Source organism: Cutibacterium sp. 37298 (assembly GCF_023838685.1).
GTDB classification, from domain to species: Bacteria; Actinomycetota; Actinomycetes; order Propionibacteriales; family Propionibacteriaceae; genus Cutibacterium; species Cutibacterium acnes.
The window spans coordinates 1-112,388 of sequence record NZ_JAJNRJ010000001.1 but is presented as its reverse complement, the minus strand read 5'-3'; the positions used below and the strand labels follow the sequence as shown (position 1 = coordinate 112,388).

Here is a 112,388-nt window from a genome sequence, read left to right as displayed (position 1 = left end):
GTCAGAGCGACCGCGACGACGACAGACGCCGATACCAGGAGGCTGACTCGACGCCCCATGGTCATACGCAGGGGACGCGGGCGCCAATCGAGCAACCTCCGCCACCAATGACGGATCACGGATTCGCTTCCCGCAGCACGTACCCGACACCGCGGACGGTGTGGATGAGACGCGCCTCACCATTGTGCTCGGTTTTGCGGCGCAAATATCCGATATACACCTCAAGGGAGTTCGCAGTGGTCGGGAAGTCGAATCCCCACACCTCATGGAGCAGCCAGGACCGTTCCAGCACCCTCTCCGGATTTTGTAGGAAGACGGTCAGCAAGGCGAACTCGGTACGCGTCAGACTGATGCGACGGTTCCCGCGGGTGACCTCGCGGGTGGCTGGATCAAGGGTGAGGTCAGCGAAGGACAACTGCTCAGGGGCTTCGTCCGGACCCGGTTCGGGGCGGGAACGGCGAGTGAGGGCACGCAGTCGGGCGAGGAGCTCGTCGAGGGCGAACGGCTTGACCATATAGTCGTCGGCACCAGCGTCTAGGCCGTCAACGCGATCGTCGACAGCATCGCGAGCGGTGAGGATGAGGATCGGCACGTCGTTGCCGTTGCTGCGCAACATCCGGGTGGCCTCTAAGCCATCCAGACGAGGCATCATGACATCCATGATGACGGCGTCGGGGTGGCTTCCGGATAGATGGGCGAGAGCCTCTACACCGTCAGCGACGCTATCGACCTCGTAACCGCTGTATTGCAGGGATCGAGCGAGGGACTCGCGCACCGCGCGGTCGTCATCAACGACGAGAATGTGCATGCTCATGGCCTGACGTCCTCCGTCGGGGTCGGTGTGGCGGGTTCGGTGTCCGCACTGGGTGCGGGGATGGCCTCGGTAGGAGCTGTCGCCTCATCGGTGGGCGCGGCTTCATCAGTGGTGTCGGCTTTCGCCTTCCGGGCACGGCGCCGCTCTTGAGCGCGCTGACGGGCTTCCTTCTCGCGTTCTTCCTTGTCATGGGCGGCACGAGTGGCAGCAGCTACCTTGGCTAGACCCTCGAAACGGAGTTTCGGTGGGGGAGGAGTTGATTCAGGGGCGGTCGCGTGCTGGGAACGCACCATGATGCCGTTGACCTCGCGGGTAAACCACCGAACCAGGCCTCGTCCCATCACTTCGGTATGGCCAGTCGATGCATCGATCCGTAGGCAGGTGGCTTCATCAACAGCGACCGCGGCGGGTACCATTCCGCTCTCAACTGCGGAGATGAGCAGGCCGTCGCCAGAGAGGGTGTCGTTGTGGGTGGTGACGGTCAGACTGACGAGCCCGAGGCCCTCGACGAAGGTGACGTCGTCAAATCCTTCAGCTCCGGCATGCTGGCCAACTTGACGACCTCGTAGCTTCCAGCCACCTGCCAGGGCGGTGACACACGGGGTCATTGCGCCGGCGGAGAAGCCGAGCCAGGGAGCACCGCCGCGCACCAGCATCGAGAGCTGCTCGGCGGCCGGTGCAAGACCGTTGATGTAACTGGGGACGGCACCGCCGTCGACGATGATGCCGGCAAGGGCGTCGAGATTGTCGGGGAGCTGGAAGGACTCGTCCTCGGCCCACAGCGGGGTGGCCGGGTCGCCCACCGTCGGGGCGGTACCCGGGCCGTCGAGGTGGATGGTGAGGATGTTCGCGTCAACCCACCGGGAGGTGACGATCCGCGTCAGTTCGGCGGCGTGGTCGGCGGACTCGGAGGGCGGACCGGCCACGACCACCGCAATCGGAGCATCAGCATTGTGATGGCGGGCCTGGGAGACGAACTCGTCATAGACCTCCACCAGTGAGTCGTCGTATCCTCCGCCGACCAAGAACAAGCTCATGGGAACAGCCTATAGTGCCGCAACGATTGGTCTCGGGGGACCAGCGCCATGGCGGGGAACTGGTCAGGCCAGTGAGCGGACCTCGTCAACGATTCCGGGCATTGCGGCCTCGATGGCGTCGAGGGTGTCCTCGAACCCGTCGGCCGAGCCATACCAGGGGTCCGGCAGGGAGGTGCCAGGGGTGCAGTTGGGGTCGTAGTCGCGGATGAGACGGAGGTTGTCGGCGTCGGGGGCCATTCGCTTCATCATCTGGATGTGGCGTGGCTCGGCGGCTATGACGAGGTCGGCGGACATGATCTCGGACCCGTCGATCTGGTGAGCATTGTGGCCCGAGCAGGGGTATCCGTGGGACTTCAGGACGGACCTGGCTCGCGAATCCATCGGGCCGCCGTGTTCCTCATCGCTGACACCGGCGCTGGTGATGCGAGCGTCCAGGCCTTCGTTGGCGAAGACCTTCCTGGCGACGAATTCAGCCATCGGGGAACGACAGATGTTTCCCCAGCACACGAAGATGACGGAGGATGTGTTCTGGTTGCTCACAGGGGTTCCTTCCATGGTCGGTGGGTCCAGTCTGCCTGGTGTGGGGAGGCTCTTGCCGGGGTTCATACTCGCGGCGAACTACACGGAGCTGCCAGGAGATGCCCCGATTCGGCGATGCGAACGTCAACAGCGAGATTTTTGGGCAGCTTTGGATGACGGAGACTTGAATCCCAGACCGATATACTCCCACCTGCAATATCCTCAAACCACGAGATCCTGAGTCACGACCGACCGCGAACGAGGGGTTCAGCTGGCCATGCCCGTTGGGGTCACCTCCCAGGACTGGGCCACGCAACTTGGCTTAGACACCGCGGCACCCTGGCGCACCGGAGCACTCGACGTCACCCGCCAAGCCACTGCCAGTGGCCACTTCGTCAACGCCCGCTGCTACACCTCGGAAACCGAACGACGCAGCGTGCTGGACTCTGGCTCCACCACGACAACCAATACCGCCCGAACCCTTCTGGGCAACGACGCCGAACGCCTCTCGACGCTGCACCGATTGGACGCGTTCACAGCCGTGACCGTTCCTGAACGGTCACGGCTGTGAACTCTCGTGTGCCACAAATGATCCACCAAGTGGACGACCCGTGGGGCGAATCCGTCGCGGACCAAGCCCTGGACGACACGTCAATAGGGGAGAAGAAGACCGGGCTCACGGGCAAGGCGAGCCAGTCTCCTTCTACGGAAGTCCCGGGAGGGTGGGTCAGTTGGTACGCAGCTTCCCATCAGCCGGCCCCCGGTCCAGAGTGGCCTGGAAAGCGAGGTCCAGAGCCTTCACCTCGTCGTCGACCTGCTTGACGGTGGTGGCGGGATTGAACCACACACCGGTTGCGTGGGTGAGTGCCTTGTTGATCGCTTTGTACCCCTCTGCGTTCTTGCCGAGGAGGTACTTGTCACGGTTGATCCGTGTCTGCCAGATCTTCGTGTTGAGGCGGTTCTTGACGTACACGGTCGCCGCGTCGGTGGGCTTGAGGTCGCGGTAGGCCGCGACCTTCGCGTACGTGGACAGCACGTCGGCCTTGCTCTCGGCCAACTGCGCTGCGGTGCTGGTTGGGTTGATCGTGCGGATCAGGGCGCGTGTGATTGAGAAGCCCAGCTCGACGTGAGCAGCCTCCACCTTGTTGACCAGGTTATGGTTGGCCTGCTGGATGGTCTTCACGCTGGTGGTCAGCAGGTCGACACGAGCCGGGATGGTGGACAGATCCACCGGCGGCACCTTGCCGGCAATGATCGACTCGATCGCGGTGCGCAGTTCGAAGGCCGTGTCGAGGAGCTTGCGGATCTCCTCGCCGTAGTTGACCTTCGGAGCCTCGCTTGCGGGAACCTGCGCCTGGGGCATCTTATGCAGCTCGGCGATGCGGGCATTGACCTGCGCGAGCGCCTGCTCGGCGTCGACCTGGGCATGCTGGCGCGCAGCAGACTGGCTCACCGGAGCTGGCGCCGCCACGGCGACCGCGGGCGCCACCGGTGCAAGCACTGCCCCGGTCAAAATCGGGATGATAAGAGCCGAACGCTTCATGGGAATCCTCCTCGAGGGATGTGGAACAGCCATTGGGGCCGATCAGTGACTATCAAAGTCCTTCTCTCGTCAGAACCCCTTACTAACCTCCCCGCCACGATTGTGAACGAAAGTTATTCAATCTGACCGGAAGCTCTACTCATTCCTCGGATTTGTTGTTCGCCACAGGTATGGGCATTGCCGCAGCAACACCGGCAACTGCCTCGCCGGCGGATACGGCAGCGCCGGTTTGCGTTGTCGCTTCACGGTGGACCACTCAGTGACGCTGGGTGACCGACGTACAGCGCCGCGTGGTCATCACAGAGGGGATTAACGTCGAAGGCGTCAAGCTGGCGCTGATCGCCGTTCCCCGCCCGGACCGTGTCGCGGGCACCCCGTCCGCGAAACCTCCCACGGTCACGAACCTGCCGACTGCGGGAGTTGTATCTGCCATGGGGTTATACCTGCTCACTGCCTCAAACGTGCTGACTCTCGTCGGCGGGGTAGCGGCGTCGTGCCTATTCCTCATTCTGGCAGTTTCCCTCGCTGTGGTGGTCGTGCGTTTCAACGCCCTGCTCACTCCCCATGCCCACGCGCTGCAGGTGACGTTGGAGTGGCTGACCGTCCTCGTGGCGCTGATACTGGGTATCACACGCCAGTGGACTCGGATATATCGCGTATATGTCAATGGGAAGACCGAGAGATTCCACCACGCCTTGACCGATTAGCTGAGCTTACGTCCGCTTGCTACACCTCTGAGGCTGAACGGCGGGGTGAGTTCAGGGGGCTGAGCACGCCACTACAACTATCACCGGCCTCACATGGGCTACGGCAACCAGTCACCTTACCCGATTGGTCACCGTCTCAGCTGCGTGGCGGCAGTATGGCCCTAAGACGGCAGTGGCAAGCGTGGAACGTCAAATATGCCTTGGCCGTAGTACCCTGCGAGGATACCTACTGTTCTCCATGGGGGCCGGAGGTGGTGCTGCCAGGTGCATCCCACGACACGAAAAGGACCGGCCCACCCCAAGGGGGAGGGCCGGTCGTAAAAGTGTCTGGGAGACTTATAGGTCGGTGCTGAAGACGCTTGAAGGGTTAGCGCAGGGTGATCGTGACCTTCGCCGTGGCACTGCCTTGGTTGAGGTGCAACCGCGCCACCCGGTCGCCTGGGTGGGAGGTGACGTGGGCGCCGGACGCTTGCACGTCGTACCCGTGGGGCGCTGAGATGGCAGGGACCACCACAGTCGTCTCGTCCGACTCCTCCGCGCTCGACCCGTCGGGCCGCTGGGCGGTCCAGGTCATGGTGAACACGCGTCGGGACCGGTCGTGGTGGTACGCGGATGGGGTGCCCGCGACACGGTCCGGGTGGGGAACGGCGATCAGCGCCAGCTTGGCGCTTTCGACGTTGGTCCCCTGGGGTGGCCGAGCTGGGTCGTCGACGAGGGCTTGCTCGGTGCCCGGGCCGGCTGTGGTGGGATCACCGGCAGTGTAGGCCCACCACTGGACGCCGACCCGGTTGCGAGCTGCCAGGTCCATCTGGGACGTGATCACCGCGGGGGTCGTGATGGCGCCGAACTCGGTGAGCATCAGCCCCGACCCGGTCTGACGTGAATGCTTCTCTGCGTTAGTGAAGACCCGGTTGTCGGGCGCAGTGCATCCGACATAGGAGTGGAGGGTGGCCTGGCTGGTGCAGTAGTCGTGGAAGCTCAATCCCAGGTTGGATCCCGTGAGCCGGACGTTGGTCCCGACACCTATGTTGAAGAACTGCATCGGCTCGTACCAGACAGTGGTGGCCTTGTCGACCGAGCGGATCGCGTCGACAGTCTTCTGCTGGACGGCCGACAGTCGCGCGTCAGCAGCGCGGCAACCGAGCTGCGTGAGGCACCGCGTGTAGCGGTGGCCCGGGAACGGCTCGTTGAACAGGTCGTAGCCCTGCACGCCGGGCACGTTTCGGAAATGCTCGGCCACATGTCGCCAGGCGCTGGCGTAGTGGTCGGCAACACCGATGCCGTCGGAGGCCTTGGCGTTGTCGTAGAAGGAGTCGAAGGAGTATTTGACGGCCTCGTTGAGGAAATAGTTGCCGGGGAAGCCCGTCTTGACGATGTTGGGCATGCCGTGGTCGAGCGCGGCCCAGGCAGGCCACCCCTCCCCCTGATACTTCTCGTTGACCATGTCCTGATGGAAGTCGAGGACACTGGCGATGCCGTGGGCGTTGAGGATCCGCACGGTGCGTTCGACCCGGGCCAGGTAAGCGTCGTCGTAGACGCCCGGCCGAGGCTCGACGCCGGCCCACAGCACCCCCAGCCGGACGCTGGTGAACCCCTGCGCCTCGAGGAAGGCTGCGTCGTCTTCACCGAAACCGACGGCATCGGGGGCGTAGGGGGCGCTCTTGGCGACCTCGTTGATCCCCTGCGTGATGACCACGCGGTGCTGGGCGTCGGTCACCCAACGCCCCTGGGTGGTCCACCGTGAAGCGTCGACGCGAACTGGCGCTGCCGTATCCTCCGGCGAGGCAGTTGCCGGCACTGCTGTGGCAACGCTCATCCCTGTGGCGAACAGGGACAAAGCTACAAATCCGAGGGCAGACTTTCGACGCATGGCAATTCCTTCTTCTAATGTCAACTACCAACAGCCGCCAGGATGAATCGGGCTGGAGATGACTGGCGAGGTACCAGCATATATGAAGAGGGCTCTTCGGTGGGGTGACGAGCGTGATACACGGAGCTATAGCGCGCCAAGTAGCCGCGAAATTAGCATGACCGGCGGGCTCACGAAAGTATAGCGTTCGATCATATCAGATAACTTTCGTTCACAGTTGTGCGGTTATTATTTCCTGCATGGAGCCTTAAGCTGGGGATTGGATTGTGTGGATAGCTTCAGTTGGCCTTAGTATGGCGCCTGTCTGGCTAGAAGGCCAAGGGGCTTGCCGCAGGTCATATCGTGGAACGCCGAGGGCAAGCAGCAGGACACCCTACGGGGAGTTGCGCCCCCGCTGATCCCCACCGCCAAGTCGTATGGAATCTCTCGGGGGTTACCTTAGGGGCGTTGACCTCACTGACCGAGTTAGGAGAATTCTCAATGTGATGTATCGTTTAGGCTACCCCTTGAGATGAAATTTTTGTAGGCTACCCTTTTCGAATTGAATCAATATGATTCACGAAATTCGCCCCGTGTTCCGCTGAGGAGTCACTGATGAAGATCAACGCACGATTCGCCGTCATGGCCGCGAGTGTGGCCGTCCTGATGGCTGCCGCGCCGATTGCGCAGGCTGTTACTTCGCCGGGGGATATCCATCCCTTGGTCCAGGCAGCCCACAGCCCCGACGGTATTCCCGGTAACGGCGTCGGGCCGGAATTCCATACGTCGTCGATGGCGCGTTCCTACAGCGAGAAGCACCTGGGTGTGGCGCCGCGGGGTGTGAACGACTTCTCCTGCAAGGTCAAGCCCGGCGACCGACCGGTCATCCTGATTCCCGGTACTGGCGGCAATGCGTTCGCCACATGGTCCTTCTACGGACCCCATCTGGCCCATGAGGGGTACTGTGTCTACACCTTCACCACCAATGTCCCCGTGGGGATCCTCGACGAGGGCTGGGGCTTCACCGGTGACGTGCGCGCCTCCGCGCAGGCGCTGGGTGCCTTTGTGGATCGGGTCCGGAAAGCGACGGGCTCTGAGAAGGTCGACTTCGTCGGACATTCGCAGGGTGGCGGCATCCTGCCGAACGCCTACATCAAGATGTATGGCGGAGCGTCCAAGGTCGACAAGCTGATCGGACTGGTGGCCGCCAACCACGGCACCACCGCCGTCGGTCTCGACAAGCTTGTCGACGGCCTGCCCGAGGCTGTGAAGGATTTCCTTAGCACGTGGAGCTACGACCACAACATGGAGGCCTACGGCCAGCAGCTCAAGGGATCAGCGTTGATGCAACAGGTTTACCGTGACGGCGACACCGTCCCGGGTATCGCCTACACCGTCATCTCCACCCGGCTCGACACGACGGTCACGCCCTACACGCAAGCCTTTCTCAAGGGCGCCAAGAACATGACCGTGCAGGACGCCTGCCCTCTGGATACCTATGGCCACGGCCGCCTACCCTATGATCCCGTCGCCTACCAGATGGTGCTCAACGCCCTCGATCCGAACCACCCACGAGAGATCTCCTGCACGTGGCGGCCCCGGGTTCTGCCCGTATCCACCACGGATGCTGCATGAACTGTGGCAGGTCAGGGTTCTCCAGCGCCGTGCGGCGTGGCCACCAACCACGACTGTGGTGACAACGAACAGTAGCTCGGTCCCTGCCTTGTGCCGGGCGGCGCTGCCATGTCGTCCATCAGGGTTAGGTCGTGGTGGGCGCGTCGTCTGCGTGGGTGACTACCTGTACGTTCACCTCTAAGTGAACTGACCGGGGATGTTGGTCAATCGTGAGAAGGGCGGCTGGTTCCCGCAGGCCGGGTGGGGCCGGTGGTGGTTGTAGTATTGCAGCCAGTCGCCGAGCTTGCCACGGCGCTCCGCCTCGGAGATGTAGCAGCGGGCGTAGGCCCAGCCGTCGGCCAGGGTGCGGTGGAACCGTTCGATCTTGCTGTTGGTCTGCGGCCGGTACGGGCGGGTGCGCTTGTGCTTGATGCCGAGCTCGTTGCAGGTGTTGCGCCACAGGTGTGAGCGGTAGACGCCGCCGTTGTCGGACAGGACCCGCTCCACGGTGACGCCGCGCTGGTGCTCGCCGCCACGTGGGGATCGGTTGTCGGGTCAGTCGACGGGGCTGACCCGGATGAGGTTGCCGTCGGGGTTGGCGATCACGAAGGTGCGGCCGAACACGTCGTCGTGCGGTTCCTCGGTGACGTGTACGCCCTTCGCGACCCCCTCTCGGTAGGCGTCATCGACCGCCGCGGACGACCGGGGGACCATGAGTCCGATCTCGCTCGTGCGGGGCGTGTCGCGGGTGGTGTCCCCTTTGCCCGGTCCAGATGGCGAACAGCACCCCGGGTGTCACCTCGAAGGCGACGTAGCGCGGGCTGGTGAAGTTGGGCTCGATGTCGAACAAGTCGCTGTAGAAGGCGGTGGACCGTTTGGCGTCGCTGACGTAGGTCAGGAACAGGTTGGGTGCCGACATGGGTGTCTCTCGGGTCAGTGGATCATTTGGCACTAGCCGATCACCAAAACAGGACAACTCATGTCATGTTTTCTGCGAGGATCGGGGCCATGAAGTCCTCGAGGCTGTTGTCGATCCTGCTGCTCCTACAGACCCATGAGCGGATGACGAGCCAAGAATTGACCCGACGATTCGAGATTTCACCGCGCACGATCCTGCGTGACGTCGAAGCATTGCCAGTTGCGGGCGTTCCGATTCACACGGTGGCGCGATCGTGCTGGACGGCCGGGCTCGGCTGGACGTCGCTCGTCTCGATCCGGGAGAGCTTCAGCTGCTCACTGTCGCGGGGCTGGACGCCGACCTTCTTGAGCAGGTCGGGCTGCAGGCAGTCCACGCCAGCGCCCAGGAGAAAATGACGGCCGTCGCCACGCGAGGACAGGTGCTTGGTACCCCGCCCCTGTCCGAGGTACTCCTCATCGACCCATCAGGGTGGTTCACGACCGGAAAGGAACTCGGCCTGCTGACCGCAGCGAGAGAGCGACGTCGCATCCGCCTGTGCTACCGACGGAGCGGAGAAACCAGCGGGCAATGGCTCACCGCGGACCCGTACGGGCTCGTGAACAAGGCTGGCTCCTGGTATCTCGTGGCCGACGTCGATGGGCACCCCCCGCATGTTCAACACCAGCCGTATCGAAGAGCGCGATCCCCTCACGGATGTCGCGGTGCTCCGACCAGACTAAGACCTGCGGTCGGTATGGCACGACCTGGTGACCAGCTTCGAGCCGACCCCCGGCGTCGAGGTGCATGCGCTGCTGCGCTCAACCCGCCTGGACCTGGCCCAACGAATTCTCGGAACCCGCATGGCCAACGTCACCTATACCGAGGATGCGTGGACTCTGATCACTGTCCGCTACCCCGATGTCGAATCGGTGCGACAGCTCCTCTATCTCGGCGACCACATCCGCATTCTGAACCCAGCTGAAGCGGTCGAACAGTTCCACGACCTCGCCGCCCAGATCATGCGAGCTCACTCGACAAACAGCTCAACTAACGTCTCCGGTTAGTACATCTCAGGCGCCTCGTTGGTCGCCTTGCCGCAGGAAGGGACGATCATCCGCGTCGGCACGCACTCGGAGCTCTTGGCGACAGTCCCGGAGTACCGAGAGCTGCTGAGCGCCTACGACGCTGAGCAGGGGGATGTCCGGCGAGTCCGTGGAGAATCCGGGAGAGGAGGTTGATCGCGACCGACGGGAAGGCTGAACGCGACAGCACTTTCGAGATGTCCACCGCCGAGGAGAAGCGCGCAGCAGAGGACCAGCGCATCGCCGAGCTTATGGGGCATGGGTCCGACGGCCGCATGTCCGCCGTCCTCACCCCATCGCCACCGGTGCCATGCTGCTGCTTGTCATGGACTGGCGACTGGGCCTCATCTGCTGGCGTCGCTGTTCTTCGTCTCACCGCTGGTGAAGTGGTTTTCGGCGGAGTCGAGCCGCACATTCCGCAAGGTCCGCAACGCCTCGGCCCAGGTCATCATCCAGCTCTCCGAGACGATGACCGGCATCGAGGCGGTCCAGGCCTACTATCGCGAGCCGCGTAATCAGGAGATCTTCACCTAGCTGGCTGACCGGTGTCGCGGCATCAGTGTCCGGGCGATGCGGCTCTTCGTGATCTTCATGCCGGGCATCACCTTGATCGGCAACATCACCGTCGGCCTCATGCTGCTCACCGGCGGCTACTTCGCCTTGCGCAGATGAACGACGGTCGGTGTCCTGACGACCTTCCTGCTGTACCCTCGTCAGTTCTTCGAGCTACACACCTTCCAGTCGGCATCCTCGTCCCTGTACGCTCCCTCGGAGCGTTTGGTGCAGCGGGCTTTGGGGACGATCCCTGCCGACCGGACCGCCGTCATCATTACCCATCGTCTGTCGACGGTGGAGATTGCCGATTGGGTGCTCGTGCTGGAACACAGCCAGATCCTGGAGAACGGATCCCCGGCCGAGCTGGAGGCCCAGGGAGGACGCTATGTCGGGCTTCACAAGCCTGGTAGGAGTCACCTGCCTGACGGCGACGTACCCGAGGCACACCCTGAATCCCGGAGGCGGGATTGAATACCGTCCTCGCCACCATCACGTGGTGCGGTAATCGCGATTCTAATGGTGGTTGTTGCTGCGACAAGTGGCAGCACTCACGGTCATGACCGGCATTTCCACCACGTCGGCAGACTTCATCTCTTTGCTGCCCCAACTCAGACACACAAGAACCCTGGCCCGGGACCCCCTCAGGCCAGAGTTTTTCAGTATGAGGTTGTGTCGATCCTCGGATCAGACACCAGTTTTCGGCAGGCCGGGTTTGCCGTTGCTGGAGCCTTTGTCAGATCCGGGGGTTCCTAGATTGACGTCGTGGCCCGGGGTGCCAGACTGGCCCGGTTTCGGGGCCGGGATCACAGCGCCACCAGGATGATCGCCGGACGGTACTGACAGCTTGGCGGCGAAGCGCACCGTGGTGCCGGAATCCGGGAAGGTGAAAACGGTGGTGGCCTCACCGCTGACCAGCCCCTTGGCGGTCGGTACTTTGACGGACACGGAGGACCAGCCGTCCTTAACCGGAGTGGTGGCGACGTCGACGGTCTTGTCGTCCTGGACGATCTGGGCCTTCATGATCGTGTTGACTACAGCATCCTTGGAGGTGAAATCCACGGTGTCGGGGGCAACAGCCTTATCGGCAGGTTTACCGAGGGTGAAGGTGGTGTCCCTGGACGTGCCCTCGTGGAGCGAGGTTGTCAGGGAGACAGCGCGTTTGGCGAAGTCTGGCTTAAGGGTCTTGTGGGCCTTGATCCAATCCACCCAAGCGGATAGGCTAATCCTGCCGCTATCGACGGGTTTAGAACCCTTGGCTAGCTCCGTGAAATTGTCTCTACCGGCGATTAGGAAGGAACCGGAACCCACGGAGTAAGTGCCTTTGGGGTCGATCGGCTTGCCGTTCACCCACACGGAGGTGATGCGTTCGCCCTCCTTGCGGGACTCATCGTAGGTGTAGGTGACGTTCGAGGACACGCCGAGCTGCAGGTATGGACGTGACGGAACCTCGCCGTCCCGGCGCGTTGCCACTGCTGCTCAAGCACCTTCTTGAACTGGGCGCCGGTGATTCTGGTGGTCGTCAACGTGTTAGCGAAGGGGAGTACCTGGGCTGCCTGCTTGTAGGTGATGTCCTTGTCGAGCAGAGAGGCGCGGGTTCCACCGGGGTTTTGTAGGCCGATGAAGTTCGGGTCGTCTTTGCCCAAGGTGTCCTTGAACATGTCGGCGACCATATTGGTCATCGTCGATTCACGGTCGCGGACCTCGGCGCCGAACTACTGATCGGATGTGTTCGACGGCGTGGTGATCGGTGCGGTTTCATGCCCAATGACGGTAGTGCCAGCCTTGTCCGACTTGGCCTTGGCGTCGTCGTAGATCGAAGAAATCTTGGCGATCGTTGGGTCGTCAGCCGGGGTTGTGGCCGGGGCAATGAATGAGGCGCCGGTAGAGCACAGTTTCTTCTGCTGTGAATTCCACGCCACGTTCACCTTGGCCAGGTGCTGGCCGTAGGAGCCGGCCTGCAGGAGCGGGGCGCCGGCCTTGTCCTTCCACGAGTACACCTGGTGAGTGTGGCCGTTGAAGACGACGTCAACATCGGTGGACGTGTCAGCGTAGACCGGTGCGAAGTTGCCGCCCTGGCTGGCGGCATCCCCGGAACCGTCGGCAGCGCCTTCGTGGTATTCGGCAACGACGACGTCGGCCAGGCCCTCGCTCTTGAGACGCTTGGCCTCGGCATTCACAGCCTTAACCGGATCACCAATGGTGAGGTTGGAAATGCCGGCGGGGGAGACCAAGGAGGGCAGGTCGTGGGTGACAGCGCCGACGACACCGATGCGCACCCCATCCTTGACGATGATCGTCGATGCTTTGAGGGGAGCCGCCACTTTCGTGGTGCCCTTTTCGTAGACGTTGGCGCCGAGGTAGGGGCTGTTGAGGTGAGGCACGATGCGCTCGGCTAGGTCCTTCCAGCCCTTGTCGAACTCGTGGTTGCCGACGGCATTGGCGTCGACACCAGCGGCGTTGAGCACGTCGATGGTGGGCTCGTCGTTGAGGGAGCCAGACTCGAAGGTCGATCCACCAACGTTGTCGCCAGCGTCGAGCAGCAGGACCTTGTCGGCTCCGTTGGCGTTGCGGGCCTCGACGACAGGGGTGAAGAGGTTGGCTCCGGTAGCGATACGGCCGTGAAAGTCGTTGAAGTTGAAAATGTCGACGTTCTTGTCGCCATTGCACGACGCGACCGGCGCGGACGAGGTGCCACTCGTGCTCGGTGCTGCGAAAGCTGGCTTGGCAACGAAGCTGCTCGCGGCCATGCACAGTACCGATAGGCCGATAATGCGAGCCCTGCGTCGGTGATTCATGGGTTCCCCCTGGATTCGTCCGAATGATGCTGTGTGCCTGAAGGCGTACAAGGCTAGCTTCGCTTATTTTTGGCCGTCCTGGCAATGGGTCTGGCGAATTTCATCGCCAGGAATTCGCTGTGTTGGCACCTTGACCTAAAAGCGGCCAAAGAAAGATGAGGCAAATCTGCTTGCGTTGAGCCACCACCGACGCTGTCCCCGATCAATGTGCACAGGTCGACCATGCCCGGAATACGGCAGACGCCGTGACGAATCCGTCACGGCGTCCAGGTTTCAGATATGCGGAATACCCTCGGCGTGAACCCCCTCGGGTAGTTCACCGTCATATCCCGGCGGCACATAGGCGCAGGAAGGATCAGAGGCGAGATAATCCCCGGTCAAGGCGTAGGCGGTCGAACGAGACCCACCGCAGAAGTGGTTGAAATTGCATGCCCCGCACTTGCCGGAGAACCCATTCGGATTGCGCAACCCCTGGAAAACCGGCGATCCGCGGTAGATCTCGGGGAAGAGCTTTTCCTTGATCGACCCACAGTGGATCGGTAGGAATCCTGACGGGTAGACATCACCAGTGTGGTCGATGAACGCGAACCCAGACCCAGAGTTGATCGCCAGGGGGGTGCGTGGCGGGCGCGGTTCTGCAATGGTTTCACCCAACAGCTCGTTGGTTTCGTGGGTCAGCCACTCGTAGAGTTCGCCGTGGCGAACCGGCCGCTCCTTGCCTTGGCGGACGGCGTTGCGCTGGAAAGCGATGCGTCGATACTGGGGGGCTTCGGTCGTCTTGATGGCAATGCGGGTGGAGTTGTCGTGCAGCCAGTACAGGACGTCCTCGCGCTCCAGGGGTGAGAGCATGTCGAGCTGGGCGCCACGCCCGGTCGGCACCAGCATGAATGTGTAGAACATTATCGCCCCGAGGTCGATGGCGTTCTTAAGCATCTGTGGCGCCTCGTGGATGTTCTTAGCCGTGAACACCGTATTGAGCTGGAACTTCATCCCTAGCTCGCGAAGCATGTGGCAGGCCTCGACGGTGTGGTCGAAAGTGCCAGGGAAACCCCGGAAGGCGTCGTGGGTCGTGGCTGAGCCGCCATCCAAGGACATCGACATCATCGACACCCCAGCTTCCTGCACCGCCCTGACCCTGTCGCGGGTAAATAGCGGGGTCACTGATGGCGAGATCGACACGTGCAGGCCCTTGCTGACGGCGTACTCGATGAGGTCGACGAGGTCAGGGCGCTCGAAACAGTCACCGCCGGTGAGGATGAGCATCGGGTAGGGACGCTCGTAGCTGGTCAGCTGATCGATGAGTTCGTGGCCTTGGGCGTTGGTGAGCTGGCCAGGGGCGGCATGGTGCTGGGCCTCGGCGCGGCAATGCTGGCAGACCAGGGCGCAGGCGCGGGTAACCTCCCAGATGACGATGAAAGGCTTGTTGTTGAGGTCGTGCTTGATCTCGCGGACGAGCGGGCTGTGGCCTGGATGACCTCCCGGATGGCCACCGGGGTGTCCTGTGGGCGCACTGCCGGGCCGGGTCAGGTGGTCAGGGTGCTCAGTGATGGTCACTAATTCTCCTCCTTCGAGGTGATGTGGCGTGCGAGACGGCGTCCAGTAGCAATTGCGGTGCCAACTCCGGCACCGTCGATACCGGCCCCTCCCACATGGAGACCGGTGCCGTTGAGGGTCGCGGCGAGCTGGGCCATGCGCTCCCGGTGGCCAGGAGCTGGTTGCGGCATGGCGCCGCGGTGTCGCTCAATGACGTAGTCGTGGGGGTCAAGAGCCAGTCCGAGACGTCTCAACTCTGCCACGCTCATGGCGACGAGGTCGTCGTCAGATAGATCGTCGATGGGGGTTCCACGCTGCCGACCCATGGCGATCCGAAAGGTGGGTTTGGCGAGGTGCCACGTCGTCGAGAGATTGGTCACCTGACGCACCAGGGCAGACCATGCCGAACCAATGAACCACGTTTGGGCCGTAGCGATCGGGTGGTCAGTAAGGTCAGCCTGCATAACCAGCGTGGCAACGGTAGTGCTTTCACACTGCGACAGCAGCTCGGAAGCTCGCGGGCATGCGGTAGCAAGCAGGGCACCCGCAACCCTGGCGGGGGTGGCAATGATGACGTCATCAACAGCAACCGATCCAACGCCATGCGGACCAGTGACATCGACTACCCATTCGTGGCCGACCTGACGGATTCCCCTGGCACGGGTATTCGTATGAATGGTGAGCTCCCTAGCCAATGCTTCCGGCAACATCATCAGGCCGTGTTTCCAGGTGGCGGTGGCGGGGGTGCGCGGACCGGATCGCTGTGAATGATGGCGGAGCTGCGACCACCGTCCGGCAGCATTGCGTTTGAGAGTTCCGGCGACGATGGAGTCGCCGTTCCTGACCGTCTGCTCCAAAGCGGGGGCGGCAACTGCTAGCGAGAACGTGTTGAGGTCGGCGGCGTGAATACCCCCCAGTAGCGGGTCGACGACGGCGCGGCTCACCTCGTCACCAAATCTTTCGGCGATGAATTGGCCGACGCTGACGTCGTCAAGGTGCGGGCGAGCGTTGAAAGGTTCGAGCCCGGCCCGTAACAGTCCGGCAGGGGAGAGGATGCGCGAGGCAATAGTGGGGAGGAACTTCGTGGGCCCTACTGGTGTTACGCCGGACGGCATCTCGACGACTCCACGCCGGCTCGACAATAAGACGCGCCCAGGAACGGGATGACGCATGGAGTCCGTTAGTCCCAGCTCCGCAACGAGTGCGGCGACGCCCGGGGCGCGAAGAGGCACGGCTTCAGGTCCCATGTCGACCACATCAGAACCAAGACGACGGGACCTGACCTGGCCGCCAACGCCCTGCCCCGCTTCGAGGACGACGGGACGACAGCCGTGGCTGTGTAGGTGGTGTGCGGCTGCCAGGCCCGTCATTCCGGCACCGATGACTGCCACTGTTTTGCTCACCGTTTGAGGGTACGCACGTTCTGGCACCAATCGAAGTCCGGGGTAGGAACCAGGAACAACCTACGCAACGGTAACCTCATCTTTGGTGTCTCTTTACGGAACGGTAGGTTTCGCTTGGAAACGGGACTTGTTGGCGTTCAGAATTGAGTTACGGAACACTTAACCAGGAGGAAGATGTGACCGAGACCATTTGTGCCGACGAAGGCGGCACGGATCCGTTCGTCCTTCCGGCGCGGCAACACCCCGTTAATCGTCCTGATCCTGCAATGGTGCGGATCCTCGACGAGCAGGGACGCCTCACCACACACCCCGACTTTCCTGTTGGCCTGGTCGACGACGACCTCGTCAAGGCTCTCGAGATGATGGTCATGACGCGACGCTTCGACGTCGAGGCTACCGCCCTGCAGCGCCACGGCGAATTGGGTTTGTGGCCGCCGCTATTGGGACAGGAGGCCACCCAGGCTGGCGCTTGGTTGGCACTGAGAGAGGGAGACCAGGTGTTTCCCACCTACCGCGAGCAGGGCCTGGCCCACGCCATGGGCGTCAGTCTGGCTGACATCCTTGGAGCTTGGGACGGGACCTCTCACTGCGGCTGGGATACCGTCGCGACCCACTTCAGCGCATATCCAGTGATGATCGGGTCGGGAACCCTGCATGCCGTCGGCTATGCCATGGGTGTCCAGCGTGACGTCGAGGCTGGAGGTGATCCGGCTGCCGTGCTGGATTTCCACGGTGACGGCGCGATGAGCGAGGGGGACACGAACGAGGCTTATGTTTTTGCGGCTTCGATGAACGCCCCCGTGGTATTCGTATGCGTCAATAACCAGTGGGCGATTTCAGAGCCGACCACGGTGCAGTCGCCCACGTCTCTTTTCCGCCGCGCTACCGGGTTCGGCATCCCTGCCGTGCAAGTCGACGGCAACGACGTCATCGCCATGATGGCCGTGCTGCGATCGGCCCTCGAATATGCCCGTAGCGGAAAGGGGCCGGTGTTCGTCGAGGCGTGGACCTACCGGATGGGTGCTCACACCACCACCGACGACCCCACCCGCTACCGCACCGCAGAAGAGGAGTCGACGTGGGGTAAGACCGACCCCATCGTCCGGCTGCGCACGTATTTGCAGAACCGCGGGATTATCAACCAAGTGTGGCTTGACGGCCTCGCTGAGCGTGAGGACGCTTTCGGTGCTGAGGTTCGCGCTGCTGTTCACGAGAATGCCACGCCTGTGATGGCTGACCTTATGGCGGACGTGTACGCCGAGCCGACCCCCGACGTCCTGGCTGACGCCGAGGAAATCGCGTCGTGGGAGGAGGATAAGTGATGAGCGGGGAAGTATTGCACAGTGCGCGTCCGCAGGGGGAGACCACCCTTGCCAAGGCCCTTAACGCTGGCTTATCTGATGCTCTGGCAGCCGACGATCGTGTTGTCCTCATGGGGGAGGACGTCGGGACCCTCGGTGGTGTCTTCCGCATCACGGACGGCCTCAAAGCCCAGTTTGGTGGCCGTCGAGTCATCGATACGCCGTTGGCAGAGTCAGGCATCGTCGGAACAGCGATTGGTATGGCCATGCGCGGGTACCGCCCGTGTGTGGAAATCCAGTTTGACGGTTTCAGTGCCCCAGCCTTTGACCAGATCGTTTCCCAGCTGGCCCGATACCGGGCTCGCGTCGGTGGCCGGTGGTCCTTGTCGGTGACGATCCGTATCCCCTTCGGGGGTGGTGTCGGCTCGCCAGAACACCACTCCGAGTCGCCGGAAGGCTTCTATGCGAATACGCCTGGTCTCAAGGTGGTTACCTGCTCCAACCCTGACGACGCCTACTGGATGCTGCGTCAGTCCATTGACAGCCCCGACCCGGTGATCTTCTTTGAGCCGAAACGTCGGTACTACACCCGTGGCCACGTTGCGCAGACACCGACGCTGGGGTTGCACCAGGCCCGAATCGCGCGCTCCGGCGAGGAGGCCACCCTGATCTGCTACGGTCCGATGGTCGATACCTGCGTGGAGGCGGCGAAGGAGGCGTCCCAGGAGGGGCGAAAACTCGAGGTTATTGACTTGCGTAGCCTCTCCCCGCTCGACATGGCGACTGTCTACGAATCGGTGCGCCGTACGACAAGGGCCATCGTCGTCCAGGAGGCGCCACGCACCCAGGGTGTCGGCGCGGAGATCGCGGCTCGGCTGGGTGAGGAGCTTTATTACGTTATGGAGGCCCCGGTACTGCGAGTCACCGGCTGGTCGACCCCCTACCCGCCGGCCAAGGCCGAGGGGGAACACATCCCGGACGTCGACCGCATTCTCGACGCCGTAGACCGCTCCCTGGCCTTCTGATTCTGAGAGGCATTCACGTGAAGAACTACTGCATGCCCGACCCGGGCGAAGGGCTCACCGAGGGAGAGGTCGTCTCCTGGCGGGTGTCTCCCGGTGACACCGTCAAGATCAACGACGTGCTGTGCGAGGTCGAGACGGCCAAGTCGATCGTCGAACTCCCCAGCCCTTTCGCCGGGACCGTGGCGAAGCTGTGTGCCGAGCCCGGCGAGACGGTGGCTGTGGGAGAGCCACTGGTGACCATTGACGACGGTTCCGACGACCAACCCGAGGAGGAGCCGGAGTTCCTCGTCGGTCACCTGACCGCGGAGTCCGGACGTCGACGCCGTCGTCGCAGGGGAGCTGCGGTGTCGGCTGAAAGGGCACCCGAGAAGGCCCCCCAGACGCCGACCCTCAAGACCGGTCCAGAGACTGATGTCGAGCCCGTTCCCGAACCTGTGCAGCCGACACAGCCCAGGCGCCAGGATCCGCCGCGCATGGACCGCGCCGGGCATGTCCTCGCCAAGCCCCCGGCCCGACGTCTGGCTGCCGACCTCGGCATCGACCTCTCGACGGTGACGGGCACCGGCCCGCAGGGGGCGGTGACGAGGAGCGACGTCAAGGCGGCAGCGGAGGCCGGTCGTCAAGCCGCGCCTGAACCACCTGTCGTCGGTGCCTCTGCTGGCGACGCTGAGTTCGCGACCCTGTCGGTGATGTCTCGTCGTCTCCTTGGCGGTGCCCCGACCGAGCCTGACGGCCACACTCGCAGGGTCCCGGTGCGCGGCGTCCGCAAAGTGACTGCCAAGGCGATGAAGGATTCCCTGGACACCAAGGCCCTCGTGACGGCCTTCCTCACCTGCGACGTCACCCCGACGATGGACCTCGTCGCCCGGCTGCGTGCCGACCGCAGGTTCAAGGGACTGCGCGTCTCCCCGCTGACCATCTGGTGCAAGGCGGTGTGCCTGGCGATGGGACGCACCCCGGTCGTCAACGCCCGCTGGGACGACGCCGCCGACCAGATCGTCTTCCGCGACCAGATCAACCTCGGCATCGCCGCGGCCACCCCGCGCGGCCTCATGGTGCCCGTGGTGCGCAACGCCCAGGACATGACGATGCTCGAGCTGGCCGAGGAGATCACCCGCATCGTCGCCATCGCCAAGGAGGGAAAGCTCCAGCCCACCGACTACACCGACGGCACCTTCTCGATCACCAATGTTGGGGTGTTTGGCCTTGACGCAGGGACTCCGGTCGTCAACCGCACCGAATCGGCGATCCTCGTTCTCGGGACGATCGCTCGACGTCCGTGGGTCGTCGGGACCGGTGACGATGAGGAGGTCGTGCCCAGGTGGGTGACGACGATGAGCCTCGGCTTCGACCATCGCCTCATTGACGGCGAGGAGGGCTCGACCTTCCTCCATGACGTTGCGGAGATTCTCTCGGACCCGGCCTCGGCAATGCTGTACTGATCGACCTTGGCCGCTGGTCGAGGATGTCAGTGCGGTGTTTTCACCGCGGACGAGGTTGTTTTAGCGTGTGATCGTCACGCGCCATGGCGCTACTGCTGTGCCCTCGTGTCTTCACTGGTACGACAGGTCGCAGCGGGTTAACTGGCCACAGGGGTGGATACGTGATAGTATGACCGCTGCCTTGAAGGTATGGATTATGGCTATGTAGCCGCGTGGCATCTTTAGTTGAGAAAATGGTGATGGAGATGAGATCTCGCAAGGAGCTGGTTTCTACTATCGTATTAGGTGTTATGACGGTGAGCGCTGGGATGACGATGATCGCCGGGCAGGCTAACGCAAGCCATTGTTCTTTGTTTGCAAATAAGCCTGTCCAGCATGGCACGACGATGTCCGGGACTGGTGGGCGTCAGAGCTGCGCCGACACCGTAGGATCCGTGGCAGTCGCTGAGTATCACCAGATCTCGCATTGGCCGGATAGTCGTATGGCATCCGCACGCAGGACTAATGTAAAGAATGCATCCCTGACCGTTACTGGTCATGGTAAGCACGGCTGGGATGTCTATACCAGGGTTGATAGCTCGACTGGAGCCCAGACGAAATCGGGTTACACTCGGGTCGGATGAATGATCGAACTCGAGCACATATCGCACCGGTATCGTCGTCGGCGTAGCCTCGTCGATATTTCCTGTGAGTTTGACTCTGGGTTGTGGGGGTTGCTCGGCCCGAATGGGGCTGGAAAGTCGACACTTCTCAGTATTCTCGCAACACTACGGGAACCGGAGTCCGGTCATTTTCGGGTGAATGGTGTCGATGTCAGCGATGACGTCAATACCATTCGTAGTATGGTCGGATTCTTGCCCCAGCGGTTTTCCCTCCCGTTGCATTTTCGCATCCGGAGGGCCGTGGAATATGCGGCATGGGCGCGAGGAGTTGAACCGAGGGAGTGCTGTGTACGGGCAGGTGCGGCCCTTGATCGTGTGGGGCTTGTCGACCGCGCCGATGATCGCGTCCAGTCTCTTTCGGGTGGAATGCGCCAGCGGCTTGGAATCGCGTGTGCAATTGTCGGAGATCCGGCTGTGCTGCTGCTCGATGAGCCGACAGTCGGCCTCGACCCGGCATCCAGGATCGGGGTGCGATCCCTCCTCGGTGAACTTGCCGAGGATCGGACGGTCATCGTTTCGACGCACCTGCTTGAGGACCTCCAGGAATTCGTGTCGCAGCTTGCCGTCCTTTCCGAGGGAGAGTTGATCTTCGAGGGCTCGTACTCTGACCTGGAATCTGTTGGTCAAAAGCATCCAGTCCGTAACGCCAACGATGCTGAGGCTGGGTACCTCACCCTCCTCGGGGAGGCAGCCTGATGTCCGTGTCGCCCCGGGATATAGGCCCGTTGCGTGGTCTCCACCGCGTGGCATTCCCCTTCCCATCATGGTATGCGATTCTCGTAACGGCCAGCGGTGCCGTCTGCAGTCTCATTGCGCTGCGAGGATCATGGTCCTGGGGAGTGTGGCAGGTGCAGGACGTCACCGTCACCATCCGGGAGTCCAGTATGTTGTGGGCCATCGTGGCCGGCCTCATCGGGGCAGGATCGGCGGCCCGCATGGCACCGTCGGACATGATTGTCGGGGTTGCTCCGGCAAGGTCCATTCTCAGCATCCACTGGCACTGGTTCTGGCGTCAGGCGGCGGCCCTGCTCATCGGGACCGTTGTCGTTGCGGCGCCCCTGGTCGTCAAGGCCTGGATCAACGCATCCCCGACTGCCCCCGAGGTCGCAGACCTTATCGTCGTTCTGCTGTCCTTCCCGGCTCTGGTGGCCGTTGCTCACCTGGTAGCCGCGATGGTGTCCCACCCCATCGTGTGGGTGGTGGCGCCGGTTGTGTGCATCGCTGTGGTCGGAATACCGGTCCTTGTCAACGAGAATCTCTTTGCCAACACCGGGTATGGCTCGGTGGCCTTCGCGTGGTCCATGGACATGGCAGAGCCGAGTGGCAACCACACCGCCACGGCCTCGGCCGTGACCATGCGCACCATCTTCTTTTGCATCGTCTCCGTCTCGTGCATCCTGGCTGCCAGCCGTTGGTCCACGGTTCGCTCCGGCGGTTTTACGTGGCGTCGGGTGGTGCCATGTGTGGCCCTGGTCGCCCCACCGCTCATCATCGCTGCCCTGGGGGTCGTCATGCCAGTGCCGTTGTTCCGCGATGCGCCACTGGCCTTCGGGTGTTCGTCACACGAAGACGTACGGGTGTGCGTCATGCCGGCACATCGCAGTCTCGCCTTGTCCTACGCGCAACCCGCTCAGCGCGTCGTGTCCGTCATGCCGCCTACGGCGGTACCTCACGACGTCCTACTTGCTGAGCCTGGATACCACGCACGCAGCAAGCAGTTCGTCATGGATCTCGGACATGCGACCGTATATGATTCTGCGCAACAATTATCGGATATGACGGCTCAGGGTCTGGCTCAGTCTTTTTCCGGTCAAGACGCATGTACTTTCTCTACAGAGATGACACCCCAGCAGATCGAGGCCTTCGACGGCGTTAATTCCGTGGAACGCACCATTCTTCGGCTGGCTGGATTCCAGTATGATGATGCGCCAAGTTCGGAACGAAATGACCTTGACGGCATGGATGTCACCGCATTTCGCCAGTGGTACACGCACCATCGTCAGGCGATCGAGGGGTGCTCGTTGACCTCCAGCGATCTGCACCGATGATGAGCATCGTGACTTTCTTGAAAGGGCGCCATGCCGTAGCCCTTGTTGCCGTGCCGGTTGCGGCCGTTGTCGTGGCCTTTTTCCTGTGGAAGACGCGTCTGTCGGTGGCATCGGGGGACGTGTGGGATCGCCCTGTGACAGGTCTCGAGCTGACCAGTCTGGTCGGTTGCGCCACCATCATGTGGTGCGTCTCGTCGGGCATGGGGTGGGTCGAGAGAGCTTCGATTCGCTCCCTGGAAATTGGGTATGGGTCAATGGGGCTGTGGATATGCCTGTGCGCCGCTGCCCTTCCACTGCTCACGGGGTGGATACTGCGGTCGCTTCCCGTCGAATTAATACCCGATGGTGATTCCGTGTTAGTACCGGAAATGCCCGCGCGGTTTCAGCTGCCGTGGTCTCCATTCATCGGGTTCTCGGTCACCTGTCTGCTGTGCACCGGTGTCGCATTGTTTGCCACGGGGGTGCTGTCGCGCAAAAGTGGGCCATTGTGCGGCCCCCTTGCCTACCTGATCATGGTCGTCGCGCAGTCAAACACCTTCCTGCGATTTCTCCCCGGCGGCTATCTAGGACAAACAGCTGCCGTCGAGGGAAGTGTGCGGGGGGTGTCTGTTGTGGCTGTGGTGTGTGCTGCCGTCTGTGCCCTCCTCGGGGTTGTCGGGTATGCACGAGGGCTGGGCGGAGTGAAATCCCTACGTCCCTGACCCGTATATTGATTTCGGCCACTGGCGTGCCGAAGGGCCCAAGGTGCGCGACGATTGATCCTGGCGACGGTATCGACGATGGGACCTGGAGTGGACGAGCTCGACGAAAATGGCGTCCGCCGACTGCTGGCTTACGTTGCCGCAGCCGGTATCGCCGGTGGTCAGCCGGTGCACGAGGTGGAGGCCGACACCCGCAGCGTCGGTCGGTACCTGGGATGCCCCGACGTCCAGGTACAGGGTTGGCCCACCGGGGTCGTGGTGAGCCTGGGAGGTGGCACCCCCGCAACCTTCGAATCGGTGGAAGGAACCATCCGTCTGGACCAGAGCGCCACCACAGCTCGTATCCGTCAGCAGCTCCTCGACGGCACCATCGGCCCGGTCGAGGCCCTCGAGCAACTGCGGGACTTGCGTTCCATCCCGCCACGTTACCCGCGCCTGGGTCTGCATGGTGGCATGGTGTGCGTCGCCTCGGGCATCGCCCTGGTACTGCAGCCGTTGTGGCCCAGCGTGCTGTTCTCCGTGCTGGCCGGTCAGGTCACCGCCGGATTCATATGGTTGTCCGGCAAGAGGAAGGCCCTGGCCGTCCTCACCCCGTTCCTGGCCGCGTTTGTCGTCGCACTGTGTGCCTTCTGGGTCGCGCGACTCGGACTCATCGAGGGGCCGCTGCGAAGCCTGCTGCCGCCCATCGCGGTGCTGCTTCCCGGTGCCCTCATCGTTACCGGGGTGGCTGAACTGGCGGCAGGGGCGATGATGGCGGGCGCGTCGCGTCTGGGGTTCGGGACCGCCCAGTTGGCCATGTTCACAGCGGGTGTTCTCGGTGCGGCGTGGCTGACAAAGGTCCCCGTCGACCAGCTCAACAACCAGATCATTCCCTGGCGAGGGTTGTGGGTGCCATTCCTCGGCGTCCTGCTCCTGACCGCCGGGATGAGTCTCATGGAGTCGATACCCAGATACCTCGTCCCGTGGGTGGCCCTCATGTTGGCCACCACCCTGACCTTCCAGATCATCGGCCAGACGGTTGCCGGGGCCACCTGGGGCGGCGGCCTGCTGGGAGCGACCGTGGCGAGTTTCGGATCATCGGTGATCGAGATGCATCGCCCGCGACTACCGCGTCTGGTGCTCTTCCTGCCGAGCTTCTGGTTGTTGGTCCCGGGATCCCTGGGCCTGGTGTCCCTGACCCAACTGGGCGCGGGCACCCCCGTGGCTGGCGCGACGGCGTTGGAGTCCACGGGAATCATTGGCTCGATCGCGCTGGGTCTGCTCATCGGCACGACGGCTGCGCGGGCTGTCGGACTGCTTCGTCGCAGCCGCACACGTCGGCCCGGGGCACGCCGTCGGCAAACCTTCTGACGCCTCCCGGGCCGAACACAGATCCTGGCCTCAGCCGCGCGGGCGGCGGGTCGGGAACTGCTTGCGGGCGTAACGAGCGACGCTCCAGGTGGTGAACCCGTCGGTGGTGGCTCCGACTCCACCACCTAACACGGGCACGCGCTTGGAGACGAAGACCGGCAGTTTCTTGCCCGCAACCTGGCCCATGAGGACGTTGACGAGGTTACGGGCGACAACCTTCTCCAGATCGGCGTCCCCCACCGGGGCGGTGGCGATGCCCATCGGGGTCGTCGGAAGCTTCTCCTCGTGAATGAGGCTGTCGACCTCACGCTGACCCATGAGGGTGGCGAGGATGGCGGTCCGGACGCGCTGGTCGTCAAGGTCGTAGCCGCGCAGGTGGGCGATGGCAGCCACCATGCGGGCCTGGACGATCGCGACGCCCGAGATATTGGCGGGGATGGTCACGGCCAAGGTGACGACGCCACCGAGGTTGGAGACGAATCCCTGTGCACCGGCCATGGCGATGTGCTGGTTGACGAGGGAGCTGATGGCCTGTTCGACGTCACCGTCGTGCTTGGTGAGGGTCTTGCCAGCGGCCTGACGCGCTCCTGGCAGCGACGAGGCACCGTCGATGGCGAATCCCAGGATGCTGCGCAGCATCGAGACGGCCGCGCCGGGTGCCATGTCGGGTGCCTGAGCCAGCAGGGCCTTGCCGATGTTGCTTCCGATTCCCACGAGGGTCTCCTCTCGATCAACTCACTTCAAGGGTAGCCGTGGGGGCAGGGCGAGTCCTGTGGTGTTCGCGTTGAGGTGGTGACGGGCAATGCCCGTGGTGATCGCGCCTGCACGAGGCCGCGATTCCTCCGAACGTGGTGTGCCCTCCGGCGTCACCAGTAGGACCGCCTGTCTGGCCTGTGAGTGTATCTCCTTGCCAGGACGTGAATGACTCCTATTTATTAACGAGGATAACTAATGAGTTAGGGTTGCCTTACGAATTGTGACGAGGTGACCGTGGCCCGACAAGGTGACATCCACCCGCTCCCGATGGCCCGCGCCATGGCTGGAAGCGCGCTGACCGCCACCCATCGGCCCCGCACTCGGGGGTTCCACGGCGCTGTGGACCCACGCACCCTGTTCCTCTATGTCATCGTCTTCCTGCTGGGGCTGGCCGGTGGCTGGTTGGGCATCAAGGTGGGTCGCAAGCACTTCCAGCGGGCAGGACTGACGAAGTGAGCAAGACCTCCACGTCCCCGCAGGTGTGCCCCGGCGCTGCCGCACCGGAAGATATTCGCGACTACCAGACCAAGCACCGTGCCGGTGGCAAGGCCCTGTCGTCGATCATGAAACCTATCCGCGAGTACGTCCTGATCGCGCGGATCCTCGTCATTGCGTCCTGCATCGTCGCCCTTGCCCCGTACGTCGCCCTGACGAGACTCGGCGCGATCCTGCTAGGTGACCACGTCGACCACGAGGCGCTCACCCGCACCGCCAATGTGCTGTGGATGGCCTTCTGCCTCCAGGCCCTGCTCTACGTGTTGGCCCTCGTCATCACTCACATCGCCGACATCAAGCTGCGCAACATACTCCAGGACCGCATCATCGACCGCATCTCGAAGGCCCCACTGGCCTGGTTCAGCTCGTCGTCAACCGGTCGGGTGCGCAAGGCCATCCAGGACGACACCGTCCAGATCCACATGCTCGTCGCCCATGCGCCCGTTGAGCAAACCGCAGCCGTGGGAGTTCCGCTCGTACTGCTCGTCTATGCCTTCGTGGTGGACTGGCGGCTGGGATTTCTCTCCATCGCCACCTTCCCAATCTACGCCCTGCTGCAGTGGGTGACGATGCGAGACATGGCCACCAAGACCGCCGAGATGGACGACAAGCTCGCCGACATCTCGTCCTCGTCGATCGAGCTGACGGAGGGGATCCACGTCGTCAAGAACGTCGGACAGACCGGCAAGGCCCATCGTCGCTTCACCCGTGCGTGCGAGGAGTTCGCCCGGTTCTACTGGGACTGGTGTGGCCCGCTCATCAAGGCGTCGGCCCTGTCTCTGTCGGTGATCTCGGTGGCAGCTCTCATGGCGATCAATCTAAGATTCGGTCTACTCATGGCCAAGGCCGGCTGGGTGGGCGTCACCGACGTCCCCACCTGTTCACTCATCGCCCTGGTCCTGCCGCGCACCATCGAGGTACTGGGCAACATGGCATGGGGTTACCAACAGGCCGGCAACGCGGCTCTGCGTCTGCAGGACGTGCTGTCCATCGAGCAGATCAGCCATCCACAGGTCAGCGTGCGGATTCCTGACGACATGACGGTCACCTTCGACGACGTCAGCTCCTCCTACCTCACCCCTGACGGCGTCATTCCGGCGCTGAGTCATGTCAACCTGACACTGCGTCCAGGAACTGTCACGGCTCTGGTCGGGCCGTCGGGGTCGGGCAAGTCGACCTTGGCGACGATGCTCGCTCGCTTTCGCGACCCGGATTCCGGGGTGGTGCGCATCGGTGGGGTCGACCTCAAGGACGTTGCCCAGAATGACCTCTACCGGTTGGTGTCCTTCGTCCTCCAGGATCCGTACATGCAGCGTCGGTCCATTCGTGACGTCATCACCTTGGCTCGTCCCGACGCCACCGACGATCAGGTGCGCGAGGCTGCTCGTGCCGCCCACATCCTTGACGACATCGACGCCCTGCCGAAGGGTTTCGACACCGTCTTGGGGGATGACACTGATTTCTCGGGTGGTCAGAAACAGCGGTTGTCCATTGCTCGCGCCGTGCTCGCCGACGCCCCGATCCTCGTGCTCGACGAGGCGACGGCCGCCACCGATCCGGACTGCGAGGCGGAGATCCAGCAGGCCCTGGCCGCACTGGCCCGAGGCCGAACCGTGCTCGCCATCGGTCACCACGCCGAGTCGGTGGCCGGAGCCGACGTCATCTGCGTCATGGAGAACGGTGGCATCGCAGCTTGCGGTTCGTCCGAGGAATTGGCCGATCAGCCCTATTGGGCGCGTCTGTCGGCAGGGCGAGCGATGGAAGGAGCCACCCGATGACCACGACCATGAACTCCCGCCTTTCCTGGGCGGGCGACATCCTGCTCCTGAACACCTTCAGGCCCCTTCTCACCGAGGAAGGGGCTGCCAAGTTCCGTCGCTCCCTGTGGCTGGCAGGTCTTCAGGGAACCCTCGAGGGGGTTGGCCTGTTTGCCGTCATCCCGACGATCACGGCATTCGTCGAGGGTGGATCCTCGATGGGACTGACCTGGCAGGGCTGGGTGTGGGTGCTCGCCGCCTTGGCCGTTGCCGGGGCCGTCGTGACGTACTTCCAGTCGACGATCGGCTATCTCGCCGCGATGGATGTCATGGGAAAACTCAGCGTGCGCATCGGCGACCAGGTGGCGAGCCTGCCACTGGGATGGTTCCGCTCGAGTTTCCTCGGCCGCCTGTCCCGCCTTCTCATTCAGGGACTCATGCACCTGGGCGAGGGGTTGGCACATTTCACCGCCCCACTCGTGCGCGGTGCCGCGACCACCGTCGTCATGATGGTGCTCTCGTGGTTCTGGTCGTGGCAGTTGGGGTTGTCCCTGCTCATCTCGATGCCTGCGATGTGTCTGATTATGATCGCCTCGCGGGCCTTGTGGCTTCGCGGTGAGTCGGTGGTCCAGCCGACCGAGCAGGAACTGGCTGCCCGCATCGTCGAGTTCTGTGAGACCCAACCAGTGCTGAGGGCCGCCGGACGAGCCGAGGGCTACGAGCCGCTTCGGAATGCACGCCGGGCCAATGAACGCGCCGCTCGTAAGTGTCTGGGGCTGGGCGTGACGGCGAACTTCCTCTCGGGTCTGGGTGCCCAGGCGGTCGCGGTCGTCCTCATCGTGCTGGCCGCGCGCATGGGCAGCAACGGCACCCTCGCCCCGGTCGCGACGGTCGCTTTCGTCGGCGTCTCGCTGCGCTACGCCAAGGTGTTGGAGGACGTCGTCTCGGCTGCTCTGTCCGTCGAGACCGCGCGCAAGCCGGTCAGTGAGGTCGACGAGATCCTCTCGGCGGAGGTGCTGCCCGAGCCCGAGGCCCCGAGCGACATGACAGCTCCCGGTGAGGTGTCCCTCGAGGACGTCTCCTTCGGTTATGACAAGGAGCACCCGGTCGTCCATGACGTCACGTTCACTGCTCCAGCGGGGGGTTTGACGGCCATTGTCGGCCCCTCGGGGGCTGGCAAGACGACCCTGTTCCGGCTCATGGCGCGGTTCTGGGGCGTCGACTTGGGGACGGTGCGTGTCGGGGGACTGGACGTGCGCGACCAGACGACCGAGCAGCTCATGAGTCAGCTCGCCATGGTCTTCCAGGACGTCTACCTCTACGACTCCACCCTGGCGGAGAACATTCGCATCGGTGCCCCGGATGCCACTGACGAGCAGGTATGGAAGGCAGGATCCCTGGCCGGGGTCGACGAGATCGCAGCTCGCCTGCCCGGTGGATGGGATGCCAGCGTCGGTGAGGGTGGTCGTCGTCTGTCTGGCGGTGAACGGCAACGGGTTCCGGTGGCTCGCGCCTTGCTGAAACGCGCCCCGATCCTGCTGTTCGACGAGGCCACCTCCGCACTCGATCCCGAGGACGAGGCCCACGTCGAGGCCGCCCTGGCCCAGCTGCGCGAGTCCTCGACAATCCTCGTCATCGCCCACAAGCTCGACACCATCCGTTCGGCGGATCGCATCGTCGTCATCGACCGCAACGGTAGGGTTTGCCAGGTGGGAACCCATGACGACCTCATTGCCAGCGGCGGTGTCTACGCCGATCTGTGGCATGCCCGGGAGCGGGCCGAGGGGTGGTCGCTCGTGGGCCGCGAATGATCAGCAAACGGCCAGGGCGCAAGCCTGCGTTCACGCGACGTCAGGCGATTGACGCGGCCCTGGCCGAGGGCATCGAGACTTTCACCCTGAGGGCTGTTGCTGATCGTCTCGGGGTGAAGGCCACCGCCCTGTACCGGGAGTTCAGTTCTCGTCAGGAATTGCAGTTGGCCGCAATTGCGGAGATCGCGGTGGACATCGAGCCGGATCCCGACGTCTCCAATTGGCAGGACGCCCTGCGCCAGGTTGTCGACCGCCAGTGGGCGTTGTGCGAGCGGTATCCAGAGGCTCCGCTGGTGCTCATGGCTCAGCCAGAGGCCTTCGGGGCAGCGATGCCTCGTATCGCGGCGATCGTGCAGAGACTGGCAGAGCTTGGTGTCCCCGGAGGGGTCGAGGGGGCTGCTTTCGCCTTCGACTTTGTCGGGGACACCACCTTGGAGACCTTTGTGTCGATCCAGCCTTATCTGACCGCTGATGAAGGAGGACGGACCGGCGTTGAGAGGATCGGGGAGATGACGGCAGGGCATCCGGATGTGTTCGGGGTGCAGTCGATGGGTGAGCGCGGCAACCTCGATCTCAAGGTTGAGTTCATCATCGCCGGCATGGAGCTCGGGCTGTTTCCCGGCTCGGTCGCACAGAAGTGATCGCATTCCCAGACCGCGAATCCTCCTGCAGCATCCCCATCCCGCGATCCCGCCTCCACAAGTCGAGGGCGACGACGGCCCAGCTTGCGGAGTTGAAGGCCAGGGTGAGCTGACGGTCTCGGCCGGTCAGTACGACAGTGACGGCACCGATCGACGCCATGGCCAGGCAGGCCCCGGCGAATCCGAGGATCGCGCGGTCGATGAGGGAGATCCATGTGTCGGGGCGGTGACACCGGTGATGACGCCGTTCCGTCAGCGACCAGGCCGTCGCCAACGAGGGCGACGGCCTGGTCTCTGACGGATGGTATTCCTCAGGCGTGCAGATCGTCAGCGGTCTTGTCGGGTTGGACGCTCCACTCCGGTGGGACGTCGGCTCCGGACTTTTCGTCCTCCTCAGCCTTGGCAGCGGTCTCCTGGACGATGCCCGGGGTGTGGTGGACCGGGGCGTAGATGGCGTAGACCTGCATCGGCTCGTCACCGGTGTTGATGACGTCGTGCCAGGTGCCGGCCGGGACCTGGACGGACCAGCCGTCGCTGACGTCCTGCTGGAAGTCGAGCTGATCCTCAGCCGGTCCCATGACGCAGCGCCCCTTGCCGGAGTCCAGGCGCAGGAACTGATCGGTGTCGGGGTGGGCCTCCAGGCCGATGGACTCTCCCACCGGGATGGACATGAGCGTCACCTGCAGGTACTTACCGGTCCAGGCGGTGGTGCGGTAGTTCGTGTTCTCCTTCGTTGCGGTCTCGATGTCGAAGGCGTTCGGTTTGGGGCCGTTGTCGTTGATCTTCATGGTCAACGCTTCCTTTCCTGGTGAGATTCGTGCTGCGGGTGTGGGCCAGTGACCGGTCGCGCCGATCGGATTGGCATCTGCAAGGCAGCCATTGCCCCACAATCTCGATGGATCCAGCCAGTGTGGCCAGACTATCCTGCCCACCCACCTTGACGACATGTTCGACAATTCCAAGGGGTCTAGGCCTCTCTAGAGGAGAGTACGTGCTGTGTCGGCCCACTTCGACATGGAGATCCACGACGACGAGTTCCAGTCCGGCGTTCCCGCGGACAAGCAGCCGACGGTCTCCGACGTCCTGAGCACCTGGCGTGAGAGGTACAAAAGGCCGCCAGGGAGGAGTCTCGGCGCTGTGATCATGGCGAGGGGCTAGGACTTCTTCTTCCGGGTGTCCCGGATCCCCTGGATGAGGATCGCGAGGATCCCGATCACCATGACCCACGCTATTTCCCCGACGGCGCCGTACCACGGTTGGATGAGGGCGGTGAGGGCGAGGACGATGAGAGCCCACGCGGCGAGGATGAGCGTCAGGATGAGCAAACGTGCAGCTCGTGTCTGGCCCGGTTTGCCTCCGCCGCGGGGGAACATTCGGTTCTCGCCAACCAGTTCCAGCAGGATCTCGCCGGGGATTCCGATGAGCAGGACTCCGACGAACATCCTCAGCGACCAGCGCCAACCGATGAAGATCGCCACGATCGCGAACACCACGGCCATGCAGATCGTAAACGCGACGGTGCCCGCAAGGATCCTCTCAGCGCGGGACGGTTCCTTCTCCTCGATGGTCATGACTTCCTCACACTCGCTCGCCAGCGTCGTCACGCACGTGGCTGACGACCTGCTCTGACAAGGCCAAGTGTCCTCCAGGAAGGCTCACGACCAAACCGAGGGGCTCCAGGCCGGACTGGGGATGCTACGAGACGTGTCCGTATGGAGGGTATGGGGATCAGTTGCACCGAATCCGTCGGCTCCTATCTCGATGAGGGTTCCGGGGCCGACGCCGACTCCGATACGAATGATGAGGTCCACCCAGTCGAGCATGATTCCTTCCAAGATTCGGGCAGGGCGGCACCAGGGGACAGTGAAATGTGTGGCACATACCCGTTGGACAATGAGGGGGCAGGACACGCGGATGTGCGAGTCCTGGAGCAAAGGCGCTCTGACCAGCCCGAACAGCCTCAGCAGAAGGTGAGGTGGGACGACTCAACGATCAGTGGTGCGGTGGAGGGCCTCTATTCTGACGCCATGCCCACACGTTTCTTGCCGGTTCTGCTCGATTGCGACCCTGGGATTGACGACGCGTTCGCGCTGGCCTACCTGGCGAGCCGCGACGATGTCGAGACCGTCGGGGTGGTGACGACAGCTGGCAATGTCGGTCAGGACGACGTGCTGCGCAATGCCCTGGGGCTGACCGAGCTGCTCGGGATGGATGCCCCGGTGGCGCGTGGGGCGGACGCGCCCCTCGTCGAGCCGGTGATGACCGCCGAGGAGACCCATGGACCCCACGGTTTGGGGCATGCCCAGCTGGGGGACTGCGGACGTCACCCCGATGGGCGCAGCGGTGCGCAACTGTGGGTGGATCTTGCCCGGAAATACCCCGGCGAGCTGGTCGGCATCGTCACCGGGCCGCTGACGAACCTCGCGCTGGCGCTGCGGGAAGAACCGGACTTGCCGCAGTTGTTGCGGGGGCTGCACGTCATGGGTGGAGCGATCAACCACCGTGGCAACACCGGCCCGACGAGCGAGTGGAACATCGCGGTGGACCCGGAGGCCGGCCATGAGGTGTTCGAGGCATGGGGGAAGGCGTCCAAACGGGTCGTGCTTGGGGCGTTGCAGGCCACTGAGGTCATCAGGCTGGACGAGAGGGATCGTCGGGCTGTGAAGGAGCTAGGGGAACATCCGGTTGTGAAAGTCTTGGCCGACGCGCTGAGGTTCTACTTCGAGTTCCACGAGGCTGACGGGTTGGGATGGTGTGCGTACTTGCACGACCCGCTCGTCGTCGCCAACGCGGTGACCGGGAGATTTGCGACGACGCGGCCACTGGCCGTCGACGTCGAGCTGACCGGGACGCTCACCCGTGGCCAGACCGTCGGTGACGAGTTGGGGCGCTGGGGCAAAGAGCCCAACGTCGACCTGTTGTGCGAAGTTGATGCTGAGGGGTTCATTGAGCATCTTTTGACAACGTTGCGGACGGGGTTGGGCTGAGACGTGGAGTTGCCTGCGTTCTTGCGGCAGCGACAGCCGTAGCTGCGACCGGATGTACCAGGGACGAGAAGCAATTAGCGGTTCCGGTTGACGCGGTGGCGGCAGCGCCACGGCCGGGTCATCCAGTTCGGTCTCATGCCAACCAAGCTCATGCTGTTCAACCTCGTGCGGCTGGGAGTCACGCGGGCGGATGTGTGCGGGTGAATTCTCATTCGGAGTGGGAGGCCACGTTGTGGTGGCTTGATCCGTCTCAGAATCCCAGGATCGTCATCAAAAGCTGATACTGAATAACTAGTTCCTGTCCAAGCTTATGTGACTGAAGCATCTCAGTGCTGGGGTTGAATCGTCTGAACTTGATGCCGGTGTCCTGGACACCCGAGCCAGTCGTAGCCGAGGCCGACAGAACCATATGCATGCGCTGTGCATGGCAGCTATGCTTAGTGCATGGCGACCATTCAGATTCGCAACGTCCCGGAGGAGACCAGCAGGGAACTCAAGGCGCGAGCGGCTTTGCAAGGCAAGTCGTTGAGTGAATACACCCTGGAAGTGCTACAGAACACGCTCAAGAATCCCTCACGCGAGCAGTTGATGCAGCGCATCATGGCGCAGACTGCTAGGACGGATTTGCCACCGATGGTCGAGGTGTTGCAAGAAGGCCGGGAAGGACGATGACACTCGTCGTCGATGCGTCCGTGCTCGCCGAAATGCTCGTTGGTAGCACGGTTGGGCGTGCGGCATGGCAGCAATGGGGCGGCGAGGAGTTCATTGCTCCCCAACATCTGCCTGCAGAGATTGCCCATGTCGTACGAAACCTTTCCTTGGGGCATCTCATCACCGATGCGGAGGCAATGCGGATATTGTCGGACTTCCGAGCATTCAAGGTGGAGTTGTATCCGGTGGAACCACTGATGGTGGATGCGTGGGAGATGCGGCACAACGTGTCTGCTTATGACGCGCTGTACGTGGTGCTGGCGCGTCTGTTGGGTGCGTGTCTGTTGACGTGTGACCGTCGTCTGGCTGTGGCAGCCCCCGATGTCGCTGTGGTGCCCACAACATGACCATGTGGCTGTCGCACATGCGTAGGATCCGGCCATCCAGTGACGTATGGTTCGCACCACGGTAGGAAGGCCCCGCTGCACTCCTGACTTTCTACGACGGGGTGGGAGGCATGGACGCCTTTGAAACCTTGGTGCGCCTTTTCTACGAGGGGGTTCGGTGCGATGAGGTGCTGTGGCCGATGTATGGCCCGGACGATCTCGAAGAGGGCATCGTGGCTCAGCCACTTTCTCGGCCAGTATTGGGGGCTGCTCGTTAGCCCCAGCAACGTCGCCTCGGTACTACTACGATCCCTCTGACCTTCCATTTCGCGTCGTCGAGCCCGCCTCCGCTGTTGGCTATGGAGGTTTGATCCTGGCGCGTTCATGGTCGTGCTTATCAGGGATAAGCCGTGCCTTCGGCTCACCGAACGAGAATGAATCTTCGGTTTCGATGAAATCCACTCGCTGTCCGTCTAGGTGCTCGGCAGCGACAGTGCGTTGGTTGATCCTCGTACAGTGATTGGGCGGCCCCGGTGAGTGGCTGTGGAGCGGGCGACGGGAATCGAACCCGCGTATCCAGCTTGGGAAGCTGGCGCTCTACCATTGAGCTACGCCCGCAATGTCTGAAGACTTGAGATAGCCTAGCGCACCACGTCAGAGCTGTGCGAACCCGCATACCTCAGTAGTGTTGGGGAACCCTGCCGTACCTCATTGGAAAGGTCGGACGTTCGGCTTCGTGGGTGACTGGTCGCAGCGAGTCCATCCAGCGTCTCACCGGCGGCAGCCAGACCATGACGCCGGCGGCTATGAGGAACGGCATCCCGATCCATGACACCCAGTTGAGGGTCACTGCCGCGCACCCGACGGCAACGCCGCCGATGGCACCCCAACGTACCCACCGGCGTCCCAGCCAGGTATTGACGGCCAGGATCCCGGGCATGGCCACCATCGCGGCGGCGATGGACATCATGGCGGTGGCCAGGAGCACTGATGCTAGGGATCCGGGACGAGGGTGGGTCCACGTCATGAGGTTTGTGGCCTGGATGAAGGTCTGCATATGGATGGACTGCCACCACGCGATTAAAAGCGCAGCGGCGGCAGCGACTGCTGCGGCGAGGTAGAGCCCGGCGGCGATCCGTCCCACCTTTGCCGACGACGCGGCTTGGGCTTCGGGGACTTCGGGTGGGGGAAGGGTGACAATCGTCTCGGCGCTGGCACGTGGCGGTGCGCTCGGGGAGACGTCCTCTGGCTCGGCATGGCGGGGCTTTGGGTGCGTGGACTGCTCGGTCACGATCCTCCTGGTGACGGGTTATTCCAGCCTAGACGTAGTGGCCAATCTCGTGAATATGAGTTGGCATGGCTAGCGGGTTAGCTTGCTGCGCCAGAGTCCATTTTTTATACGGATATGCGGGCGTAATGACTGGGCCTCGAAGGAAAAGACACCGAACGTGGTAGGACCATGACTATGGATCCACTGACCGCCCTGGAAACCTCCACCCGTATCGCCGCTGGTGACGTCGGGATCCTTGACATTGTCGACGCCGCCCTCGAGGCGGCACATGCCGACGAATGTCACGCTTGGACCTGGATCGATGACACCGGGGCTCGGAACACCGCCCGAAAACTCCAGCGTCAACTCGATGCCGGACAAGCCCGTCCCGGCCCGCTGTTCGGTGTTCCCTGCCCGGTCAAGGACCTCAACGCCTTAGCCGGGGCGCCCCGAGCCGTCGGTAGCCGAGCTGTCGGCGGGACGCCTTCGGACCACGACGACGGCATCGTCACTCGGCTCAAGGCCGCCGGTGCCATCCCGATCGGTACGACGGCCGCTCCCGAGTTTGGGCTTCCCTGCTACACCGAGCCGGATGGTCGGGCGGCGACCGTCACTCCGTGGGACCACACCCGAATGGCGGGAGGGTCCTCTGGTGGTGCTGCGGCCGCAGTCGGGGCTGGTCAGGTGCCGATCGCTCAAGGCTCCGACGGCGGCGGGTCGATACGCATCCCGGCGTCATGTTGCGGTGTCGTCGGCCTCAAACCCAGCCGTGGGCGAGTTTCGGCCGGTCCTTACGGGATCGACGGTCCCGGGCTGGTCTGCGGTGGGGTGCTGACCCGCACGGTGCGCGACACCGCAGCCGCTCTTGACGTGCTGTCCGGGCCGTGGCCGGGGGACCCCTTCTACGCCCCGACCCCGACCGAGACCTTCTTGTCGGCCTGTGGCCGTGATCCGGGACGGCTGCGCATCGGAATTCTGCGCGAACCGGTTATCGCTGACGTCCAGGTCCATCCGGACATCCTGGCCGCATTGGACCGGACGGCCGCCACCTTGGAGTCCATGGGCCACGTCGTCGAGCAGACGAGTGCCCCGTTCGGCCCGCGTGAGTGGGACTCTTTTCGGTGCGTGTGGGAAGTGGGGGCGGCGGCGATACCGGTCCTGCCCGAACGTGAGGAGCTCTGCACACCCATGTCTCGTTGGCTGCGGGCCGGGGGCCGACGTCGCAGTGGAGTCGAGCTGGCCGAGGCGTTGGCCGGTATCCAGATGGTGGCCCGTCAAGTTGGGCAGCATTGGCAGCGGTTCGACGTCATTATTAGCCCGACCTTGGCTCAGCCGCCTTTGCCAGTTGGGGCTTTGCGGGACGATGAGGATCCGGCGGCCGATTTTGACGCCCAGTGCCGCTTCACACCGTGGACCAGCTTGTGGAATATCACCGGGCGCCCGGCGATGAGCCTGCCGCTGCACAACATGAGGATCGATGGCGTCGAGCTGCCGATCGGCATCATGATTGGCGGCCGGCTGTACGACGAGGCCACCCTGCTGGCACTCGGATGTGCCCTGGAAAATACTCGGGACTGCGAACGCAACTGCCGATGATCAAAACTCCCGCCTCACCTGTGGTGGCAGCACTGACATGCCTGCCCACGGGCCCGGGCGGGAGTTTTTGCATGTCGACCTGTGTGCAGCCACGGCCGCGCACAATGACGTGGCGTGACGAAAATCGTCACGTGCCGCGACTGCCGCACATAATGATCGCCCCAGAACCGCAACGGTCCTGGGGCGATTGTGGGTCAGGGTTGTAAGACTTCAGTCCTTCTTCATGGTGCCGGTCTCGAGGAACCGGGTGTGCCATGAGTACGCCTCACCCAGCAGGTGCGGGGTGTGCTTGAACTTGCAGTCGCGCAGCGCACGCTCGTAGTAGTCGAGCAGCATCGGACGGTAGTCCGGGTGGGCACAATTCTCGATGATCTTCGGGGCGCGCTGGCGTGGGGCCAGGCCACGCAGATCAGCGATGCCTTGCTCGGTGATGATAACCATACCGTCGTGCTCGGTGTGGTCGACGTGGGAGACCATCGGGACGATCGCCGAGATGGCGCCCCCCTTGGCTGTCGACGGGGACACGAAGGCCGAAATGTAGGCATTGCGGGTGAAGTCGCCGGATCCACCGATGCCGTTCATCATCCGCGAGCCCATGACATGGGTCGAGTTGACATTGCCATAGATGTCGGCCTCGATCATGCCGTTAGCGCCGATGACGCCGAGGCGGCGAATGACCTCGGGGTGGTTCGAAATTTCCTGCGGGCGCAAAATGATGTGATCGCGGTAGAAGGCTGCGTTCTCGTTCATCTTGTGCGCATAGTCAGGCGACAGCGAGAAGGCGGTAGCGGAGGCGACGTCAAGCTTGCCGGCATCGATGAGGTCGATCATGCCGTCCTGGATCACCTCGGTGTACGAGGTCAGATGCTCCAGGTCGGAGTGAAGCAAGCCGTCAAGAACGGCGTTCGGGATGTTGCCGACGCCGGACTGGAGCGGCAGCAGGTTCTTGGGGATGCGTCCCTGCTTGACCTCGTTGTCATAAAAGTCGAGCAGGAATCCGGCGATCTTGCGAGAGTCGTCGTCGATCGGCTTGAACGGGGTGTTGCGGTCGGGGCCTGCGGTCTCGACGATCGCCACAATCTTGTTCTGGGAGATGTGGAGGAATTTGTCACCGATCCGGTCACCGGGATGGGTGATCGGGATCGGCACCCGGTTCGGAGGAAGCGCAAAACCACCGTAGATGTCGTGCATTCCTTCGAGGTCCTCGGACTGCCACGAGTTGACCTCGATGATGACTTTCTCGGCGGTGTCACAGTAGACCGCGTTGTTGCCAACCGACGAGGTGAGGACGACATCCCCGTCCGCGGTGATTCGTGTGGCCTCGATGACGGCGAAGTCGACCTTGCCGAAGAAGCTCTGACGCACCATCATGCCCGACTCCGATAGATGGATGTCGGTGTAGAAGGAGGTGCCGTCGTTGATCTTGCTTCGCATCTGGGGATCGGACTGGTATGGCATACGCCAGCCGATGCCGTCAACGGAGGCGAGGGCGCCGTCGAGTTCAGGAGCGGTCGAGGCTCCGGTGAAGACGTTGACGGTGAACTTCTCACCACGGTCGTGGGACTCTTGGATGCGCTTGGCCAGTGCGCCTGGAAGCTCTTTGGGGTAGCCCGACCCAGTGAATCCACCGAATCCGATCTGGTCGCCGTCATGGATGAGGGCAGCCGCGTCGTCCGCGCTCATCACTTTCTGACGCAGGGCTGCGTTGGCAATCCGCTCTGACATCTGTCCTCCTGCCGCCGTGCGGCTGGTTGTCGGTGACGGCACACAGCACTACCTGTGAACCGTCGAAGAAACACTGTTTCGTTCCCGGTGAAGGCGGTCCGAAACCGTGACATCACTGTATATGGCGTTCTTTAGAACGGGATGAGCCACCCCTGCTATTTGGAGTCGGGTGAGCACTGTTGCTCGTGGACAAGTGAAGTGTTTGCACGGATGTTCGTGGCGCTGCCTCACATGTCTGGTCGGGTGTGGCCTCCATGGCGTCCGATCTTGGCCATGATCACAACGTTTCGACGCTAATCCGTGTGGACATGGTGAGGTCGCTGTGTGGGGCAACAATGACCGCATTGTCCTTGCAGGCCCCGGTCTCGACGCATACGAAATCGCGCCATGCCTGGGCTGTTGGGTTATCGGCATGTGTCGACGAGGAGCGTGGATTCCAGACCACGGCGCTGGGGCACCTTGTCGTCTCCACGTGGATCTGGCGTCCCCACGCTGGATCGAGGAGGGCTAGGGCGGGCCCGACTCCCTGGATGACGGTGTCAGTATCAGGAGTTACGGCAAGCTCGTTGGCGTCGAAGGACCCCTTGTCACCGGTCGCGAAGTTGTGCCAGCTGGCGCCGCGAACGCCCCTGACCCGTGCCTGTGCGGCATCTGCGACGCGCAGGTAGGTGTGCCACATCCCCTCGGTGACGCGTGGTTTCTGATCATGGTTGGTGAGGGTAAGCATCATCTTCAAGGCCGTGTTCGTCATGACAACCTCGTGACGGATTCCGATGGACGCGGTCTCAGCAACCCCGACGACGCGGAAGGGATCAGTGGCCGTTACCTCGAAGTCGGTGCGACGGGCCAGGCCGTGCTGGGGGTCCTGATCATTGTTGGGGCCGTGACCAAACCACGGGGCACACAGCGGGATTCCTCCCCGGATCACGGCCTCGGACTCGGCAGCGTGCTCGGCGTCGAACCAGATGACGGGCTTGTCGTCGGCTTGCCAGGCTAACACTTGGCAGCCATGCTCTGCTACCTGCCAAGTGCCATCATGGGCCGAATGAAGGGTTCCAGGAAGGGTACTCATGCACTTTATGATCATGGTCAGTGGGCCCACACAGCGCGAACTGCGTCTATCCGCTCACACCTGATGGTGTTTCGTGCAGCCTCGACGGCGACCGGCTTAGCGCAGAAGGCGATCGGCAGCCCAGCGATAGCGAACATGTCAAGATCGTTAGCTCCATCCCCTAGGGCGATTGTTCGCTCAAGAGCGACCCCGCGTTCCGAGGCCCAGCGACGTAGCCAGGTCGCCTTTGCCGCCCGGTCGATGATGTCACCAACCACTCGTCCGGTGAGGTGATCATCGACGATTTCGAGCTCATGAGAGGCTGCGAAATCAGCCCCGATCTGTTCGGCCAACGGATCGACCAGGGCCGTGAACCCGCCAGATACCAATCCGACGGCAGCCCCAACTTCATGTGCAGCGGCCACCAGCTCAGCCGTCCCAGGGGTGATGACGGTGGCTTTCCACGCCTCCTCGAGGGCCCCGATATGCAACCCTTCCAGACACCTGACTCGGGCATACAGGGATTGTGTGAAGTCCAGTTCTCCGGCCATGGCGCGGGCGGTGATCCCGCGGATCTCATCGGCTTTCCCGGCGCACTCGGCGAGCAGATCGATGGCCTCGGTGCGTGTGACGGTTGAGTCAACGTCGCAGACGACGAGGCCAGGCGGATCGGTGGCCAGGGCGCCGTGGGGATGCAGCACACCGACACCGTTGGCGGCAGCGAGCTCACGTACTTGCGTCATATTGCCCTCGAAGGACATGGCGTATTCGAAAATATGGGCGGTCCACTCACCGGTGTGAATGCCGCGCATGCAGGCCGCATCGGGCCATAGCAGGGTGTCGGGGGAGCGAAGGCTGGAGCGATCGTCGCTGACGAGGATGACGCGAGAATTCATGAGACTACGGTAGGGGCGTTTGGGCGGGTGTGGTCGAGGTCACGGCCCTTGGCACGGTGTGGGCTTGAGGTTGTCGGCTTATCGACGCACTGTTCGGATGACGGTGTATCGACGATTCCGTACGACTTGGCGGGTCGGCCCAATAGTGCGCCGTACATGAGACGCCCACGGCAGGTGGTTGTTGTACACACACCACAGAGTCCCGCCGGGGCGTAGCACGCGTGCAGCGTCAGCCAGCATGGCCAGGGTCGGGGCGTGGTCCTGGGCGGTGCCACGGTGGAAGGGCGGATTGGTGACAACGACGTCGACGCTCTCATGAGGCACGTCGACTAGACCGTCGCACCAATGAGTGACGATATTGAGCTGGTTCGCCTGAGCGGTGAGACGGGTGGAATCAACGGCCTGCCATGACACGTCGGTGGCGTGAATTGTGGCCTGGGGAAGCAGTCGCGCCAGATGGGCGGAGATGACACCATTCCCGCACCCCAGATCGACGGCGTCGGAGTGGACGTCGGCTGCGATGGCGTCGAGGTAGTCGAGCAGCAGGGAGGTTCCGGCGTCGACTCCGGCGGTGTGGAAGACGCCTCCGTGGGCTCGGATCGTCAATCCGTTGACGGTGTTGGTGCGCGGCCATGTACCGGTGATGGCGGGGCGCTGCCGGGGTGACGAGAAGTGCAGCACACGGGCTTTGCGCACCCCGAGGCTGGCGTGGACCTCGTTAAACCAGCGGGCGGCGACGTCATTCATGGACCGGCTCATGTGCTTGATGCGCCCACCGGCGACGATATGGGCATCGGGGCCAAGGATGCGCCACAGCGTTCCTAACAGTTCGTCGAGCTCGTCGAGGCTGGCAGGCAGGCTCATCCACACCACGGGGCTGTCTGAAACGTCGCCTGCGGTCAAGGGGTTGAGGCGGATGGCCTCAGGGATGTCGGCGAGATCGCGGCAGTCATCAGCCCACGCCGCAACCCGTCCCTCGGCCACGTGCACCAAGGAAGGACGCCCCAACACCCACACTGAGTCGGTGTGCGGCGATTCGGCGGCGATGAGCTCGTCAACGGGGTCCCGGGTGGCAGCATCCATGGTGGCAGTCTCCCAGATCGGGAGGGGGCCGACTTGGCGATGCTGTTCGGAGCTGTCAATAAACGCCGATGGTAACGTTAACATCGTCGTGTTGAGATGTTTCCCCGCAGCTATGGACAGTCGTTGCGCGGTAGTGGCGGCACAGAGCCAGGGTGCGGCAGTCCTAAGATGGCGACATGGCAGAGTCGCCCCTGGAAATACACGTCATCGCTGATTCGACGGGTGAGACCGCCGTTCGTCTGGCTCGGGCTGCCCGCAGTCAGTTCGAGGGGGTCCATTGGCACATCGTGCGCCACCCCATGATCGGTACCGTACCGGAAATGGTTTCGGCTCTCGAGGCTGTTTCAGAGGCTTACGAGGCTGGGCAGTGGGTGTGTGTTGTGCATACCTTGGTGCTGCCCGATATGCGCCGGATGGTCTCCGATGCGTGTGAAGAGATGGGCATTCGTGAGCTCGACCTTATGGGTCCGATGCTCGAGGCGATGGAGGAGGCCTCTGGCCTAGATGCCGACGCGGTACCGCGTCGTCCGGTGGGTGTTGAGGCCGACTATTTCACCCGGATCTCCGCGATGGAATTCGCGGTCCGTAACGACGACGGCGCTATTCCCGACCGCCTTACCGAGGCTGATATTTGCCTGGTGGGTGTGAGCCGATCAGGAAAGACGCCATTGTCGATCTACCTGGGGTACTTGGGTTATAAGACGGTTAACGTCCCGCTGGTTCCTGGCATCGCTCCGCCGACCGAGCTCGCTGCGGTGGACCGATGGCGCATTGTTGGGTTGACGATTGACGCTCAGCGTCTGCTGGAAATCCGTGGTCGCCGAGTGCGTGGATTGGGCGGTTTCGGTAATGAGGACGGGTACGCGGACCTCGCCGCGATTTACGAGGAGCTGGACGAGGTTGGCAAGATTCAGCGTCGGCTGGGGTGCCCCATCATTGACACGACCGGCCTGGCCTTGGAGGAGTCGGCGACGAAGGTCATTGACGTCGTTGATCAGCGAGCCAAGACGGCGGGTACCCGGCTGCGCAAGCCTGCGGGGTCGTATCGCATGCGCCCCTGACTGCGAGGAGCCACAGAGGTCGGAAGGCGTGATGGCGGCGGAGCTTGCGCTCGTCGTCATTCTGTGGTCTGTGCCTTCGCGCACCTTGAGGAAGAATGAGAGCTGCGCACCACAGACCGCCGCTGGACTCACCGCTCGGAGACCGCGCGATATGACGATGACTTCAGTGGTATTCGTCATTCTTGGTGGTTGCTGCTAGTGAAAATGCGCCGCGAGCGTGAAAGAATGACCATATCCGGCCCAACTGAGGGCTGGGCCTCGGGTCCGCGACGCAATCGCACGGGCCCGATCGCCGTGATTTGCTGAACAGGCTGACACAGATCGAAGGAGATCAGTCATGAGTGACCGTTACGTGTACGACTTGTCCGAGGGCAGTGCGGAAATGAAACCGCTGCTCGGCGGCAAGGGCGCAGGAGTTGCCGAGATGAAGCGTCTCGGCGTCCCGGTGCCCGACGGATTTACCGTCACCACCGAAGCCTGCGTGGACACCATGACGAGGAAGGGTGAGTGGCCCGAAGATCTGGAGTCCCAAGTATGGGAGGGCCTTAAGCGACTTGAGGAGCGCACCGGTCGCGTCCTCGGTGACGACAAGAAGCCGCTGCTGGTCTCCGTGCGATCTGGCGCCGTGATCTCGATGCCCGGCATGATGGACACCATCCTCAACCTCGGCATCTCTGACGACACCGTTGAGGCCATCGCTAAGGAAGCCGGCAATGAGCGGTTTGCGTGGGACTGCTACCGCCGCTTCATCCAAATGTACGGCGAGGTCGTCGAGGGTATCGACGCTCACATTTACGAGGATGCCCTGACCGCCCTTAAAGAGAAGAAAGGCGTCGAGTCCGACACCGATCTGAGTGCCGATGACCTCAAGGGTCTCGTTGACACCTTCAAGAAGCTGTCGAACGAGCAGCTCGGTGGGAACTGGACAATCGATCCGCGTGAGCAGCTGATGCGTGCCGTTGACGCCGTTTTCCGTTCCTGGCTCAACCCGCGTGCCTTCGTCTACCGCAAAGCCAACAAGATTCCCGACGACTTGGGTACCGCCGTCAACGTCATGCAGATGGTCTTCGGTAACCGTGGCGACACGTCCGCTACCGGTGTCTGCTTCACCCGTAACCCTGCCACCGGTGAGAAGGAGCTCTACGGTGAGTTCCTCGTTAATGCTCAGGGTGAGGACGTCGTTGCGGGTATCCGCACCCCGCGTTCCCTCGCCGAGATGGAGGAGGTGCTTCCGGAGGCCTACCACGACCTTATCGACACCATGAAGAAGATGGAGTCGCACTACCGCGACATGCAGGACATGGAGTTCACCGTCGAGAATGGCAAGCTCTACCTGCTGCAGACCCGTAACGGTAAGCGCACTGCTGCTGCGGCCCTCAAGGTGGCTCGCGACCTCGTCGACGAGGGGGTCATCACCAAGGAAGAAGCCCTCATGCGGATCGAGCCGGCTCAGCTTGATCAGCTCTTGCACGAGGCGATCGACCCGGACCACAGTGAGCAGCCAGTTGCCGAGGGCCTGCCAGCCTCACCGGGTGCTGCTGTTGGTGAGGCTGTCTTCGACGCTGACGTTGCTGCTGAGCGTGGCGCCAAGGGCGAGAAGGTTGTCCTCATTCGCTTCGAAACCACCCCTGACGACATTCACGGTGTCATCGTCAGCCAGGGCGTTCTGACCGCCCACGGCGGTATGACTTCCCACGCGGCCGTTGTCGCTCGTGGCATGGGCAAGCCCTGCGTTGCCGGCGCTCGTGGCATCAAGATTGACGCTAAGGCCGCTACCCTGACCATTGGTGACACCGTCATCCACGAGGGCGACATGATCACCCTTGATGGATCCACTGGTGAGGTCTTCGCCAGCGGCCTCAAGCTCATTCCACCGCAGATCAACGCGGACTTCCAGGAGGTGCTCTCCTGGGCCGACGAGATCCGTCGCCTGGGTGTCGAGGCCAACGCCGACAATGCCACCGACGCTGCCAAGGCTCGCGAGCTGGGTGCCGAGGGCATCGGGTTGTGCCGTACCGAGCACATGTTCTTCGGTGCTGATCGTCTGCCGGCCATGCACGAGATGATCACCGCGGACACCCCGGAGGAGCGTCAGGCAGCCGTCGACAAGATCCTGCCTATGCAGCAGGATGACTTCGAGGGTATCTTCACCGCGATGAAGGGCCTGCCCGTCACCGTCCGGTTGCTTGACCCGCCTCTTCACGAGTTCCTGCCGAACCTCGTTGAGCAGTCCCTCAAGGTTCAGAAGATGGAGAACCAGGGTGCTGACGCTGGTGAGCTCGACAAGGAACGTCGTCTGTTGGCCCAGGTGAAGAAGCTGCACGAGCAGAACCCGATGCTCGGTACCCGTGGTTGCCGTCTTGGCATGCTCTACCCGGAGATTCCTGACATGCAGGCCCGCGCGATTATTCGCGCTGTCCTGTCGGTGCTCAAGAAGGAGGGTGAGACCGTCCAGATCCACATCATGATCCCGTTGGTCTTCACCCCAATCGAGCTTGAGACCCATCGTCGGATCGTTCAGCAGGCCATCGATGAAGAGTTCGAGTCTGCCGGTACCAAGGTCGACGTCAAGATCGGAACCATGATCGAGTTGCCGCGTGCCGCCCTGGTTGCCGACAAGATTGCCGAAGTTGCTGACTTCTTCAGCTTCGGTACCAACGACCTGACCCAGACCACGCTGGGCATCAGCCGTGACGACGCCGAGAATGGCTTCCTCACTGAGTACCTGCGCACTAAGGTCCTCAAGGACAACCCGTTCGCCTCGATCGACCAAGAGGGCGTCGGCCAGCTCGTTGCCGGAGCCGTTGAAAAGGGCCGCAAGACTAATCCAGAGCTGTCTGTCGGGGTCTGCGGTGAGCACGGTGGCGATCCGGACTCGATCCACTTCTTCAACAAGACTGGGCTCGATTACGTGTCCTGCTCGCCGTTCCGTGTACCGATCGCGCGGTTCGCTGCGGCCCAGGCAGTCATCTCCCAGCAGGAGAAGTGATCTGCCATCGCATTATTGATGTGTGATTCTGCGGCCTCTCCATCGTGGTGGAGAGGCCGCATACACGCCGGTATGTACCGGCTACTTCGCGTCCGATTGGAGGGGGTTCGTCGACTCGGGTCCATAGTCGCGGAATAATGGCATTAATCGTGCCTCGACTTCTGGAGGATCAATGTCCCAGACTTTCGGTGCTTGGCGTGTCACCTACATCCCTGGTTCCTGGGTGGTGCTGGCTGGGCCGAGCAGTCTCGTCGTCATGCAGCCAGCTGCCCCGCGCCACTCCGGCCTGGTGTCGTCCATCTGGCGGCACGTAGCCGAGGCCAAGGATCCCGAGTCGCTTGTTGAAACCCTCTCGATCATCGGGCTGGCCAAGATGCCCAGCTTGGGGGCGTTCTTTTGGGTGGATGGGGAGATGTATTCCCTGGCGCGTGGCCAGATCGTCGTCAAGGACGCCTCCACCGGCGAGATCGTCAACCACGGTGACGGTCTGTTGACGTGGAGCGAGAAGAAACTGAACCCGGCGACCATCGTCGTCGAAATGGAGCAGGCTGGGCAGGGACTATCGATGCCATTGCTGCTAGGTGTTGCCCAGGCGAGCAAACTCATCATCGATGCCACCGGCAATGTTGAGCCCTTCGTCGTACCGCAGACCGACGAAGTCCATCGTCCACGCGTGTTAGGTGACGATGCGCTCAAGCCGTGGACATCAGAGTCGGACGAGGCTCACAAGGCTGACGAGTCTGAGGGCTCTGATGAGACGGGTGAGGACGCCGGGTCAAGCGAGGCACCCGATGATGAGGACCGCGCTCCCGGATTCGTGGAGGTTCCGGCCCCGGGCGAGGTTCCTGAGACCGCCGTCGGGTCTGCGTCTGTCACCGAGTCCGCCACAAGTGACGAGGCCCGGGAGTCTGACGGTGAGGATGCTGTTGCCCCAGTTCGCTCTCAGGATGATTCCCATGGCGACTGGCGCTTTGCGTCGATCTCGACGAGCGACCGTCTGTCTTCGCAGTCGGACGCTGCGGCTGCCACCCTCGTCTCGAGCACCGGAGAGGTGACCCACCTCTACGGTCCTGTTCTTATTGGGCGGGCTCCGCGAGGCGATAATGGTGAGGACATCATGCGGGTGCCGTCGCCGGGGCAGGACATTAGCCGTACCCACGTCAAGGTCGCTCCTGGCCAGTGGGGGATCGAGGTCACTGACATGCATTCGACGAACGGCACCGTCGTTTGCCGCATCGGCCAGGAGCCGTTGCAGTTGGAGAGCGGCCGGACGGTCGACCTGTCCATCGGTGATTCGGTCGATCTAGGTGACGGAGTTGTCATCACCATCGAGGCTTATCAAGGCTGACTCTGGGCGTGGATGTCCTGGAACGACGCTGCCCTCGTTTCGGGAGGAGATTTCGACACCAAGCTGTAACGTCACCGGTTCGCCCTTTGCGAGTTAGTCTCCTAGTGTGATTCCTTGGGTTTACCCAGAATCAGGAAGGAAGTCCGATGGGACACATTCTCGTGTTGTCGGGGGCTGGGCGTTATGCGGACAACATCCACGATTTTGACGCAACCTCCGAGGCTGTCTCCCAGGTCTTGACTGAGCGGGGCCATCAGGTGGAGGTGAGGCGATCATATCCGGAGGCCTTGGATCACCTCGCCGGCGCGGATCTGCTCATCGTCAATACCGGGGGTGGCGACCCGGAGGAAGAGTGGGACTACATCCCGGAGTGGTCGCGCGCCCACAGCAAGATCCTGGAACATCACGAGGCTGGCAAGCCAATCCTCGGACTACACACTGCGTGCAACACCTTCTGTGACTGGGACCTGTGGCCGTCCATTCTTGGCGGTAAGTGGGTGCTAGGAGTGAGCGGACATCCTGAGAGGTCCTACGCCGTCTTTGAGCCCATGCCGGAAGCGGCAGATCACCCGATTCTGCGTGGTGTTGAGCAGGTAGTGGTCTATGACGAGCGCTACTCCGACCTGGACATCAACCCACTCGCGACCCCGCTGCTGTTCCACGAGACCGGAGAGGAATTCTACCCGATGTGCTGGGTAATGGGCAATAGCGTCGTATATGACGGTCTGGGCCATTCGCCGCGCTCGTACTACTCGGCGTCGCGACGCCAGCTATTGTGCAACGAGGTCTCGTGGCTGCTTAACTGGAAGCGTCGCGAGGCTGCCGCCAAGGGCGCGGCTGAGGTTAATCCGTCGTCGACTCAGCCCGTGCTTTGACAGCGTTAACGCTACGCATGGTGTCATTCCGCGGGAGCTCCGGCAAGGATCTTGGCGGTCGAGGAAACTCCTAGACGCGTCGCCCCGGCCTCGACCATCGCGCATGCCGTCTGGTAGTCGCGGATGCCGCCGGACGCTTTGACGCCCAGACGTCCACCAACAGTATCAGCCATGACCTTGACGGCCTCGACGCTTGCGCCGCCACGTGGGTGGAATCCCGTCGACGTCTTGACGAAGTCGGCGCCGGCCTTCTCGGCAGCCTGGCACGCCTGCACAATCTCGTCGTCGGTCAGCACCGCCGACTCGATAATGACCTTAAGGATCTTCGGATCCGGGACGGCCTGCTTGACGGCAGCGATATCGGCGGTGACGTCCTCCCAGCGTCCCTCCTTTATCAGACCAAGGTTGATCACCATGTCGACCTCCTCGGCTCCTGCGGCGATGGCCTCGCGAGCCTCAGCAGCCTTTACTGCGCTGGTGTGCTTGCCTGACGGGAACCCGCACACGACGGCCAGATGCACGTCACCCATGTCGAGGTTTAATGGCAGCATCGATGGCGATACACACACCGACCACGTCCCATATTTTTTAGCATCGGCAACCAGCTTGGCGACGTCGTTGTGGGTGGCCTCAGGGGTCAGCAGGGTGTGATCGATCATGCCGGCCAACTCGGTGGCAGACAGTGGGGCAGAGGACATGCCAGCTCCTTGTCTTGGGTAAGTGCCTCCAGCCTACTGGCTGTCGATCTGCGGCGGTTGCCTACTTAGTGGTCTCCTGTTCCAGCAGTCCCATCAGGCGACGTTTGCGCTCTTCGACGCTGAGCCTGCTACACCACGTGCATGCTTCCCTGAGTGAGGAACGTCATACCAGTGGCAGCAGGAAGTCCTGCGGTAGAAAAGGTGGCTAATGCCATCATGTTCAAGGATTTCAAAATGGCCGCCACGTGAAAGTTGGGGACGCCGATTCATGAAATCGGTGGCCATGTCAATCAGCTCGTGGGTATCCTATTGACACATACGGCATTATCCTTCATGGAAGTAATTCATGCCCCTGCAAGGCCCATACCAATAGCTAGATGGTAGTCAAGTCGCTTTCTGTCATAGAATTCTTGCGCTCACCACGGCGACTCACCGGCAAGATTCTCCCTCTCCTGCTCTGTGAGACTGTTCCAGTCGTCGAGGTCTTCAGGATTAATGTACACGCTGTCATTAATGACGAGAGTGTGTTCCGTTATTACACTTATTCGTCTTATCGTCATCCCAATTTTGTGGGGAGCATATTTCCTCACGAAGGGGATAGAAGCTTTATAGACGTGATGCTAAGTTGAGGTCATTGGGGAGGACCCGAGAGGCCATCGATCCAGATGCCATGTGGATCTGTGCTTTGGGGGGATTCGTTCCAGCGCGAGTCGAGCGGGTGGTCGTCTATAGGTGGGCTAGGGGAGAAATCGCTTGGACGTTCTCATTCCGCAGGTTTGAGAACGTAACCTGCCCCACGCATGGTGTGGATCATCGGTGTGTGTCCCCTGTCGATCTTCTTGCGCAGGTAAGAGATGTACAACTCGACGACATTGGCTTGACCTCTGAAATCGTAATTCCACACTCGATCAAGGATTTGGGCTTTGGAGAGCACTCGCTTGGGATTGCGCATGAAATAGCGCAGCAGCTCAAACTCGGTGGTCGTCAGGTGGATTTCTTCGCCTGCTCGGCGTACCTCCCGGGAGTCCTCGTCAAGGGTGAGATCTCCAACCGTCAACATGGAGTCGGACTTGGGCTCAGTGGCCCCCGCACGGCGCAGGAGGGCGCGTAACCGGGCGATGACCTCTTCGAGGGAGAAAGGTTTGGTGATGTAGTCATCGCCGCCGGCCGTGAGGCCAGCGATACGGCCACTAATGGCGTCTTTGGCGGTAAGGAAAACCGCCGGAACAGTGGGCTGGTTCATTCGGATTTGCCTCATGACTTCGAGCCCGTCGAAATCAGGCAGCCTCATGTCGAGGACGATGACATCAGGGCGGGTGGCCTGTGCTTCGTGGACGGCATGAGCACCGGAATTAGCGGTGGTGACGTCCCATCCCTCATAACGCATGGCCATGGAGAGCAACCCAGTGAGGCTCGGCTCGTCCTCAACGACCAGGACGCGGATGGGGGACCCGTCAGCGCCGGTGAATCTGGGAGGTTGTGTGGGGAGTGCCATGGACTAAGGGTTTCACGTGGAAAGTCCGTTTTACCTTGTGTGTCTCCTGTTATCTTCCTGTGAAGATGGGCAATGGTGTAACGCCTGCCGCGGCCGGGGCTGATGTGAAGTCATGGTGAACTCTTGGCTAACAACAGCGGTAGCGGAGCGGTGCGATAGTTGGAGCTGCGCTGTCAAACACCGCGTGAAGTCAGGTTTACACGGCGGAGTTTTGTGTCGGACGGCAGCGTGTCGGGTGAAAATCGTTTACCTTGATGTCATCTGAGGTGATCCCGCCGCGCGAAGATAGGCCAACTGGGCGTAACGTGTCAGCCGGCTGGAGCTGCTCCCGGGTTCTGGCTGACCGTCCTCCCCGCTCCGGTGAGGGGCGGGGGATCCCAGCTTGCCGTCCGGGGGCGTTACGGCCCGCACGAAGGATCTTGCATGAGTTCGACTCTGTTAATCGTGGTCATCGTCGTTGTGACGGCGTTGGCATTCGACTTCACTAACGGCTTCCACGACTCAGCCAACGCTATGGCAACGTCGGTGGCAACCGGGGCGCTCAAGCCCAAGGTGGCCGTCATCATCGCGGCTGTGCTCAACGTCATTGGCGCCTGCCTGTCGACTGAGGTCGCCAAGACGATCTCGGGCGGTATCGTCAACGACCACCTGGTGACCGCTCCCATGGTCTTTGCTGGTCTTATCGGTGCCATCATTTGGAATCTGGCAACGTGGCTGTTCGGTCTGCCATCCAGCTCCTCCCATGCCCTCTTTGGTGGCCTTATCGGTGCTGTGTTGGTTGAGGCTGGTATGAGTGGCATCGACGCCGGCAAGATCATGAGCAAGATCGTTCTACCGGCCTTGGTTGCCCCTTTCGTTGCGGGTATCGCGGCCTTAGTGGCCACGTGGCTGGCTTACCGCATCACCAACCACACTGCGCACCACTCTTCGCGGATGTTCCTTAACGGCCAGCGGGTCTCAGCTTCCATGGTTGCTCTCGCGCATGGCACCTCTGATGGTCAAAAGACGATGGGCATCATTACCCTGGTCCTCATTTCCGCTGGATACCAGGCCTCCGGCACTGGCCCAGAGTGGTGGGTCATCCTGGCTGCGGGGTGCGCCATCGGTCTAGGTACCTATTCGGGTGGTTGGCGCATCATGCGGACCATGGGCAAAGGTCTATGTGATATCGAGTCTCCGCAGGGTTTTGCGGCTGAGACGGCCTCCACTGCCGCGATCCTGGCCTCTTCGCACCTGGGCTTCGCCCTGTCGACCACCCATGTCTGTTCGGGATCGATTCTGGGCTCGGGTATCGGCCGTCACACTGAGGTTCGCTGGGCCACCGCTGGAAAGATGGTTATCGCGTGGCTCGTCACGCTGCCGGCGGCCGCTCTCGTTGGTGCCGTCACCTCAGCCGTCGCCGGTGCCGGCACTTGGGGCGTCATTGTCGACCTCGGCTTGCTGGCTGTCATGGCCGCACTGATTGTCCGTCAGGCCAACCAGCACAAGGTTGACCATAGGAACGTTAACGACTCCACCCAGGTGGGCGTCCGTAAGGGCTCCGCCGTAGCCGGAGGGACTGCAGCATGAATATTGATTGGACTTCGCTAGGGCTGGTGTCCGTCGTCACCGTCGTGGCCACCGTTCTCATTGTCTCCGTCGTTTCGGGTGGGGCACTAATGCTCGATCGGGCGCATGCGCGCGCGGAGGCTGGCAGCGACGGTGCCGCCGGGTTGGTGGCTCTGGGCTGGACGGCGATTGGCGTCGCAGGCCTCATCGTCTTGTATGGGTTATACCTGCTTATCCCGTATTTTCACTGACGTGAAGTGCGGAAGCTGCCGGACGGTTCGCCGTCCGGCATTTTTCATGGCCGGAGGGGGCCATCTGAGGATGTCCTGACGAGACTTTCGGTGGGTGGGAATACTCCCGCCGGATCGTCGGTTGAGTGTAGCGAACTCAACTTCATGAAAAATCAGCCAACGTCAACTTGAGTGCTTGCGACTCAGGGTCTAGGGTTGAGTCGAAGTCGCTCAAGGGGATGTAGTCCCAGAACATTCGTCCATCAGGAGGAAACCAACTATGGCCCGTTCAGTCGGTATCGACCTCGGAACCACCAACTCGTGCGTCGCCGTCCTTGAGGGCGGCGAGCCCACTGTCATCCCGAACGCTGAGGGTGCTCGTACCACCCCGTCGGTGGTCGCATTCACTAACTCCGGCGAGACCCTCGTCGGCGAAGTCGCCAAGCGCCAGGCCGTCACCAACGTTGATCGCACCGTCCGCTCCGTCAAGCGCCATATGGGTGAAGCGTGGACCATGGGTGTTGACGACAAGACCTACAAGCCTCAGCAGATCAGTGCGTTCATTCTGCAGAAACTCAAGAGGGATGCCGAGGCTTACCTCGGTGAGCCGGTGACGAACGCCGTCATCACCGTCCCGGCTTACTTCTCTGACGCCCAGCGTCAGGCCACCAAGGAGGCCGGTGAGATCGCCGGTCTGGCCGTCGACCGTATCGTCAACGAGCCCACCGCAGCCGCCTTGGCATATGGCCTCGACAAGACCGACAAGGACCAGACCGTCCTGGTCTTTGACCTCGGCGGTGGCACCTTCGACGTCTCCCTGCTCGACATCTCCGACGGCGTTTTCGAGGTGAAGGCCACCAACGGCGATAACCACCTCGGCGGTGACGACTGGGACCAGCGCATCGTCGACTGGCTCGTCACCCAGTTCAAGAACGCTAACGGCATCGACCTGGCTGCCGACAAGATGGCCAAGCAGCGTCTGCAGGAGGCCGCCGAGCGCGCCAAGATTGAGCTGTCGCAGGCTTCTGAAACTCATATCAATCTGCCGTACATCACCGCTGGTGCTGCCGGGCCTCTCCACCTTGACGAGAAGCTGACCCGCGCTGAGTTCCAGCGCATGACCTCCGACCTCCTCGAGCGCTGCCGCACCCCGTTCAACGCCGTCATGAAGGATGCTGGACTCAACGTCTCGCAGATCGACGAGGTCATCCTCGTTGGTGGTTCGACCCGTATGCCCGCTGTCGCCGAGCTCGTCAAGGAACTCGCTGGTAAGGATCCGCACAAGGGCGTCAACCCCGATGAGGTTGTGGCCCTCGGCGCCTCCCTGCAAGCCGGTGTGCTGAAGGGTGAGGTCAAAGATGTACTGCTCCTCGACGTCACCCCGCTGAGCCTCGGCATTGAGACCAAGGGCGGCGTGATGACCAAGATCATCGAGCGCAACACCACCATCCCGACCAAGCGTTCGGAGGTGTTCACTACTGCTGAGGACAATCAGCCGTCGGTGATGATCCAGGTATTCCAGGGTGAGCGCGAGTTCGTCCGCGATAACAAGTCGCTGGGCAACTTTGAGCTGACCGGTCTTATGCCGGCCCCGCGCGGCATCCCGCAGATCGAGGTGTCTTTCGACATCGACGCCAACGGCATCGTCCACGTCCACGCCAAGGACATGGCCACCGGGAAGGAGCAGTCCATGACTGTCACCGGCGGATCCGCCCTGGGCAAGGACGAGATCGACCGCATGGTCAAGGAGGCTGAGGCCAACGCCGAGGCTGACAAGAAGCGTCGCGAGGCCGTTGAGATGCGTAACGAGGCCGATGCCCTGGCGTTCCGTACCGAGAAGCTGCTCGACGAGAACTCCGACAAGATCCCCGAGGACACCAAGACTCCGGTGACTGAGGCCATCGCCACATTGAAGGAGACCCTGAAGGGCACCGACAACGACGACGAGGTTAAGGCCGCCATGGACGACCTCAACCAGAAGGCGTCCGCCATGGGCCAGGCGATCTACGCTGCCGCTCAGCAGGCTCAGGCCGAGAATCCGCAGGGCCAGGACGCAGAGTCGGCCAGCTCGGAGTCTGGTGATGACACCGTCGTGGATGCGGAAATCGTCGACGACGAGGACGAGAAAAAGTGACCGGGGCCACGGCCTGACCCCCGCCCCGCCCCCCGGGGGCCCAACCGCGGGGCCCGGGCGGCCGGCACTCACGTGAAGGAACACAGATGACTGATAAGAACGTCAATCCCGACGACGACCAGGCCGACGAGAACCGCGACGACAACGTCGACGAGCGTTTTGCCGACATTGTTGGTGACGTCGACATCGACGCTGATCAGTTGGCCACTGACTCGCCGGCTCCGGAGGAACTGTCCCGTGAGTCCCAACTTGAGGCTCTGCTGGCCGAGCGTACCGAGGACCTGCAGCGTCTACAGGCCGAATACGTCAACTACAAGAGGCGTGTTGACCGTGACCGCGCGCTGTCGCGTCAGTCCGGTGTGGACAAGGTCATCACCGACCTTATGCCGGTGCTCGACTCAATCGCCATGGCTCGTCAGCACGGTGAGGTTGAGGGTGGTTTCAAGCTCGTCGTCGACGAGCTGGAGAAGGTCGCCAATAATCACGGCCTGACCAGTTTCGGCGAGGTGGGTGACGTCTTTGACCCGAACCTCCACGAGGCACTCATGCAGATGCCGATGGAGGGGGTCTCCGTCACCTCCGTCAGCCAGGTAATGCAGCCCGGCTACAAGCTTGGCGATCGCGTCCTGCGTCCGGCACGTGTGGCCGTCTCGGACCCGGATCCCAACGCAACCTCAGCCGATGAATCCAGCCAGGCTGATGGCGAGTCCGCTCAGGCTAACGAGGATGACGAGACGCCGCGTAACGAGTGACGGCGATCTTGGCCGACTACGATGAGGCCACCATGACCGCAAATCCGACGATGGCCAGGGAGGGAGGAATTAGATGAGTACCAAGGACTGGGCTGAGAAGGATTACTACAAGATCCTCGGTGTCTCCAAGGACGCGAAGCCCGAAGAAATTAAGAAGGCGTTCCGCAAGATCGCCCGGGACAACCATCCCGACTCCCACCCTGGTGATAAAGCCGCTGAGGCTCGTTTCAAGGAGGCCTCGGAGGCCAACGACGTGCTGTCGAACGCCAAGAAGCGCAAGGAGTACGACCAGGCTCGTAGCCTGTTCGGATCAGCAGGCGGGTTCCGGTTCCCGCGTGGTGGAGCGCAGACCAGCGTCAACGTGGAGGATTTTCTACGTACTGCCTCCAACGGGGACGGGTTCGGTGACCTGTTCGGCAATCTCTTTGGGGCTAGCGGGGGACGTCGCACAGCGTCCCGGTCGCCACGTCGGGGAGCTGACGTTGAGGGGGAGACGACGATTTCCTTCGACGATGCCGTGTCTGGGACCACCGCCACTATGGACATGGTCTCTCAGGCACCCTGCCAGGCATGTCGGGGGACTGGAGCTCGGGCTGGTACCGTTCCGCGAGTGTGCTCGACCTGTCAAGGGTCGGGTATGCATGCTAGCTCGGCTGGTGGGGTGTTCGAGATGACCGAGCCCTGCCCGGATTGTCACGGTCGAGGCATGATCGTTCAGGACCCCTGTCAGGTCTGCCACGGATCGGGTCGGGCTAAGTCTACCAAGTCTATGCAGATCCGCATCCCTGCCGGGGTGGAGGATGGTCAGCGCATTCGCATTAAGGGCAAGGGGTCTCCTGGCGAGAATGGCGGGAAAGCGGGTGACCTTTACGTCAAGGTGACGGTGCGTCCACACGAGATCTTTGGTCGTGACGGCCACAACCTCACCGTCACCGTGCCAGTGACCTTTCCAGAGGCCACTCTAGGCGCCGAGGTGGAGGTGCCGACTCTAGCGGGAACGACCGTTCGACTGCGTATTCCGGCTGGGACACCGAATGGCCGTACCTTCCGGGTGCGGGGGCGTGGAGTGCCGCGTTCCGACGGCAGCAGGGGGGATCTACTCGCCACCGTTGAGATTGCTGTCCCGGAGAGTCTTGACGACGACGCCCGGCATGTCGTGGAGAGACTTCGTGATTCCCTCCCCCAGGCCACTCCGCGACCATGGGAGGTGAAGTGAGATGGTGAGGCGCAGCAGGAATCTATCCGACGCTGTTGATCTTGCGGTGATCGACAAGGACGCTGCCATCTTCGCCATCTCAGTGGCGGCAGAGCTCGCCGGAATGCACCCTCAGACCCTGCGCACTTACGATCGGCTCGGGCTTGTAGTGCCCGAACGCACTCGGGGGCGGGGGCGTCGCTACTCGATGCGTGACGTTGCTGCGTTGCGGATGGTCCAGCATCTGTCCCAGGAAGAGGGGATTAACCTCAACGGCATCCGAAGGATCCTTCAGATGGAACGTAGGATCGAACAGTTGTCGGAGCAGGTGGACGAGCTCACCGACACCGTGCGTGGGATGCAAGTGGCGCGTTACCAGGGCAGTGAAGATCCGAGAGTCTTTACTGCTGAGTCGACCGGCCGGGTGCATATGGGTCGGACGGTCGTTCATGCCCAGTTGGCACTGCCTTCTCATCGTGGTTGACTTCAGACCACGATGGTGTGGCCTGCTGTGAATCTGCTGAACGCAGATTGGACTCCTGCTGCGAGAGGTATGCAGGTGAGGCTTGGTAAGGCAGGATGAGAGCATGAAGAGAATTCTTAAGATTCTCAGTGTTGTGGTCGCTGTGGTGATCGTGGCGGGAATAGCGATCGGGTTGCGACCTTATGCCCATGCCTTCGGGTCGGTGTTTCAGATTCGCTACAGGCCCAGAGCCGCGAGCGCGCCGGGCCCGGCAACGAGCGCGTTCTCTGCTGTCTCGTCGACGGTCACGCCGTTACAAGCTCCAACACCTGCGGCGTACGCAGCTGGGCAGGTGACAGAGCATGGCGGAACTTTGGTGACCCTCGGCCTGGGTGATTCGGTGCCGCAGGGCGGCACATGTACCGGCTGCACGACGTTCATCGAGAGAGTCGGCACCGATATGGCACGTAAAGCCGGGGTGAAGGCTGCTGTGCATAACGAGTCGGTATCGGGATACAAGACCGCTGACCTATTGACCCAGCTTGAGTCCAATAACGCGAAGGCTCTGCTGGCAACGTCTGATCTAGCGATAGTGACGATCGGTGCGAACGACTTCGACCTCGACACAATGGTGGGTCAGTGTGCTCATTCTGATGCGTCATGTATAGCTGATGATGTTAACGGTGTGACTGATCGGGTGCGGACGATCCTGGAACGCGTCAAGGCCGCGATGAAGACGCCGAGAGCGACTGTTGTCGTCACCGGGTATTGGGACGTGGGGCTGGACGGCAAGGCGGGCCGCGAGAACGGGCCCGACTACGTCAAGGTGACCGATATGATCACCGAGGCCTTCAACGCCAACGTCAAGAAGATCGCCCACGAGGTCGGAGCGGTCTACGTCGACTTCCGTACCCCGTTTAGGGGAGCAGATGGCACGCGTGATGACACAGCACTGCTCACTGACGACGGGGATCATCCATCCGAGCAAGGGCACAAAGTGCTAGCGGAGGCTGTCGAGGCCGCACTGTCCTGATCGGCTGGAGTAGCGAGCAAACCGCAGGATGCCGTATTAACCTTGGCATCAATAGCGTTGGCAGTTGGCAATGGGGTCGGCGCGCTCGCAGAGGGGATCAACGATGACAGAAACCATGCTTGCTGAACGTTTCCACGCCGCAGATCGGTCTATCACCCTCGAAGATATCCCGATCCCGCACCCGGGACCCGGTGAGGTGCTTGTCAAGGTCGCTTACTGCGGTATTTGCCACTCTGACCTGAGTCTCATTAGCGGTGCGTTCCCTGCAGCTCTGCCGGTAGTGACTCAGGGCCATGAGGCATCCGGAACCATCGTCGAGCTCGGTGCGGGCGTCATCGGTTGGAAGGAGGGTGACCGCGTCATCCCATCCGCCGGTCGCCCCTGTCTCAAGTGTCGCAAGTGCCGCCGCGGTGCCTTCACGGACTGACAGGATCTGAACCTCATGGCTTTTGCCTACGACGGCGCATGGGCTGAGTACCACATTGCGCAGGCCTCCGGTATGACGAAGATCCCTGACAACGTCCCACTGGACCAGGCCGCTCTGCTCGCAGACGCCGTATCTACCCCGTATGCTGCCGTCGTGCGTACCGGCAAGGTCCACATGGGCAATGCCGTGGCCGTGTGGGGCGTCGGCGGTGTCGGAACCCACCTCGTCCAACTAGCCAAGCTTGCCGGCGGCGTCCCCGTCATTGCTATTGATCTCAATGACGCTGTCCTCGAGCGCGCTAAGCGAGTCGGCGCCGACCACACTCTGCGTAGCGACGACCCCGAGCTCATGCAGAAAAACGAGGACATCACTCATGGCCGCATGATCGACGTCGCCTTCGACGCCGTCGGCATCAAGCCGACGCTGCGTGCCTGCGTCGACTCCCTCGACGTCGATGGCAAGGCGGTTTCGGTCGGGCTGTCCGCCCAGGACATCGACGCTGGTCCATTCCTCAACTTCAACCTGCAACGCAAGCAGGTCCTCGGCCGCCTTGGTTACAAGTCTCAGGACATCGCCCTGCTCGCCGAGATGTTGTCCTATCACCGCCTGGACCTCACGGAGTCCATCTCAAAGGTCATCCCGTTGAAGGATGTCGAGAGTGGCATCGCGGAGCTCGAGTCCCACCAGGGCAACCCGATCCGCATCCTGGTCAAGCCCTGATGGAGCGCATCACGGGTGCCGTCGCGATTCGTTGTGGCGGCACCTTCGCGTTGGGCGGCATCAATCCATGCAGCTGTGTGCAACCTCTGTGTCTGAGCGAAGGCCTACAATTCAAGGGTTAAGTCCCGGATCGACCGGGATTGCTGCGACGACGCATCCTGCCGTCGCGGCGGGAACGTCGGCACGATGCCAGGAGCTTCATGACAGTACTGACCGACTTTCTTGCCACGCATCAACTGCTGACGATCCTGATCGTCCTGGCCTCCGGCGCCTTGCTAGGCCAAATCAAGTTCGGCCCGTTGAGATTTGGTGCCGCTGGAGCCCTGTTTATGGGGCTGGTCGTCGGGGCCCTTGATCCTCGCTTCGGTCAAAACCTGGGGATGATCAAAGGCCTAGGCGTCGTGCTGTTCTGCTACACCGTGGGCCTGGCTGCTGGATCGACCTTCTTATCTGACCTCAAACGTCAGTGGGGCCTCATGCTCGCCGGTGTCGTCGGATTGGCAGCGATGGCCGTAGCTGGACTCGGCCTGGGGCGACTCTTCGGTTTAACCCCGGCTCACGTTGCGGGTCTGTACGCCGGTGTCCTCACCTCACCAGCCATTGACGCCGCATCGACGGCTACCCATGGAGCCGCAGATACTCTTGTGGGGTATGCGCTGTCCTATCCCGTGGGCGTCGTCGTCGGGCTCATTATGGTCGCAATCATTGCTAAGAGATGCTGGCCGGCCAGCAAAGACAACACCTCAATGGCTGAGGCTGGGCTTACCGCGGTGTCGACAGTCGTCGACCGGGAGACATCGATCCGGCAGACCCCTGGCTTTAGTGACGACCAGGTTCGGATGTCCTATCTGCTGCGCGACGGCGAGATGCGATTGGCCACCCCCGACGACGACCTCCACGTCGGTGATCAGGTGCTGGTGGTCGGAAACCCTGACGACGTCAATCGTGCTGTCGAGCACCTCGGGCACGTCTCCGAGCGCACCCTCACCAACGAGCGCAACGAGCTCGATTTCCGGCGCTTTGTGGTGTCCAACCCGGCTTTGGTGGGCCGCACCTTAGGCAGCATCGATGTGCGCGGACGTACCAGTGGCAAGGTGACGCGAGTACGTCGCGGTGACCTCGATATGTTGGCTCGCAGCGACATCGTCCTGCAGCCAGGAGATCGGGTGCTGTGTGTTGTGCCAGCTCATCGCCTTTCCGACGCTGCGGACCTCTTTGGCGACTCTGAGGCTCACGTCTCCCAAGTGGATGCTCTGTCTTTGGGATTGGGTGCTGCTCTTGGCTTATTGCTCGGTGCCCTCATGGTGGCCCTGCCCAGGGGGTTGCAGTTCGAGCTGGGAACCGCTGCTGGGCCGCTGGTCATGGGCATGATCTTGGGATCGATTCACCGCACGGGGCCGCTGCGGTGGCAATTGCCGCACGCGACGAACGCGATTCTGCGTCAGCTCGGGCTCATGATCTTCCTGGCCTGCGTCGGGCTGGCGTCCGGGCCAGCATTCTTGTCCCAGGCGGTGAGCGCGACGGGTCTGGCGGTTATTGCCGTCTCGGCTGTGACCCTAGTCCTTGGTGGTGCGATCGTCATCGCAGCAGCCTGGTGTATGAAGCTTTCGGCCCAACGCGCTACGGGTGCTTTTGCAGGCTTCGTTGGTCAGCCCGCCATCCTTAGCTACGCCAACTCTCTCGTTAATGACGAACGGATCGAGTCGGCCTACGGTGCCCTTTTCGCGTTGGGAACCGTCGTCAAAATCCTGCTGGTACAGGTGATTGTGCTGGTCTGAATGGCTTCGGCACCGCCGATCGGCCGTTGTTACCCGATCGTTTACAAAGTCTGACGGCGCCGTGACACCCGCCACCCTAGGCCCAGGACAGTCAGCCAGATGGGGCCGATAGCCACGGCGATCCGGTAGGGCGGCATGGTTGTCATGACGACGACCATGAGTACCAGGAAGGCCAGCACGATCCAGTTGGTGACGGGGGCTCCCGGCATCGTGAAACGCAGCTCGGAGCGGGCTTCAGGATCGAGACGGCGACGAAAGAACATCTGGGTGATGATGATCGTCGCCCAGTTGATGATTGCGGCGATCATGGCGATCGACATGATGTACACGAACGCCTGTTCCGGCAGCAGCCCGACGACGACCACTGCAATAGCTGTTACGGCGCTAGACAGAAGTACCCCGGCCCACGGCGACCCGGCCTTATTTACCTTGCCGAGGAAGGCGGGGGCATCCCCTTGATGGGCCAGGGCGTGGAGCATGCGTCCATTGGCGTACAGACCAGAGTTATACGCCGAGATCGCTGCGGTGAGAACGACGAGGTTGAGGATGGCTGCCGCTCCCGGGATCCCGACGAGGTCGAAAATCTGGACGAAGGGGCTGGCATTTCCGTCGATCTTCGTCCACGGGACAATCGCCACCATGACGATGAGCGCACCGACGTAGAACAGCAGGATGCGCCCGACGACTCGGTTAATGGCCCTGGGGATGGAGCGCTGCGGATCTTCGGCCTCACCGGCGGTGATGCCGATGAGCTCGGTGCCGCCAAAGGAGAACATGACGACGATGATCCCGGCGAGCATCCCGGTGACGCCGTGAGGCAAAAATCCGCCATTGCGCCACAGATTGCCGATGCCAGTCGCCGGGGTGGAGCCGGTGCCGAAGAATATGATCCACAGGCCCAGGACGATCATGGCAATAATCGCGACGACCTTGATGATGGCGAACCAGAACTCCACTTCTCCGTAGGCGCGGACGTGGAGGAGGTTGACGGTTGTGACGATGGCAAGCAGTACCGCCGCTGACACCCACCGGGGGACGGCAGGGAACCAATAGTTGATGTAGATCCCGACCACCGAGAGCTCGGCCATCGACACGAAGATGTAGTTGAACCAGTAGTTCCAGCCGGAGATGAACCCGGGGAGATCTCCCCACCACTGGTGCGCGTACTCACTGAAGGCACCCGAAGTCGGGTTGTGGACGCTCATTTCGCCAAGAGCTCGCATGATGAGATAGATCACTACGCCACCAACGAGGTAACTGACGATGACCGCCGGTCCGGCGGCCGCGATAGAGTCGGCTGCTCCGTAGAACAGACCGGTTCCGATTGCGCCACCCAAGGCGATGAGTTGGATGTGTCGGTTGCGCAGACTGCGATGCAGTTGCTGGTCGGGTTCGGTCACGGTTTGTGAGTTTAGAGGCGGGTGTCGATGGGAACCGGTGTTGATCGAAGGGTGGGCGCGACGTGGCGCCGTCCATCCAATGTGTGGTGGCCCGGCGGGATGGTTCCGGCCGATACCCTGACCGCGTGATATTCAACCTAGCCGCCGTGTGCCTGATGCGAGGCCGGACTTGCCTCAACGTCCGCAAGAAGGGGGCCGATCACGTCATCTTGCCGGGAGGCAAGATTGAGCTGGGGGAGACCCCGCTGGAGGCCGCCATTCGCGAGGCCCGAGAAGAAACCCGTCTGGTTCTTGATCCGGCCGACCTCACTCACCTCGGCACCTTTGACGCCCCCGCAGCTAACCATGACGCTGACGGCATCCGGTGTGCGGTCTACGTGTGCAACTGGCGTGAGATCTTGCCTGAGCCCGTCCCAGACTCCGAGATCGTCGAGTACGAGTGGACTGACCTCGACCACTGCTATGACGACGTGCGTCAGGCCCCGCTGCTGTGTGACCGGGTTATCCCGGCTTTACGGCAGCAGGGCTTGCTGTAAACTTCACTCAGTCGCCACGAGGGCGCTAGGCCTGCTCACTCCTCAGCTAGTGCGACGGCCGGCTTGATCGTGGCTCCTCGACGGCCTGGGATCACCGATGCCAGCCATCCGGTCAGCACGGCAACGAGGGCGACGATGAGCAGCTGCAACCATGGCACGGATGTCTCGACGGTCATGAGGGAGCCAAAAAGGGCGTGGGATCCGGCGATGCCGTACCCAATCCCCAGGGCAATGCCCAGGATCGCTGCGATGCCTGAGAGCATGAGCGCTTCTTTGCCGAACATCGATCGGACCTGTGCGCGGGTCAGGCCGAGGGCGCGTAACAGTCCGATCTCACGGGTGCGCTCTACCACCGATAGACCCAAGGTGTTCGCGACGCCGACTATGGCAATGATGACCGAAATCACCAGCAACCCGACGACCATCCCAAGCATGATGTTGATGATCTTGTCCATCTGGGCTTTCTGATCGGCCGATGACGTGACCGTCACCCCTGGGTGGGTCGACATCGACTTGGACAGGGCCTGGGTGGCCTTGGACTGATCGGTGCCGTCCTGATAACGCACCCGGATTTCAGTGGGTTGGGCATGGGGCGCCAGCTTGGTGAGGATGCCTTGGGTGACGATGAGTCCCTCGTTGTCCTTGCCGTGTCGTACCAGGGTCAGATTGGCTTTCTTGCCATTAACGGTGACGGTGATCTTGCTGCCATCGGCGACCCCAGGCAGCGCTCCCACAGCGTGGCTGTCGTCGAGTCCCTTGGCAGCGGACTCGTCACGGACGACCTTGGGGAACTCCGGAGACGCTGCCTGGACAGCGACCTTTGTGGCCTTGCCACCGGCCTCAACCGTGCCGGGGACCGTCGTCACAGTGGCGACCTGACAGACACCGTCGGACCTCTTGACGTCGCCAATGGTGGCGTTGTTGAGTGGGCCCTGGGCTCTCACAGTAGCGTCAACGGGGAAATGCCCGTTCATCATGTTGCCAATGGAGGCCCGACCGGTGGCGGCACCCGTCGCAACGGTGGCGATGAGGGTGACGCCGATAAGCAAAGCCGACGCCGTTGTGGCAGTGCGGCGTGGGTTGCGTTGGGTGTTCTCGATAGCCAGCTCCCCGGGAATCCCGCCAAGACGAGCGACACCGATGGCTCGGCCTAGGCTTCCGATGAGGACAGGAGCTAACACGAGCACTCCGGCAAAGCTGATGAACCCGCCGGCGACCCCGCACATCACGGCATTCTTCGTCTCCATATCGCTCGTTGCGCAGATGATGACAAGGGCAGTACCAGCGAGGAAGAGCAGCGTTCCGAACCCGACGCGGACCCGTCCAATCTTGCGAGTGGGCGTCTCAGTCACCGGCTGGAGTGCCACCACTGGAGTGACCTTGGTGGCGCGTCGTGCCGGAGGCAAGGCAGCCAGAGTCGTGACGACCACACCTACAAGGATTGGGATGATGCAGGACGTCACGGTGACGCTCACTGAGGTGTCGATCGGGGATCCAGCAGCCTTGAGGCCCATAAGCATGAGCTGGGTGACGCCGATACCCAGGGCAGTTCCGACAACCGACCCGATAAGACCGGCGATGAGCGCTTCCCCGAGAACCGAGCGTCGCACCTGTTTTCGGGTGGCACCGATGCAGCGCGCCAGGGCGAGGGTGCGAGTGCGTTGTGCGACGAGGATCGTAAAGGTGTTGACGATGACGATCGCGGCTACAACCAGGGCGATCACGGCAAAGGCTCCCATGAAGGTCGTCATGGCGGCGAATCCCTGGGAGGCTTGGTTGGCCTCATAGGCTCGCTCGTCGTCGGCGGTGCGGACCGTTGCTGTGGTGCCGACAACCTTCGAAACCTCCTGCGCGATCTGCGAGGCAGGGCGGTCGGAGTTTACGTACACGGTATTGGCACCGGAATGACCGCTGATGCGTCCCAGATTGGCGGCCGATAGGTAGATCTCCGGGGAAGTCGGGGTGGTCGTGGTGCGAGCGTCCGGGTCGAGCACACCAACCACGGTGAGGGTGATGGGCTTCGCACCGTTTCGGGAGGGGTCGTTGACGATGATCTTCGATCCGATCCCGGCGTTGTTGTCGGCAGTGGATTGGTTGACGGCTACCTCGTCCAGCTTGGCTGGTGCTCGGCCCTTGACCAAGTGGGGATGGGCCGGGACCAGGTGACCGTTGACGAAGGAGGCCTGCCCGTTGTCGGTGCGCTGGAGGAAGGCGTTACGGGTCTGCTCCACTGAGGTCACGCCGGGCACTGCGGCAACCTTGTCGACAGTCATCGAGGACATAGGCTTCGAGGGCTCCTTAGCGGTCACCACTGCGGTGGCGTCCCCGACAGCTGCTGCCTGGATACGTAGCGTGTAGGCCTTGATCGAGTCCATCAACATCAGCGTGCTGGCTACGAAGGCCACACCAATGATGACGGCGATCATCGTGGGTATAAGACGACGACGTTCGTGGATCATGCCAGGACCTCCTGGCTGCGAGCGGTCGAGACCTGGCCGTCGGTTACGGTGACGATGTCGTCGGCCCTGGCAGCGGCGTCGTGATCATGGGTGACCATGACGACGGTCTGACCAAGATCGTCGACGCAGTGACGCAGGAAGGTGAGCAGATCGTCGCTGGCCTCCGAATCGAGGGCGCCGGTCGGCTCGTCGGCGACGATGACGTCGGGGCGGGTCACCAGGGCGCGGGCGACGGCGACGCGCTGCTGCTGTCCGCCAGACATCTGCGACGGCTTATGGCCAAGACGCTCGGTAATGCCGAGCATTCCGGTGATGTGGTCAAACCATTCCTTGTCGACCTTGGTGTGCGACAGACGCAGCGGCAGGGTGATGTTGTCAGCAACGCTGAGAGTGGGCATGAGGTTGAAGGATTGAAACACGAACCCGACGTGCTGGCGACGTAGCTTGGTGAGGGCGTCGTCGTCGAGATGGGTGATCTCGGTATCGCCAATCCACACCCGGCCCGAAGTAGGGGAGTCGAGCCCGGTGATGCAGTGCAGCAGGGTTGACTTACCCGAACCTGACGCTCCCATGATTGCGCTGAACCGCCCGGCAGGAATGTCGAGGGTCACCGACCGCAGGGCTCTCACAAGGGTCGTCCCGGACCCGTATGTTTTAGTGAGGTCGAGAGTGCGGACCGCTGAGGCCGTGCGAGACGTTGTGGTGGGTGCGGCCGTCACTGAGGCAGACATGGAAACTCCTGTGTCAGAGGTTTAACAACACCTTTGACGCTAAGGGTGTTTTCCCTCGTCACGCATCGGTCCCGGGAGTGGTTTCGGCTCTCCTACCGCAGGAGGATGTTGCCCGTCCTCGGCAGCGCCGTAGTCAACTGAAAGGTCAGCGACCCGGACGCACTAGACCGGCATCATAGGCCGTGATGACCATGGAGACGCGGTCGCGCAGCCCCAGCTTCGACAGGATGTGGCCAATGTGGGTTTTGACGGTCGTCTCGGCCAGGTAGAGCCGTTCGGCGATCTCGGCGTTCGTGAGTCCTTCGCCGACGCAGGTAAGCACCTCGCGCTCCCGGTCTGAGAGGGTCTCGACGAGCTTCGGGTCGGTTGTGGTGGCAGCCCCTTCGCCCTGACGGGGGATGAACCTCTCGATGAGGCGGCGGGTAGCCGATGGCGCGACGACGGAATCACCGTCGCGCACAGCGCGAATGGCGGCTAGTAGTTCGGTGGGCCCGGCGTCTTTGAGCATGAATCCGGACGCTCCTGCTCGCAGCGCAGAGTGGACGTACTCGTCGAGGTCGAAGGTCGTCAGCACGAGGATCTTGGCCTCAGGGTGGCTTGTCATGATCTTCTCGGTGGCGCCCAAACCATCAAGGACGGGCATCCGGATATCCATGAGAACAACGTCGGGGGCCAACTCGTCGACGAGCTGTAAGGCCTCAGCTCCGTCATTAGCCTCCCCGACGACGGACATATCCGGCTGGGCGTCAAGGACGAGGCGGAACCCGGCGCGCACCATCTGCTGGTCGTCGGCCAGGAGGAGTCGGATCGGGTCGGTCATGGCGTGGTCCTTCGGGGCTCAAACTGACGATCAACGGGTAGGGATGACGGCACGGACTCGGAACCCGTGGCCCGGGCGACTCCCTACCTCAAGGGTGCCACCCCAAGCGGACATTCGTTCTCGCATCCCCACCAGGCCATGTCCGGACCCGTCGGCGCGCTCGATACCCGTGACGCTAGTACCTCGTCCATCGTCGAGAATTTCCAAGGTGACGTCATCGGGGTGGTGACTGATGGTGACATGGGCAGTTGCCGTCGGGCCGCCGTGCTTAAGGACATTGGTGAGGGCTTCTTGGACGACGCGGTAGCAGGCGAGTTCGGCGCCTTGGGACAACGGTTCGTGATATTCCGAGCGGCCTTTGATTGTCAGAGTGATGGCGAGAGTTCCCTTCATCTCCCTGATGAGGTTGGGGATGTCGTCAAGGCCCTGAGTGGGGGCCAGCTGCGGGCCAGCATCGTTGTCACGCAGCACACCGACGAGACGTCGAGTCTCGTCAAGGGCGTGACGGGCCGTCGTAGCGATCGTGTCGAGGGCCTGCCCGCTGGCTGACAGTCGGGTCTCGATATCGCCGGCCTCTTCATGGTGAGCTAGGTAGGCGCCACCGTCTGCCTGCACCACGATGACCGACAAGGAGTGGGCGACAATGTCGTGCATGTCCCGGGCGATCTTGGCCCGCTCCTCCTGGGTGGCCAGCCTGATGCTTTGGTCGCGCTCGCGCTCCAGGTCGATGGCACGTTGGCGCAACGCTGCCATGGTTTGACGTCGGTCTCTCGTGGCGCTGCCGGCAAACCACGCTGCCAAACAACTGGCCATGCACGCGATGATGATGACGCAGAAGCGGATGAGGTGAGTGTTATAGCTGATGGGTTCGGAGGTCGTCGGGGCGAATCCCCAGCTCACCCCGGCGGAAACCGGGCCGACGACGCACATGGCCAGCCAGAATCTGCGCCGGGGCGGGTCGGTCTTCAGCGACACCTGATAGAGGATGACGGGGACTAGGGTGTTTTGCGGTGACGGGAACGGGTAGACCGCTAGCTGAAGGATGTGTGAGGCGACTAGCACCGAAGCGGTCACTTCCGGCTTGGTGCGGGCCCACACCCAGGACGCACAGACAGTCAGTACCCACAGCGCCATCCATGCGCGGTAAGCGGTGTTGTGGTTGGTGTCGTGTCCCCACGTCGCGAATGCGGCGATGAGGACGAGGAAGGCCATTACTGAATCGAGGATCATGGGGCGGGCGTGCAGCCATCGGTAACTACGACGCAAACGTCCCGGGGGGCGTCGTATGGGGACCGAAGCGCTGCTCACCTTCCTGACCCTACGGCTACCAGAGGCGTGTGACATCCTTCCGTCGGTGGATTCCCCTACGGTTCAGCCCGCTGCCTGACGGGTGACAGCTGTGGCGTTTTGGGGCTCCTTGCCTGAGGGGACATGATGGCGATGTGAGCAACCGAGTGATACGCCTTATGGGCCCAGCTTTCGTCGCCGCCGTGGCGTACGTCGACCCGGGAAACGTCGCCGCGAACCTAGCAGCCGGAGCCGGCTACGGCTACTTACTGGTATGGGTGCTCGTCGTCGCCAACGTCGTAGCGATGCTGGTGCAGTATTTGTCCGCCAAGCTCGGGTTAGTTACCGGACATTCCTTGCCTGAACTTGTCGGAGAAGCACTGCCGCGTCGTGGTAGTCGTCTGGCCTATTGGTTTCAGGCCGAGCTCGTCGCTGCCGCCACTGATCTGGCGGAGGTCATTGGTGGAGCGGTGGCCCTGCAGCTTCTGTTCGGGCTCCCACTGATCGTAGGTGGACTTATGACCGGGGCGTTGTCGCTGGCGATTTTGGCGATCCCGTCGCGTCATGGCCAGCGCACCTTCGAGATCGTCATTATCGGGATGCTCGTCGTCATCGCCATCGGGTTCACCGCCGGTCTCGCTTTTTCCCCGCTGTCATGGGGTGGGGTCGCGTCAGGCCTAGTGCCCCGGTTTGAAGGCACTGAAACCGTCATGCTCGCCACGTCGATGCTGGGCGCTACAGTCATGCCTCACGCGGTATACATGCACTCTTCCCTGGTGCGCGATCGCCACGGAACCGACGACAGGCCAAAACGGATTACTACGCTGTTGCGAGCAACCCGATGGGATGTCGCGGTCTCTCTGGTGCTGGCAGGATCGGTGAATATTGCGATGCTGCTGTTGGCTGCGGCGAGCCTGCAAGGTGTTAAGGGTATCGACGGCATAGCTGAGGCTCATGCAGCCATGAGTAACTCAATGGGGCCGGTAGTGGGGCTTATTTTCGCGGTGGGGTTGTTCGCGTCAGGTCTGGCTTCAACCTCCGTTGGCGCGTATGCCGGAGCTGAGATCATGGCCGGGCTTCTCCATATGAGGGTGCCGATGCTGGTCCGGCGACTTGTGACGATCATCCCGGCGCTAATCATTCTGGCATCCGGAGCCAATCCGACTCAGGCCCTCGTCTGGAGCCAGGTGCTGTTGAGCATGGGGTTGCCGCTCGTGTTGGTGCCGTTGGCTCGGTTCACCGGCGATCGGCAGCTGATGGGCCAATGGACGAATGGGCGTGTCATGGCCGTCATCGCGTGGATCGTCGTGGCAGCAGTCTCGGCTCTCAACGTGGTTCTCGTCGTCGAGACGGTCATGGGTGCATGATCCTTGAGGGCAGTTTTCTGGCGACAATCGTGAAAATGAGTGACAAACTCAAGTGGGTGACGACGCCGAACCCCGCACCGACCTCTGCCCACGATTTGGCCAACGATTTGGCCACTGCATTTCGCGGGTACCCTGCTGGAGTGGCGATCCTCACGACGATGGGAGCGGCTGGGCCCGAGGGCTTGACGGTCTCCTCCCTGGCGTCGGTGTCAGCCGTCCCGGCTGTTGTGTCGGTGTCGTTGGGTAATGGTTCGACGACCCTGGCCACCCTGACGGAGGAGTCCCGCGTCATCGTCCACATGCTTGACGCAGATCGCGCCGACCTCGCTGATGACTTCGCTGTACCAGGAGCCGATCACTTTGCCGACACCGAGTGGGTGCCGAGCGCTGAAGGGGCGCCCCGGTTAGAGACACAGGGGCCCATTTTGCATGGTTTCGTTCAGTCAATGACTGATACCGGATCGGCCACACTCATCGCGGTGACGATTGATCGGATCGAAGCTGGGAATCGCCATGCCCCAGGGTTGGTGAGGATGGCTCGGGGGTGGCACGAGATCCCTCGCTAAACCTTTCGTGACCCACGTTTTCGGGTACGTTGGAAGGCGTCATCGAAGTCGAAGGAGATGTCGCCATGACAGCCACTAATGCGCGCGCCCAGCAGACTGAACGCATGGGTACTGCACCCGGATTCATTGCCGCCTTGGACCAGTCTGGCGGTTCTACCCCGAAGGCCCTCAAGGCGTATGGGGTAGAACCTGAGGTTTATGGAGACGATAAGGACAAGATGTTCGATCTCGTCCACGAGATGCGGACCAGGATCATCACTAGCCCGTCGTTTACTGGCGACCATATTCTTGCGGCGATCCTGTTCGAGATGACGATGGATCGCGAGATCGAGGGAATCCCCACCGGTGACTACCTGTGGGAGAAGAAGGGCATCGTTCCCATCCTCAAGATTGATAAGGGCCTGGCTGACGAGGGCTGCCACGTTCGTCTCATGAAGCCGATTCCCGGCCTCGACGAGTTGGTGCACCGCGCCGTCGAGGAGAAGCACATCTTCGGTACCAAGGAGCGCTCTGTCATCCTGGATGACGACAAAGCTGGCATCGAAAAGATTGTCGACCAGCAGTTCGAACTGGCCGAACAGGTGCGCGCTGCGGGTCTTGTGCCGATCCTCGAACCCGAGGTCGACATCCACGCTCCACATAAGGAGAAGGCTGAGGAAAGGCTGCACAACCTCATCCGCGAGCACATCGACTCTCTGCCGCTCGACGCCAAGATCATGTTGAAGCTGACGATCCCGAGTTCCGAAGACCTGTATGCCGACCTCATTGCGGATCCGAAGGTCCTACGCGTCGTCGCCCTGTCTGGTGGGTACTCCCGTGATGAGGCCAACAAGAAGCTGGCACGCAACAAGGGACTCATTGCGAGCTTCTCTCGTGCTTTGGCCGAGGGACTGAACGTCGCACAGTCGCAGCAGGAGTTCGATCAGACTCTGCGCGCCTCCATCGACTCGATTTACGCCGCCTCGGTGTCCTGACCCTTCGACAGACGGGCCCGCTGGGAAACTTGCGGGCCCGTTGTCATGCGTGAGCATTCGTCGGCCTTGTACAGTTCGAGGGTGATTCCTGAACTTGTCGCGTTTGATCTAGACGACACGTTGGCCCCTTCGAAAACTCGTCTTCCCCAGGAGATGGCCCGCATCGTTGCTCGCTTGCTTGATCGCACGAGTGTGTGTGTCATCTCTGGTGGCCAGTTCGGTCAGTTCCGGACTCAGGTCGTCGAGGCTCTCGTCGACGCACCCCGGCTGGATCGGCTCCACCTGCTGCCCGCCTGCGGTACTCAGTACTACCGCTGTGTTGACGGTGAGTGGCAGCGCATTTACGTCGAGGCTTTGACTGACGATGAGAAGTCCCGCGCTATGGAAGCTGTCGAAACCTGTGCCCGTGACCTCGGGCTGTGGGAGGAGCACACCTGGGGCCCGGTATTGGAAGACCGCGAATCGCAGATCACTTTTTCCGCGCTGGGTCAGCAGGCCCCCGTCGACGCTAAGAAAGCGTGGGACCCCAGCGGCGATAAGAAGCTTAACCTGCGTGAGGCGGTTGCTGGGAAGCTCCCTGATCTCGAGGTGCGCGCTGGGGGGTCCACCTCCGTGGATATCACTCGAGTTGGTCGAGACAAGTCCTTCGGTATAGCCAAGCTGCTTGAGATAACGGGCCTATCCAAGACGGATGTGCTGTTCTACGGTGATCGTCTTGACGAACACGGCAACGACTACCCTGTTAAGGCGATGGGTATTCCGTGCGTCGCGGTCGACGACTGGCAAGATACCCTGGTCAAACTCGAAGACTTGCTCGCGTAAGCGTAAAGCTACTCAGCTACTCGTGCCCCACCGACGGGGACGACCCACGATGAGACTGGCTCCCCAACCGGCGGCCAGACCGATAACGGCGGGAAGCCCCCAGCCGAGGCCGTCGGATGCCCAGGGTAGGACCATGTCGGCCACGTGGGTGATAGCGCGGGTCTCTGACCCTTGGATCGGCAGGGCGCGTACCAGGTCGGGCAGGGCAGCCAGGGCGACGCATCCGGTCATGATGCGGTGGGGGAGGCGGCTGGCACCCAGCCACGGGTCAAGCAGCCCCAAAATGATCGCTGTGATCGCTAACGGGTAGAGGAACATGAGGACGGGGGTCGACCAGGCGATGATCGTCGTCAGACCGGCGTTGGCGATGATGGCTGACGCCACGCTGAAGATGACGACCCAGCTTCGCACCGACGGCCCCGCCGGGAACATGCGACGAAAGATCTCGGCACAGGCCACGACCAACCCGATCGCTGTTTTGAGGCAGGCGACTAGCACGATGGCGGCTATCAACACCTGACCGGCCGTGCCGTAGTAGTGGCGTGAAACCCCAGCCAGGACGACACCGCCGTTGGCAGCGTTAGGGACGACGAGGGCAGACGTGCGCCCGAGCCATGCCAGGGATACGTAGACGAGGGTTAGCGGGATGGTGGCAACCAGCCCGGCGCGGATCGTGATATGGGTGACATCGCGACGGCCTGTCAAGCCGCGTTGATTGATCGCCTCAATGATGACGATAGCGAAGGCGAGGGACGCCAGCGCGTCCATGGTGTTGTAGCCGTGGAGGAAGCCGTGCATGAAGGGCTGGTGATCGTACGGGGGTTGCGGGGGACGATTCGCGACGGTGGGCATGGGATGGATGAGGGTCGCCACGATGAGAATGGCCAGCAGGGCAAGGAACAGTGGGGTCAGATATCGCCCTACCCAGTCCATGAGCTTGCCGGGTTTGAGGGCTGCGACCAGAGTCATCGCGAAGAACACGATGGTGAAGATCGGCAGTGCCGGGCCGTGGCCTTGGATAAAGGGCGCCACGCCGACTTCGTAGGAGACGGTGGCCGTTCTCGGGATGGCGAAGGCTGGGCCGATGGTCAGGTACAGCAGGCAGGTGAAGATTGTGGCGTAGTGAGGGGACACCCGCGAGGTCATGCCGTGGACGCTCGAACATCCCGACACGGCGGAGGAGATGATGGCCACGATGGGGATTCCGACTGCGGTGACGAGAAATCCTGCGCCGGTTATAGGGGCGCTGTGGCCGGCAAGGCGCCCTAGTTCGACCGGGAAGATGAGGTTTCCGGCGCCGAAAAATAGCCCAAATATCATGAGCCCGATGAGGAGGGCGGTGTGCTTGGGGACGGTTCGCAGATCGGACATGGGGAATATCTTGCCAGGGTGGTGGCGGTAGCTCCCGCAAGGGGACTTTCGTGGTTTTTCCCACAGGTGAGAACGAGCGTTCATCTGGAGGTCGTTGGTGTCATCTGGCGATCGGGACGGGAGGCCTTCCCTCTTCCAGCCATTCCGACCGTGATGACGCGAAGCGGCTGGACCTCACAGTGGTTCCGAGGTGATGGCGAGCGACTCCTTTGGGCTAGTTGAGTCATGTACGCTCAACTTCACTTGATTGTGCCCAGCCAGGGGTCATACTTGAGTCATAGCAACTCAACTCCAGTGAGGCATGTAATGGACACCAATCTCACCACGATGAGCCGTGACGCGGTCACCGCCGCTACTCGACATGCGTTGGCCCACGGGAACCCGTCCGTGGAGCCCTCGCATCTTCTTCACGCACTGTTCACGATCCCAGACAACACTGTCAGTCCGTTGGTAGCTGGCTTGGGGATCGATCCTCAGCAGGTCGACGCCGTCGCCACCGCGGCGATGCGCTCCCTTCCGTCAAGCACCGGCGCCTCGGTGGCTCAGCCGCAGCTGTCCGGGGCGTTCGCCCGTGTCATCGCCGACGCACAGAACCGCGCCGAGGCCATGGGTGACTCTTTCGTCGCTACCGAGCACCTGCTTATTTCATTGACGGCTGTCCCCTCTGACGTCCAGAACGGCCTGGCAGGACTCGGCCTCAAGCCCGACTCCCTGGCGGCGGCCTTTAATGAAGGTCGCGGAGACCGTCGTGTCACCTCCGAGGAGTCGGAGGGAGGCGAATCGGCTCTTGCCAAGTACTCTGTCGACCTCACCGAGCGCGCCCGTGCTGGCAAGCTTGACCCCGTCATTGGTCGTGATCAGGAGATTCGCCGCGTCGTCCAGGTGTTGGCACGACGCACTAAGAACAACCCGGTCCTTATCGGTGAGCCGGGGGTCGGCAAGACTGCCGTCGTCGAAGGGTTGGCTCAGCGCGTCGTCGCCGGGGACGTTCCCGACTCTCTCAAAGGGCGTCGCGTCGTCTCTTTGGATCTGTCTTCCATGGTCGCCGGGGCTAAATACCGCGGCGAGTTTGAGGAGCGCCTCAAGGCCGTCCTCAACGAGATCAAGGAGGCCGAGGGGCAGATCATTACCTTCATCGACGAGCTGCACACCGTCGTCGGCGCCGGGGCTTCCGGAGAGGGAGCAATGGACGCTGGCAATATGCTCAAGCCGATGCTGGCCCGTGGCGAGCTGCGAATGATCGGTGCCACTACCCTCGACGAGTACCGCGAGCATATTGAGAAGGACCCAGCCCTGGAGCGTCGTTTCCAGCAGGTCTTTGTCGGTGAACCGTCGGTTGAGGACACTATTGCCATCCTGCGCGGCTTGCGAGAGCGCTACGAGGCCCACCACAAGGTGCGTATTACTGACGGAGCCCTTGTCGCGGCCGCCAGCTTGTCTAACCGGTACATCACCGCCCGTCAGCTTCCTGACAAGGCCATTGACCTTATCGACGAGGCTGCGTCTCGGCTGCGCATGGAGATTGACTCCTCTCCGGAGGAGATCGACACCCTGCGCCGTGAAGTCGACCGCATGAAGATGGAGATCTTCGCCGTCGAGAAGGAGGACGACCCGGCCAGCCAGCAGCGCCTAGCGAGGTTGCGCGCTGAAATGGCTGACAAGGAGGAGACCCTGCGTGGCCTGGAGTCGCGCTGGGAGGCTGAGAAGGCTGGTCTCAACAAGGTCGGTGAGCTCAAGACAAGGATTGACGAGTTGCGGACTGCCGCCGACAAGTACCAGCGCGAGGGCGACTTCGGGCGAGCGTCCGAAATCCTCTACGGTCAGATTCCCGGCCTTGAGAAGGAGATGGAGGCTGCTGCCAAGGCCGAGGAGGAAACCCCGCGGATGGTCTCCGAGGAGGTCGGCACCTCCGACATCGCCGAGGTTGTTTCCTCGTGGACTGGCATTCCCGTTGGGCGGATGATGCAGGGCGAGCAGGAGAAGCTGCTCCATATGGAGGAGCGGCTGCACGAACGTCTTATTGGTCAGGATCGAGCGGTCAAGACGGTTTCGGATGCGGTACGTCGCTCCCGGGCGGGAATCAGCGACCCGAACCGTCCGACTGGCTCGTTTCTCTTTTTGGGCCCCACGGGCGTCGGCAAGACCGAGTTGGCCAAGTCTCTGGCGGAGTTCCTCTTCGACGACGAGACCGCTCTGGTGCGTATCGACATGAGTGAGTACATGGAGAAGCACTCCGTCTCGCGTCTGGTCGGTGCCCCTCCGGGTTACGTCGGTTATGAAGAGGGCGGTCAGCTCACCGAAGCCGTGCGGCGTCGTCCCTACTCGGTCATCTTGCTTGACGAGGTGGAAAAGGCTCATCCTGACGTCTTCAACATTTTGCTGCAGGTGCTCGACGACGGTCGTCTGACTGACGGCCAAGGACGCACGGTGGATTTCCGCAACACCATTTTGGTCTTGACGAGCAATTTGGGTAGCCAGTTCCTGTCAGACGCGAGCCTTGATGACCATGCTAAGCGTGAGGCCGTCATGGGGGCGGTGCGTCAGGCGTTCCGACCCGAGTTCCTGAATCGACTCGACGATGTGGTCATGTTCGACCCGTTATCGATGGCCGATCTGGGACGAATCGTCGAGACGAACCTGGCTAAGCTCAATTCACGGCTGGCAGAGCGGCGTATCACCATTGCCGTGACCGACGCCGGTAAGGACTGGCTGGCCATGGCGGGTTTCGACCCGATCTACGGTGCCCGGCCACTGCGTCGCCTGATGCAGACCACCATCGATGATCAGCTGGCTCGCAAGGTGTTGTCTGGGCAAGTGCAGGAGGGCGATACGGCGACCTTTGACATCAACGAGGCTGGTGACGGTTTGGTGATTCTCTGATGGCGAACGCTTGCCGTGTGACGGCGTTGTGACAGTTCGTAGGGGCGTTGGGTCGGTTGAACCAACGCCCCTGCTGTGATGTTTCTCACTATTTGGTGGAGTGTATGGGTATAGCCTGCTCACGCCATCCCCACATGGAGGAGGACCGCTGTGTCAGACGCCCAAGCCACTGAGCGAACGATCACATCACTGATACCAGCCCGTATCGACCGGCTGTCGTGGTCGACATTTCACACCATGGTTATCGTCGGTCTAGGAACAGCGTGGATCCTCGACGGTATTGAGGTGCAGATCGTCGCAGCAAATGGCTTTGCAAAACCGCTGCACATGTCCACCACCGAGGTTACCGCGGCAGCAACCTTCTACCTGCTCGGCCAAGTACTTGGTGCTCTCTTCTTCGGCAAACTTACCGACCGTATTGGTCGAAAGAAACTCTTCACTCTGACTCTCCTGGTTTACCTTCTTGGTTCGGGTATTGCAGGTTTGTCCTTCTCGACGTGGTTCCTCTATGTGTGCCGGTTTATTGCTGGATCTGGTATTGGTGGTGAATATTCAGCGATCAACTCGGCCATCGATGAGCTCATTCCGGCCCAGTATCGCGGTCGGGTGGACTTGTCCGTCAATGGCACCTACTGGGCTGGCGTCATGCTCGGTTCGGTCGCTACGATTTACCTCCTTGACCCGACGAAGGTCGCGGAGTTTTGGGGCTGGCGTATTGGCTTCTTTATTGGTCCGGTTCTCGGCATTGTTGTCATCCTTATTCGTAAGCATATTCCGGAGTCGCCTCGGTGGATGCTGACGCACGGTTACGGTGAGCAGGCCGAAGAGATCGTTGCCGGAATTGAGCAGGATGTTCGGGAGTCGGGGCATGAACTTGAGCCGGTTAGCGACGACCAGGCCATCACCTTGGAACCCGAGGTGAGGCGTCAAGGCCGCCGCAACTTCTCCCAGCGTTGGGTAGAGTTTAAGGAGTCTGGTGCTGAGCTGGTCGAGGTGTTCCTGCGTCGCTATTGGAAGCGCACTGTGCTGGGTGTCACCCTTATGGTGACCCAGTCCTTCCTGTACAACGCTATCTTTTTCACCTATGAGATCGTGCTGTCGCAGTTCTATTCAGTGTCTAAATCTGATGTCGGCTTGTATATGATCCCATTCGCGGCAGGAAACCTACTCGGTCCAATTCTACTGGGGCGATTATTCGACACCATTGGTCGACGCAAGATGATTTTCGCTACCCATGGAATAGCTGCTCTGGTACTGGCTATCAGTGCGGTGCTGTTCCAGCGTGATGCCCTGACGCCGTCCACCCACACTATCTTCTGGTGCGTCGCTTTCTTCTTTGCTAGCGCCGGAGCTTCCTCGGCCTATCTGACAGTGTCCGAGATTTTCCCGCTGGAGGTTCGTGGTCAGGCTATTAGCTACTTCTTCTCAATCGCCCAGATCGCCGGTGCTATCGCTCCATTCATCTTCGGTAACCTCATCGGTGACGGTTCCTCGCGCGGCCCCCTTGTCGGCGGTTACTTCATCGGTGCCGGCATCATGCTTACCGGTGGTCTCGTCGCTTTGTTCATGGGCGTTGACGCCGAGGGCAAGGGTCTGGAGGCCATCACTGATCCGCTCAGCCGTGACCGTGCCAAAAAGTCGGCCGCTCGGCAAGCCGAGTGAGTTAGGGGGAGACGACTATGACGGCCAGCACTATCAAGCCCACTTCGTTGTGCGGTGTTGGGATCTGAGACATCATACGCAATGTGCAGTGCCCGGTGGTTGTCATGCCACGTCCGGTGTGCAAGGCACATGAGAGGCTCGATAGCGTCGTCTCTTCGGCCGCGGCGGAGTCTGGCAAGAACTAAGCGCTTAGTCGACGTCCCCGTCGACATACATCCACCGGCCTGCGCGACGCTGGAAACGGGACACCTCATGGAGGACGTTGTGGCGCTTCCCGGCCCGGTACGAGGCGCGAAATTCCACCATTCCGGTGATGTCGCCCGGTTGGCCGTCCTTGGTGGCAAGGATCTGCAAACCCGTCCATTCCAGGCCCTGCGAATCGACAACATCGGGACGGGTACGGGGGTGCCAGGTTGCCCACAGGTGATTCCACCGTCCCAGGGTGTTCGCGGTGTAGCGCGACCGCATGAGTGCTTCGGCGGTTTCGGCGTGACGCGGGTCGTCGAGGATCGGTCCGCAGCACTGGTCGAGGTTCCGTCCTGATCCGCAGGGACACAATAAGGTCATGGTTTAAGCATCCCAGGCTGGGTGTCGCCCGGCGCGGACTACAGTCGGCACCGGCCCTCCGACGAGATTCGGAAGGCTTGCGCCACATCGGGCGCTGGATGGATGGGAGATGGATGATGTCGCACGGTGTGGCAGCCATGGCGTTCTTGGCAGGCCTGATCGGGTTGGGACTCGCGGGGTGTTCCGGGACAGCCGGGGTCTACAACAGTGGTGACGAGGCGGCCAACGGATCACGGTCGGGAGTTGAGGCGACCCCCGAGGCCCATGCAGGTGCTACGCCTGACCAGAAGTGGACCCATTGCACCCCAGGAGCTCGTTCCAAGGACATCACCGCAATGACGCCCGATACCAACACCTCCCTGACGATCGGTGCGTTCAACGGATGGGATGAGTCCTGGGCGACAGCTGGTCTCATCAAGCAAGTCCTCAAGAAGGACGGCTACACCGTCACCATTAAAGGATTTGACGCCGGGGTCGGGTATCAGGCGACTGCTGGCGGTGACATCGACATCATCACTGATTCCTGGCTTCCGGTGACCCAGGCTGGCTACATCCGCAAGTACGGCCCGAAGTTGGAGAACCTCGGGTGCTGGTACGACAATGCGAAACTCACTATTGCCGTGAATAAAAACTCACCGGCACATTCCATCGCCGATCTCAAGAAAACTGGCAGCGCCTACGGAAACGTCATTTACAGCATCGAACCGGGTGCCGAGATGACGAAGACCATCGCTAATCAGACACTGCCGATGTACGGGTTGTCGAACATCACCCTCAAGACCTCGTCGACGCCGGCGATGCTGGCCCAGCTCCAGAAAGCCACCAAGGCAGGGAGTAACGTCGCGGTCACCCTCTGGCGGCCGCACTGGGCCTATGACGCCTACCCGGTACGCGATCTCGATGATCCCAAGAATGCCATCTCCAACGCGGAGCTCATTTACAGTTTCGGTCGACCCGGATTCGAGAAGGACCACCCCAAGGCCGCTCAGCTCATCCGGAACCTCGCAATCGACGACGCCCACCTGTCTAGTCTGGAGCACCTCATGGTCGATACCACTAAGCGTGGTGGCCAGCAGGACACTGCGATCTCGAGGTGGATGGCCGACAATCCGGACTGGGTACACGATTGGCTGACCGGAAGGCTGGGGCCTCGATGAGCCGAGTTCTGCCCGATCCGGACGTGGCGGGAGCATGGACAGTGCGCGTCGGTGGCGCGGATCAGTCGTGGATCGATCCCGACGATCCCACCCGTCTGGAGTTCGACTATATGCAACGCATCGCCGACCATCTCGATGTTCACCGTCCAGCGGGGGAGAGGATGCGCGTCATCCATCTAGGTGGGGCAGGGATGTGCCTAGCACGGTATGTCGCGGCGACCCGTCCGACCAGCCCGCAGATCGTCTGTGAGCCCGACGCCGAGTTGACGGCAGAGGTCCGTCTCAAGGTTCCGCTACCGGTGCGTTCAGGGATCAAGGTGCGCCCGGTAGACGGACGATCGGGGGTCGCGGCCATGCGGGAGGATTTCGCCGACGTCGTCATCCTCGATGCCTTCGACGGCGCCCGGGTTCCTGGCGACCTCGTCACTGTCGAGTTCTTTGCCGATGTATCCCGCGTCCTGCACTTCGACGGTATCGGGGTAGCGAACTTAGCTGACTCCGCACCCCTTGTGTGGACTAAGCGAGTCGCGAGGTCCGTTAAAGAGGTGTTTTCCAACGTCTGTGTGGCGGCGGAGCCAGCGACCCTCAAGGGGCGTCGCTACGGAAATATTGTCCTGGCCGCCTCGAACGGACCGCTGCACGAGGAGGAGCTAACTCGACGCTGTAGCGGCGCGGCTGTCCCGTTTCGGTTTATCGCTGGTGATGCACTGGAGAAGCTGTTGGCAGATGCTCGTCCTTTCCACGATGGCGACACCGAATCCTCGCCGGGGCCGCCTGGCGGAGCGACCTTCTTCTCCTGACTGCTCATATGGTCAGCGGTGTTGTCCTGGGTAGCGATCTGGTGAGACCTCGCGGCAATGACGATTCTCGTTCGGGTTGTCGTTCAGTGACATGATGTCACCATGATCCATACGACCTCTGAGGGAACAGTCAGGTATGGCTATCTGCCGTCGCTGCCAGCGATGCCCAAACTGATCGTTGTGGCACGGGTCGTGGTGATCGGTTTGTCGACCATGTGGGCCCTCATCATCTGTGGGTTGTGGGTGGCTGGGCGTAGCGAAAGCCAATCGACCCTCGGCCCGATCCTGACGTCGTTCGCCTTGGGCATGGACTCGGGAGGCTGGACCGGTTATCTGCTCACTCCACTGGCGGGTTGCGTCTTGACGGTGACGATGGGTCGAGGCCACGCCATCGACCGCTATCTCTTCACGGTGCTCTCACTGGGTTGGATGTGGTGGCTTTCTCGTGGCGCAGAGTTTATAGGAGGGTTTGACGTCATCGGGGTCATGGCCGTCGCGGTGGTGTTGGTTATCGTTTGGAGCGCACCAGTTAACACGTGGATTAAGGCTGTCGCCGAACGCGACAAGGTGATCGCAAATCCGCCAGAGGAAGGATGGCTAGCGCCGGGGCAGGTCCAGCCGTGGCAAGCGAACTCCCGTCGTAGGTGAGTCGATTCCCTCACCTGCGGCACGTTCAGCTCGGCTTTCACTCGACGCGGGACCGCCGAGCTGATTGTGGCTGGCTGACCTGACCCTTGCGTCGGGCCTTGAGCCATTCGACACCCATCGGCAGCACTGACACCACGATGATGAGGAGCAGAGCCGCCTCGAAATTGTTCCGAACGACGGGGATTTGGCCGAGGAAATAACCAGCCTGGACAGCGATGAGCACCCAGAGTATGCCGCCGATAGCGGTATAGGTGATGAATTTCTGAAACGTCATCCGTCCCACGCCGGCAATCATGGTGACGAAGGTGCGCACGATCGGTACGAAACGGGCCAGGATGAGCGCTACGGAACCATGCTTGCGGAAGAACTCATGGGTGGTGTCCACATGTTTGGGGGAGAACACCTTACCCATGAATCCTTCTCGCTCTCGGAAAAGCTTCGGGCCAACCAGGTAGCCGATCCAGTAACCGCAGATATTTCCTGCGATAGCGCAGATGATGAGGACTACGTTGACGATGATGAGGGTCGTCGTCACAGATCCGTAATGGACCAAAGGGACGGTTGAGTTAACGCCCACGGCGGCAAACATTCCCAGAGCAAAAAGCAAAGAGTCTCCGGGCATGAAGAACACGGCAAGTCCGCATTCGGCGAAGGCGATCAGCGCGACGATCCACAGAGCAGCAGCACCGGTGCCCTGGATGATGGCCTGAGGGTCCATCCAGGTTGGGGTGAGCAGGGCTGGGAGGGTCATGAGGAGACTCGACATAGGGTCAAGACTATCTTTGGTCCGTGTGTGCCTCGTCCGCTGATGAACTCGCTGATGCCCCTTCGCTGCAGACTCCCAGCCAGTTAGGGACTACAGTCGTAGGTGTTGGGCCGATGCCGAAACCGTGGCCTGATGACCCGAGACTCGATCCTGAGCTGTTGGCTTCAGGCGATCGACGCAATGTTATTGATCGGTACCGCTACTGGACGATGGAGGCCATCGTCGCCGACCTTGACGCCCAGCGCTCCCGGTTGCATGTGGCTATTCAGAACTGGGAACATGATTTCAATATCGGGTCGGTGGTGCGTACCGCCAACGCTTTTAATGTCGCGGCCGTTCATATCTTGGGGCGGCGTCGTTGGAATAGACGTGGCGCAATGGTGACTGACCGGTATTTGCACGTTTACCACCACTCTGACGTCCCCTCCTTCCTACACTGGCTTGACGAGCACGGCGTCACTCCCGTCGGAGTGGATAATCTGCCTGGATCGGTGCCACTGGAGACGGTCCAGCTGCCGCAGGACTGTTGCTTGGTCTTTGGATCGGAAGGTCCCGGGCTGACCGACGAGGTCGTCAAAGGGTGCGAGCAGTTGGTGGCTATCACCCAGTACGGGTCAACGCGTTCCATGAATGCTGGCGCGGCTGCCGCGATTGCCATGTACGCCTGGACGACGCAGTGGTGTCCAAAGCCACGCACTAGCTGATCGGGGAGAACCGTCACCCTCTAGGCTCGTGTCATGAGCACGCAACCCACTGAGGAACCACTCCGACTAGTTGTGGCATTCAATCCAGTGCCTAGTGCCTCCCGGGTTGCTCATCATCATGCGACGAGATTTCGCCTGGCGGTGCAGGCCTTCATTGTCGTCGTCATTGGTGGTTTGTTGTGGGCGTTGACGGCCGACGCCTTCCAGTTATCGACGGTGATGTGGATGCTCGGGGCATGGGTGGTGCTATTCCTCGTGCTTTTCGTCATCCAGAATCTGCGGCTGCACGCCGCTCGCAAGGATCTTCTCGGCGTCGGGGAGGGGCCCGCGCTCATCGTCTGTTCGCGTGGCTTGCTCTTGCGACGAGCATTGCGCTGCGAGTCTGAAGGGCCTGTGGCGACGTCTATGGACGAGGTTCGCTGGGATGATTTATCTGCGGTCAAGGTGGGGGGCTCGTCGATTGGTTCTGGTCCCGGTCTGGTTGTCTATGCCGATGACGGCAGGCAGTGGGAGGTTCCACTGTCCTGGCTTGATAGTCGGCTAGCTGACATTGACGCGGCGATTTCCGCGGCTTCAGGTGGTCACGTTCGGGTGGAACAGGATGGTGCCGGCATCGCCGACTAATGTGCGCTGCGCAGCACCTATGAGCGTGCCGGGTGCCGGAACTGACATCGGGAGGGTGCCTGCGGAAGAATAGCTCTTGTCAACGCGAGTTCATATAGGAAAGGCCTAACATGCCCATCGCAACACCTGAGGTCTACGGCGAGATGATTGACCGCGCGAAGGAACAGGGCTTCGCGTACCCGGCCATCAACGTGACCTCCTCCCAGACCCTCAACGCTGCTCTGCAGGGGTTCACTGAGGCCGGTTCCGACGGCATCGTCCAGATCTCCACCGGTGGCGCGGAGTACACCTCCGGTCAGACGGTGAAGGACATGGTGACTGGTGCGGTTGCTCTCGCGGAGTACGCCCACGTCGTCGCTAAGAATTACCCGATCAACGTGGCCTTGCACACCGACCACTGCCAGAAGGAGAAGCTGGATAAGTACGTCAACCCGCTTATTGCCATCTCGCAGGAGCGCGTCGACAAGGGCCAGGACCCGCTATTCAACTCTCATATGTGGGACGGCTCGGCCATCGAGGTTGAGGAGAACTTGCAGATTGCCGAGGAGCTACTGTTGCGCACCGCGAAGGCCAAGCTCATCCTCGAGATTGAGGTCGGCGCTGTTGGTGGCGAGGAAGACGGTGTGACCGGCGAGATCAACGAGAAGTTGTACACCACCGTTGCTGACGGCATGCGTACCCTCGAGGTGCTGGGCCTGGGTGAGAAGGGCCGCTACACCACCGCCCTGACCTTCGGGAACGTCCATGGTGCGTACAAGCCGGGTTACGTCAAGCTGCGCCCGGGAATCCTCAAGGAGATCCAGGACGAGTGCGGCAAGAAGTACGGCAAGGAGAAGCCGTTCGATCTGGTCTTCCATGGTGGGTCGGGATCGACTGCCCAGGAGATCGCCGACGCGGTGTCCTATGGCGTTATCAAGATGAACATCGATACCGATACTCAGTACGCGTTCTCGCGTCCGGTTGTTGAGCACATGTTCAAGAACTACGACGGCATGCTCAAGATTGACGGTGAGGTCGGCAACAAGAAGATGTACGACCCGCGTTCGTGGGGCAAGAAGGCTGAGGCTGGTATGGCCGCTCGGATTGTTGAGGCTTGTGAGCAGCTGGGTTCGAAGGGTACTTCGGTCAGCGCCTGAGTTGTTTTGTGAAGAATCCTAGCCAGTTCTGTTGTGAGGATTGGCTGGGATTTTTCACGTCATCGGTGTGATGGTAATATTGTGCCGCCAATTCCGGCAGCAGCGGATAGTATGACGCATACGGCATAGTTTATAGTTGTTTTTGTTCTCATTACTATTCCTTGGTGGTAATCGATTTCATGTCAAGTGAAGTGTCCATATGGTTCGCCCCAAGTGCTTCGTTCTACCCTTTGAATTCATGCTCTTTGCCTGTGGCCCGGGGGCGCGGAAGAAGGGCCGGGGAGCGTCGAGGGGTGCCACGCCTTCCATATCGCTTGCGGCTGGCCCTGCGCTCGCGGCCGACACCGCCATTGTGCAGGAGAGATTCGTTGCGGTCGAGGTGTTAATGGGTTGGAGTTGACCGCAGGTTCCGTTTAGACCACTATGCGCCTGACGGGGAAATCCTCTGGCCGTTGGGCGGTGGCGGCGACTATGTACATGGTGAGATGACGAGGACTTCCTTGGACCACACATACACGCACTGACCAAGGAGGGCCATGTCTCGACCTGAACCGACCGGAGAGAACCGTATCGTTGAGCCGGAAGAGATCTTCTTCTCAACTACCGATGCCAAGGGAATCATAGAGAAAGCCAACTCGGTTTTCGTGGACATCTCCCGGTACTCCTGGGATGACCTCATCGGGGCGCCCCATAACATCATTCGTCACCCGATGATGCCCGGCGCGGCATTCCTCGCCATGTGGACGACAATCCAAACGGGGGAACCTTTTTGCGCCTACGTCCACAACCTCGCTGCTGATGGTGCCACCTACACGGTGCTGGCCACCGTCGTGCCGTTGGGGGAGGGCTACCTGTCGGTGCGCGTCACCCCGCAGGTGCCCGAGATGCTTCAGGCGGCCGAGACTGTCTACCAGGCGGGTCGTGACGCCGAGTGGATTGCCGGGGAACAGGGATGTGGTGCTCCTGAACGAGCCCGCCGTGGTCTTGATGCCGTCAAGACGGCCCTCGAACAGGCCGGATACCCCGACTACGGGACGTTCATGCGCAAGGCGTTGGTTCAGGAGGTGTCGGTACGTCGGCGGCAGCACCGTGCCTCCCGTGGCATGGTCGACGAGACGACCTTGGGACAGCTCTCGAGCCAGGTCAACCGGGCTCGACAGCTGGTCGAGACCTGGCTGGAGACCTTCGACGGGCTAAGCGACCTCTCGTCCAAGGCCGGTCGGACCGCGCGCACCCTGAGTAGGGCGATGACCGAGTCGCAGCGCACTGCTGACGTCATTACTGATTCCCGTGAAGCCACTGAGGCGTCGTTGCGGCCCTTGGTGACCGTCCTCACCCTGTGGAGCCGGATGGACGCCGAGATAGCGCCGCTGGTCAACGGGGTAGTCGCTGACCTCGACGCCATGGCCACTAGCGCGGATCTCACGAGTTTCCGGCTGGCGGTGGCCCACGTCCAGGTCGAGTCGACCCGCAGCTTTGTTTCCGAGCTGTGGGCCGAGGTGGACGGTTGGCAACGTGCCCTCCCCGCTATCGATGACCTTTCTCGGGCTGTGGAGGAAGCCATGTCGGAGGCGAACCGTCGCCTCGACGAGGTGCGCGGCTTGGCCGATCGCGCCGCGTCCCGCACCCAGGAGCTAGCTGATCTGATGGCGATGCCGACCGCTCTGCTCACCAGTTGGCAGCAGATGGCCAGCCAACGGGAGCTATCGGCCGGGGTGGCTGATCTCGTTCCGCGGGTGGAGGAGCAGATCGGCGCCAGCCAGGCGATGGCCGCTGAGCTGACCGATGTCGTTGCTGGGCTGCACAAACTCGCAGGCGTCTCGAACGAGGAATTGGACGTCTCGGTGCTGGCTGAGATCCGTCGTCTCGGGGCCGAGGTGGCGGCCGGACGCTGAACCACGCCGGAGTCCGGCCCATGGTTGGGTCGGACTATCAGCAGCAACGCTCTCGACATATGCGTTTTTCCTCGGATAAAACGGCGGTCCCGTTCGGTGCGAAAGTGCCGATTCGGACCGCCTTAAGGAGCCGGGCTCCGACGGGAAATGACGTCAGTGAATCCGCGTAGGTGATCCCGTGGCGGCAGGCTCGTGGCGCCGTCTGGGTACCTCTTCTCGGTGTCCTCAGGTGAACGCCTTCGTGGCTGAACACTGTTAAGGTGTGGAACTTTGACCCCAAGTCGGTGAAAGCTTCGGGGACAGTGCAAAGATTAGATTCATGAGTCCACGAAAGATTGGCGTTACCGAGCTCGTGCTCCGCGACGCGCATCAGAGCCTGCTTGCCACTCGCATGGCCATGGAGGACATGGTTGATGCTTGTGCTGACATTGATGCGGCAGGCTTCTGGTCCGTTGAATGCTGGGGCGGAGCTACCTTCGATTCCTGCATCCGATTCCTCAACGAAGACCCATGGGAGCGTCTGCGTACCTTCCGCAAGCTGCTGCCGAACTCCCGGCTGCAGATGCTGCTGCGTGGCCAAAACCTCTTGGGCTACCGCCACTACAACGACGAGGTCGTCGACAAGTTCGTCGAGAAATCGGCCGAGAACGGCATGGATGTATTCCGCGTGTTCGACGCTTTGAACGATCCTCGCAACCTTGAGCACGCGATGGCAGCCGTCAAGAAGACCGGCAAGCACGCCCAGGGCACTATCTGCTACACCACTTCCCCGATTCACACCCCGGAGAGCTTCGTGAAGCAGGCCGATCGTCTCATCGACATGGGTGCCGACTCGATCGCCTTCAAGGACATGGCTGCTCTGCTCAAGCCGCAGCCTGCCTACGACATCATCAAGGGCATTAAGGAGAACCATCCGGACGTGCAGATTAACCTGCACTGCCACTCCACCACGGGCGTCACCCTGGTCACCCTGCAGAAGGCCATCGAGGCGGGTGTCGACGTCGTCGACACCGCTATCTCGTCGATGTCGCTCGGTCCGGGCCACAACCCGACCGAGTCTTTGGTCGAGATGCTCGAGGGCACCGAGTACACCACCGGCCTCGACATGGATCGCCTGCTCAAGATCCGCGACCACTTCAAGAAGGTGCGTCCGAAGTACAAGAAATTCGAGTCGAAGACGCTGGTCAACACCAACATCTTCCAGTCCCAGATCCCGGGCGGAATGCTCTCCAACATGGAGTCCCAGCTTGAGGCCCAGGGCGCTGGAGACCGCATGGATGAGGTCATGAAGGAGGTGCCGCGCGTTCGTAAGGATGCCGGCTACCCGCCGCTGGTCACCCCGTCGTCCCAGATCGTGGGAACCCAGGCGGTGTTCAACGTCTTGATGGGCAATGGTTCGTACAAGAATCTCACTGCCGAGTTTGCCGACCTCATGCTCGGCTACTACGGCAAGCCCATTGGCGAGCTCAATCCTGAGATCGTCGAGATGGCCAAGAAGCAGACCGGCAAGGAGCCGATCGACTGCCGTCCCGCCGACTTGCTCGAGCCTGAGTGGGATCAGTTGGTCGAGCAGGCCAAGAGTCTTGAGGGCTTCGACGGCTCCGACGAGGACGTTCTTACCAACGCGTTGTTCCCGGGAGTTGCCCCGAAGTTCCTCAAGGAACGCGCACAGGGCCCGAAGAGCGTCGCGATGACCGAGGCACAGCTGAAGGCCGAGAAGGAGGGCACCGGCGCTGCCGGCATCGCTGGACCGGTCAACTACAACGTGACGGTCGGTGGCAACAGCCACCAGGTGACCGTCGAGCCTGCGTGAGGATGATCGCCAACTATGGCTGAGAAGAAACCAATCAAGCTGGCCGACACTATGGCCGGCCGGATCGAGCAGCTCGCCGACGAGCGCCACGCTGTGGAGCTTGGCGGGGGCGAGGATCGCTTGCAAAAGCAGCGTGACAGGGGCAAGCAGACAGCCCGTGAACGGATCGACAACCTCGTTGATGCTTATTCCTTCGATGAGGTGGGCGCGTTCCGTAAGCACCGCACCACCCTTTTCGGCATGGACAAGGCCGAAGTTCCCGCCGACGGCGTAGTCACCGGTCGTGCGACCATTCATGGTCGCCCGGTCCACATCGCGTCCCAGGACTTCACCGTCATGGGTGGGTCGGCTGGCGAGACCCAGTCGACGAAGGTCGTCGAAACGATGGAGCAGTCCCTGCTGACCGGCACTCCGTTCCTGTTCTTCTATGACTCGGGCGGCGCTCGAATCCAGGAAGGCATCGACTCGCTGTCCGGGTACGGCAAGATGTTCTACGCGAACGTCAAGCTGTCAGGCGTCGTGCCGCAGATCGCCATTATTGCTGGCCCCTGCGCCGGTGGCGCCTCCTATTCCCCGGCCCTGACCGACTTCATCATCATGACGAAGAAGGCCCACATGTTCATTACGGGCCCCGGCGTCATCAAATCGGTTACCGGTGAGGAGGTGACTGCTGACGACCTGGGTGGTGCGGATGCGCACATGTCCACCTCGGGCAATATCCACTTCGTGGCCGAAGATGACGACGCCGCAGTGCTCATCGCGCAGAAGTTGCTGAGCTTCCTGCCGCAAAACAACACTGAGGACGCCCAGATCTCCAACCCCAATGACGATGTCTCCCCGCAGCCTGAGCTGCGCGACATCGTTCCGCTGGACGGTAAGAAGGGCTACGACGTCCGCGACGTCATTTCCAAGATCGTCGACTGGGGCGACTACCTAGAGGTCAAGGCCGGTTGGGCGACCAACATCATCACCGCCTTCGCCCGGGTCAATGGTCGTACCGTCGGCATCGTGGCCAACCAGCCGAAGGTGATGTCGGGTTGCCTTGACATTAATGCTTCGGACAAGGCTGCCGAGTTCATTACCTTCTGCGACTCGTTCAATATTCCGTTGGTGCAGTTGGTTGACGTTCCTGGCTTCCTGCCTGGTGTCCAGCAGGAGTACGGCGGCATCATCCGCCACGGCGCGAAGATGCTGTACGCCTACTCCGAGGCCACCGTCCCGAAGATCACCGTGGTGCTGCGTAAGGCTTACGGCGGCTCCTACCTGGCCATGTGCAACCGTGACCTGGGTGCTGACGCCGTCTATGCCTGGCCGAGCGCGGAGATTGCGGTGATGGGTGCCGATGGCGCTGCCAACGTCATTTTCCGTCGCCAGATCAAGGACTCTGAGGATCCCGCAGCCACCCGTGCCGCGAAGATCGAGGAGTACCGCAACGCCTTCAACACGCCTTACGTGGCTGCCGCCCGTGGACAGGTTGACGACGTGATCGATCCCGCGGACACCCGTCGCAAGATCACCGCCGCTCTGGAGACCTACGCCACTAAGCGTCAGTCCCGTCCGGCCAAGAAGCATGGCGTCATGCCTTGCTGAGCGAAGAAGGCTGATGGGAGGACAAGATGAGTGAGAACAATGAACTCGTCATCGAGACGCTGAACAAGCGACTCGCGGCGCTGGAAGCCGAGGTTTCCCGGCTCAAGAAGACGAGCAAGGGCGTTCCTGAGGACGTGCTCGCCGCCATCTGCGCCGCCGTTTCGGCTTACCTGGGCAACGACGGAAAGGTTCAGGCCGTCCGTTTCGCCCCGAGTGAGCCCTGGGTCCGTCAGGGACGCAGGGCTCAGCAGAACCATTCGATTCGTTGACCTGGAGAAACTGATATGAAGCTCAAGGTGACCGTCAATGACGTCGCATACGACGTTGACGTTGACGTTGATAAGACCCCCAATGCGCCGATGGCGCCGATCCTCTTTGGCGGCGGCGCCGGCGGCCCGATGAAGGCATCTGGTGGCGGCGCCGGTAAGGCCGGCGAGGGCGAGGTTCCCGCACCGCTGGCTGGGACTGTTGCCAAGATCCTCGTGGCCGAAGGAGATGCCGTCAAGGCCGGTCAGGTGCTCCTGACCCTCGAGGCCATGAAGATGGAGACCGAGATCAATGCCCCGGCGGACGGAACCGTCAAGGGGATCCTGGTGGCTGTCGGTGACGCCGTCCAGGGTGGTCAGGGCCTGGTGGCTCTGGGCTGATCCTCGAACCAAGAAACACATCGGCGCCTCACCGTGGTGGTGGGGCGCCGGTGCCATGTCTAGGGGCTACGAGTCCCCCTGTGACATTGTCAGTCGTGGTCTAGGAGACGAGATGGTCCGCTTCCCTGATGGGAGCCGGGCCATGCGTCGTCACATCACTTGAATACGATGACCTTGCGGCCAGTTGGAGTGCGGTTCCACAGCCACTTCAGACCAGACATATTGCGGATGTTGATGCAGCCATGGGAGGCCCCATTCCAGCCGCGACGGGAGAAGTCCGAAGAGTAGTGGATGGCCTGGCCCCTGTGAAAGAACATCGAGTATGGCATCGGGGAGCCGTAGACACTGGAGACGTGGTTCTTATCTTTCCAGTAGATGATATGGACGCCCTCGGCAGTGGGCTCACTGGCCCGACCGAAGCGGGCGTCAAGGGTGATGAGGATGCGTCCGTTGTGCACCATCCAGAGCTTGCGTTGCTTCTTGGAGGCGCAGATAACGGTTCCCTTCATGCAGCGACGGTCTAGGTGGGCACCGGTATTCGAGATCGGCAGGGTGGCTGGAGGAGCGACAGCGGGCTTGGACGACATTGAGGAAGCCGGAATCGACTTTGAGGGCTTCGGTGTCGCCGGTGAGCTCGGGGCCTCCGACTCGGTTGGGGAAGAGGTTGAGGCGAGGGAGGGACTGGCCTTAACAGAAGGGCCTTCCTTGGAGCTAACGGCCGTCGGGTTTGCGGGGATTTCGGGCGCGCTGGAGGTGACAGCGGGCGAGAACTGTCTTGGGTTGGGCGAGGCCGTTGGTTCTGCGTTCGCGACGCCGACGACCCCAGCAGACAGTGACATCACCAGCGCAGCAACCAGACTGGCAGCGCGGGAGGATCGCATTGATCACAACCTTTCGGGACGTGGACATGAAAATGCTACGCCTGGTGGCTCGCATTTTTGACCTGGTTTCTGCTCTCTCCCCCCGGGTCCGCGGTGGCAGGGCGTTTCGCCGTGATACGACGATGATGCTGCAGCACCCCTAGTCAGGGGGAGCTGCAGCACCGAGGCGTCTATCAGCCGTGCTTCGCACGGGTGCGGGCTTTGGCCCGCTCGTGGGCATTAAGTTCGGTCTTGCGGATGCGCACAACGTCTGGGGTGACCTCCAGGCACTCGTTTTCGCGGCAGAACTCAAGTTGTTGCTCCATCGAGAGCTTCGTCGCCGGGATCAGGCGCTCCAGTTCGTCGCCGGTGGAAGAGCGCACGTTGGTGAGGTGCTTTTCTTTGGTGGGGTTGACGTCCATGTCGTCGGGGCGGGAGTTTTCGCCGACGACCATGCCCTCGTAGGTGTCCTCGCCCGGCGAGACGAACATCGTGCCGCGCTCCTGCAAGTTGAACAAGGCGTAGGAGGTGACGACCCCCTGACGGTCGGCGACCATCGAGCCACTCTGACGGGTGCGCAATTCGCCTACCCAGGGCTGGAAGTTCTCGAAGATCTGGTTCATGATGCCCTGACCGCGGGTCTGGGTGAGGAACTCGGTGCGGAAGCCGATAAGGCCACGGGCTGGGACGACGAACTCCATGCGCACCCAGCCGGAGCCGTGGTTGACCATGTGCATCATCTGGCCTTTGCGTAGGCCCATCATCTGGGTGACGGGGCCCATGAACTCTTCTGGGGCATCAATGGTGACGCGCTCGAAAGGTTCGTGCAGCTTGCCGTCAATGGTTTTGGTGACGACCTGCGGTTTGCCAACGGTGAGTTCGAATCCCTCGCGGCGCATCTGCTCGACGAGGACGGCCAGCTGCAATTCGCCGCGGCCTTGCACTTCCCACATGTCGGGACGGTCGGTGTCAGCTACTTTGATCGACACGTTTCCGACGAGTTCTTGATCGAGACGAGCCTTGAGGAGACGAGCGGTGAGCTTGTCACCGGAACGACCTGACAGCGGCGAGGTATTGATACCGATCGTCATCGACATCGACGGTTCATCGACGTGGATGAGCGGCAAAGGGATCGGGTTCTCGGGATCTGAGAGGGTCTCGCCGATGGTGATCTCGGGGATACCAGCGATAGCGACGATGTCGCCGGGACCAGCTTTCTCAGCGGGGACGCGTTCCAGGGCCTCGGTCATGAGCAGTTCGGAGAGCTTGACGTTCTGGACCGAGCCGTCGCGCTTGCACCAGGCCACCGTCTGTCCCTTGGTGAGTTCACCGGAGACCACACGGCACAGGGCTAGACGGCCAAGATAGGGGGAGGCGTCGAGGTTGGTGACGTGGGCCTGTAGCACCCCACCCTCGTCGTAGGTGGGGGCTGGGATGTTCTCGAGGATGCAATCGAACAGCGGCTGTAGGTCGGGGGAATCGGGTAACTCGCCATCCCCGGGTTTGTTGAGGGATGCGCGTCCGGCTTTCGCGGAGGCATAGACCACCGGGACGTCAAGCAGGGAGGCATCGTCGTCGTCGGAAAGGTCCATGAAGAGGTCGTAGGTTTCTTCGACAACCTCGTCGATACGGGCGTCGGAACGGTCAACCTTGTTGAGCACCAAGATGAGAGGCAGCTTCTTGGCTAGTGCTTTGCGCAGCACAAAGCGGGTCTGCGGCAGTGGCCCCTCGGAGGCATCGACGAGCAGAATGACGCCATCGACCATCTCCAGGCCGCGTTCCACCTCGCCACCAAAGTCGGCGTGGCCGGGGGTGTCAATAATGTTGAGGGTGATTTCCTCGCCGTCACTCATGACGTGCTTGACAGCGGTGTTCTTGGCGAGGATCGTGATCCCCTTCTCGCGCTCCAGATCCATCGAGTCCATAACGCGTTTCTCGACCTCGGCACCCTCGCGAAAGGCTCCCGACTGCCACAACATAGCGTCGACCAAAGTGGTCTTTCCGTGGTCAACGTGGGCCACGATGGCAATGTTGCGCAGATCCTTGCGTACGGGCATGCAGAACTCCGGTTCAGATCGAGGATGGAGATACCGCGACGGGGCCGCGGGTGGTTGGTGGGTGCAAACACACCACAGTGAAGTGTAGGTCAGGGCAGGGTTGCGCCACGAATGAGCGAGTCAGCGCCACCTTCAGGAGTGCGAATGTGGTGACTGGGCCGCAGTTTTCTCAGCAGTCGTGTGGGTTCCGTCGCACCACTGCGAGGGCGGCACCTGGGCCTTGACGTGGGCGATGTGCTCGCCACATCCGGCCCAAGTCGTCTTGCCACAAATGCCACATCTGGCGGGTCGGCACATGGTGATAATCCTCTCCTTGGCTGAAACAAGTTTATTGTCGTAGGGCTTTATTGACGGCCCGAATAAGCGCCGCGGCGCATTTCGCCCTAGGCTTGGGATCATGGCTGAGGAGCAAAACACCGATCTGACCACTGAGATCGAGGGACAGGATCACGGCGTGCGGTTGCCGCCCGACCCGGCCATTCGCAAACTTGCTAAGCGTGGACGTGCGGAGTTCATTACGGTTGTCAAGGAGCACCCTTCCTCATCCCTGTGCTGGGCTCTCCTGGCTGAAGGGTCGCTGTTGAGCGATACAGATGCCGCTGATGTCGCCGCGTACGCCTATGCCCGTACGGGTCGTGACCTTGGCCTTGAGCAGCTCCGAGACGCTGGGTGGGACGGCGAAGGGCCAGTGGATTGGGGCTATCTGCCTAACCAAGGTGTGTTTCGTTGCCTCCATGCGTTGGCCATGGCGGCCGAGCGGCTTGGATTTGGGGATGAGTCCGACGACGCCGACACCCTTTTGCGGGAGTTGAGCGATGAGGCCTGGCAGGCATTGCGTGGCGATGATGTGCCGTCTGATAATGCTGTAGACGTCGACGTGGATGAAGAGCTCACTGACGAGCAGGAGCCCGATCATCAGGAGTGATGGGGTTATCGTCACGTAGACGTCGGCAGGTTGACAACATGATTCTGGTGATTCATCCTTGAGATAGGACATCCAAGGTCCAATGTAATGCGACGGGTTAACCCGACCAATCAATGGAGATGGGCGTATGAGCAACGTCGAGGCCATAGCAGCCAGGAAATCATGGCGTGACGAGTTGACTGGCACGCAGTGGAAATCCTTCTGGGCAGCATGGATCGGTTATCTGCTGGACGGATTCGACTTCGTCATGATCACGCTGGTCCTCACCGAGATCGGCAGGACCTTTCACGTCGGACCAGCGGCGACTGCGACCCTGGTGTCCGCTGCTTTTATTGCGCGATGGTTCGGCGGACTGCTGCTGGGAGCTATCGGTGACCGGATCGGCCGCAAGGAGGCCATGGTCATCTCGATTCTGCTTTATGCGGGTGGATCGGTCGTCTGTGCCATTGCCCCGGCTTTCTGGGTTATCTTCGTCGCCCGTGTCTGCATCGGCATGGGTATGGCCGGTGAGTACGGCTCTTCAGCCACCTACGTCATTGAGTCCTGGCCAGTGCGTCTGCGGAATAAGGCCTCCGGGTTCCTTATTTCCGGATTTTCCCTTGGCGCCGGTGTGACGGCTCAGGTGTATGCCCTCATCGAGTACCTTACCCGTGGTACCTCCGCTGAGTCTCATACCTGGCGAATACTCTTCGCGCTTGGCATTATTCCGATCGCCTTGGCCCTGTGGCTGCGTCGTGCCCTTCCTGAGGCCGCCGACTTTGTAAAAATGCGCGAGGAGGAGGCCGCTTGCGCCGCTGTCGGCGAGGCCGTCAAGAAGTCTGACATGTTCACCATGCTCTTCGCACGTAACCCGAAGCGAAGCATCATTAACATTATTCTGGCCCTCACAACTTTCGGATGCCTAATCGTCATTTACCTGTTCAAGAGCGGCGTCCCGGGGCTCGTGTTGGTACTGCTGTGGATCGTCGTCGCGGCCGTCATGGTGAGCTTCATGGTCCAGTTTGAGGGATCGCGTTGGCCGACAGGTGTGGCCGTCATGATCACGGTGTTTGTCGCCTTCCTCTACTCTTGGCCTTTGCAGGCTCTGTTGCCCACCTACTATCGCCAAACCCTGGGCCTGGCGAGCGACACCGCGTCCAATCTCGTAACCGCCACTTCTTTTGGCGCGGCAGCGGGCTGCATCATGGCCGGATTCATCGGTGACAGATTCGGAACCCGCAAGGCCTATTGGGTCTCCCTGCTCATCTCGGAGTTCCTCGTCCTGCCGGTCTTCCTCGTCAGCCGGGACATGGTGCACTCCTCGACGATGTGGATCGTGCTCCTTGGAGTTTTCATCTTTGTCCAGCAGATGTTCGGACAGGGTATTTCTGGTCTGCTACCAAAGTTCATTTCGAACTACTTTCCGGTCGAGAAGCGCGCTGCTGGCTTGGGCTTCTCATATAACGTCGGAGCTCTTGGAGGGGCTATCGCCCCGGTCCTCGGCATTGCCCTGGCAGGTGACCCAGCTACCGGTGTCGGCGGTGTGCTGCCCTCCAGCTGGGGCCTCGGATGGACCCTGTTCATCTTGTCCTTCGCATTCACCGCGGTGATCATCATTCTCATCGCCATCAATTTCCCGCTCCGGATGCAGAAGCTGTTGCGCCCCGACCACGTGCGTCCCGCCGACCGGATGGATCACGTCGATGAAGAGCTTGCTGTTTCCCGGAACCCTCGCACTATCGTCGCCTCGTGATGCGGGCGAGAAGGAGGACATATCATGACTGTTCCGACCATCGTTGGCGCATACGCTGCGATGCCACGGGCCATTGCTGAGCGGGAGGACTTTTACCGAAGCCTAGCCGCGACCGGTTGGGTAGACGGTATCGAGATCCCGTACCGGGACGGTCTCGACGCCGATCCCCGATGGCTCGCCGATCAACTGCGCGATCGGTTCGCCCACTGCGTCGTGACGGCCATTCCGGGAACCATGGGTCAGCTGGCCGGCAATCCGGACTTTGGTCTGGCCTCTCCTGACGGGCCAGGGCGTCAACGAGCACTCGAGTGGTTCACCAACCTCATTGACGATGTGCGAGCCTTGCACGAGATGGTCGGACACCCGGTCGTCAGATGGGTCGAAGTCCATTCCGCCCCCAGCCGCAAGGCCGACGCGAAGGCACTCGCCTCCTCGCTGGCCGAGCTTTCTGATCTCTTCGAGGACGCCGGACTTGTCATCGTCGTCGAGCACTGTGACGCGGCTGGTGGCGTCGGACCGGGCGAGAAGGAGTTCCTCAGTCTGGACGACGAGATCACCGCGGTGGTCGATACGAGGGTGCACCTGACGATCAACTGGGGCCGCAGCGTTGTCGAGTCCCATGACCCCGGGCGCCCTGCGCGTCAGGTCGCCCGGCTGGCTGATGCCGGTGTGCTCGGCGGGGTGATGCTCTCGGGTGCTGGTCCGGACGTCACCCAATATGGCCCAGCCTGGGGAGACGCTCACCTTCCGCTACGAAACGACGAACCCACCAGCCTCCTGACTACGGATCTCGTCGGCTCCTTCCTGGATGCGGCCCGAGGCCTTCAGGCCTACCAAGGCATCAAGATCCAGACCCCCGCTGATGCGACCGTCGAGCGGCGGTTGGCCATGATCACCTCCATTCATGACGTCATGGCGACGGCATGACACCCATCAACGACACGACATCCACGAACAACACGAAGGACAACACCATGACCACGAAGTTCCACGGCGTCATTCCCCCGGTCGTCACCCCACTAACTCCCAACGGTGACCTGGACGTCGCCTCCTACGAAAAGCTCATCAACCGCTTCATCGGGCAAGGGGTGGACGGTCTGTTCGTCCTCGGTTCCACGTCCGAGGTGGCCTTCTTCGACGACGAGATGCGTGGACGTGTCCTGTCCGAGGCCAAGCGGATCATCGACGGTCGGGTTCCGCTGCTGGCTGGCGTCATTGACACCGAGACCTTGCGCGTCATCCGTCACATCGGTCAGGCCGAGGAGATTGGGGTGGACGCTGTCGTCGCTACCGCTCCGTTCTACGCCATCACCGGGCCGACCGAGATCGAGAACCACTTCCGCGCTTTGCACGAGGCCACCGATCTGCCGTTGTTCGTCTACGACATCCCGGTGTGTGTGCACGTCAAGGTGCCCGTCGACCTCATGATGAAGTTGGGACGTGAGGGGGTCATCGCAGGCTGCAAGGACTCCTCGGCCGACGACGTGTCCTTCCGCCGTCTCGCCTTGGCTAACCGTGCTGCCGGCTCCCCGTTGTCCCTGTTCACCGGCCACGAGGTTGTCGTCGACGGGGCCTTTATGTCAGGTGCTGACGGCGTCGTGCCTGGGCTGGCTAACGTTGATGCGACCAGCTACGTCGCCATGTACAAGGCCTACCGTGAGGGGGATTGGGAGACGGTCCGCATCGAACAAGACAAGGCTGCCGAGCTGATGGAGATCGCGTTCGCACCGCAGGGTGTCGTCGGTCCGGCCGCTGGTGTGGGCGCTTTCAAGACGGCCATGCAGCTTCTCGGCATTATCGAAACCAACACTATGAGTGTGCCACTGCCAACCCTCACTGGGGACAACGTCGAGAGAGTTGCCGAAGTGCTGCGTCGTGTTGGCCAGCTCGCGTGAATGACAAGCATCGATGTGAGGAGGATTCAAGTATGAGCGGATTCACCGACCGGATCATTGCCTCTATGGCAGGAGGGCTTGTGGTCTCCTGCCAGGCTTACCCGGGCGAGCCGCTGCGTCATCCCGAGACGATGGCCCAGATGGCGGCTGCGGTCGAAGCCGGGGGAGCAGTGGCGGTGCGTGCCCAGGGACTCTCCGATGTCTCCGCTGTCAAGGGGCGCGTGAGCGTCCCAGTGGTTGGTATCTGGAAGGAGGGTGATGAGGGCATCTACATCACCCCGACCCTGCGCCATGCACGCTGCGTGGCAGCTGCCGGGGCTGACGTCGTTGCCCTCGACGGCACCCGACGTGAACGTGCCGACGGGTTGAGCCTGGCCGAGACGATCGAACACCTCAAGCGTGAGTACGACGTCGTGGTAATGGCCGATTGCGGCTCGGTTGACGACGGATTGTTCGCTGCTGAGGCGGGAGCCGACCTCATCGGGACGACGCTGTGCGGCTATACCGGGGAGCGCCCCAAAACCGACGGGCCCGACTATGAGGTTATTGAAGCCCTTGTCAAGAAGCTCAGTGGTGACTGTCCCGTCATCGCTGAGGGACGCATCCACACCCCGGACCAAGCGCGCCGTGCGATGGACCTGGGAGCCCATGCCGTCGTGGTAGGAACCGCGATCACCCATCCGACCTCGATCACTGGGTGGTTCCGTGACGCGCTGAGGTGACTTTGTCCGTGACGAGCACCTTTCCCAGGCCGAGGCCGGGACGTTTCTCGGTGTATCACACCGGCGCGTATCCTCCGCTAGCCAGGTCAGGCTGACTTTTTCAAAGTTGCGTGGCGTGCATTCTTCAGGAGGTGCGGGGTGCCCCTCCCAACCTCTCCCGAATGGCGGCGAAGTGGTCCCACATAGCCTCGCGGCTGGCCTGTGGATCATGGCCGATTACGCAGTCGGCGATGAGGTCGTGGGCGTGACGGGTGGCCGGCATCGTATTGGTTGGTGGAAGCATCAGCCCAGCGAGATTGAGGGAGTCCCAAAAGACGTCGATCAGCTCGCGGGCGAGTTGATTGCCCATGTCCGCGTATAACAGTCGGTGGAACTGGCGGTCCGCAGCGGCGGAGTCTTTAGGGTCATCCATCCGGGCCGCCAGGGCGTGCAGGGCCCGTCCGGTCTCGACGCTAATGCGGCCGGTGACCTCGGTGACCAGCGAGCACTCCATAAGGGCCCGCACCTCTACCATCTCTCGCAGACCGATGAAGTCCTTGGTGCCGCTTTCATCGTTGGTGACCTGCTTGACGCTCCGGTAGACAAGACTGGGCCGGATCGTCGAAGCAGATGCCGTAGACAGGTAGGTCCCCAGTCCACGACGCACCTTAAGGATTCCTAGGGCGCGCAATTCGCGCACCGCTTCACGCACTGTGCCACGGGCCATCCCGAACTGGGTCGCGAGGTCCTGTTCGATCGGGATGGGGTCCCCGGGGGCAAGGTCTGAGGAGAGAATCCACTTGAACATCCGCTCAGCTGCCGGATTGAGATTATCGGCTAGGTGGACGGCATCGTTCGTATCTGACATGCCGTTAATCATGGCATGGACGTCATGATGAGGACACTAGAAAATCAGCTTGGGTGACGTGAGGTGGCAAAAGGCGGAAGAATGGAGACGTAGCGACGTCAGAGGCGTCGCCAGACCCAGGAGGGTGACATGAGTGGGCACGTTGTTTTCCGCGATATGCGGCCAGAGGACGTCAAGGTGATCACCTTTGGAGAACCCGGTTCTCTGATTGATCGCGTCGACCGTCCGGATGTCGTCGCCAGGGTTGCGCTATACGAGAATCGAATCGTCGGATATGCGGTTTCGTGGTTGGCAGTAGTTCACCGTACTCGTCGATTTATCGACGTTGAGGTCCATCCTGACTCCCGGGACCATCGGATCGGTACACGGCTGGTGCGTCAGATCCAGCAGAGGGTAGATCGACCATTGGCGACCAAGGCTATTGCTGGTTCTGACGCTGAGAGTTTCATTTTTTCCTTGGGTGGAGAGGTGTACGCATCGTGTCCGCCCTTCGAGCTGTCTCGCCGTCATTTTGGACGAGCGGTTGAGGTATTGGAGGAGGTCAGCCTTGGCCCGGGCGGCGCCATCTCGGGCGCAACCCTGGCCCCCGGCGTGCTCGAGATGCTGTGGGAGCAGATGTACGTGTGGATGCATGCATCATGGTCCCCGGTCGATGACAGCGAGGCGGCCCACGAGGCGCTGCGTCAGGAGCTGGAAGACCTCGACTCCGAAGCCACTCGAGTAGCGCTTGTTGATGGTCAACCCGCGGCGGTGGCCTTCGTTTTTGTGGACGAGAACCCGACCGTGGTGGCAGAAACCGTGCAGGCTGATACCCCCGCTGGAGACAACGCCGTCGCCTCAGCAATGTCATCGGTGATCACCTGGGCCGAAGATGCCGGCTACAAGCGCATCAATTTTGACGGTCACCGCAGCGACCCACACTTCGGCCCGCTCGCGTCTCGCCTTCCGCTGGAGGGGGCCAGCCTGAATCTCATGGAGATCTCGGTCCTGCCTGCTGACGACGCCGGTGATCCGGCGGACGGTGGCGCAACCGTCGCCTAGGGCGTTACTGGCGAAAAGGCCTGGGCTGGTGCGGGCGGAACGGATCGGCCTGGGCCGGCGCGCCCATTGTCGTTATGGGCACGTAAAGTGTCCTTGGTTGCACAGCGGCATGTGCCGATGCAACCAGAGGCAACCCGCACAGTGGTGCGAGGAAATGGAGGAACACATGCCTGGAATCGTCGTCATGGGTACCCAATGGGGTGACGAGGGCAAGGGCAAGGCCACCGATCTCATGTCCGAACGCGTCGACTATTGCGTGCGGTATTCGGGAGGCAATAACGCTGGACACACTGTCGTCGTCGGTGACGAGAAGTTCTTCATGCACCTGCTTCCGTCTGGGGTCCTTAACCCGAACTCCACGGCCGTGCTCGGCAACGGAGTCGTGCTCAACCTTGACGTGCTGGCCGATGAGATCGACACCTTGCGCGGCCGCGGCGTAGACATTCCGCACCCGCTCATCAGCGCCAATGCGCACCTCATCACCCCGTACCATCAGACCCTCGACAAGGTCACTGAGCGTTTTCTTGGCAGTCGACGTATCGGCACCACGGGTCGTGGCATCGGGCCGACCTACTCTGACAAGATCAATCGGATGGGTATTCGCGTCCAGGATCTTTTCGACGAGTCGATCCTGCGTCAGAAGGTCGAGGCTTCTCTAGACCAGAAGAACCAGATCCTGGTGAAGATCTACAACCGTCGCGCTATCGATCCAGACGAGGTTGCCGACGGTCTGCTGGCCCACGCCGAGCGCATCCGCCCCTACGTCGTTGACGTGGCTCGAGTTCTCAACAAGGGCCTTGACGAGGGCAAGGTCGTGCTTTTTGAGGGCGCCCAGGCCCATCATCTTGACGTTGACTTCGGCACTTATCCGTATGTCACCTCGTCTAACCCGATCGCTGCGGGCGCGTGTACTGGTTCAGGCGTTGGACCGACTCGCATCGACCGCATTGTTGGCATCGCTAAGGCGTACACCACTCGCGTTGGTGAAGGTCCGTTCCCGACCGAGCTCTGTGACGATGACGGTGAGCGGTTGCGCAGTGAGGGTGGTGAGTACGGTGTCACGACCAAGCGTCCGCGTCGCTGTGGCTGGTTTGACGCGCTGGTAGTGCAGCAGGCGGTCATGATTAATTCGGTGACCGACCTGTTCCTCACCAAGCTTGACGTGCTCACAGGTTGGGAGAGGATCCCGGTCTGCGTGGGCTACGACATTGACGGTGAGCGTACCGACGTTATGCCCGTCACCCAGTCCGATTTGCACCACGCCAAGCCGGTCTATGAGTTCCTGGATGGCTGGAGTGAAGACATTTCTACGGCACGTTCCTTCGATGATCTGCCGCGCAACTGTCAGGCTTACGTGCGTCGTCTAGAGGAGCTCGTGGGTACTCGGGTCTCCGGGATCGGCGTGGGGGCTGGACGCGACGAGTCAGTCGTGATCAACGACCTCATTGACTGATTCCTCCCGGCTGACGGGAATAGACGCTGTAGGTTCTAGGCTAGTCCCCGTGTCCAGCATGACTGTTCTCGTCCTTGGGTCCGGTGGCCGCGAGCATGCCCTTGCCTTGGCCTGCCATCGTGACCCAGAGGTTGCCGCCGTCCACGTCGCTCCCGGTAACCCGGGGACGGCATCCTTCGCCACGAATCATCCGTTGGATCCGTGCGATTGTGATGCCGTTGTCTCCTTGGCGCGTGGCCTGGAAGCTGACCTCGTCGTCGTCGGCCCGGAGGCGCCGCTGGTTGCCGGGGTGGCCGATGCTCTGCGCGAGTCCGGGATCGACTGCTTCGGTCCAAGTGCCGAGGTCGCCCAGTTGGAAGGGTCGAAGGCTTTCGCCAAGGAAGTGATGGCTGCTGCCCGCGTGCCGACGGCAGCCTCCCGTTCCTGTGACGATGCCAATTCCGTCTTGGCTGCCCTTGACGAGTTCGGGCCACCATACGTGGTCAAGGACGATGGTTTGGCGGGAGGCAAGGGAGTCGTCGTCACACAAGATCGCGCCATGGCCCTCGCTCATGCCGAACGGTGTTTCGAGTCCGATCACCGGGTGGTCGTTGAGGAGTACCTTGACGGCCCGGAGGTAAGTCTTTTTGCTATCTGTGATGGCACCCGTGCCCTTCCGATGCAGCCGGCCCAGGACTTTAAGCGGGTCGGGGATGGGGGAGTTGGTCCGAACACCGGTGGCATGGGTGCCTACACCCCGTTGCCGTGGGCCCCAGACGATCTCGTCGAGACGGTGTCGACTACCATCATCTCGCCAACCCTGAGGGCCATGGCGGATCGCGGTACCCCATTCGTCGGCCTGCTTTACGTGGGGTTGGCGCTCACTTCTGCTGGTCCCAAAGTCGTTGAGTTCAACGTGCGATTCGGCGATCCCGAGACTGAGCCACTACTGAGTATGGTGGAGTCACCTATGGCCCAGATCATGGCTGCCGCGGCTCGTGGAGACCTGTCCGGCGTTGACGGTCTTCGCTTCCGTTGTGGCGCAGCCGTCGGCGTCGTGATGGCCAGCGAGGGTTATCCCGCTTGCCCGGCGAAAGGGCGCCGGGTCGTCGCCCCGGTTGACGACGAGGACGTTTTGCACGCTGGGACTCGTATCGAAGGGGACGGCCTAGTTACCAGTGGTGGCCGCGTTCTCGTCGTGCTCGGCCACGGCGAAACTCTGGCCGGAGCCCGCGCTGACGCCTACCGCAGGATCGACCAGTTGGAGGTTAGTGACGGGTTCCACCGCACGGACATTGCCCGCCATGCAGCCGAGCTCGAGGCCGTTGACGAAATGGCTGACGGACCCGCACCGCAGTCCGAGAATTCCACTAACCTGACCGACGGGGAGTCTTCATGAGCGTACCCAATATCCTTGCCACCCGTTATGCCTCCGCGGCCATGCGTTCCATCTGGACGCCGGAAAACAAAATCCGTGCCGAGCGCAGACTCTGGCTGACCGTCATGGAAGCTCAAGCCGATCTCGGTGTGAGCTTTGGTGGCGACGATCCCGAACAGGTGTTGGCCGACTACCAGGCGGTTCTCGATGACGTCGACCTTGACTCGATCGCCGAGCGGGAGGCGATTACTCGTCATGACGTCAAGGCCAGGATTGAGGAGTTCAACGCCCTGGCCGGGCATGAGCACATTCACAAGGGCATGACGAGCCGTGACCTCACCGAAAACATTGAGCAGATGCAGGTGCTGGAGTCGCTGCGGCTAGTGCGCGACAAAATGGTTGCCACGCTCAACCAGCTGTCGCGCCTGGCCGCTCAATTCTCCGATCAAGCCATTGCTGGACGCTCTCACAATGTTGCCGCCCAGGTGACGACCCTGGGCAAGCGGTTTGCCACCGCTATCGATGAGATGCTGGTGGCATGGGATCACGTCAACGAGCTCATTGAGCGCTACCCGGCTCGTGGTATCAAGGGCCCGATGGGAACTGCCCAGGACATGCTTGACCTGCTTGGCGGTGATGAGTCCAAGCTTGACGATCTTGAGCATCGCGTTGCTGATCATCTGGGGTTTAACCAGGTGCTCACTTCGACCGGTCAGATCTACCCGAGGTCCTTGGACTTTGAGGTCATGTCAACTCTGGTGCAGGTGCTGTCAGGCCCGTCTAACCTGGCGACGTCTATCCGCCTTATGGCCGGTAACGAACTTGTCACCGAGGGGTTCAAGCCCGGCCAGGTGGGTTCCTCGGCGATGCCGCACAAGATGAATGCTCGTTCCTGCGAGCGGGTCAACGGCTTCCTTGTTGTGTTACGTGGCTATTTGACTATGGCCACCGGTCTGGCGGGAGTGCAGTGGAACGAGGGTGACGTGTCCTGCTCGGTGGTGCGTCGTGTGGCGCTGCCCGATTCCTTCTATGCCATCGATGGTGCTTTCGAGACCTTTTTGACGATCCTTGGCGACTTCGGGGCGTTCCCCGCCGTCATCGAGGCTGAGCTTGAGCGCTACCTGCCCTTCCTGACGACTACTAAGGTCCTTATGGCTTGTGTGCGTGCTGGCGTCGGTCGGGAGGACGCCCATGAGGCCATCAAGGAACACGCCGTAGCCGTGGCCCTCGACATGCGCGAAACCGGTCGCACTGGTAACGACCTTTTCGCCCGTCTGGCCGCCGATCCGCGCATCCCGCTCACCAAGGAGCAGCTACGTGGTTTGGTGTCCTCTCCGCTGGATCTCACTGGTGGCGCCCAGGATCAGGTCGAGGCGCTGTGCGCCAAGGTGGAGGACATTGTTCGGGAATACCCGAAGGCTGCCAACTACCTGCCTGGTCTGGTGTTGTGAGGTGATCGTGCTGGGGCACGCACCACGTTGTCATCACATCCCGTGAGAGCACAACGATGCTCCGGCAACGCCGAGAGGCTCGACGACGTCACCTGGTAGCTGCCGCAGGATGGTGGTCAGGGTCTGCACCGCCGGACGGTGCATTGTGGCCGGTCTGCCAGCCACCACGATGTCGCGGTGGGGTCTGGGGTGGGTGAATTCCCGCACCACGATGCGCGGGTCCGCATGAAGTGGTGCTGAGATCGCACTGCGCGGCATAAGGGTTCGACCGGCGCCCACCGATACGAGTTCGCGGAGCGTCTCGAGGGATCCCGCCGTGAGGGTGGCGGGAGGCAGTGGATGAGACGGGCTGCACACCTCAAGCACCTGGTCTCTTAGACAGTGCCCCTCCGACATGAGGATGAGCCCTTCGGTGGGAACGTCGTGCGGATCGATTGGTCCTTCCTCACGGGCCAACTCATCGTCAGCCCCCGTCACGAGCAAGAACTCCTCCCGAAAAACGGGAATAGTCACCAAAGAGTCATCACTAACGGGGGCTGCCACTGCGGCGACGTCTAACTGTCCGTTGCGGATCGCCTCCAACAGCTCTGCCGTGCGCTTCTCGACGATATGGATGTTCACGCCAGGATCGTGCTGGTCACATCGGGCGATCACCTGAGGCAACACGAACGGCCCTAAGGTGGGGAATACCCCGACCCTCAGCTGGAGGGTCATCCGGTCGGCTTCCTCCCGCGCCATGGTCCGGATGTCGTCGGATAGCACCAACATGTCACGGGCAGCTTGGGCGATGCGTTCCCCCACTGGGGTGATCTCGATGCGTCGTCCCACCCTAACGGCCAGCACCACGCCGAGCTCGTTCTCGAGCCGGTGGATTTGAGTTGAGAGGGTGGGCTGGCTGACACCGCATGACGCCGCAGCCCGGCCGAAGTGGTGTTCTTCGGCCAGGGCGACGAAATACCGCAGATCATGAAGGTTCACACGGCCTCAGTTCTGTGTCGGATTTTGACGGATGAGGTGGTCGAAGGCGCCCAGAGCAGCGGTGGCGCCGGCCCCCATCGAGATGATGATCTGCTTGTACGGCTGAGTGGTGCAGTCACCGGCGGCGAAAACGCCGGGGGCTGAGGTGGTGCCACGCTCGTCGATGACGATTTCTCCCCGCTGGTTGCGCTCCAGGGCACCTTCGAGCCATTCGGTGTTGGGTAGCAGACCGATTTGGACAAACACACCTGCTAGCTCGATGGTCTTAACGTCGCCGCTGGTGCGGTCCTCGTACTCCAGACCGGTCACCTTGGATCCGTCGCCGAGGATCTGGGTGGTGCGGGCCGAGGTGATGACGTCGACGTTCGGTAGTGAGTTCAGGGTGCGTAGTAGTACGTCGTCAGCCTTGAGGGCGTCGAGGAACTCCACGACGGTGACGTGGTCGACGACGCCGGCGAGGTCGATAGCGGCCTCAATACCGGAGTTTCCACCTCCGACGACGGCCACCTTTTTGCCTGTGAATAGCGGGCCATCGCAGTGCGGGCAGTAGGTCACACCCTTGGTGCGGTATTCCTCCTCGCCAGGTACGCCAAGGTTGCGCCAGCGGGCACCGGTGGCCACGATGACTGAGCGCGCCCGCAGGTCGCCGTCGGTCAGATGCACGGTGGTCATACCGCCGGTGGTCTCTATGGCGCTGGCGGTCTGACGCTCAATAACGTCAATGTTGTAGTCGTTGACGTGGCTGCGGAGGGCGTCGGCCAGACGCGGACCGGTGGTGTGCGGCACCGAGATGAGGTTGTCGATGGCCTCGGTATCGAGTACCTGGCCGCCGATCCGAGACCCGACCATGGCGGTGCGAATGCCCTTACGAGCCGTGTACACGGCGGCCGCGGCACCGGCGGGACCCGCCCCTACGACGAGCACGTCGTAGGGGTCGCGCTGCGAGAGGTCTTCCTTGGCTCCCTGGGCGGCGTCGGCGTCGAGACGCTCGAGGATTTCGGCCATGTCCATGCGCCCGGAGCCCCAGTCCTCGCCGTCCAGGTAGATGGCCGGCACCGAGGCGATTCCTTTGGCTTCTACCTCATCGGTGTGGGTGCCACCGTCAACGGCGGTGTGGTGAATATTCGGGTTGAGGACGGCCATTGCGTTGAGGGCCTGCACTACCGTCGGGCAATTTTGGCAGGTTAGTGACATGTAGGTGACGAAGTGGTGCTCACCTTTGACTGCGCGCACGGCGTCGATGAGGGACTGCTCCTCCTTGACGGGGTGTCCACCTACCTGCAGCAGGGCCAGCACGAGGGAGGTGAATTCGTGACCCATCGGCAGGCCCGCAAAGCGGACGTCGATGGGGATTCCGGGGCGGGTGATGGCAAAGGAGGGGGTGCGCTCATTGTCGACGGGCTCACCGACGCTCACTTGGTCAGATAAGGCGGCGATCTCGGATAGAAGCTCGTCCATGTGAGCCGACTTTGACGACTTGGCGGCGTCGTCACCCCGGTATGGGGAAGGCACCAGGACGATCGGTTCGCGCACCATCTCGAGGTAGGTCTTGAGCTGAGTGGTCAGGGCGTTATCAAGCATGGTTTTCCTGAAGGGGTGAGGGGGGAGGGAAGGGTACCGGTCTGGGGATCCGCTGCAGGGACGAGTGCCCCTGCAGCAGATGCTCGGGTCGGAACTCAGATCTTGCCGACGAGGTCGATCGACGGGGCGAGGGTCTCATCGCCTTCTTCCCACTTGGCGGGGCACACCTCGCCTGGGTGGGTGTAGATGTATTGGGCGGCCTTAACCTTGCGGACTAGCTCGGTGGCATTACGTCCAATTCCTTCAGCGGTGAGCTCGTAGAACTGAATGATGCCGTCAGGGTCGACGAGGAAGGTGGCGCGATCGGCCTGTCCGGCACCCTCGCGCTCGACGTCGAAGTTGCGGGTCAGCTGCAGGTTCGGGTCGCCGATCATCGTGTAGTTCACCTTGCCGACGGTGTCGGAGTCGGCATGCCACGCTTTGTGCACGAAGTGCGAATCGGTGGACACCGAGAACACCTCGACCCCCATGGCCTGCAGTTCCTCATAGTGGTCGGCGAGGTCGCCCAACTCGGTGGGGCAGACGAAGGTGAAGTCACCGGGGTAAAAGAAGAACACGGCCCACTTGCCGTTGATGTCGGAATCGGAGACCTCGATGAAGTCCCCGTTGCGGAAAGCGTTGGCCTTGAACGGAAGGATCTTGGTGTTGATGAGACTCATGGGTGTCCTTTCTCGTCGACGATGTGATAGATCACGGCTATCACTAAACCAGTATCTATAGTCAATAGCTATAAAGATCATGAACTCGGGACTCTCTGTGTCGCCAGGGCCCGCACCCGTGGCATGATGCCCCCATGGTCACTTCGCACCTCGATTTTCCATTGCTGGCTGAGGGCAAGGTCCGACGCCTCTATCGTCTTCCCGATCAGCCGGGCCGCCTGCTTATGGTCGCTACTGACCGGATTAGCGCCTACGACCACGTCCTGACCCCCGATGTTCCCGGCAAGGGAGCCATCTTGACGAATATGTCCTTGTGGTGGTTCGACCAGTTGGCCGACATCGTCGATAACCATCTCGTGAGCGTGGATGTCCCCGCCGAGGTCGCAGGGCGCGCCATGGTCGTTGAGGAACTCGACATGTTCCCGGTCGAATGCGTCGTGCGGGGCTACCTCACCGGTTCAGGGTGGGCCGAATATCAGCGCAACCAGGCCGTGTGCGGAATCCGCCTTCCCGAGGGACTGCAGAACGGATCCCGGCTCGAAGAGCCTATTTTCACCCCGGCAATTAAGGCCCCGCAGGGAGAGCATGACGAGAACATCGACTATCTACGCCTGGTAGAACTCGTCGGTCCCGATGTTGCAGCGCAGCTGCATGACCTTTCGCTGCGGGTCTACCAGCGTGCAGAGGAGATCGCTCGGAAGCGAGGCATCCTCCTGGCCGATACCAAGTTTGAATTCGGGCGTCGTGCTGACGGCACCATCGTGCTAGCCGACGAGGTGCTTACCCCTGATTCTTCGCGATTCTGGGACGCCGAGACGTGGCGGCCCGGCAAGGGAGCAGATTCCTTCGATAAGCAATATGTGCGCGATTGGCTCGCGAATGAGTCCGGTTGGGATCGCGCTAGTGACCAGGAGCCGCCTGCCCTCCCAGAGGAGGTCGTCAAGGCCACCAGTCGGCGTTATGAGGAGGCCTGGGCACGTCTGACTGGCGGGCAAGTGTCTGATGAGGTCAGCGATGAGACGCCTCACAATGAGGCCGACGATGACAAGCACGCGAGGGCTTCGCGGACGGATAGCGTTTCCGGGGAGTTCGGGGACGCTGCACCGGTGGCCCTCGACGTTCCTGGCGAGTCGGAGTCCTGTAGTGCCGATAAGATTGGGGCTATGTCACGTGTAGTGGTGGAGGTCATGCCGAAACCCGAAATCCTGGATCCCCAGGGCAAGGCCATCACGTCGGTGCTCGCTCGGCTTGGCCATGACGGCTTGACGGTGCGCCAGGGTAAGCGTTTCGAGATCACTGGTGAGGGTTTGGAAGATCGTCTCGACGAGATCCGTCAGGTGGCCTCTGAGCTGTTGGCCAACACCGTCATTGAATCCTTCGACGTGCACGTGGAGGACTGACGATGGTGCGCATTGGAGTCGTCACCTTCCCTGGCACTCTCGACGACCAGGACGCAGCGCGGGCCGTTCGTCTGGCCGGGGCTGAGCCTGTGTCGCTGTGGTACGCCTCGACCGATCTGGCTGGGGTCGATGCCGTCATCCTTCCGGGAGGCTTCTCTTATGGTGATTACCTGCGTGCAGGAGCTTTGGCTGCTGCCTCGCCGGTGATGTCGTCTATTCGCAGAGCTGCCGATGGGGGCCTGCCAGTGCTCGGTATCTGCAACGGGTTTCAGGTTCTGTGTGAATCCCATCTGTTGCCTGGCACTCTGATGCGTAACGAGAAACGACGCTTCCACTGTTCGGTGCAGCAGCTTCAAGTTGCCAGCGTGGACACCGTGTGGACCTGCGACTTCCGTCCCAGTGAGCGCATTCATATTGCTGCTAAGCACGGCGAGGGTAACTATGTGGCGGACGCTGCAACCGTGGCTGCGCTGGAGGCCAATAATCGGGTCGTCTTCCGCTACACCGCTAATCCGAATGGGTCGGTTCACGACATCGCTGGCATCACTAATGAGGCGGGCAACGTGGTCGGGCTCATGCCGCACCCGGAGCATTCTGTAGAGGAGCTCACCGGCGCCGGGACCGACGGGCTGGGATTCTTTCGATCGTTGATGACATTCTTGTCCGCCCAGCTGTAGCGGTGTTCGTCCTGGAGACGTGCGGCGGGGTGGTCCTCATGGTCCACCCCGCCGTCAGGATTCTGCGGTGTTGTGGCTCACTGGGTGACGTGGATGCGCTGGCCGAGCGGGGACTCGGGGCTGACGGTTGGTAGGGCAGCGGCGCCGTCGAGTCCCTCGCCGAGAGGCTCGACGATTCGCGCTCCCGGCATTGCCGCAGAGATGTCCCTGGTAATCGCGGCATGGATGAGCTGAGACTTCATAACCCCGCCCAGTAGACCGACGGCGGGGCTGTCGGCGTCGGTGAGTTCGGTCTGGCGCAGACCGGTAACGGTGGAGTGGGCTAGCTCATGGGCTGCGTGCACGCAGATATCACGGGAGACGTGGTCCCCTTCTTCGGCTGCGGCGGTGACTGTGGCTGAGTAGGCCGCGATCCGTGAGACCATGAGCGGGTCGGCATGGAGTTCCAGGTAGGCAGCCTCGATGTCGTCAAAGTCGTTGCCGATGGTGTGGCTAAGGACTGTCGGCTCGCCGCGACCATCGTGGGCGCGCATGACAGCATCCAGACCATGACGGCCCAGCCAGAAGGCTGATCCGGCATCGCCGATGATGTACCCCCAGCCGTCGACTCGGGCCACGTTGTGGCGGCCTACGGCCAGAGTGATGACTCCGGTGCCCGACGCTGTAACGACGCCCAGTTGGTCACCGAGAGCACCGAGGTAAGAGGTGATGGAGTCGTGGGCGAGCAGTACTCGACTGACGCCGAAGGGTTTGAGAGCGTGCAAGACGGGAATGGGGTCCTCGTCGTCGCGGGCCCCCGATGATCCGATAGCTACTGTGCATTCGGACTGGGTGATCTCCGGGTGAGCTGTCGCGACGTCGTGCATGATGGTCGCAAACTGCTGGGCTAGCGGGAGCGCGGTGCGCACCCCTGACGAGGTGACGATCCAGCCCGGCCCCCATGGCCCTGGCTCGCACCGCACGCGGGTGCTGGACTGTCCGGCGTCGACGGCGAGGACTGGGGAGGAATCACTGCGCACGGCATCATTCATGGAGTCGAGGGTATGGGGAGAGTGGGTGGCGTGCCCACTAGAGTATTCGGGACGATCACGACAGCCGATCGAACAGGGGTTACGTGAGTAGTTGCCAATTGGAAATAAGAAAGGCGGCAAAAACATAACCACCTAGAGGGCTTGGGCGATGGTGTCGGTGGTTAGGGGTGCGCGGCGGTATTGCTCCTCGTCCGTGGTGTTGTGTGTGGATGCTCATAAGTTGTCTCCCACTTGAAAGTTGGACGGTGTCCAGGTCTTGGCCTGGTTCTCGCTGGCGACCGAACAGACATCCGATACTAGCTCCAAATTGGTAACGCCGTTGTGAGATAAGCGGTGGTATTGCTTACCGGTTATGGGCTCATGGATGTTCAGTGCCTTTATTCTTTCACGAGTGTAGTACGAACCCCGCGGTCATGGACTATCTTTCCCAGATTTCACAAACTATGGAAAAGTATTTTAGAATCTCGAAAAAGAACAGGAAATCTAATAAAAGACTAATTGCAAACCAGGCGGCGACAGACAAGTATAAGCCGAGGGCAACCCAGGCACTCATTTTCGAAACTATTGAATGGCGATCGTTGCGGAGTGTTGATTCTCGCGATACCGAGTCCCCATCCAGCGACAAGAAACACAGATAATGGAGCCAGATACATAACGAAGGCTTTGCGACTGAAGGTAGAATTATCTGGTACATAAAAAGTGCCTATACCTGCAACAAAAATATAGTAAGTGGTTGCTAATAATATTCCTATTATAGCCGCCATGACGACGCCGATTATCTTGACTCTGCCTTTCTTCTTTGCTGGCGTGGTACAGTTGCGGACTGTCCGCCCCCGTACCCCAGTTATCCATCCAATCACAGGTAGCACCAAGGAGATAAGTGCCATTCTGACGTTCCGCGAATAGTTACCCAATGGAAATAAAAAAGGTAATAAAAACTCAACCGCCCAGGCAACCCCGGCTACGGCTCCGATGATGAGGCCGTTGAGGGATGCGTGGCGGTATTGGTCCTTGGGTCTGTTTTGGTGAATGGTCATTGTTTCCATCTCATGGTGGAGGAATGTCAGCCGGTCTGGTTCTGTGGCAGCTGTGAAGTTGATGCCCGGAAGTAATTAGGACCATTATAGCCACCGCAGCTGGGATAACTCCCAAGGCTACTGCCACTGGTAAGGACCTGTGCCAACATAAATATATCCATTAAAATTCAAAGAAAAACACTGACAAAAGTATGTACAAGTGGAACCAAAACACCGCAGCAATAAATATTGTGATTACTGTAACAATGCTCATGCTGGGGATAAATGAAGCACTGCTGTTTTTGAGTCTAATTCCGATAATACTAAGAACCAGGCCAGCGAGAGGAAATACCATGAGAAGGACCACGTGAGCCGCTATCTCCTTGCCGCTCAAAGTGGAAATCATATCCAAAGGGTCCGAGAGAAAAAACATGAATACACCGGTGAGGGTTGCCATGGCAGCGCCAATAATCTTGGCTCTGCGTCTGCGTTTCTTTGGGTCATCACATGCGTACACTCTTCTTTCCCATAAGCCCGTGAGCCACCCTACTAGGGGAAAGATGAGCGACATAATAAGGATAGACGGATATTCCTTGAGGTCTATCACCTTCCATGAATTGACGTATAGTATTAAAAATACCATAGCCCAGACGGCTCCGACGATGGTGCCGATGGCCAGGCCGTTGAGGGGTGCGTGGTGGTATTGCTGTTCGGGTGTGTTTTTGTGGGTGGTCATCGTGGTGCCTTTGTGGTGG

General features: G+C 61.6%; 109 protein-coding genes, 1 tRNA gene and 5 pseudogenes (1 of these 115 running past the window's edge). 72 read left to right on the top strand and 43 right to left on the bottom strand.

The features are described from left to right. The 4 genes from LRP59_RS00565 to LRP59_RS00550 form a co-directional block, all read right to left on the bottom strand. Window positions 1-65 carry the 5' end (the start) of a HAMP domain-containing sensor histidine kinase gene (locus LRP59_RS00565; RefSeq protein WP_002520726.1) on the bottom strand. The gene continues 1,312 nt to the left of window position 1, outside the view, so 65 of the gene's 1,377 nt are visible here — the first part of the coding sequence; it begins with the start codon at window positions 63-65; the stop codon falls past the left edge of the window. A 50-nt stretch (window positions 66-115) separates the two neighbouring features. Further along, a complete protein-coding gene (locus LRP59_RS00560) occupies window positions 116-808 on the bottom strand; it encodes a response regulator transcription factor (protein ID WP_312845841.1) in 693 nt (230 codons plus the stop codon). Window positions 809-810: 2 nt separating this feature from the next. Next, window positions 811-1,851, bottom strand: a complete 1,041-nt coding sequence (locus LRP59_RS00555; protein ID WP_002514538.1) for a cyanophycinase — start codon at window positions 1,849-1,851, stop codon at window positions 811-813. A 63-nt stretch (window positions 1,852-1,914) separates the two neighbouring features. Continuing rightward, a complete protein-coding gene (locus LRP59_RS00550; protein ID WP_002514537.1) occupies window positions 1,915-2,391 on the bottom strand; it encodes a low molecular weight protein-tyrosine-phosphatase in 477 nt (158 codons plus the stop codon). A 13-nt stretch (window positions 2,392-2,404) separates the two neighbouring features. Here LRP59_RS00550 and LRP59_RS00545 point away from each other — a divergent pair, with 13 nt between their 5' ends. Beyond that, complete coding sequence (locus LRP59_RS00545) at window positions 2,405-2,611, top strand: hypothetical protein (RefSeq protein WP_002519513.1); 207 nt, start codon at window positions 2,405-2,407, stop codon at window positions 2,609-2,611. Window positions 2,612-2,647: 36 nt separating this feature from the next. After that, the gene (locus LRP59_RS00540; protein ID WP_002514536.1) at window positions 2,648-2,941 is read left to right on the top strand and encodes a hypothetical protein; all 294 of its coding nucleotides are present in this window, start codon (window positions 2,648-2,650) and stop codon (window positions 2,939-2,941) included. Window positions 2,942-3,097: 156 nt separating this feature from the next. Here the strand turns inward: LRP59_RS00540 and LRP59_RS00535 are convergent, their stop codons facing one another. Then, window positions 3,098-3,913, bottom strand: coding sequence for a CAMP factor family pore-forming toxin (locus LRP59_RS00535; RefSeq protein WP_002514535.1), 816 nt, complete (start codon window positions 3,911-3,913; stop codon window positions 3,098-3,100). 170 nt (window positions 3,914-4,083) lie between these two features. Between LRP59_RS00535 and LRP59_RS12190 the strand changes: the two are divergent. Both LRP59_RS12190 and LRP59_RS00530 read left to right on the top strand, forming a co-directional pair. Beyond that, window positions 4,084-4,278: pseudogene (locus LRP59_RS12190) on the top strand (endoglycoceramidase); the annotation flags it as partial. Then, window positions 4,252-4,620, top strand: a complete 369-nt coding sequence (locus LRP59_RS00530) for a hypothetical protein (RefSeq protein ID WP_370530981.1) — start codon at window positions 4,252-4,254, stop codon at window positions 4,618-4,620. The pseudogene LRP59_RS12190 and the gene LRP59_RS00530, both read left to right, overlap by 27 nt. A 367-nt stretch (window positions 4,621-4,987) precedes the next feature. Here LRP59_RS00530 and LRP59_RS00525 read toward each other — a convergent pair whose 3' ends face one another. Continuing rightward, a complete protein-coding gene (locus tag LRP59_RS00525) occupies window positions 4,988-6,490 on the bottom strand; it encodes a cellulase family glycosylhydrolase (protein ID WP_002514533.1) in 1,503 nt (500 codons plus the stop codon). A gap of 594 nt (window positions 6,491-7,084) precedes the next feature. Here LRP59_RS00525 and LRP59_RS00520 point away from each other — a divergent pair. Next, entirely contained in the window at window positions 7,085-8,104 is a 1,020-nt protein-coding gene (locus LRP59_RS00520; RefSeq protein ID WP_002514532.1) for a triacylglycerol lipase, read from the top strand. A gap of 177 nt (window positions 8,105-8,281) precedes the next feature. Here LRP59_RS00520 and LRP59_RS00515 read toward each other — a convergent pair. The 3 genes and pseudogenes from LRP59_RS00515 to LRP59_RS00505 all read right to left on the bottom strand — a co-directional run. Then, window positions 8,282-8,602 (bottom strand): annotated as a pseudogene (locus tag LRP59_RS00515) (integrase core domain-containing protein); the annotation flags it as partial. Between the two features lie 36 nt (window positions 8,603-8,638). Further along, the gene (locus LRP59_RS00510) at window positions 8,639-8,797 is read right to left on the bottom strand and encodes a VOC family protein (RefSeq protein ID WP_002514530.1); all 159 of its coding nucleotides are present in this window, start codon (window positions 8,795-8,797) and stop codon (window positions 8,639-8,641) included. Continuing rightward, window positions 8,766-9,002, bottom strand: a complete 237-nt coding sequence (locus LRP59_RS00505; RefSeq protein WP_002519509.1) for a hypothetical protein — start codon at window positions 9,000-9,002, stop codon at window positions 8,766-8,768. The genes LRP59_RS00510 and LRP59_RS00505 overlap by 32 nt, the downstream gene beginning before the upstream one ends. A 65-nt stretch (window positions 9,003-9,067) precedes the next feature. Here LRP59_RS00505 and LRP59_RS00500 point away from each other — a divergent pair, with 65 nt between their 5' ends. The 3 genes and pseudogenes from LRP59_RS00500 (at window position 9,068) to LRP59_RS00490 (ending at window position 10,045) form a co-directional block, all read left to right on the top strand. Next, a complete protein-coding gene (locus LRP59_RS00500; protein WP_002519691.1) occupies window positions 9,068-9,397 on the top strand; it encodes an HTH domain-containing protein in 330 nt (109 codons plus the stop codon). Next, window positions 9,394-9,570: pseudogene (locus LRP59_RS00495) on the top strand (hypothetical protein); the annotation flags it as partial. The gene LRP59_RS00500 and the pseudogene LRP59_RS00495, both read left to right, overlap by 4 nt. A 178-nt stretch (window positions 9,571-9,748) precedes the next feature. Beyond that, window positions 9,749-10,045: a WYL domain-containing protein gene (locus LRP59_RS00490; protein ID WP_002514528.1), complete on the top strand. Its 297-nt coding sequence runs from the start codon at window positions 9,749-9,751 to the stop codon at window positions 10,043-10,045. Between the two features lie 46 nt (window positions 10,046-10,091). On the opposite strand, the gene LRP59_RS12050 is transcribed toward LRP59_RS00490, so the two are convergent. Beyond that, on the bottom strand, window positions 10,092-10,340 hold the full coding sequence (locus tag LRP59_RS12050; RefSeq protein ID WP_002524180.1) for a hypothetical protein: 249 nt from the start codon (window positions 10,338-10,340) through the stop codon (window positions 10,092-10,094). Between LRP59_RS12050 and LRP59_RS00485 the strand changes: the two genes are divergently transcribed. Both LRP59_RS00485 and LRP59_RS00480 read left to right on the top strand, forming a co-directional pair. Beyond that, entirely contained in the window at window positions 10,322-10,597 is a 276-nt protein-coding gene (locus LRP59_RS00485) for an ABC transporter ATP-binding protein (protein WP_002514526.1), read from the top strand. The two genes, LRP59_RS12050 and LRP59_RS00485, sit on opposite strands and share 19 nt — an antisense overlap. Before the next feature lie 243 nt (window positions 10,598-10,840). Further along, window positions 10,841-11,089 carry a hypothetical protein gene (locus LRP59_RS00480; protein WP_002520720.1) on the top strand — a complete coding sequence of 83 codons (249 nt, stop codon included), beginning with the start codon at window positions 10,841-10,843 and terminating at the stop codon, window positions 11,087-11,089. A 213-nt stretch (window positions 11,090-11,302) separates the two neighbouring features. On the opposite strand, the gene LRP59_RS00475 is transcribed toward LRP59_RS00480, so the two are convergent. The 5 genes from LRP59_RS00475 to hemG all read right to left on the bottom strand — a co-directional run bounded on the left by LRP59_RS00475 (window position 11,303) and on the right by hemG (window position 16,316). Continuing rightward, window positions 11,303-12,034: a 5'-nucleotidase C-terminal domain-containing protein gene (locus tag LRP59_RS00475; protein ID WP_074025733.1), complete on the bottom strand. Its 732-nt coding sequence runs from the start codon at window positions 12,032-12,034 to the stop codon at window positions 11,303-11,305. Beyond that, entirely contained in the window at window positions 11,962-12,297 is a 336-nt protein-coding gene (locus LRP59_RS00470) for a 5'-nucleotidase C-terminal domain-containing protein (protein WP_002532997.1), read from the bottom strand. Before LRP59_RS00470 ends, LRP59_RS00475 begins: the two co-directional genes overlap by 73 nt. A gap of 33 nt (window positions 12,298-12,330) precedes the next feature. Further along, window positions 12,331-13,365 carry a bifunctional UDP-sugar hydrolase/5'-nucleotidase gene (locus LRP59_RS00465; RefSeq protein ID WP_002520718.1) on the bottom strand — a complete coding sequence of 345 codons (1,035 nt, stop codon included), beginning with the start codon at window positions 13,363-13,365 and terminating at the stop codon, window positions 12,331-12,333. A 321-nt stretch (window positions 13,366-13,686) separates the two neighbouring features. Then, window positions 13,687-14,967, bottom strand: a complete 1,281-nt coding sequence (locus tag LRP59_RS00460) for a TIGR04053 family radical SAM/SPASM domain-containing protein (RefSeq protein ID WP_002514521.1) — start codon at window positions 14,965-14,967, stop codon at window positions 13,687-13,689. Next, window positions 14,967-16,316, bottom strand: a complete 1,350-nt coding sequence (hemG, locus tag LRP59_RS00455; protein ID WP_002532994.1) for a protoporphyrinogen oxidase — start codon at window positions 16,314-16,316, stop codon at window positions 14,967-14,969. Before hemG ends, LRP59_RS00460 begins: the two co-directional genes overlap by 1 nt. Before the next feature lie 299 nt (window positions 16,317-16,615). On the opposite strand from hemG, the gene pdhA reads away from it, so the two are divergent. From pdhA to LRP59_RS00415, 8 genes are all read left to right on the top strand, one after another. Continuing rightward, window positions 16,616-17,671 carry a pyruvate dehydrogenase (acetyl-transferring) E1 component subunit alpha gene (pdhA, locus tag LRP59_RS00450; RefSeq protein ID WP_002520715.1) on the top strand — a complete coding sequence of 352 codons (1,056 nt, stop codon included), beginning with the start codon at window positions 16,616-16,618 and terminating at the stop codon, window positions 17,669-17,671. Beyond that, window positions 17,671-18,675 (top strand): alpha-ketoacid dehydrogenase subunit beta, encoded by a 1,005-nt coding sequence (locus LRP59_RS00445; protein WP_002520714.1) that lies wholly within the window; start codon window positions 17,671-17,673, stop codon window positions 18,673-18,675. Before pdhA ends, LRP59_RS00445 begins: the two co-directional genes overlap by 1 nt. Window positions 18,676-18,707: 32 nt before the next feature. Beyond that, window positions 18,708-20,117 carry a dihydrolipoamide acetyltransferase family protein gene (locus tag LRP59_RS00440; protein WP_002519498.1) on the top strand — a complete coding sequence of 470 codons (1,410 nt, stop codon included), beginning with the start codon at window positions 18,708-18,710 and terminating at the stop codon, window positions 20,115-20,117. 233 nt (window positions 20,118-20,350) lie between these two features. After that, on the top strand, window positions 20,351-20,740 hold the full coding sequence (locus tag LRP59_RS00435; RefSeq protein ID WP_002519497.1) for a hypothetical protein: 390 nt from the start codon (window positions 20,351-20,353) through the stop codon (window positions 20,738-20,740). Continuing rightward, window positions 20,741-21,475, top strand: a complete 735-nt coding sequence (locus tag LRP59_RS00430) for an ABC transporter ATP-binding protein (RefSeq protein ID WP_002514516.1) — start codon at window positions 20,741-20,743, stop codon at window positions 21,473-21,475. It begins immediately after the preceding gene. Further along, window positions 21,475-22,827 (top strand): hypothetical protein, encoded by a 1,353-nt coding sequence (locus LRP59_RS00425; protein ID WP_002532992.1) that lies wholly within the window; start codon window positions 21,475-21,477, stop codon window positions 22,825-22,827. Before LRP59_RS00430 ends, LRP59_RS00425 begins: the two co-directional genes overlap by 1 nt. Next, window positions 22,824-23,528, top strand: coding sequence for a hypothetical protein (locus LRP59_RS00420; protein ID WP_002514514.1), 705 nt, complete (start codon window positions 22,824-22,826; stop codon window positions 23,526-23,528). The genes LRP59_RS00425 and LRP59_RS00420 overlap by 4 nt, the downstream gene beginning before the upstream one ends. 78 nt (window positions 23,529-23,606) lie before the next feature. Next, window positions 23,607-24,878 carry a threonine/serine exporter ThrE family protein gene (locus LRP59_RS00415; RefSeq protein ID WP_002519495.1) on the top strand — a complete coding sequence of 424 codons (1,272 nt, stop codon included), beginning with the start codon at window positions 23,607-23,609 and terminating at the stop codon, window positions 24,876-24,878. A 30-nt stretch (window positions 24,879-24,908) separates the two neighbouring features. On the opposite strand, the gene LRP59_RS00410 is transcribed toward LRP59_RS00415, so the two are convergent. Beyond that, window positions 24,909-25,592 (bottom strand): EcsC family protein, encoded by a 684-nt coding sequence (locus tag LRP59_RS00410; RefSeq protein ID WP_002514512.1) that lies wholly within the window; start codon window positions 25,590-25,592, stop codon window positions 24,909-24,911. 309 nt (window positions 25,593-25,901) lie between these two features. On the opposite strand from LRP59_RS00410, the gene LRP59_RS00405 reads away from it, so the two are divergent. The 4 genes from LRP59_RS00405 to LRP59_RS00390 are packed head-to-tail and all read left to right on the top strand — an operon-like array spanning window position 25,902 to window position 30,338. Continuing rightward, complete coding sequence (locus tag LRP59_RS00405; protein WP_002519494.1) at window positions 25,902-26,090, top strand: hypothetical protein; 189 nt, start codon at window positions 25,902-25,904, stop codon at window positions 26,088-26,090. Next, window positions 26,087-27,907 carry an ABC transporter ATP-binding protein gene (locus LRP59_RS00400; protein WP_002520712.1) on the top strand — a complete coding sequence of 607 codons (1,821 nt, stop codon included), beginning with the start codon at window positions 26,087-26,089 and terminating at the stop codon, window positions 27,905-27,907. The genes LRP59_RS00405 and LRP59_RS00400 overlap by 4 nt, the downstream gene beginning before the upstream one ends. Beyond that, a complete protein-coding gene (locus LRP59_RS00395; RefSeq protein WP_002520711.1) occupies window positions 27,904-29,697 on the top strand; it encodes an ABC transporter ATP-binding protein in 1,794 nt (597 codons plus the stop codon). Before LRP59_RS00400 ends, LRP59_RS00395 begins: the two co-directional genes overlap by 4 nt. Beyond that, entirely contained in the window at window positions 29,694-30,338 is a 645-nt protein-coding gene (locus LRP59_RS00390) for a TetR/AcrR family transcriptional regulator (RefSeq protein WP_002520710.1), read from the top strand. The genes LRP59_RS00395 and LRP59_RS00390 overlap by 4 nt, the downstream gene beginning before the upstream one ends. Window positions 30,339-30,649: 311 nt before the next feature. On the opposite strand, the gene LRP59_RS00385 is transcribed toward LRP59_RS00390, so the two are convergent. Next, complete coding sequence (locus LRP59_RS00385) at window positions 30,650-31,126, bottom strand: cupin domain-containing protein (protein WP_002514506.1); 477 nt, start codon at window positions 31,124-31,126, stop codon at window positions 30,650-30,652. Between the two features lie 226 nt (window positions 31,127-31,352). On the opposite strand from LRP59_RS00385, the gene LRP59_RS00380 reads away from it, so the two are divergent. Continuing rightward, a complete protein-coding gene (locus LRP59_RS00380) occupies window positions 31,353-31,496 on the top strand; it encodes a hypothetical protein (protein ID WP_002519491.1) in 144 nt (47 codons plus the stop codon). On the opposite strand, the gene LRP59_RS00375 is transcribed toward LRP59_RS00380, so the two are convergent. Together LRP59_RS00375 and LRP59_RS00370 are read right to left on the bottom strand one after the other, a co-directional pair. Further along, window positions 31,493-31,942 carry a hypothetical protein gene (locus LRP59_RS00375; RefSeq protein WP_002519683.1) on the bottom strand — a complete coding sequence of 150 codons (450 nt, stop codon included), beginning with the start codon at window positions 31,940-31,942 and terminating at the stop codon, window positions 31,493-31,495. The two genes, LRP59_RS00380 and LRP59_RS00375, sit on opposite strands and share 4 nt — an antisense overlap. Window positions 31,943-31,993: 51 nt before the next feature. Beyond that, window positions 31,994-32,161: a hypothetical protein gene (locus tag LRP59_RS00370; RefSeq protein WP_002550443.1), complete on the bottom strand. Its 168-nt coding sequence runs from the start codon at window positions 32,159-32,161 to the stop codon at window positions 31,994-31,996. A 93-nt stretch (window positions 32,162-32,254) separates the two neighbouring features. Here LRP59_RS00370 and LRP59_RS00365 point away from each other — a divergent pair, with 93 nt between their 5' ends. From LRP59_RS00365 to LRP59_RS00350, 4 genes are all read left to right on the top strand, one after another. Beyond that, complete coding sequence (locus LRP59_RS00365; RefSeq protein ID WP_230606322.1) at window positions 32,255-33,325, top strand: nucleoside hydrolase; 1,071 nt, start codon at window positions 32,255-32,257, stop codon at window positions 33,323-33,325. A gap of 444 nt (window positions 33,326-33,769) precedes the next feature. After that, window positions 33,770-33,997: a FitA-like ribbon-helix-helix domain-containing protein gene (locus LRP59_RS00360; protein ID WP_002514501.1), complete on the top strand. Its 228-nt coding sequence runs from the start codon at window positions 33,770-33,772 to the stop codon at window positions 33,995-33,997. Beyond that, window positions 33,994-34,383, top strand: coding sequence for a type II toxin-antitoxin system VapC family toxin (locus tag LRP59_RS00355; RefSeq protein ID WP_002514500.1), 390 nt, complete (start codon window positions 33,994-33,996; stop codon window positions 34,381-34,383). Before LRP59_RS00360 ends, LRP59_RS00355 begins: the two co-directional genes overlap by 4 nt. Window positions 34,384-34,493: 110 nt before the next feature. Further along, entirely contained in the window at window positions 34,494-34,640 is a 147-nt protein-coding gene (locus tag LRP59_RS00350; RefSeq protein WP_002514499.1) for a hypothetical protein, read from the top strand. Between the two features lie 266 nt (window positions 34,641-34,906). Here the strand turns inward: LRP59_RS00350 and LRP59_RS00345 are convergent. Together LRP59_RS00345 and LRP59_RS00340 are read right to left on the bottom strand one after the other, a co-directional pair. Then, window positions 34,907-34,980 (bottom strand) — tRNA-Gly (locus tag LRP59_RS00345). Window positions 34,981-35,041: 61 nt separating this feature from the next. Beyond that, window positions 35,042-35,653, bottom strand: coding sequence for a hypothetical protein (locus tag LRP59_RS00340; RefSeq protein ID WP_002514498.1), 612 nt, complete (start codon window positions 35,651-35,653; stop codon window positions 35,042-35,044). Between the two features lie 168 nt (window positions 35,654-35,821). On the opposite strand from LRP59_RS00340, the gene LRP59_RS00335 reads away from it, so the two are divergent. After that, on the top strand, window positions 35,822-37,228 hold the full coding sequence (locus tag LRP59_RS00335) for an amidase (RefSeq protein WP_002520706.1): 1,407 nt from the start codon (window positions 35,822-35,824) through the stop codon (window positions 37,226-37,228). Window positions 37,229-37,438: 210 nt separating this feature from the next. Here LRP59_RS00335 and LRP59_RS00330 read toward each other — a convergent pair whose 3' ends face one another. The 4 genes from LRP59_RS00330 to LRP59_RS00315 all read right to left on the bottom strand — a co-directional run bounded on the left by LRP59_RS00330 (window position 37,439) and on the right by LRP59_RS00315 (window position 42,067). Continuing rightward, window positions 37,439-38,953: an acetyl-CoA hydrolase/transferase family protein gene (locus tag LRP59_RS00330; protein ID WP_002514496.1), complete on the bottom strand. Its 1,515-nt coding sequence runs from the start codon at window positions 38,951-38,953 to the stop codon at window positions 37,439-37,441. Window positions 38,954-39,230: 277 nt separating this feature from the next. Beyond that, window positions 39,231-40,040, bottom strand: coding sequence for an aldose 1-epimerase (locus LRP59_RS00325; protein ID WP_002520704.1), 810 nt, complete (start codon window positions 40,038-40,040; stop codon window positions 39,231-39,233). A 2-nt stretch (window positions 40,041-40,042) separates the two neighbouring features. Continuing rightward, window positions 40,043-40,900, bottom strand: a complete 858-nt coding sequence (serB, locus tag LRP59_RS00320) for a phosphoserine phosphatase SerB (RefSeq protein WP_002514494.1) — start codon at window positions 40,898-40,900, stop codon at window positions 40,043-40,045. A 78-nt stretch (window positions 40,901-40,978) separates the two neighbouring features. Then, complete coding sequence (locus LRP59_RS00315) at window positions 40,979-42,067, bottom strand: class I SAM-dependent methyltransferase (protein WP_002520702.1); 1,089 nt, start codon at window positions 42,065-42,067, stop codon at window positions 40,979-40,981. A gap of 92 nt (window positions 42,068-42,159) precedes the next feature. On the opposite strand from LRP59_RS00315, the gene LRP59_RS00310 reads away from it, so the two are divergent. From LRP59_RS00310 to LRP59_RS00295, 4 genes are all read left to right on the top strand, one after another. Next, window positions 42,160-43,044: a pyruvate, water dikinase regulatory protein gene (locus tag LRP59_RS00310; RefSeq protein WP_002514492.1), complete on the top strand. Its 885-nt coding sequence runs from the start codon at window positions 42,160-42,162 to the stop codon at window positions 43,042-43,044. A gap of 337 nt (window positions 43,045-43,381) precedes the next feature. Beyond that, entirely contained in the window at window positions 43,382-46,033 is a 2,652-nt protein-coding gene (gene ppdK, locus LRP59_RS00305) for a pyruvate, phosphate dikinase (protein ID WP_002514490.1), read from the top strand. 172 nt (window positions 46,034-46,205) lie between these two features. Next, the gene (locus tag LRP59_RS00300; RefSeq protein ID WP_002514489.1) at window positions 46,206-47,381 is read left to right on the top strand and encodes an FHA domain-containing protein; all 1,176 of its coding nucleotides are present in this window, start codon (window positions 46,206-46,208) and stop codon (window positions 47,379-47,381) included. 146 nt (window positions 47,382-47,527) lie between these two features. Continuing rightward, the gene (locus LRP59_RS00295; RefSeq protein WP_002514488.1) at window positions 47,528-48,256 is read left to right on the top strand and encodes a ThuA domain-containing protein; all 729 of its coding nucleotides are present in this window, start codon (window positions 47,528-47,530) and stop codon (window positions 48,254-48,256) included. Window positions 48,257-48,279: 23 nt separating this feature from the next. Here LRP59_RS00295 and deoC read toward each other — a convergent pair whose 3' ends face one another. Further along, window positions 48,280-48,954, bottom strand: coding sequence for a deoxyribose-phosphate aldolase (gene deoC, locus LRP59_RS00290; protein WP_002514487.1), 675 nt, complete (start codon window positions 48,952-48,954; stop codon window positions 48,280-48,282). 22 nt (window positions 48,955-48,976) lie between these two features. Between deoC and LRP59_RS00285 the strand changes: the two are divergent. After that, window positions 48,977-49,203: pseudogene (locus LRP59_RS00285) on the top strand (hypothetical protein). A 514-nt stretch (window positions 49,204-49,717) separates the two neighbouring features. On the opposite strand, the gene LRP59_RS00280 reads toward LRP59_RS00285, so the two are convergent. Then, on the bottom strand, window positions 49,718-50,449 hold the full coding sequence (locus tag LRP59_RS00280; protein WP_002514486.1) for a response regulator transcription factor: 732 nt from the start codon (window positions 50,447-50,449) through the stop codon (window positions 49,718-49,720). A gap of 423 nt (window positions 50,450-50,872) precedes the next feature. On the opposite strand from LRP59_RS00280, the gene LRP59_RS00275 reads away from it, so the two are divergent. The 9 genes and pseudogenes from LRP59_RS00275 to LRP59_RS00235 all read left to right on the top strand — a co-directional run bounded on the left by LRP59_RS00275 (window position 50,873) and on the right by LRP59_RS00235 (window position 60,729). After that, on the top strand, window positions 50,873-52,018 hold the full coding sequence (locus tag LRP59_RS00275; RefSeq protein WP_002514485.1) for an inorganic phosphate transporter: 1,146 nt from the start codon (window positions 50,873-50,875) through the stop codon (window positions 52,016-52,018). Next, window positions 52,015-52,248: a hypothetical protein gene (locus LRP59_RS00270; protein ID WP_002514484.1), complete on the top strand. Its 234-nt coding sequence runs from the start codon at window positions 52,015-52,017 to the stop codon at window positions 52,246-52,248. The genes LRP59_RS00275 and LRP59_RS00270 overlap by 4 nt, the downstream gene beginning before the upstream one ends. 259 nt (window positions 52,249-52,507) lie before the next feature. Continuing rightward, complete coding sequence (gene dnaK / locus LRP59_RS00265; RefSeq protein WP_002514483.1) at window positions 52,508-54,361, top strand: molecular chaperone DnaK; 1,854 nt, start codon at window positions 52,508-52,510, stop codon at window positions 54,359-54,361. An 86-nt stretch (window positions 54,362-54,447) separates the two neighbouring features. Then, on the top strand, window positions 54,448-55,113 hold the full coding sequence (gene grpE, locus LRP59_RS00260; RefSeq protein WP_002514482.1) for a nucleotide exchange factor GrpE: 666 nt from the start codon (window positions 54,448-54,450) through the stop codon (window positions 55,111-55,113). Window positions 55,114-55,186: 73 nt separating this feature from the next. Continuing rightward, window positions 55,187-56,329: a molecular chaperone DnaJ gene (gene dnaJ / locus LRP59_RS00255; protein ID WP_002514481.1), complete on the top strand. Its 1,143-nt coding sequence runs from the start codon at window positions 55,187-55,189 to the stop codon at window positions 56,327-56,329. 1 nt (window position 56,330) lies between these two features. Continuing rightward, complete coding sequence (locus LRP59_RS00250; protein WP_002514480.1) at window positions 56,331-56,792, top strand: heat shock protein transcriptional repressor HspR; 462 nt, start codon at window positions 56,331-56,333, stop codon at window positions 56,790-56,792. 103 nt (window positions 56,793-56,895) lie between these two features. Next, complete coding sequence (locus LRP59_RS00245; RefSeq protein WP_002514479.1) at window positions 56,896-57,804, top strand: SGNH/GDSL hydrolase family protein; 909 nt, start codon at window positions 56,896-56,898, stop codon at window positions 57,802-57,804. 103 nt (window positions 57,805-57,907) lie between these two features. After that, window positions 57,908-58,951 (top strand): annotated as a pseudogene (locus LRP59_RS00240) (zinc-binding dehydrogenase). Between the two features lie 200 nt (window positions 58,952-59,151). After that, window positions 59,152-60,729, top strand: coding sequence for an aspartate:alanine exchanger family transporter (locus tag LRP59_RS00235; RefSeq protein ID WP_002514475.1), 1,578 nt, complete (start codon window positions 59,152-59,154; stop codon window positions 60,727-60,729). Window positions 60,730-60,770: 41 nt separating this feature from the next. Here the strand turns inward: LRP59_RS00235 and LRP59_RS00230 are convergent, their stop codons facing one another. Then, complete coding sequence (locus LRP59_RS00230; RefSeq protein ID WP_002514474.1) at window positions 60,771-62,129, bottom strand: amino acid permease; 1,359 nt, start codon at window positions 62,127-62,129, stop codon at window positions 60,771-60,773. 155 nt (window positions 62,130-62,284) lie between these two features. On the opposite strand from LRP59_RS00230, the gene LRP59_RS00225 reads away from it, so the two are divergent. Beyond that, window positions 62,285-62,665, top strand: coding sequence for an NUDIX domain-containing protein (locus LRP59_RS00225; RefSeq protein ID WP_049785437.1), 381 nt, complete (start codon window positions 62,285-62,287; stop codon window positions 62,663-62,665). Between the two features lie 35 nt (window positions 62,666-62,700). Here LRP59_RS00225 and LRP59_RS00220 read toward each other — a convergent pair whose 3' ends face one another. From LRP59_RS00220 to LRP59_RS00205, 4 genes are all read right to left on the bottom strand, one after another. Beyond that, on the bottom strand, window positions 62,701-65,124 hold the full coding sequence (locus LRP59_RS00220) for an ABC transporter permease (protein ID WP_002532961.1): 2,424 nt from the start codon (window positions 65,122-65,124) through the stop codon (window positions 62,701-62,703). Then, window positions 65,121-65,855, bottom strand: a complete 735-nt coding sequence (locus tag LRP59_RS00215; protein WP_002514471.1) for an ABC transporter ATP-binding protein — start codon at window positions 65,853-65,855, stop codon at window positions 65,121-65,123. The genes LRP59_RS00220 and LRP59_RS00215 overlap by 4 nt, the downstream gene beginning before the upstream one ends. 145 nt (window positions 65,856-66,000) lie before the next feature. Further along, window positions 66,001-66,675, bottom strand: coding sequence for a response regulator transcription factor (locus LRP59_RS00210; RefSeq protein WP_002514470.1), 675 nt, complete (start codon window positions 66,673-66,675; stop codon window positions 66,001-66,003). 30 nt (window positions 66,676-66,705) lie between these two features. Further along, window positions 66,706-67,905, bottom strand: a complete 1,200-nt coding sequence (locus LRP59_RS00205; RefSeq protein WP_002514469.1) for a sensor histidine kinase — start codon at window positions 67,903-67,905, stop codon at window positions 66,706-66,708. Between the two features lie 236 nt (window positions 67,906-68,141). Here LRP59_RS00205 and LRP59_RS00200 point away from each other — a divergent pair, with 236 nt between their 5' ends. The 4 genes from LRP59_RS00200 to LRP59_RS00185 all read left to right on the top strand — a co-directional run bounded on the left by LRP59_RS00200 (window position 68,142) and on the right by LRP59_RS00185 (window position 71,691). Continuing rightward, window positions 68,142-69,329: an Nramp family divalent metal transporter gene (locus LRP59_RS00200; protein WP_002532960.1), complete on the top strand. Its 1,188-nt coding sequence runs from the start codon at window positions 68,142-68,144 to the stop codon at window positions 69,327-69,329. After that, entirely contained in the window at window positions 69,326-69,895 is a 570-nt protein-coding gene (locus tag LRP59_RS00195) for a flavin reductase (RefSeq protein ID WP_002514467.1), read from the top strand. The genes LRP59_RS00200 and LRP59_RS00195 overlap by 4 nt, the downstream gene beginning before the upstream one ends. A gap of 29 nt (window positions 69,896-69,924) precedes the next feature. Beyond that, entirely contained in the window at window positions 69,925-70,869 is a 945-nt protein-coding gene (locus LRP59_RS00190) for a fructose bisphosphate aldolase (RefSeq protein WP_002514466.1), read from the top strand. A gap of 81 nt (window positions 70,870-70,950) precedes the next feature. Beyond that, window positions 70,951-71,691, top strand: a complete 741-nt coding sequence (locus LRP59_RS00185) for an HAD-IIB family hydrolase (protein ID WP_002514465.1) — start codon at window positions 70,951-70,953, stop codon at window positions 71,689-71,691. Between the two features lie 12 nt (window positions 71,692-71,703). Here the strand turns inward: LRP59_RS00185 and brnQ are convergent, their stop codons facing one another. After that, the gene (brnQ, locus tag LRP59_RS00180) at window positions 71,704-73,062 is read right to left on the bottom strand and encodes a branched-chain amino acid transport system II carrier protein (RefSeq protein WP_002514464.1); all 1,359 of its coding nucleotides are present in this window, start codon (window positions 73,060-73,062) and stop codon (window positions 71,704-71,706) included. A gap of 306 nt (window positions 73,063-73,368) precedes the next feature. On the opposite strand from brnQ, the gene clpB reads away from it, so the two are divergent. Together clpB and LRP59_RS00170 are read left to right on the top strand one after the other, a co-directional pair. Next, window positions 73,369-75,942, top strand: a complete 2,574-nt coding sequence (gene clpB, locus LRP59_RS00175; protein ID WP_002514463.1) for an ATP-dependent chaperone ClpB — start codon at window positions 73,369-73,371, stop codon at window positions 75,940-75,942. 150 nt (window positions 75,943-76,092) lie between these two features. After that, window positions 76,093-77,604, top strand: coding sequence for an MFS transporter (locus LRP59_RS00170; RefSeq protein WP_002514462.1), 1,512 nt, complete (start codon window positions 76,093-76,095; stop codon window positions 77,602-77,604). A gap of 189 nt (window positions 77,605-77,793) precedes the next feature. On the opposite strand, the gene LRP59_RS00165 is transcribed toward LRP59_RS00170, so the two are convergent. Continuing rightward, window positions 77,794-78,171, bottom strand: coding sequence for a YchJ family protein (locus LRP59_RS00165; RefSeq protein ID WP_002514461.1), 378 nt, complete (start codon window positions 78,169-78,171; stop codon window positions 77,794-77,796). A gap of 98 nt (window positions 78,172-78,269) precedes the next feature. On the opposite strand from LRP59_RS00165, the gene LRP59_RS00160 reads away from it, so the two are divergent. The 3 genes from LRP59_RS00160 to LRP59_RS00150 all read left to right on the top strand — a co-directional run bounded on the left by LRP59_RS00160 (window position 78,270) and on the right by LRP59_RS00150 (window position 80,776). Next, a complete protein-coding gene (locus LRP59_RS00160) occupies window positions 78,270-79,328 on the top strand; it encodes a glycine betaine ABC transporter substrate-binding protein (protein WP_002520676.1) in 1,059 nt (352 codons plus the stop codon). Continuing rightward, window positions 79,325-80,128, top strand: a complete 804-nt coding sequence (locus LRP59_RS00155) for a spermidine synthase (protein WP_002520675.1) — start codon at window positions 79,325-79,327, stop codon at window positions 80,126-80,128. The genes LRP59_RS00160 and LRP59_RS00155 overlap by 4 nt, the downstream gene beginning before the upstream one ends. A 162-nt stretch (window positions 80,129-80,290) precedes the next feature. Next, complete coding sequence (locus LRP59_RS00150) at window positions 80,291-80,776, top strand: hypothetical protein (RefSeq protein ID WP_171011478.1); 486 nt, start codon at window positions 80,291-80,293, stop codon at window positions 80,774-80,776. Between the two features lie 37 nt (window positions 80,777-80,813). Here LRP59_RS00150 and LRP59_RS00145 read toward each other — a convergent pair whose 3' ends face one another. Beyond that, complete coding sequence (locus LRP59_RS00145; RefSeq protein ID WP_002514457.1) at window positions 80,814-81,542, bottom strand: DedA family protein; 729 nt, start codon at window positions 81,540-81,542, stop codon at window positions 80,814-80,816. A gap of 113 nt (window positions 81,543-81,655) precedes the next feature. Here LRP59_RS00145 and LRP59_RS00140 point away from each other — a divergent pair, with 113 nt between their 5' ends. The 8 genes from LRP59_RS00140 (at window position 81,656) to LRP59_RS00105 (ending at window position 89,951) form a co-directional block, all read left to right on the top strand. Beyond that, window positions 81,656-82,246, top strand: coding sequence for a TrmH family RNA methyltransferase (locus LRP59_RS00140; RefSeq protein ID WP_002514456.1), 591 nt, complete (start codon window positions 81,656-81,658; stop codon window positions 82,244-82,246). A gap of 141 nt (window positions 82,247-82,387) precedes the next feature. Continuing rightward, complete coding sequence (locus LRP59_RS00135) at window positions 82,388-82,870, top strand: hypothetical protein (RefSeq protein WP_148378638.1); 483 nt, start codon at window positions 82,388-82,390, stop codon at window positions 82,868-82,870. A gap of 110 nt (window positions 82,871-82,980) precedes the next feature. Then, window positions 82,981-84,006 (top strand): class II fructose-bisphosphate aldolase, encoded by a 1,026-nt coding sequence (gene fbaA, locus LRP59_RS00130; protein WP_002514454.1) that lies wholly within the window; start codon window positions 82,981-82,983, stop codon window positions 84,004-84,006. A 536-nt stretch (window positions 84,007-84,542) separates the two neighbouring features. Beyond that, window positions 84,543-85,901 (top strand): hypothetical protein, encoded by a 1,359-nt coding sequence (locus tag LRP59_RS00125; RefSeq protein WP_002514453.1) that lies wholly within the window; start codon window positions 84,543-84,545, stop codon window positions 85,899-85,901. Between the two features lie 319 nt (window positions 85,902-86,220). Then, a complete protein-coding gene (locus LRP59_RS00120; protein WP_002514451.1) occupies window positions 86,221-87,714 on the top strand; it encodes a methylmalonyl-CoA carboxytransferase subunit 5S in 1,494 nt (497 codons plus the stop codon). A 15-nt stretch (window positions 87,715-87,729) separates the two neighbouring features. After that, a complete protein-coding gene (locus LRP59_RS00115) occupies window positions 87,730-89,304 on the top strand; it encodes an acyl-CoA carboxylase subunit beta (RefSeq protein ID WP_002514450.1) in 1,575 nt (524 codons plus the stop codon). Between the two features lie 26 nt (window positions 89,305-89,330). Beyond that, the gene (locus LRP59_RS00110) at window positions 89,331-89,573 is read left to right on the top strand and encodes a hypothetical protein (RefSeq protein WP_002514449.1); all 243 of its coding nucleotides are present in this window, start codon (window positions 89,331-89,333) and stop codon (window positions 89,571-89,573) included. Between the two features lie 15 nt (window positions 89,574-89,588). Then, complete coding sequence (locus LRP59_RS00105; RefSeq protein ID WP_002514448.1) at window positions 89,589-89,951, top strand: biotin/lipoyl-containing protein; 363 nt, start codon at window positions 89,589-89,591, stop codon at window positions 89,949-89,951. Between the two features lie 155 nt (window positions 89,952-90,106). On the opposite strand, the gene LRP59_RS00100 is transcribed toward LRP59_RS00105, so the two are convergent. Continuing rightward, the gene (locus LRP59_RS00100) at window positions 90,107-90,460 is read right to left on the bottom strand and encodes a L,D-transpeptidase (RefSeq protein ID WP_002520667.1); all 354 of its coding nucleotides are present in this window, start codon (window positions 90,458-90,460) and stop codon (window positions 90,107-90,109) included. Window positions 90,461-90,527: 67 nt separating this feature from the next. On the opposite strand from LRP59_RS00100, the gene LRP59_RS00095 reads away from it, so the two are divergent. Then, complete coding sequence (locus LRP59_RS00095; protein WP_014604219.1) at window positions 90,528-90,893, top strand: hypothetical protein; 366 nt, start codon at window positions 90,528-90,530, stop codon at window positions 90,891-90,893. 112 nt (window positions 90,894-91,005) lie between these two features. Here the strand turns inward: LRP59_RS00095 and typA are convergent, their stop codons facing one another. Further along, window positions 91,006-92,868, bottom strand: a complete 1,863-nt coding sequence (gene typA / locus LRP59_RS00090) for a translational GTPase TypA (protein ID WP_002514444.1) — start codon at window positions 92,866-92,868, stop codon at window positions 91,006-91,008. A gap of 397 nt (window positions 92,869-93,265) precedes the next feature. On the opposite strand from typA, the gene LRP59_RS00085 reads away from it, so the two are divergent. The 5 genes from LRP59_RS00085 (at window position 93,266) to LRP59_RS00065 (ending at window position 98,142) form a co-directional block, all read left to right on the top strand. Further along, on the top strand, window positions 93,266-93,793 hold the full coding sequence (locus tag LRP59_RS00085; protein WP_002514442.1) for a DUF3151 family protein: 528 nt from the start codon (window positions 93,266-93,268) through the stop codon (window positions 93,791-93,793). A gap of 127 nt (window positions 93,794-93,920) precedes the next feature. Then, entirely contained in the window at window positions 93,921-95,525 is a 1,605-nt protein-coding gene (locus LRP59_RS00080; RefSeq protein ID WP_148378597.1) for an MFS transporter, read from the top strand. Between the two features lie 24 nt (window positions 95,526-95,549). Beyond that, on the top strand, window positions 95,550-96,452 hold the full coding sequence (locus LRP59_RS00075; protein ID WP_002514440.1) for a DUF4862 family protein: 903 nt from the start codon (window positions 95,550-95,552) through the stop codon (window positions 96,450-96,452). After that, window positions 96,449-97,420 carry a dihydrodipicolinate synthase family protein gene (locus tag LRP59_RS00070; RefSeq protein ID WP_002514439.1) on the top strand — a complete coding sequence of 324 codons (972 nt, stop codon included), beginning with the start codon at window positions 96,449-96,451 and terminating at the stop codon, window positions 97,418-97,420. The genes LRP59_RS00075 and LRP59_RS00070 overlap by 4 nt, the downstream gene beginning before the upstream one ends. 32 nt (window positions 97,421-97,452) lie before the next feature. Continuing rightward, the gene (locus tag LRP59_RS00065; RefSeq protein ID WP_002514438.1) at window positions 97,453-98,142 is read left to right on the top strand and encodes an N-acetylmannosamine-6-phosphate 2-epimerase; all 690 of its coding nucleotides are present in this window, start codon (window positions 97,453-97,455) and stop codon (window positions 98,140-98,142) included. A 124-nt stretch (window positions 98,143-98,266) separates the two neighbouring features. Here LRP59_RS00065 and LRP59_RS00060 read toward each other — a convergent pair whose 3' ends face one another. Beyond that, window positions 98,267-99,001: a FadR/GntR family transcriptional regulator gene (locus LRP59_RS00060; RefSeq protein WP_002514437.1), complete on the bottom strand. Its 735-nt coding sequence runs from the start codon at window positions 98,999-99,001 to the stop codon at window positions 98,267-98,269. 117 nt (window positions 99,002-99,118) lie between these two features. Here LRP59_RS00060 and LRP59_RS00055 point away from each other — a divergent pair, with 117 nt between their 5' ends. The 4 genes from LRP59_RS00055 to purB all read left to right on the top strand — a co-directional run bounded on the left by LRP59_RS00055 (window position 99,119) and on the right by purB (window position 104,291). Next, window positions 99,119-100,030, top strand: a complete 912-nt coding sequence (locus tag LRP59_RS00055) for a GNAT family N-acetyltransferase (RefSeq protein WP_002514436.1) — start codon at window positions 99,119-99,121, stop codon at window positions 100,028-100,030. Window positions 100,031-100,184: 154 nt separating this feature from the next. Further along, window positions 100,185-101,483, top strand: coding sequence for an adenylosuccinate synthase (locus LRP59_RS00050; RefSeq protein WP_002520659.1), 1,299 nt, complete (start codon window positions 100,185-100,187; stop codon window positions 101,481-101,483). 58 nt (window positions 101,484-101,541) lie between these two features. Then, the gene (gene purD, locus LRP59_RS00045; protein WP_032499803.1) at window positions 101,542-102,861 is read left to right on the top strand and encodes a phosphoribosylamine--glycine ligase; all 1,320 of its coding nucleotides are present in this window, start codon (window positions 101,542-101,544) and stop codon (window positions 102,859-102,861) included. Next, window positions 102,858-104,291 (top strand): adenylosuccinate lyase, encoded by a 1,434-nt coding sequence (purB, locus tag LRP59_RS00040; protein ID WP_002514433.1) that lies wholly within the window; start codon window positions 102,858-102,860, stop codon window positions 104,289-104,291. Before purD ends, purB begins: the two co-directional genes overlap by 4 nt. A 33-nt stretch (window positions 104,292-104,324) precedes the next feature. On the opposite strand, the gene LRP59_RS00035 is transcribed toward purB, so the two are convergent. From LRP59_RS00035 to ahpC, 3 genes are all read right to left on the bottom strand, one after another. Then, on the bottom strand, window positions 104,325-105,269 hold the full coding sequence (locus LRP59_RS00035; protein WP_002514432.1) for a hydrogen peroxide-inducible genes activator: 945 nt from the start codon (window positions 105,267-105,269) through the stop codon (window positions 104,325-104,327). A 6-nt stretch (window positions 105,270-105,275) separates the two neighbouring features. Continuing rightward, window positions 105,276-106,850, bottom strand: coding sequence for an alkyl hydroperoxide reductase subunit F (gene ahpF / locus LRP59_RS00030; RefSeq protein WP_002514431.1), 1,575 nt, complete (start codon window positions 106,848-106,850; stop codon window positions 105,276-105,278). A 95-nt stretch (window positions 106,851-106,945) separates the two neighbouring features. Further along, the gene (gene ahpC / locus LRP59_RS00025; protein WP_002514430.1) at window positions 106,946-107,509 is read right to left on the bottom strand and encodes an alkyl hydroperoxide reductase subunit C; all 564 of its coding nucleotides are present in this window, start codon (window positions 107,507-107,509) and stop codon (window positions 106,946-106,948) included. A 134-nt stretch (window positions 107,510-107,643) separates the two neighbouring features. Between ahpC and LRP59_RS00020 the strand changes: the two genes are divergently transcribed. Next, complete coding sequence (locus LRP59_RS00020; protein ID WP_002514429.1) at window positions 107,644-108,909, top strand: phosphoribosylaminoimidazolesuccinocarboxamide synthase; 1,266 nt, start codon at window positions 107,644-107,646, stop codon at window positions 108,907-108,909. A 2-nt stretch (window positions 108,910-108,911) separates the two neighbouring features. Then, a complete protein-coding gene (gene purQ / locus LRP59_RS00015) occupies window positions 108,912-109,586 on the top strand; it encodes a phosphoribosylformylglycinamidine synthase subunit PurQ (protein WP_002514428.1) in 675 nt (224 codons plus the stop codon). A 77-nt stretch (window positions 109,587-109,663) separates the two neighbouring features. On the opposite strand, the gene LRP59_RS00010 is transcribed toward purQ, so the two are convergent. Next, complete coding sequence (locus LRP59_RS00010) at window positions 109,664-110,617, bottom strand: N-acetylglucosamine kinase (protein WP_002520655.1); 954 nt, start codon at window positions 110,615-110,617, stop codon at window positions 109,664-109,666. A 1,197-nt stretch (window positions 110,618-111,814) separates the two neighbouring features. After that, a partial coding sequence (locus LRP59_RS00005) for a chloride channel protein (protein WP_252236795.1) occupies window positions 111,815-112,388 on the bottom strand: 574 nt, incomplete at its 5' end.

Excerpts from the sequence above, each read along its gene's own strand:
- pdhA (WP_002520715.1), top strand. The coding sequence starts at position 16,616 with ATGGTGCGGATCCTCGACGAGCAGGGACGCCTCACCACACACCCCGAC.
- LRP59_RS00505 (WP_002519509.1), bottom strand. The coding sequence starts at position 9,002 with ATGTCGGCACCCAACCTGTTCCTGACCTACGTCAGCGACGCCAAACGG.
- LRP59_RS00125 (WP_002514453.1), top strand. The coding sequence starts at position 84,543 with ATGTCTCGACCTGAACCGACCGGAGAGAACCGTATCGTTGAGCCGGAA.
- LRP59_RS00500 (WP_002519691.1), top strand. The coding sequence starts at position 9,068 with ATGTTTTCTGCGAGGATCGGGGCCATGAAGTCCTCGAGGCTGTTGTCG.
- LRP59_RS00105 (WP_002514448.1), top strand. The coding sequence starts at position 89,589 with ATGAAGCTCAAGGTGACCGTCAATGACGTCGCATACGACGTTGACGTT.
- serB (WP_002514494.1), bottom strand. The coding sequence starts at position 40,900 with ATGAATTCTCGCGTCATCCTCGTCAGCGACGATCGCTCCAGCCTTCGC.
- LRP59_RS00545 (WP_002519513.1), top strand. The coding sequence starts at position 2,405 with ATGGTCGGTGGGTCCAGTCTGCCTGGTGTGGGGAGGCTCTTGCCGGGG.
- LRP59_RS00435 (WP_002519497.1), top strand. The coding sequence starts at position 20,351 with ATGGTGATGGAGATGAGATCTCGCAAGGAGCTGGTTTCTACTATCGTA.
- LRP59_RS00560 (WP_312845841.1), bottom strand. The coding sequence starts at position 808 with ATGCACATTCTCGTCGTTGATGACGACCGCGCGGTGCGCGAGTCCCTC.
- brnQ (WP_002514464.1), bottom strand. The coding sequence starts at position 73,062 with ATGTCCGATCTGCGAACCGTCCCCAAGCACACCGCCCTCCTCATCGGG.
- LRP59_RS00445 (WP_002520714.1), top strand. The coding sequence starts at position 17,671 with ATGAGCGGGGAAGTATTGCACAGTGCGCGTCCGCAGGGGGAGACCACC.
- LRP59_RS00335 (WP_002520706.1), top strand. The coding sequence starts at position 35,822 with ATGACTATGGATCCACTGACCGCCCTGGAAACCTCCACCCGTATCGCC.
- LRP59_RS00080 (WP_148378597.1), top strand. The coding sequence starts at position 93,921 with ATGAGCAACGTCGAGGCCATAGCAGCCAGGAAATCATGGCGTGACGAG.
- LRP59_RS00440 (WP_002519498.1), top strand. The coding sequence starts at position 18,708 with ATGCCCGACCCGGGCGAAGGGCTCACCGAGGGAGAGGTCGTCTCCTGG.
- fbaA (WP_002514454.1), top strand. The coding sequence starts at position 82,981 with ATGCCCATCGCAACACCTGAGGTCTACGGCGAGATGATTGACCGCGCG.
- LRP59_RS00540 (WP_002514536.1), top strand. The coding sequence starts at position 2,648 with ATGCCCGTTGGGGTCACCTCCCAGGACTGGGCCACGCAACTTGGCTTA.
- LRP59_RS00385 (WP_002514506.1), bottom strand. The coding sequence starts at position 31,126 with ATGAAGATCAACGACAACGGCCCCAAACCGAACGCCTTCGACATCGAG.
- hemG (WP_002532994.1), bottom strand. The coding sequence starts at position 16,316 with ATGACGGGCCTGGCAGCCGCACACCACCTACACAGCCACGGCTGTCGT.
- LRP59_RS00295 (WP_002514488.1), top strand. The coding sequence starts at position 47,528 with ATGGGACACATTCTCGTGTTGTCGGGGGCTGGGCGTTATGCGGACAAC.
- ppdK (WP_002514490.1), top strand. The coding sequence starts at position 43,382 with ATGAGTGACCGTTACGTGTACGACTTGTCCGAGGGCAGTGCGGAAATG.
- LRP59_RS00555 (WP_002514538.1), bottom strand. The coding sequence starts at position 1,851 with ATGAGCTTGTTCTTGGTCGGCGGAGGATACGACGACTCACTGGTGGAG.
- ahpF (WP_002514431.1), bottom strand. The coding sequence starts at position 106,850 with ATGCTTGATAACGCCCTGACCACTCAGCTCAAGACCTACCTCGAGATG.
- LRP59_RS00215 (WP_002514471.1), bottom strand. The coding sequence starts at position 65,855 with ATGTCTGCCTCAGTGACGGCCGCACCCACCACAACGTCTCGCACGGCC.
- LRP59_RS00200 (WP_002532960.1), top strand. The coding sequence starts at position 68,142 with ATGGGCCCAGCTTTCGTCGCCGCCGTGGCGTACGTCGACCCGGGAAAC.
- LRP59_RS00355 (WP_002514500.1), top strand. The coding sequence starts at position 33,994 with ATGACACTCGTCGTCGATGCGTCCGTGCTCGCCGAAATGCTCGTTGGT.
- LRP59_RS00055 (WP_002514436.1), top strand. The coding sequence starts at position 99,119 with ATGAGTGGGCACGTTGTTTTCCGCGATATGCGGCCAGAGGACGTCAAG.
- LRP59_RS00425 (WP_002532992.1), top strand. The coding sequence starts at position 21,475 with ATGTCCGTGTCGCCCCGGGATATAGGCCCGTTGCGTGGTCTCCACCGC.
- LRP59_RS00315 (WP_002520702.1), bottom strand. The coding sequence starts at position 42,067 with ATGTTAACGTTACCATCGGCGTTTATTGACAGCTCCGAACAGCATCGC.
- LRP59_RS00485 (WP_002514526.1), top strand. The coding sequence starts at position 10,322 with ATGGGTCCGACGGCCGCATGTCCGCCGTCCTCACCCCATCGCCACCGG.
- LRP59_RS00405 (WP_002519494.1), top strand. The coding sequence starts at position 25,902 with ATGGCCCGCGCCATGGCTGGAAGCGCGCTGACCGCCACCCATCGGCCC.
- purD (WP_032499803.1), top strand. The coding sequence starts at position 101,542 with ATGACTGTTCTCGTCCTTGGGTCCGGTGGCCGCGAGCATGCCCTTGCC.
- LRP59_RS00155 (WP_002520675.1), top strand. The coding sequence starts at position 79,325 with ATGAGCCGAGTTCTGCCCGATCCGGACGTGGCGGGAGCATGGACAGTG.
- LRP59_RS00250 (WP_002514480.1), top strand. The coding sequence starts at position 56,331 with ATGGTGAGGCGCAGCAGGAATCTATCCGACGCTGTTGATCTTGCGGTG.
- LRP59_RS00235 (WP_002514475.1), top strand. The coding sequence starts at position 59,152 with ATGACAGTACTGACCGACTTTCTTGCCACGCATCAACTGCTGACGATC.
- LRP59_RS00110 (WP_002514449.1), top strand. The coding sequence starts at position 89,331 with ATGAGTGAGAACAATGAACTCGTCATCGAGACGCTGAACAAGCGACTC.
- LRP59_RS00150 (WP_171011478.1), top strand. The coding sequence starts at position 80,291 with ATGCCCAAACTGATCGTTGTGGCACGGGTCGTGGTGATCGGTTTGTCG.
- LRP59_RS00115 (WP_002514450.1), top strand. The coding sequence starts at position 87,730 with ATGGCTGAGAAGAAACCAATCAAGCTGGCCGACACTATGGCCGGCCGG.
- LRP59_RS00075 (WP_002514440.1), top strand. The coding sequence starts at position 95,550 with ATGACTGTTCCGACCATCGTTGGCGCATACGCTGCGATGCCACGGGCC.
- grpE (WP_002514482.1), top strand. The coding sequence starts at position 54,448 with ATGACTGATAAGAACGTCAATCCCGACGACGACCAGGCCGACGAGAAC.
- LRP59_RS00165 (WP_002514461.1), bottom strand. The coding sequence starts at position 78,171 with ATGACCTTATTGTGTCCCTGCGGATCAGGACGGAACCTCGACCAGTGC.
- LRP59_RS00050 (WP_002520659.1), top strand. The coding sequence starts at position 100,185 with ATGGAGGAACACATGCCTGGAATCGTCGTCATGGGTACCCAATGGGGT.
- LRP59_RS00120 (WP_002514451.1), top strand. The coding sequence starts at position 86,221 with ATGAGTCCACGAAAGATTGGCGTTACCGAGCTCGTGCTCCGCGACGCG.
- LRP59_RS00195 (WP_002514467.1), top strand. The coding sequence starts at position 69,326 with ATGATCCTTGAGGGCAGTTTTCTGGCGACAATCGTGAAAATGAGTGAC.
- LRP59_RS00245 (WP_002514479.1), top strand. The coding sequence starts at position 56,896 with ATGAAGAGAATTCTTAAGATTCTCAGTGTTGTGGTCGCTGTGGTGATC.
- typA (WP_002514444.1), bottom strand. The coding sequence starts at position 92,868 with ATGCCCGTACGCAAGGATCTGCGCAACATTGCCATCGTGGCCCACGTT.
- LRP59_RS00510 (WP_002514530.1), bottom strand. The coding sequence starts at position 8,797 with ATGGTCCCCCGGTCGTCCGCGGCGGTCGATGACGCCTACCGAGAGGGG.
- LRP59_RS00380 (WP_002519491.1), top strand. The coding sequence starts at position 31,353 with ATGGAGATCCACGACGACGAGTTCCAGTCCGGCGTTCCCGCGGACAAG.
- purB (WP_002514433.1), top strand. The coding sequence starts at position 102,858 with ATGAGCGTACCCAATATCCTTGCCACCCGTTATGCCTCCGCGGCCATG.
- LRP59_RS00350 (WP_002514499.1), top strand. The coding sequence starts at position 34,494 with ATGGACGCCTTTGAAACCTTGGTGCGCCTTTTCTACGAGGGGGTTCGG.
- LRP59_RS00140 (WP_002514456.1), top strand. The coding sequence starts at position 81,656 with ATGCCGAAACCGTGGCCTGATGACCCGAGACTCGATCCTGAGCTGTTG.
- LRP59_RS00145 (WP_002514457.1), bottom strand. The coding sequence starts at position 81,542 with ATGTCGAGTCTCCTCATGACCCTCCCAGCCCTGCTCACCCCAACCTGG.
- LRP59_RS00160 (WP_002520676.1), top strand. The coding sequence starts at position 78,270 with ATGGATGGGAGATGGATGATGTCGCACGGTGTGGCAGCCATGGCGTTC.
- LRP59_RS00070 (WP_002514439.1), top strand. The coding sequence starts at position 96,449 with ATGACACCCATCAACGACACGACATCCACGAACAACACGAAGGACAAC.
- LRP59_RS00390 (WP_002520710.1), top strand. The coding sequence starts at position 29,694 with ATGATCAGCAAACGGCCAGGGCGCAAGCCTGCGTTCACGCGACGTCAG.
- purQ (WP_002514428.1), top strand. The coding sequence starts at position 108,912 with ATGGTGCGCATTGGAGTCGTCACCTTCCCTGGCACTCTCGACGACCAG.
- dnaK (WP_002514483.1), top strand. The coding sequence starts at position 52,508 with ATGGCCCGTTCAGTCGGTATCGACCTCGGAACCACCAACTCGTGCGTC.
- LRP59_RS00520 (WP_002514532.1), top strand. The coding sequence starts at position 7,085 with ATGAAGATCAACGCACGATTCGCCGTCATGGCCGCGAGTGTGGCCGTC.
- LRP59_RS00430 (WP_002514516.1), top strand. The coding sequence starts at position 20,741 with ATGATCGAACTCGAGCACATATCGCACCGGTATCGTCGTCGGCGTAGC.
- LRP59_RS00310 (WP_002514492.1), top strand. The coding sequence starts at position 42,160 with ATGGCAGAGTCGCCCCTGGAAATACACGTCATCGCTGATTCGACGGGT.
- LRP59_RS00395 (WP_002520711.1), top strand. The coding sequence starts at position 27,904 with ATGACCACGACCATGAACTCCCGCCTTTCCTGGGCGGGCGACATCCTG.
- LRP59_RS00330 (WP_002514496.1), bottom strand. The coding sequence starts at position 38,953 with ATGTCAGAGCGGATTGCCAACGCAGCCCTGCGTCAGAAAGTGATGAGC.
- LRP59_RS00535 (WP_002514535.1), bottom strand. The coding sequence starts at position 3,913 with ATGAAGCGTTCGGCTCTTATCATCCCGATTTTGACCGGGGCAGTGCTT.
- LRP59_RS00470 (WP_002532997.1), bottom strand. The coding sequence starts at position 12,297 with ATGACCAATATGGTCGCCGACATGTTCAAGGACACCTTGGGCAAAGAC.
- clpB (WP_002514463.1), top strand. The coding sequence starts at position 73,369 with ATGGACACCAATCTCACCACGATGAGCCGTGACGCGGTCACCGCCGCT.
- LRP59_RS00415 (WP_002519495.1), top strand. The coding sequence starts at position 23,607 with ATGGGACCTGGAGTGGACGAGCTCGACGAAAATGGCGTCCGCCGACTG.
- ahpC (WP_002514430.1), bottom strand. The coding sequence starts at position 107,509 with ATGAGTCTCATCAACACCAAGATCCTTCCGTTCAAGGCCAACGCTTTC.
- LRP59_RS00370 (WP_002550443.1), bottom strand. The coding sequence starts at position 32,161 with ATGCTCGACTGGGTGGACCTCATCATTCGTATCGGAGTCGGCGTCGGC.
- LRP59_RS00020 (WP_002514429.1), top strand. The coding sequence starts at position 107,644 with ATGGTCACTTCGCACCTCGATTTTCCATTGCTGGCTGAGGGCAAGGTC.
- LRP59_RS00100 (WP_002520667.1), bottom strand. The coding sequence starts at position 90,460 with ATGAAGGGAACCGTTATCTGCGCCTCCAAGAAGCAACGCAAGCTCTGG.
- LRP59_RS00065 (WP_002514438.1), top strand. The coding sequence starts at position 97,453 with ATGAGCGGATTCACCGACCGGATCATTGCCTCTATGGCAGGAGGGCTT.
- LRP59_RS00525 (WP_002514533.1), bottom strand. The coding sequence starts at position 6,490 with ATGCGTCGAAAGTCTGCCCTCGGATTTGTAGCTTTGTCCCTGTTCGCC.
- LRP59_RS00205 (WP_002514469.1), bottom strand. The coding sequence starts at position 67,905 with ATGATCCTCGATTCAGTAATGGCCTTCCTCGTCCTCATCGCCGCATTC.
- dnaJ (WP_002514481.1), top strand. The coding sequence starts at position 55,187 with ATGAGTACCAAGGACTGGGCTGAGAAGGATTACTACAAGATCCTCGGT.
- LRP59_RS00225 (WP_049785437.1), top strand. The coding sequence starts at position 62,285 with ATGCGAGGCCGGACTTGCCTCAACGTCCGCAAGAAGGGGGCCGATCAC.
- LRP59_RS00085 (WP_002514442.1), top strand. The coding sequence starts at position 93,266 with ATGGCTGAGGAGCAAAACACCGATCTGACCACTGAGATCGAGGGACAG.
- LRP59_RS00300 (WP_002514489.1), top strand. The coding sequence starts at position 46,206 with ATGTCCCAGACTTTCGGTGCTTGGCGTGTCACCTACATCCCTGGTTCC.
- LRP59_RS00420 (WP_002514514.1), top strand. The coding sequence starts at position 22,824 with ATGATGAGCATCGTGACTTTCTTGAAAGGGCGCCATGCCGTAGCCCTT.
- LRP59_RS00220 (WP_002532961.1), bottom strand. The coding sequence starts at position 65,124 with ATGATCCACGAACGTCGTCGTCTTATACCCACGATGATCGCCGTCATC.
- LRP59_RS00275 (WP_002514485.1), top strand. The coding sequence starts at position 50,873 with ATGAGTTCGACTCTGTTAATCGTGGTCATCGTCGTTGTGACGGCGTTG.
- LRP59_RS00060 (WP_002514437.1), bottom strand. The coding sequence starts at position 99,001 with ATGATTAACGGCATGTCAGATACGAACGATGCCGTCCACCTAGCCGAT.
- LRP59_RS00360 (WP_002514501.1), top strand. The coding sequence starts at position 33,770 with ATGGCGACCATTCAGATTCGCAACGTCCCGGAGGAGACCAGCAGGGAA.
- LRP59_RS12050 (WP_002524180.1), bottom strand. The coding sequence starts at position 10,340 with ATGCGGCCGTCGGACCCATGCCCCATAAGCTCGGCGATGCGCTGGTCC.
- LRP59_RS00270 (WP_002514484.1), top strand. The coding sequence starts at position 52,015 with ATGAATATTGATTGGACTTCGCTAGGGCTGGTGTCCGTCGTCACCGTC.
- deoC (WP_002514487.1), bottom strand. The coding sequence starts at position 48,954 with ATGTCCTCTGCCCCACTGTCTGCCACCGAGTTGGCCGGCATGATCGAT.
- LRP59_RS00465 (WP_002520718.1), bottom strand. The coding sequence starts at position 13,365 with ATGGCCGCGAGCAGCTTCGTTGCCAAGCCAGCTTTCGCAGCACCGAGC.
- LRP59_RS00325 (WP_002520704.1), bottom strand. The coding sequence starts at position 40,040 with ATGATCATAAAGTGCATGAGTACCCTTCCTGGAACCCTTCATTCGGCC.
- LRP59_RS00010 (WP_002520655.1), bottom strand. The coding sequence starts at position 110,617 with ATGAATGATGCCGTGCGCAGTGATTCCTCCCCAGTCCTCGCCGTCGAC.
- LRP59_RS00210 (WP_002514470.1), bottom strand. The coding sequence starts at position 66,675 with ATGACCGACCCGATCCGACTCCTCCTGGCCGACGACCAGCAGATGGTG.
- LRP59_RS00280 (WP_002514486.1), bottom strand. The coding sequence starts at position 50,449 with ATGGCACTCCCCACACAACCTCCCAGATTCACCGGCGCTGACGGGTCC.